Genomic DNA, 115343 nt, shown 5'->3' with positions numbered 1-115343 from the left:
GAGCCCGATCTTCACGGGCCCGTTCTGCTGGTCGCCGTCGCCCGTCCCCAGGCTGGCGCCACCACATGCCGTGGCCAGGAAGAGAGCTGCCGTCGTCACGGCGATCAGACCAACGGGACGAAATCGACCTGCCATGGAAACTCCGAACGTAGTCAACCATCCCTTGCGGAACGGATGTTGCTGATGGGGCTGCCTTGAGGGGTCCGGGCGGAGGGGCCGGCCCGGGGATGGTCCGGCGACCGGTCGGGGTGCGCGTTTCGCCTCCGCCCGGACGGGCCCGGAGCGAGGGCCGGGGTCGGGGCGAGCGCGCCGACCGCCCGGCGGGGATACCGGAAGTGACACGTGTCTATCGCGTATATGCGACGCACGTCAAGAGTTCGCGATATCACCGGTTCCACGGGAGCCGGGACCCTTGACCCCGGCCTCATGCATGTCGTAACACTGACCCTCGTCAAAATCACGCTATGCCGATTCGGCGACGGGCTCTTGATCAGTCAGGGAGTGAAGCACCATGACCGACGATCCATCGCGGCGCAAGGTCCTCAGGAACGGCGGGGTCCTGGCCGGTGCCGCGCTGCTCTCCGGCATGCCGGGCGGGGGCGCGGCGCAAGCCGCCCCGCACCCGGCCGCCGCCTCCTCACCCGTGGTGGACGCGCCCGCGGGCCGGCTGCGCGGAAGCACGGAAGGGGGCCTCGCCGTCTTCAAGGGCGTGCCCTACGCGGCGCCGCCCGTCGGCCCCCTCCGCTGGCGGCCGGCCCGGCCCCACCCCGGCTGGCAGGGAACGCGCGACGCGACCGCCTTCGGGCCGAGCGCGCCGCAGCCCTACCGGGAAGGCGGCGACCAGGTACTCGGAACGCACGGCTCACCACCCTTCGACGAGGACTGCCTCACGCTCAACGTCTGGACCCCCGGAACCGGCGGCGCCAAGCGGCCGGTGATGGTGTGGATCCACGGCGGCGGCTTCGTCTCCGGATCCGGCTCGATGCCCCAGTACTCCGGCGAGACCTTCGCGCGGGACGGTGACCTCGTCGTCGTGACGGTCAACTACCGCCTCGGGCCTCTGGGTTACCTCTACTTCGGGGAGGACGGCGCCGGCGGGAACTTCTGGCTCACCGACCAGCTCGCCGCGCTGAACTGGGTACGGGACAACATCGCCGCGTTCGGCGGCGACCCGGACGAGATCACCGTCGCCGGACAGTCCGGCGGTGCGCTGTCGGTCGCGGCGCTGGCCGGTGCCAGGACGGCCAAGGGCCGCCCACTGTTCCGGCGCGCGATCCTGCAAAGCCCGCCGCTCGGCCTGAAGATCCCCACCCGGGCCGAATCCCTGCAGCGCAGCGCCACCTTCCTGGACATCGTCGGAGCCAAGGACGTGGCGGAGCTCCGCGCCGTGCCCTGGCAGCGCCTGATCGCCGCCACCTTCGAGATGTTCGGGCGCACCGCACAGTGGGGGTACTGGTCGACCCCGTACCTGCCGGTGCTCGACGAGGTCACGCTGGACCGCGACCCGGCCGATCTGCTGCTCAGCGGCGCCGGGGCCGACATCGAGGTCCTGGTCGGCTGGACCAGGGAGGAGGCGAACTTCGCCTTCGCCCTCAGCGAGCCGTACGCGGCGGCGACCAAGGAGCAGGTGCTCGCCAGGGCCCGGAACACCTTCGGCAGCCGGGCCGCCCAGGCCTACACCGCCTACGAGGAGGCCCGGCCGGGCGCCCGCCCGCTGGACGTCCTCATGGACCTGATCACCGACGACCTGTTCCGCATGCCGTGCGTGGCGCTGGCCGAACGGCGGGCGGCCCGCGGCCGTCCGGTCTGGGCCTACCAGTTCAACCTCCCGACGCCCGCGCACGACGGCCGGCTCGCGGCCGCGCACTGCCTGGAGCTGCCGTTCGTGTTCCACAACTTCGACAAGTGGTCGCAGGCCCCCTTCCTGGCGGGGCTGGCCCCCCGGGTCCGTGACGGTCTCGCCGCGACCGTGCACGCGTCCTGGACCTCCTTCGTCCGCACGGGCGACCCCAACCAGCACCCCATGCCGCGGTGGGACCGCTACGGACGGGACTCCCGCACGACCATGACCCTCGACTCGGTCACCACCGCCACCGAGGACGTCGCCGGATACTGGCGCCGGCTGCACCATCCGGCGGTCCCGTAGGCCGGGTCGTCACGGTCGAGCCACCGGGTCCCGCGCCGCCACGCCCCGCGGGACCCGGTGCCGCCGCCAGTGCGAAACCCTCCAAGCCCGGCCGGGCATCGTTGTACCGGTCAAGATCACCGCGTGCGTCCGCACGACCGCAGACTGGTGGGACGGGGCGGCCGGGGCGGCCGCCGCGGCCCTGTCCGTGCCGACACCCGGGACACCACACCGTGAACGAACGCGTCATCGCGCCCAAGAGCCGGGGCTTCCTGTTCCTCGACTCCCACCCAGAAGGCTGCCGACGGCTGGTGGACGAGATGTGGCGGGCCGTCCCCGCCCCGCTCGCCGCCGGGGGCGAAGGGCCGGTGGCCCTGGTCATCGGCTCGTCCGCCGGGTACGGCCTGGCCGCCACGATCGCGGGCCTGGCCCGTGTCGGCATCCGCGGCATCGGCGTGTGCTTCGAGAAGGCGCCCGCGCGGCGCACCGGTACGGCCGGCTGGTACCGCACCGCCGCCACCGACCGGCTCGCCCGCCTGCACGGGCGGGACATGGTCTTCCTCAACGGCGACGCGTTCGGCGACGCCATGAAGGAGCAGGTCGCCGATCTCCTCGCCGAGCGGTTCGGGGGACGGCTCGACTACCTGGTCTACTCGGTGGCCGCGCCCCGCCGCACGGACCCGGACACCGGCGAGGTGTACGCGTCGGTCCTCAAGCCGGTCGGCTCGCGGCACACCACCAAGACCCTCGTCTTCGACGACCACGGCGCCCCGGAGGTCAAGGAGGTGACCACCGCGCCGGCCGAGGGCGACGACGTCGAGCAGACCGTGGCGGTGATGGGCGGCGCCGACTGGGAACGGTGGATCACGTTCCTGGCCGGCCGGTCCCTGCTCGCCGAGGGCTTCACCACCGCCGCCCTGTCCTACATCGGCTCGCCCCTGACCGCGGCGATCTACCGGCAGGGCACGATCGGCGCCGCGAAGGCCCATCTCGAAGCCACCGCACGCACGTTGGACGAGCGCCTCGGCAAGACCCTGGGCGGCCGGGCCGTCACCTCGGTCAACGCCGCTGCCGTCACCCAGTCCTCCACCGCCATCCCCGGCATCGCCCTGTACACCGGGCTGCTACGCGGTGTCCTCGGCGACGCGATGGTGGCACCCATCGGACAACTGGTCTCCCTGTGGGACCAGTTGACGGGCGCTCAGCCCTTCGCCCTCGACGACGAGGGCCGGGTCCGCCTCGACACCTGGGAACTCGACCCCGCCGTGCAGCAGGCCGTCGCCGAACGCTGGAACACCGCCACCGGCGACACCGTCACCGAGCTCGCCGACCTCGGCTGGTTCGGCGACGAGGTCCGCCGCCTCTACGGCTTCTCCGTCGACGGCGTCGACTACACCGCCCCCGTCGAGACCGACGTCCCCTGGCCCGCCCGCCAGGACGTGCCAGGGGACGCCCCGGTCACGGCGCCAGGCCGGTGACCTGCCGTACGTGCAGCAGGCTCGGCTCGGCCAGTACCTCGTGGAGCTGCTGGAAGGTCTGCCGCGCGGCGACCGCGTTCCAGTCCGCGGGGAGCAGCTCGCTCGGCAGACCGGGGTCGAGGTAGGGCAGCCGGCGCCATTGGGTGAGCATGGGTACGTAGTGGCGGAAGGCCTCGCCGCCGTCGATGTCCCGCTGCCGCGCGAGTCCGGCGGCGACGGGGCCGTACGCGTCGGTGAACGTGGCGTACTGCTCCTGGATCGCCGGGAAGTCCCACCACGAGCTGACCGTCCCGGGCAGGTCGCTGAAGGCGGCGTAGTCCGCGGCGAACAGGTGGACGTACTCGCTGAGGCCGCGCCGGACGAGCATGTCGCGGGCGTCGCCGAGGAGCCGGCCGGGTGCCAGCCAGACGCCGGGGGCGATGTTGCCGAAGCCGAGCCAGGTGAGCCGGGTGCGGAGCTGGTAGCGGTACGAGCGCTCGGACTCCGGTACGGAGAACACGGCCATCGCCCAGCCGTCGGCGAGCTCCGCCGGCTCCAGGCTGCCGAAGATGCGCCGGTCGCCCTCGTCGAAGACGGGGTGCGCGGCCGGGCTGAGCCGGTAGCCGGTGGCGCCGCGGTGTTCCGGTTCGAGTACGCCCTTCTTCTTGAGCCGGGAGATCGCCGAACGCGCCGCCGGGCCGTCGACGTCCAGCTCGGACATCAGGGTGATCAGGTCGGCGACGGAGATCCAGCCGCCGAGCCGGCGCGCGAACGCCCCGTAGACCGTGTTGATCAACGAGCTGGGCCTGAGGGGACTGTCCGCCATGATCGCCTTCCGTCGTCTGCGGTCGCGATCCTACCGAGCCCGGCGGACGGGGCGCCGTCCAGGTCCGGGTCACGGCGGGCCGGACGTGCGGCGACGGGGCGGCGCGGCGGCGTCACCGCGCGGCGGGCGACTGCCGCGCCGGCGGCGATTCGGCGTGGGCGCCGGACAGGAGGTGGCCCGCGCCGGGGGCCACGGCCGGGAGGTCCAGGGCGCGCAGCATCTGGTGGACGGTGCACACGGCCGCCGAGACGACGGGCTTGCCGAGGAGCTGTTCGGCTTCGTCGATCGCGCCCAGCGAGGGCATCTGGACGCAGGCGGAGAGCACGAAGGCGTCGGCGTCGGCGTGGTCCAGGGCCTGGGCGAGGCTGGGGAGCCGTGCGGGGTCGTGTGCGGCGACGTCGAGGTTGTCGGGGATCTCCAGGGCCTGGTAGTCGAGCACCTCGATGCCCTCGTGGGTGAGGTAGTCGACGACGGTCTTCGTCAGCGGGCGCATGTACGGTGCGATCAGGGCGATCTTCTTCGCCTTGAGGGTGTGCAGGCCGTGCACGAGGGCTCCGGCGCTGGTGACGACGGGGGCCGGGGCGCCGTTCTCCACGGTGCGCACGTGCAGGCGTTCCTCGGAGGTGCGGTGGTAGCCGAGCCCCGTGCTCATGATGGCGACCAGGCAGGCGTAGCCCAGTACGTCCACCCGCGCGTCGGAGAGCTCGACGGCGCAGCGGTCCGAGTCGGCGTCCATGGCCTTGAGCTGTTCCGGGGTGACGTGGGTCATCCGCATGCGGCTGGAGTGGAAGGTGAAGCGTTCCGGCGCGATGGTTTCCCGGGCGCGCAGGATCGCGGGGACCTCGGTCTCCATGGTGACGTTGGAGCTCGGCACGATCTGGCCGATGCGGTAGGTACGGGGGGTGCGGGCGGACATGTCGCTCCTCAGCGGGCGTCGACGACGGGGTTGGTCAGGGTGCCGATGCCTTCGACGGTGGCCTCGACGGTGTCTCCGGGGTGCAGGAACTCGGGCGGGACCATGCCGGCGCCGACGCCGGCGGGTGAGCCGGTGGCGATGACGTCCCCGGGCTCCAGGGTGACGCCGGAGGTGATGTCGGCGATGAGGCGGGAGATGGGGAAGAGCATGTGGCGGGTGTTCGACTTCTGCTTGGTGACTCCGTTGACGCGCAGCGAGAGGTCGAGGTCCATCGGGTCGGGGATGTCGTCGGCCGTGACGACCGCGGGGCCGAAGGGCGCGTAGGAGTCCTGGCCCTTGGAGAAGAACCACTGGCCCGAGCGGCGCTGGTCGCGGGCACTGATGTCGTTGACGATGCTGAAGCCGAAGATGTGGTCGTACGCGTCCTCCTCGCTCACCCGGAAGGCGGTGCGGCCGATGACGACGGCCAGTTCGCACTCCCAGTCCAGCTGGGTGGTGAGGTCGGCGTTGTGCAGGACGGGCTGTCCGGGGCCGGTGACGGCGGTGGCGGGCTTGCTGAAGAGCACGGGGCGCGTGGGCCGCTCCTTGTCGGTGTCCAGGCTGCGGCTGGATTCCGCCACGTGCTCGACGTAGTTCAGACCGACCCCGATGATCTTGCCGGGGCGCAGCGGGGCCCGCAGGGTCACTGCCTCGGCCGGGTGCACGGCCTCGGCGGGCCAGGCCGCGGGTCCGGCGGCCAGCAAACCGCGTGCGGTCTCCTGGGCGGGCGCGCCGGCCCGGATGAACGACAGCAGGTCCAGGGGCAGTTCCACGGCGGCCCGTTCGGCCAGGGCCGCGAGGTCGACGACGTGGTCGTCGACCTGGGCTCCGAGGCGCACGGAATCGTCGTCGAGGGTGTAGCTGATCAGCCGCATGGGGGCTCCTTGCGTGGGAGGGGGGATGGTGCGCGGGGGCGGGGCTCCGCCGCACCGGCGCCGGTGTCAGGGCCGGCGGCGTCCGGTGCGGCGGAGCGGTTCAGGCGGTGGGCTGGTGCCCGCCGTTGTCGGTGTACGCCTCTTCGCGGTGGAAGCCGAGCGAGCGCATGACGGGGAAGTCGTTGAAGGAGAAGAGGCAGGCGTCCTCGGACGGGTCGAGGTTGTGGTGCTCGTGCCAGGCCCAGGAGGGCACGCAGAACATGTCGCCCCGCTGCCACTCGAACCGCTGTCCGGCGATCACCGAGACGCCGCGTCCCTTGGCGGCGGTGTAGATCACCGAGCCGGTGTGGCGGTGGGCCCGCGTGGCCTGGCCGGGGCGCAGGAGCTGCAGGTGGGCGCCCATGGTCGGCATGACGGAGCCGCCGGTGACCGGGTTGGTGTACTCCGCTATGACGCCGTCGTACGGAGATCCCTCGGTGGCCCTGGCGAGGCCCCGCAGGGCCTCGTAGGTGGGCTCCCAGGGGAAGGCGAGCAGCGGGGAGTAGGGCCGGGTCCACTTCTCGACGCCGTACGGCAGCAGGTTCCCGCCGTAGGTGAGCACGGAGGAGTTGATGACCTTTCCGGGGGTCTGGTACAGCTCGGGGTGGACCTCGTAGAAACCGGCGTCCAGGGCGTTGACGAGCGGGATGTCGAGGCCGTCCTGCCAGATGACGGGGGCGTCGTCGGCCTCGTTCCCGTGCTCGTGCCAGGTGCCGTTGGGGGTGATCGCGAAGTCGCCGGGGCCGACGCGCAGCTTCTGTCCGTCGACGATCGTCCAGGCTCCGGTGCCCTCGTGGACGAAGCGGAGCGCGGCGGCCTGGTGGCGGTGGGCGGTCATCGCCTCGCCGGGGCCCATGATCTGCAGGCCGGTGTAGAGGAGTCCGACGGCGGCGCTGACGTCCTTGCGGCCCGGGTTGACGAGCATCACGACGCGGCGGCCCGCGTCGTCGGCCTTGACGAGGTCGAGGGCCTTGCGGACCAGGGGGCGCAGTTCGCTGTAGCGCCACAGGACGGGTACGGACTTCGGCTGCGGGTACCAGGGCTCGATGTCGTTGGCCACGGTCCACAGCGCACCGGCCTGGAGCTGGGCGAGTTCGCCGTAGAACGCGGTGAGTTCAGGGGAGTCGGACACCCGGGCTCGGCCCGGTCGGCTGTCGTCGTACTCGGTGGTCATGCGTCCTCCTTCGTGATGCCGGTGGATTCCGTGGAGAGGGGCGGGAGGGGTGACGGGGGCGGGAAGGGCGGCGCGGTGTGCGCCGGGTCCGTCGCGAAGGTCACGGGGGTGCGGGGGCGGTTGTCGACGTGGAGCTGGAAGACGTCGAACCGGTTGTAGTGGCCGACGATGTCGTGCATCTGCTTGGGCTGGATGCACCTGGCCAGGTCGATCTCGGCGTACACGATGCCCTCGGTGTCGATCAGCGGCTCGGTGACGGGCCGGCCGTCGGGGCCGAAGACGCCGGACAGGGCGCTGCGGGGGCGGGCGAGCGTGCGGCGCGCCTCCTCGTCGTCGCCCGCGATGGCGTCGACGATTTCCGGGGAGATCGTCGAGCAGGCCACGACGGAGAACACCTTGCCCTCGAAGCTGTGGGCGGCGGTGCGGACGGCGATGGCATCCGCCATGTCGTAGTCGGCCGGTGCCACCGGCAGGGCGATGTAGCAGGAAGCGTGGACCAGTTCGCCCTGGGCGAGGAGGGTGAAGCGGGCGAGGGTGTTGGTGTTCTCCCCGCAGGCGAGGGCCCCGAGCGGGCCGACGGGGGTGGGGTGGACCTTCAGCGAACTGCCGTCACCGCCGGTCCAGGTCAGCTTCTCGGCCCAGGTCGGCACCAGCTTGCGGTGGACGCCGAGGAGGGCCCCGTCGGGGCCGATGGTGAGGAGGGTGTTGTAGAGGACGCCGAGGCTGTGCGGGCCGCGTTCGTTGACGCCGATGACGAGGACGACCCCGTACTGGCGGGCGGCGGACCGCAGTCGGTCGACGTACGGGCCGGGGACGTCGACGGCCGAGCGGTACAGCCGCTCGAACCAGGGCGAGCCCTGGACTGGGTTCATCGTCCAGTTCCAGTACGGATAGCCGGGGACGAACACCTCGGGGAAGACGACCAGTTCGGCGCCGTCGGCCGCGGCCTCCGCGATCAGGGCGATCGCCTTGTCGACGGTCGCCGCGGCGTCCAGGTAGACGGGAGCGGCCTGCACGGCCGCGGCGGTGAAGCGTGGCAGATCCATCGGTACTCCAGGTCAGCGGGCGGATGCGGCGGCGGTCGCGGGGAGGCGCGGAACCCAGCGCAGGTGCACGGGGGCGGAAGGCTCGCGGAGCAGCTGGAGCCGGGGCGCGATCCGGTCGGTGCGCGCACCCGGCGGGCGGCCGCTGCCCGCCCGCCAGGAGGCCGGCCAGGGAGCCGCCGGACCGCTGTAGTCCTGGGCGGCGGCGGCGTGCAGCGTCCACAGGGGGTCGTGCAGCTGCGCACGGCCGACACCGCACAGGTCGGCCCGGCCCGCCAGGATGATCGAGTTCACGTCGTCGTACGTGGAGATCGCGCCGACGGCGATGGTCGGGACGTCCGTGGCGTTGCGGATCAGGTCCGCGTACGGGGTCTGGTAGCTGCGCCCGTACCGGGGCCGCTCGTGGGCGACGACCTCGCCGGTGGAGACGTCGATGGCGTCGGCTCCCGCCTCGGCGAGCGCGCGGGCGATGCCGACCGCGTCGGCCTCGCTCAGGCCGCCCTGCGCCCAGTCGGCCGCCGAGATCCGGACGAGCAGCGCCTTGCCGAACGGCCACACCGCCCGTACGGCGCGCAGCACTTCCAGGGGGAAGCGCAGCCGGCCGGCCAGGCTTCCGCCGTATTCGTCGGTGCGCCGATTGGTCAGCGGGGAGAGGAACCCGGACATCAAGTGGCCGTGCCCGTACTGGAGTTCCAGGGCGTCGAAGCCCGCCCGGTCGGCCCGCTGGGCCGCGCGCACGAAGTCCCGTACGAGGGTGTCCATGTCGGCGCGGGTCGCTTCGCGCGGCACCGGGCTCCGTTCGTCCCAGGCCAGCGGGGAGGCGGCGATCGGCGGCCCGTCGGCATGGGCCGCCGCGCGGCGGCCGGCGTGGGTGAGCTGGATGCCCAGGCAGGTGCCGTCCTGGCCGGGCCGGCCGTGGACGAAGTCGGTGATGTGCCGCCAGGCGGACTCGTGTTCGTCGGTGTACAGGCCGGGGCAGCCCGCGGTGGCGCGCCCCGCGGCGCTGACGGCGGTCATTCCGGCGAGCACGAGACCGCTGCCGCCGAGGGCCTGGGTGCTCAGGTGGACGAGGTCGAAGTCGCCGGGGACTCCCTCGCGTGCGGTGTACAGGGCGGTGGGCGGTACGACGACCCGGTTGCGCAGGAGCAGTCCGCCGAGCCGGAAGGGGCGGAACATGGGCGGCACGGGCGAGGAGGAGTTGACGGCGGTGGTGAACCCCTCGTCACGTACGCGCAGGTTGTCGTAGGTGACGCGGCGGCTGCGGGTGAGGAGGTTGAAGGCGAACTGCGGGGGTTCCTGGGCCGTGTAGCGGCCGATGTTCTCGAACCATTCGAGGCTGGCCTGGGCGGCTCGCTGGGTGGATTCGACGACGGGCCGGCGTTCGTTCTCGTAGGCGGCGAGCGCCGAGGTCACGTCGGGGTGTTCGTGCAGGCAGGCGGCCAGTGCGAGCGCGTCCTCCATGGCGAGCTTGGTGCCGGAGCCGATCGAGAAGTGGGCGGTGTGGGCGGCGTCGCCGAGCAGGACGACGTTGCCGTGGCGCCAGGAGGCGTTGCGGACGGTCGTGAAGCGGATCCACTTCGAGGCGTTGGGTATCAGGCGGTGGCCGTCGAGGTGTTCGGCGAGGATCTCCTCGCAGAGCCGCACGCTCGCCTCGTCGCTCTCGCCGCGTGCGAACTCCCGGTCGGCGAGGGCTTCGAAGCCCGCCCGGCGCCAGTCGTCCTCCGCGATCTCGACGATGAACGTGCTGCGCTCGCCGTCGTAGGGATAGGCGTGGACCTGGATGCTGCCGAAGTCCCGCTTCTCGACGATGAAGGTGAACGCCTCGAAGACGCGGTCGGTGGACAGCCACATGTAGCGGCAGTGGCGCTCGTCCAGGTCGGGGCGGAAGCTCGCCGCATAGGCCTCGCGGGCCGTGGAGCGGATTCCGTCGGCGGCGACCACCAGGTCGTAGGCGGCGGAGAGTTCCTCGACGGGCGGCGCCTGGGCGCCGTAGCGCACCTCCACGCCGAGGTCCGCGCAGCGCTTCTGCAGGATCTCCCGCAGCCGGTTGCGGTCCAGGGCGGCGAAGCCGTGGCCACCGGAGACGTGGACCTCGCCGTCGTAGCGGACGTCGATGTCGCTCCACCGGGCGAACTCCGCGGACATCGCCGCGAACACGGCGGGGTCGGCCTGTGCGATGCCGTCCAGCGTCTCGTCGGAGAAGACGACGCCGAAGCCGAAGGCGTCGTCGCGGGCGTTGCGCTCCCAGACCGTGATCTGCCACTCCGGTGAGAGCTGCTGGGCCAGGGCCGCAAAGTACAGCCCGCCGGGCCCGCCTCCGATGACTGCTACGCGCACGGTGTTCCTCCTAGTGGTTCCGGAATCAGAATATGTTGCATATTTGGCGATCGTCAAGATTCCAGCACATCGCGAGACGGGTGCCCGGCCCGTCGCCCCGGATCACGCGAACAGCTCGGGGGCCTGCGGACCGGCCTTGGTGAGGACCTCCCGCACGTCGTCGGGCCAGGCCGCGGAGCCGGTGGCGCGCGGAGCCGAGTGGGCGATGACCATGCGCCCGGTGGCGGCCGGCTCCTCCCCCTCACCGCGGACGGTGAAGGCGTAGTGCAGGGAGCTGGTTCCGACCTCGGTGACCTCCAGCTCGGTGCGGACGGTCTCGCCGAACCACAGCCGGGCCCGGTAGTCGGCCTCGAAGTGGACGCGGGGGGTGCTGCCGAAGAGGTGGGCCAGTCCCAGCCGCCGCAGCAGGACGGCCTCCGCCGCCTCGACCCAGCGCACCACCGTGGAGTGGTGGTAGTGGCCGGCCGCGTCGGTGTCGGGCCATTCGACGCGCCGCTCGACGATGACGCTGGGCAGGTTCCGCGCGAGGGCTTCGGGGCATCCCGCGGCGCAGCTGTCCGCCGCCGCGGAATCCGCGGGCCGCGGTCCGGAGGTCTCCGTCGTCGTGCCTTCCGTCGACCCCGAGGGGATGGGGCGGGAGGCGTGCCGGGCGCGCTCGCGCAGCTCGGCGCGCCGGAGCTTTCCGTTGCTCGTGCGCGGGAGGCCGGTGACGAACTCGACGGCGCGCGGGTACTTGTAGGGCGCGACGGTCCGCTTCACGTGGTCCTGGAGCTCCTTGACCGTCGCCGCGCCGGGCGCGGTTCCGGGGCGCAGGACCACGTACGCCTTGACGATCGTCCCGCGCTCGTCGTCCGGGGCTCCGACGACGCCGCATTCCTCGACCCAGGGATGGGTGGCGAGCGCCTTCTCGACCTCGGGGCCGGCGATGTTGTACCCGGAGGAGACGATCATGTCGTCGCTCCGGGCCACGTACCAGAAGTAGCCGTCGGCGTCGCGGACGTAGGTGTCGCCGGTGACGTTCCAGCCGTTCCTGACGTACGCGGTCTGGCGCGGGTCCTCCATGTAGCGGCAGCCCGTGGGGCCGGTGACCGCGAGGAGGCCGGGCTGCCCGTCGGGGACGGGCTCGCCCTCCGCGTCGACCACCCGGGCCCGGTACCCGGGAACGGGTCTGCCCGTGGCGCCGGGGCGTATGTCGCCGTCGGACGCCGAGATGAACACGTGGAGCATCTCGGTGGCACCGATGCCGTCGATGATGCCCAGCCCGGTCGCGGCGTGGAACTCCTCCCACACCGCCGCCGGCAGCGCCTCCCCGGCGGACACGCAGCGGCGCAGGCCCGACAGCCGGCCCACCGCGCCGGCCGCCATGATCGCCCGGTAGGCGGTGGGCGCCGTGAAGAGCACGGTGACCCCGTACTCCTCCACGAGCTCGGCCAGCCGCAACGGCGCGGCCTGTTCGACCAGCAGCGTCGACGCGCCCACGGAGAGCGGGAAGACCACCAGTCCGCCGAGTCCGAACGTGAAGGCCAGGGGCGGGGTTCCGGTGAAGACGTCGTCCTGGCGGGGCCGCAGGACGTGGCGGGAGAAGGTGTCGGCGTTGGCCAGCACGTCGCGGTGGAAGTGCAGGGTCGCCTTCGGCCGCCCTGTCGTTCCCGAGGTGAAGGCGATCAGCGCCACGTCGTCCGCCGCGGTGGCGACGGTGGAGAACCGGCCGTCCTTCGCGGCACACCGTGCGACCAGGTCCTCCTCGCCCGGACCTCCGTAGGCCAGCACGGCGGGGCCGGACGTGCCGGTGGCCGCCAGTTCGCCGAGGTAGCGGTGGTCGCACACGGCGACGGCCGGCCGGCTGATCCCGTAGAGCTCCGCGAGCTCACCGGCGCGCAGCAGCGGCATCGTGGTGACGGCCACGCCGCCGGCCTTCAGCACCCCGAACCAGGTGGCCACGAGCCAGGGGTTGTTGGGCCCGCGCAGCAGCACCCGGTTGCCGGGGACGAGGCCGAAGTCCTCGGTCAGCACCTGGGCGACCTGATTGGCGCGTTCCAGCAGGTCGCCGTAGGTCCACCGCTCCGTGGGAGTCAGCAGACAGGGCCGGTCGGCCCCCCAGCGCAGGACGGCGTCGTCGAGCAGTCGACCGGCGCAGTTGAGCCGGTCCGGATAGTGCAACTCCGGTAGGTCGAAGTGGAGTTCGGGCCAGAGGGCGAAGGGCGGGAGCCGATCGCGACAGAACGTGTCGACATGGGCGGACGGGGAGAGCTCCATGGGGCGGCACCTCAATCTCGGGGCAGCGGGGAGAGTGAAGCAAGTATCTCGCTAAACTTGCGACCGTCAATGATGCGCGATATCCGAGTTTGGTTAACAGCGTGTTGCGCGGCGCCGTCCACGGGCCGCGCTCCACCGCCTGTTACACGTGTAACATGCTAGGCACCCCCGCCGGAGAAGTTCAAGGATTTCGGACAAACCGGACCTGAACCCGGACCGCTCGACGAGAGCCGGAAAAAGCCGGCCGGGGATGTCGAGAACCCGCGTCCGGCTCCGTCCCCGCTATGAAGGCGGCCACAATGGGCCGCAGGAGCGACGAGGAGAACCACCATGGCCAAGTACCTGCTGTTGAAGCACTACCGGGGCGCGCCGGCCGCGGTCAACGACGTGCCGATGGACCGGTGGAGCCCGGAGGAGATCACGGCGCACGTGCGGTACATGCACGACTTCGCGGCCCGGCTGGAGCGGACCGGCGAGTTCGTCGACGGCCAGGCCCTCGCCCCCGAGGGCGCGTGGGTCCGCTACGACGGCGAGGGGCGCCCGCCCGTCACCGACGGGCCGTTCGCGGAGACCAAGGACCTCATCGCCGGCTGGATGATCATCGACGTCGACAGCTACGAACGCGCCCTCGAACTGGCCGGAGAACTCTCGGCCGCACCCGGAGCCGGAGGCAAGCCCCTCCACGAGTGGCTGGAGGTGCGCCCCTTCCTGACCGCGCCGCCCACCGTCACGGAGTGAGCGCGCCGTGACGTCACCGATCGACGAGGTCCTGCTCAGGAGCCTCACGCCGGGCGTCCTCGCCGTCCTCGTCCGCCGCGGAGCGGACTTCGCGGCGGCCGAGGACGCCGTACAGGACGCCCTCGTCGAGGCGCTCCGCGTCTGGGCCGCGGACCCCCCGCGGGACGCCAAGGGCTGGCTGGTCACGGTCGCCTGGCGCAAGTTCCTCGACGCCACGCGCGCCGACACCGCCCGCCGCCGGCGCGAGGACCGCGTCGAGGAGGAACCGGCGCCCGGCCCCGCGCCCGGGGCGGACGACACGCTCCAGCTCTACTTCCTGTGCGCCCACCCGTCGCTGACCCCGGCATCGGCGGTCGCGCTCACGCTGCGCGCCGTCGGCGGGCTGACCACCCGCCAGATCGCCGAGGCCTACCTGGTGCCCGAGGCGACCATGGCGCAGCGCATCAGCCGGGCCAAGCGCACCGTCTCCGGCGTGCGCTTCGACCGGCCCGGCGACGTCGCCACCGTGCTGCGCGTCCTCTACCTCGTCTTCAACGAGGGCTACTCCGGCGACGTCGACCTCGCCGCCGAGGCCATTCGGCTCACCCGGCAGCTCGCGGCCCGCATCGACCACCCCGAGGTGGCCGGGCTGCTGGCCCTCATGCTGCTCCACCACGCCCGGCGGGCCGCCCGGACCGAGTCCGACGGCCGCCTGGTGCCGCTCGCCGAGCAGGACCGGCGCCGGTGGGACACCGCGCTGATCGCCGAGGGGGTGGGGATCCTGCAGGCGGCCCTCGTCCGTGACCGGCTGGGCGAGTTCCAGGCCCAGGCCGCCATCGCGGCCCTCCACGCCGACGCGCCCACCGCCGAGGAGACCGACTGGGTGCAGATCGTCGAGTGGTACGACGAGCTCGCGGGCCTGACCGACAACCCCGTCGTCCGCCTCAACCGCGCGGTGGCCGTCGGGGAGGCCGACGGGCCGCGCGCCGGCCTGGCGGCGCTCGCGGCGCTGGACGCCGCACTGCCCCGCCACACGGCGGTGACGGCGTACCTCCACGAGCGCGACGGCGACCTGGCGACGGCGGCGCGGCTGTACGCGGAGGCGGCCCACAAGGCGCCCAACCTCGCCGAGCGCGATCACCTGACGCGCCAGGCCGCCCGGCTCAACGCCCGCCGGCCCGGTTGACGGGCCGCACGCCGGACGCGTCGCCGGGCGTGCGGCCACCTTCCCGGGTCAGCCGAGCCGGAGGCCGAACCCGTAGGGGAACAGCGGGTCCGTGGAGTCGTCGGGCACGTCCTCGTGCCCGGCGACGACGCTGTCCATCGAGCGGGGGAGCTCGAAGGGCAGCCTCCCTTCGGCCGCCGCCCGGCCGAAGAGCACGTCGAGCAGCGCGGTGTCCGAGGCCCCGAAATCGGCCACGAGGGCGGCCGCCCGGTCGGCGATCTCGGGTATGACCGCCGCCCGGTCCAGGAAGATGTCGACGACGGCCGGAACGGCGGCAGCGACGTCGAGCACGGGCCGCAGCTCGTCCTCGGTGAAGTCGAGGCGGCCCGCCCGGAAGAACGACTCGAAGCCGGTCGTCCGTTCCTTGTCGTACGGGGCCGAGATGCGCAGGACGGCCACATCGGCCTCCTCCGGTGTCTCCACGACGGTCGCGTACCGTGCGGCGACGGCGGGATCGACGCCCTCCGTGTAGATCCTGATCCCGGCAACGAGCGGCAGCAGGGGTTCCGCGGCGCCGGCGGGGCGGTCCTTGAGGACGGTGACCGAGCGGCTCTGCGCGGCCAGGCCGGCCGCGGTGAACTCCGGGTTTCCGCAGATCCGCGCGGCGCGGTCGGGGTCCGCGTACGGGTCGTCGAAGAGGCCGAGGACGAACTTCTCCCTCAGCAGTCGCGCGACCGACCGGTCGATGCGCTCGGTCGTCACCCGGCCGGTGCGGACGAGTTCGACGACGAGCTCGGGTGCCGCCTCGCCGCCGAGCTGGTCGGCTCCGGCGTCGAGGATGCGTTCCACCCGGGTGGGCCGGTCCAGTTCCTCCACGCCCCAGGCGCGGGCGGGGAAGGGGCTCCCGAAGATCTGCGTGTCGGTGACCAGGCCCCAGTCGGTGCAGATGATGCCGTCGAAGCCGTACTTCTCGCGCAGCAGACCGGTGATGACGCCCTTGTTGAAGCCGAAGCCGACCTCCTCGTACGGCGTTCCGACCGGCATGGCGTAGTACGGCATGACCTGCGAGGTGCCGGCGGCGAAGGCGGCCTCGAAGGGGATCAGGTGGTAGTCGAAGTTGTCGCCCGGGTAGACCTGTTCGCGTCCGTACGGGAAGTGCGCGTCCTCCCCGTTCAGCTGCGGTCCCGCGCCGGGGAAGTGCTTCGTCATCGCCGAGACGCTGCCGGCGCCGAGCTCTTCGCCCTGGAGCCCCCGGACGTACGCGGCGACCATCCGCGCGGCCACTGCGGCGTCGGAGCCGAAGGTGCCCAGGACGCGGGGCCAGCGGGGCTCGGTGGCCAGGTCGGCCGTGGGGTGGAGGGCCAGGCGGATGCCGACCGCGAGGTACTCCTGGCGCACGATGTCGGCGTGGCCGCGCACGAGTTCCTCGTCGCCGACGGCGGCCAGGCCCGGTGGTTCCGGCCAGAGGGAGAACCCGTCCGTCTGCGCGCCCGCCGCGGGGTTGTCGACGAATCCGTTGCGGGGGTCGGTGGAGACGGTCACCGGGATCCCGAGGCGCGTCGTGGCGGCGAGGTCCTGGAGGCGGTTGTTCCATTCCGCCATGCGGCGCGGGGCCGCCGCGCCGAACAGGTTGAAGTGGCTCATGAGCTTGCCGGTGACCATCGCGGAGGTGGAGGCTCGCATCGGGTCGTCGTCGGGTGCTCCCGGCTCCGGTTCCACGAGGGAGCCGTCGGGGTTGATGGTGATCATGGTGTGGAAGAGGAGGCCGGCCTTTTCCTCCAGCGTCATGCGGGCCAGGAGGTCGGCGACGCGCTCGGCCACGGGGAGCCGGGGGTCCTCGTAGGGTTCCATGACGCCGTTGCCGTTCAGGTCCCGGAACGGCGTGCCGTCCGGAGCGGCCAGGACGCGCGGCCGTGCCGCCGGGGTGTGTGCCATCGAATGCTCCTCCGAGCTTCAGGGGCGTACGGGCCGCCCCTCGGGACTGCGGGCTCCATGGGCCGGCCCCGGGCGCTCCCAGCGCACCCGGGACCGGCACGCCGCTCCCCCCGGCGCGGCGTCCCCAGCCGCGAGATTACACGTGTAACTCACGAAACCGCAGCCCTCGGCGGCAGCCAGGGCACTCCGCAGGCAGCGTGCGCTGACCCCCGCCCATCCGGTTCAGCAGGGTTTGCGCCAGGTGTCCAGCTCCGGGTTCTTCAACATCGAGGACAACTTGAGCCGGCGGGCCTGCGGGCAGAAGGCCGAGGGGGCTCCTTCGTACTCGACGTGGAAGACCGCCTTGCCGGCCTTGATGAAGGGGGTCAGCGCCTCGCACTCGCCGAACTGGGCGCACTCCTCGTTGACCGCGAAGTCGTAGACGCCCTCCAGTTGGGGGATCTGCGCCAGGTCGTTCTTGAGGCCCACCGACAGCCCCCGGGCGTGGGCGATCTCGGCGATCATGCGGTTGTAGGCGAGCTGGTGCTCCGGGGTGAGCGGGAACCCGGTGTCGTTGCCGTAGCCCTCCACCAGATCGGGTTCCACCGCGTCGAAGCCCTTGTCGCGGCACATGTCGAAGCGGCGTTCCATGATCGGGCGCAGCTGGTCGATCCGGCGGATGTCGAGCCACCGTTCGCCCTTCCAGCCGTTGGGCTTGCCGAACAGCGTGGCGGGGAAGGCGTCCCGGTCCGGCCGGAAGTCCTCCCACGCCCCGACGTTGATGTAGCAGATCACCTTGCGGCCGTCCCGGTGCAGCCGGGCCACGTCGGCCGCCGAGTTCTCGAACCCGTCGATGTCGTACACGGGGACGTCCACCGAGGGGTCGGAGCGTCCGTCGAGCTGCCACTGCCAGGCCAGCCCGGGTTCGGGCTTCCAGCGGGGCTTCGCCTGGTCGCCGGGAGCGGGGGTGGAGCCGGTGCCGCCGCTGCCGGGCGAGCCGCCGGCGGACGCGGTGGCCGCCGGTGACCCCGGGGGCGGGGACGGGGGGACGGAGGAGGAGGGGCCGGGTGATCCGGGCGTCGGCCCCTGGGTGCCGGCGCCCGGGCCGGAGGGCGGCGGCGCGGCGGCGTCGTCATCGTCGCCGGAGGTGGTGGTGCAGCCCGTCAGGACCAGGCCCGTCAGGACGGCCACCAGGCCGATCCGGGCCGGCAGGGTGCGGATCATCGTTCCGTTCCGGTGAGTGCGGGGGTCAACTGCGCCCATGGATTGGGCAGTTCGCCCGACACCGGCCCGGACACCGCCGCTCCGCGCTCGCGCGCGGTGCGTACGGCGAGCGGGACCAGGGCCTCGGGCACCCCGTAGACGAGGTGGCAGAACCGTTCGGGGTCGTGCCGGGCCGTCCACGCGGGTCTGGTGAAGGACGAGACGTACGTCGACCAGTGTCCTTCGAAGGTGACGGTCAGGTCCGCGAGGCGCACGTACGCGGACACCGGATGGACGCCCGGGTTCAGCACGACGGGGGTCGCCCCCAGCCTGCGCAGGGAACGGATCAGCCGACGGGTACCGGGCAGTTCCTGCCGCGTCGGGTCCACCCGGTCGAGGAAGCAGCCGTCGACCGCGTACCACTCCTGGTAGCGGCACATCTCGTGGATCACCTCGGCCTGGCCGCGGGCCCCGTACGCGGTGTCCACGTAGCCGAGGAGGCGGGCGCCGGCCGTCCGCAGCGCGGCGGCCGCCGAGGCGAACGCCGGGTCGGGGCGCTCGCCGGGCCCGTCGGCCGGGTTGATCACCACCCCGTACGTGTCGGCGGCGCCGGTGATGAGGCGGTGCCAGGCGCCCGGATCCTCGGCGGGGTGGACGTACAGCGGAACCAGCAGGGTCATGGTGTTCGGGGTCCTCCCGGGAAGGTCGCCGCCCACAGCGTGGCGAGGGTGTCGCCGAGTGCGTGGACCGGGCGCCAGCCGATGGCCTCGTCGGCGGCGGTGATGTCGGAGCACTGCCACGACACCTGGGCCGAACGGACCGACCCGCTCGCCTCCTCCTCGATGCGGCCCCGGAAGCCCGCCCGCTCGGCCAGGCCCCGGACCAGCTCGCGGACCGGCACGGCCCGGCCGGCGCCGATGTTCAGGACGGGCGGCAGCGGGCCCGGGGCGGTGACCGCGAGCGCCACCGCGTGCGCGACGTCGCGCACGTCCACGAAGTCGCGGTACGCCGAGAGGTCGCCCAGCCGCAGCACCGCTTGCGGGTCCGCGCCGGCCTCCCGCAGCAGTGCGGCGATCCGCCCCGGCAGTCCGCTCGGCGGGGCGCCGGGGCCCACCGGGTTGCCCACGCGCAGGACGACGCCGTCGAGCCCGGAGGCGGCCACGGCCACGGTGCCGGCCAGTTTGGTCGCGCCGTACGGGGTGACCGGGCGGGTCGCGGCCGACTCGGCGACCCGGGTGGGTGGCTCCCCCGGCCCGTACTCGGCCGCCGAACCCAGGTGCACCAGTCGTGCCGCGGGCGCCGCCTCCCGCAGCGCGGCGCACAGCAGCGCGGGGCCGCGGGCGTTGACCTCCGCCAGCGTCACGGCGTCCCCGCCGGTGGCGCCCGCGCAGTTGACCACCGCGTCGGGTGCGGCCGCGGCCAGGACGCCCGCCAGCCGTTCGGGCCGGTCGGCCGCGAGGTCGACGCCGAAGTCGGCGTCGGGAGAGCGGCCGCCGTCGAACACCCGCGCGCCCGGGAGGGCGCGCAGGCGTTCGGCCACATGGGCGCCCAGGTAGCCGGTCCGGCCCAGGACGAGAATGCGCATGAGGTGCTCAGGCTCCCTTGAGCAGCAAGGACTTGCGGCTGGTGAACTCGGCGTTGGCCCGGTCGTAGTCGTCGGGGCGCCCGATGTCGAGCCAGTAGCCGTCGAAGGCGTAGGAGTGCGGCGGGTTCTGGCCGGCCAGCAGGTCGAGGACCAACTCGTCGAAGCCGAGGGGCAGTCCGGGGGTGTAGTGGTCGAGGGTGGACCGGCTGATGCCGTACACGCCCATGGAGACGTGGTAGTCCATGCTGGGCTTCTCGGTGAAGCCGACCACCCGGCTGGCGTCGGTGGTCAGCACCCCGAAGTCGATGTGCACCTTGCGCGGGTACGTCGCGATGGTCAGCGGCGCTCCCGAGGCTTCGTGCGTGCGCAGCACGTCGGCGTAGTCGAGGTCGGTGAGGACGTCTCCGTTCATCACGAGGAACCGCTCGGGCAGGCGGTCGCGCAGGTTGAGCAGGGGGCCCATGGTGCCCAGCGGGCTCTCCTCCGTGGCGTAGTCGATGCTCATGCCCCACTGGGAGCCGTCACCGACGTAGGCCCGGATGATCTCGCCCAGGTGTCCGATGGCGATGGTGCACCGGGTGAACCCGGCCGTGGAGAGCTGGCGCAGCACGATCTCCAGGATCGTGTGCTGGTCGCCGATGGGCACGAGGGGCTTGGGCAGGGCCGTGGTGTAGGGCCGCAGCCGGACGCCCTTGCCGCCCGCCAGGATCACTGCGTACATGGGTCTCCTCCTTGGGTTGCGTGGGGGGACGGTGGGTGGGGTGGGAACGGGGTGGACGTGGGTGGACCGCGGGGCGGTCAGATGTTGTAGATGCCGGTCTTGTAGCGGGCCAGGTTGGCCGGGTCACGGAAGAAGTCGACGGTGTGCGCGAGGCCTTCCTCCAGGCTGTGCCGTGGTTGCCAGCCGGTGGCGGCGGTGAGCCGGCTCGCGTCGGCGACCAGGCGCATCACCTCGGAGGCGGGCGGCCGCAGGCGTTCGCCGTCCTCGCGGACCTCGATCGGGACGTCCATGACCTTGCCGATCAGGGTCACCAGGTCCGCGACGGAGATCTCGCCGCCGGTACCGGAGTTGAAGGTGTGTCCGACCACGCGGTCGGCCGGTGCGGTGCCGGCCGCGAGGAAGGCCTGCGCGGTGTCCTTGACGAAGCTGAAGTCGCGGGTGGGCCGCAGGTCGCCGAGGGTGATGACGCGTTCGCCGGCCGCCACCTGGCCGATGACGGTGGGGATCACCGCGCGCATCGACTGGCGCGGCCCGTAGGTGTTGAACGGGCGCAGGGTCACCACCGGGGTCTCGAAGCTGGCGTGGTAGCTGTCGGCCAGCCGGTCGCCGCCCGCCTTCGAGGCGGCGTACGGGGACTGGGTGTTGACGGGGTGGTCCTCGGTGATCGGCACGGTCCGCGCGGTGCCGTACGTCTCGCTGGTCGAGGTGTGCACCAGGCGCGGCGTGCCGAGCGTGCGGACCGCCTCCAGCACGTTGAGGGTGCCCGTGACATTGGTGTCGACGTAGCTGTGCGGGGCCCGGTAGGAGTACGGGATCGCGATGAGCGCGGCCAAGTGGTAGGCGGCGTCGGCGCCTTCGAGGAGTCCGCGGACGGATCCGGGGTCCCGGACGTCACCGAGGACGATCTCCACCTGGTCGAGGACGTCGGGAGCGAGCGTCTCCAGCCACCCGTACGAGGAGAAGGAGTTGTACTGGGCCATGGCGCGGACCCGGAAGCCACGGGCGACGAGGGCCTCGGTGAGGTGGGAGCCGATGAAGCCCTCGGCTCCGGTGACGGCGGCGAGCGGTGCGGTGGTCAACTGATCTGCCTCTCGGATGTGTGGGCGATGCGTACGGGAGTCGGTGACGGGAGGTCGTGCCCGGCGGCGGATCCTCGGCCCGCCGGGCCGTCAGCCGTGCCGGGCCGGGCGTCCGAGGATCCACAGGGCGCAGACGACGAGGCCCGGCGCGGCGAGGCCGCAGGACAGGGTCAGGGCCGGCGCACCCGCCGCCGGCCCGAGGAGGGTGGCGGTGGCGGCGCCGGCCGCCGCCGCCCCGCAGAGCAGCGCCGGCGGCCAGGCCACGCCGAAGGCCTGGAGCAGCAGCGCGGTCCACAGGGTCGCGGCGAGCAGCAGCAACGCGGCCGGGGCGGCGCCGGTCAGCAGTGCCACGGGCAGCAGGAGCAGCAGGTAGGCCGCCAGACAGAGCCCCAGGACCCCGGCGGACCGCAGCAGGAACCCGGAGGGCGTCGAGGCGGCGCCGAGGGCGGTGACGGACAGGCCACGGAAGCGGTACAGCAGCCACTCGGCCGGACCCATGCTCACGGTCAGCGCGATCACCGCGTACGGCTCCAACCGCCCCTCCAGCAGGACCAGTACGGCCGCGGCCAGCCCGAAGAGGCCGTACGGGAGGGACCGGGACAGCGGGAGCCGGGCGCCCCCGTCCGGCGCCGCCGGGGCGGCGTACGCACCGTGCAGTGCGCGGGCGGCCATCCCCAGCGTCGCGAGGAGCGTCAGGGCCGGGAGCCCCGCGCGGAGCAGGGGCCCGGGCTCCCACCAGGGCAGGACGGCGCCCCCCGCGATCAGCGGCGTGAGCGCGATCAGCAGCAGCCGCTCGCGGCCCAGCACCAGCAGGTTCCCGGCGGCGGCCAGGTAGAGCGACTGGGCGGCGACCGCCCAGGTGACGGAGCCGCCCCCGGTGGCCGCCGCGCCGGCCGCCGTGGCGACGGCCGCCCCGAGCGGCGCCCCCGTCAGGAGGGTCCGGCCCGCCTCGCGGCGGCCTGCCACCATCCGCAGGTAGGCGCGGTGCCCCAGGGCCTGGCCCCACGCCCAGGACACGATGCCGGCGACGATCAGGGCGGTGGCGTGCCGGCCGGGGTTCCACAGGGGCGCGGTGAGCAGGTAGGCGAGCCCCGGGAGGGCGAAGAGCACGCCGCGCAGCAGGCACCGTACGGTGTCGGGGCGCCACGGGTCGGGCGCCTTGACGGGCTCCGGGAAGACCCTCGGCACCCGCTCGTACAGCGCGGCGGCGAGCGAGAAGATGTTGGGGTGCCCGTACCGGCCGCGGATGGTCTCGGCCGACAGGCCTTCGGCCTCCAGCAGGGCGGCCACCTCGTACGGGTGGACGGCCGGCCCGACGCGGTCGGCCAGTTCGGCGGCGAGCCGGCTGACCTCCGCCTCGTCGGGTCCGGGCAGTTTGAGGGCGAGGGTGGTCTCGGCCCACGCCCGCCGGGGCGGGCGCGCCGCGGTGTCGGCCAGCCTCAGCGCCAGGGTGTCCTGGTGCGCGCCGCCGGGTTCGAGTGACATCGGCCCGCTCATCCGGCGAGGCTCCCCGTGCCGGTGGCCGCGGAGGGCACGGACGGACGGGCCCGGTCCTGTCTGCGTGCCCGTCCGGTGGCGACCGCGACCGGGGTGAGCACCACCGGCACGGGCGTCGGGGCGGGGAGTTCGGTGCGTACCGCCGCTCTTTCCGCGACGCGTGCGGTCCGCTCCGCGGGTCGGCCCGCCGTCGTGCTGGGCGTGCGGTCGAGTCCGGGGAGTTCCAGGTAGATGGAGCGGAAGGTGTCGATGGTCTGGCGCAGGGTGAACTGTTCGATGACCCGCAGCCGGGCCGCCTCGCCCATCGCCGCGCGCCGCCGGGAGTCTCCCAGCAGTTCCAGGGCGGCTTCGGCCATGGCCGCCGGATCGCGCGGCGGGACCACCAGGCCGGCGTCGCCGACCGCCTCGCGGACCCCGCCGACGTCGGTGGACACGGTCGCCCGGCCGCAGGACATGGCCTCGATGAGGGTGAACGGGAAGCCCTCGCTGATGCTGGAGAGCATCACGACGTTGCCCGCCGCGTAGGCGTCCTTGATGTCGTCGACCCTGCCCTCGAAGGTGACCGCGTCCGCGTGCCCGAGGTCGCGGGCCAGCGCCTCGCAGCGCTCCCGGTACGCCTCCCCGCCGCGCGGTGTGCCGCCGAACAGCCGCAGCCGGGCCTCGGGGACGCGTTCGCGGACCAGGGCGAAGGCCCGGATCAGGGTCTCCAGGTCCTTGATCGGGTCGACGCGGCCGGCCCAGCTGAGGGTCGGCGCCTGCGGCTCCGGCCCGGCGGGCGGGAACGCGGCGGGGTCGACGCCGTTGTAGACCGTACGGATGGCCTGCGGATCGGCTCCGCCCTGCTCCTCCCAGAGCCGGTTGTAGCGGTTGCCGGGGGTGATCAGTGCGGCCCGCCGGTAGCTCTCCTCGGCCAGCAGCCGGAAGAAGCCGAGGACGACGGCCTTCACGGGCCAGCGGTACGGGGCCGTGCGGTAGCCGAGGTAGCGTTCGCGCAGGTAGACCCCGTGTTCGGTCAACAGCAGCGGGACGCCGTGCCGCTCCAGCGCGGCGAGCCCGGGCAGTACGGCGACGCCGCCGCTGACCGCGTGGGCCACGCCGTGTTCCGGTGGCGGGGCGGCCAGCGGGCGCAGGGCGTGTTCGAGCAGGGAGGTCGCGGTGAGGGCGTCGTGCAGGGTGGGCCGGGCCTCGCGCGCGGCGAGCCCCGGGCGGTTCCAGACCGCCGCGAGCACCGCGATCGCGTGGTCCCCGCGCAGGTAGGGGCTCAGGGCCCCGTCGGACGCGGCCCGCGCCATCGTGGAGAGGGCGGGGGCGAACCCGGCCTCCGCACAGGGGTCGAGCAGCGCGGTGAGGAACTGTTCGTAGGCGCCGGAGAGCCTGCGGTGACCGCGTCCCCGGGGGGCGCGGCCCTCCGGGGGTGCGCCCCACATGGGTACCGACCTGACGCCGAGGACGTGACCGGGCAGGTCCCAGACCAGCGGTTCGCGGCCGGTGCCGGTGACGGCTATGACGTCGAAGTCGACGTCGGGCATGCCCTGGACGAGTTGGTCGCACCAGACGCTGACGCCGCCGTGACTGTGGGGATAGGTGCCTTCGGTGAGCAGGGTGACGTGCGGCGCGCCGGTGCGTCGCGCGCCGTGGTGAACGTGCATGGGTGTGCTCCACGGCCGGTGTGTGGGGGTGGTCGGGCCGGTCCGGGCCGTGTGCGGCCCGGACCGGCGGGACGCCGGTTCAGCGCCGGTCGGTGTCCGTCGCGCCCTCGCGCACGGCGGGCGGGACGCGGGTACCGGGTGCGGGTGCGGTGCCGGTCGCCGGCCGGGGTGCCGCCAGGGCGGACGGGGCCGCGGGCGTCGTTGCCGGCAGGGTCAGGGTGAGCGCGGTGCCGGTCGATGCGGTCCATCCGGAGGCCCGGCCCGCGTAGGGGCTGCCGAACGCGGCGCCGCCCAGCAGGGTGCCGGCGGGCAGGGTCGCGGTGACGTCGAGCCCGTTCGGTGCCACGACGGTGACCGTGCCGCCGACGCGGTAGGCGGTGACCTGGCCGGCCCGGACCGCGCTCTTCCAGGCTCCGCGGCGGGCGAGTTCGGCCCCGACGTCCTTCATCCGCTCGTTGACCAGCGGGGTGTTGGCGGCGAACAGCGCGTCGTAGCCGTCGATGACGCCGTTCAGCACCGGGTAGGCCAGGCGCTCTTCGGCCAGGTTCGACTGGTGGATGAAGTGCGGCTTCGGGTCGTTCGAGAGGACGTGGCCGAGTGCGGTCCGGGTCTCCGTCGGCACGATCCGGTCGGCGTACCCGGTGGTGGTGTCCAGGGGTGCGGTCAGGCAGGTCGTGGTGTCCGCGTGGTCCTCGCAGATGCCGCTGCCGCCCTGGGCCCGGGAGGTGTAGATCCAGTTGTACTCGTCGACCGCCTCGGCGGCCTTCCCGACGTTGTAGTAGATGTTCATCGGGTAGCGGGCCACGGTCGAGGCGGATCCGACCCGGCGCTGTTCGGGGTCCCGGGAGTTGTCGGAGGCGAGCCACTTGACGCCGTTGCCGGTCAGGGAGAGCGCCAGGTTCGGGTTGTCCTGCGGCTGTTGGGGCAGGACCGCCATGCCCGAGTGCTCGCCGGTGACCAGCTCGTCGTTCTGCAGGGGCAGGCCGAAGTTCTGGCCCCACAGGCGGTTGAGGACGATCTCGTCGTCGATCGCGGCCCGGCTGACCCACTTCGTGGTGCCGCCCGGCTGGGTGGCGCACCGCCACGGCACCACGCTGGTGTCCTGTTCGCAGCCCAGGAAGGCGTGCGTGTAGGTGTGGTTGATCCAGCGGAACCGGTCGCGGTCGGCCTGGAGCTTGTCGGCCAGCTCGTCGACGCCGTTGTTGTCCTCGCGCTGGTCGAGGCTGCCGGCGCCGTTGTAGACCATGTCGAGGGTGAAGGCGCGTCCGGCCTGCCAGTTCTTGGCGTACTCCGCGTCCGCGGCGGTCATGCGGATGGGGTTGGGCGTCCCGCCGCCACCCGCGCAGTCGACGTCGCCGGGGGTGCAGTTGAGCTGTGTGTCCCAGCGGTCGTCGGCGGCGAACACGTCGTCGACGTGGACGGAGAAGTAGTTGCGGGAGGCGCCCAGGTGCACGCCCGCGGTCATCCACTCGACGATTCCGCGGGCCAGCAGCCGGTACTGCTGCTGGTAGCGGTTGTACACGAAGGTCACGACGAGTTCGCGGCGGCCGTCGTGGCGGTACTCGCCGACGAGCGAGCCGCGGCGCGCGGTGCCCGGGATGGGGGCGTCGACGTAGGTGGTGAAGTCGGCGCCGGATGCGGGCTGCGCGAGGTAGGCGTAACTCTCGCCCACGGAGGGCGAGTTGTCCTCGAAGGGTACGGCTCCTTCGAGGTAGCCGAACGGGCCGGCGCGACCGGCCGGGGTGACCGCCGCCTGCACCCCGTCGACGCTGCCCGCGTAGCCGCCGGGGACGAAGTACTGGAGGCCGACCTGGGGGCGCGCGTAGGTGTAGGCGTCGACCTGCGGGACGTCGTACGTCTGCTCGTAGGTGGCGAGGGCCGCCATCTCGGCGGAGCCCGCCGCGAACGGGTTGTCGTTGGGCAGGACGACCGCCTGGAACTTCGCGCGCGGCCGGCCGTCGACGGTGTCGGCGAGGAAGGCCGGGTCGATCGTGGGCCGGTCCGGCCGGGTGAGGTCGACCTGCGTGTACGGCGTTCCCGCCGATTCCAGCTCCGAGGTGATGGCCTGAACGGCCGGACCGCCGTCGGTCACGACCAGCACCCGCAGGTCCACGCGGGGTGCGGTGGTGTCGGCGTGCGCCGTTCCGGCGGGCAGTCCGACGGCTGCGATGAGCGCGCCCACCGATAACACGGCGGTGCGTATGCTTCGCTTCATGCGGTGAAAGTCCCCTCCCCGGGCAGGGGTGAGCGCGGCGCGCACGAAGCGGACGCCCCCCCTTGCGCGACGCCGGCATCCCCCTCAGAAACCAGTCGTCGACGCATCCGTCGCGTCACATAGTGATGCCTCTGTGTAGCTTTCGTGGGGATGCCGCGAAAACCGACGGAAAAACGCAGGTAACCAACTCGACCCGAACAGGGCCGCGTTGACCCTTCCGTCCGCTTCCGTGGACCGCCGGCGGCCCGGGTCCGCCGGTCGTGAGGGCCGGTCCGGAGCCGGGTGGCGCGCCGGCGGACCGAGACGGTCCGCCGGCGCGCCACGCCAGTGGTTCAGACCAATTGGACGGGCGGTCGGGGGCTCTTTCCGGCCACTCCCCGCCGCACCGGAGGGGCCGTCAGGCGCAGAGGACCCGCGTCTCGGGCGTGTAGACCGGACCGGCGCTGGTGCTCGTGCTGTCACTGAACTCGGCGTAGTAGTACGAGTAGAAGCCGATGTTTCCGTTGCAACCGGAATCGGCGGCCACCTGGAGCGTCAGCGTCACGGTGCGGCTCTGGCCGGGCGGTATGGTCGCGCCGTAGTTGGCGCCGAGGTCGGACGGGCCGACACCCGAGCAGGAGGTGGCGCCGGCCGGGGTCGCCAGGCTGCAGGCGGTGAAGCTGTACTTGAGGTCGGCGCGCTGGGTGGTGAGCCAGGTCGGGGCGATGCTCTGGTAGGCGAACCAGATGTCGTAGGTCTTGTTGTTGGTGAGCGTCATCGAGAGGTTCACCGTGCCGCCGGGGGTGACGGTCGCGGCGTTCGTGGTGAACGTCAGGGCGGCCGGCGCCGGGTCGGCCTGCGCCACGGGGGCGAGGCCGAACAGCGACAGGACGAAGGCGAGGAGGGCGGCGAGACCGAGGCGGCTCTTCAGGGGTGATCGCATGGCCCGGGAGGCTAGGACGGCGCCTCGCGCGCCGTCTGCCCCCCGGGGGAGCGCGGGGGCGCGGAACGGCCGGAAGTGTGCGCCCCGTGAAGGACCCGCGGGGAACTCGCGACGGAGGGTCACGCACCGTAGATCGGCAGTCCACGGTGGGTGCCCGCCCGAGAGCGGGGCGCCCGCGCTCGCGCGGCACCCCGGAAGCGCGAATGGCGCGTACATATCAACGGTAAGGCGCGGAATACGGGACACCGCTTCGCCGTCCACGCGTACGACGGGGCCCGGCCGACGGCTGGTTCCCCACCCCGGACCCCGCCCCGGACCCCGCCCGCCGGACCCCGCCCGCCCGGTCGCGCCCGGTCGGCGTCGTATACGGCGGTCGGGTGGAACCGCCGGCGCCGGCGCCGCGAGTCCGGCGAGCCGCCGGGGCCCACCGCCGCGGCGGCCGGAAGCTGTGGCCCGTCACCGGGAGTGGCCGAGGGCAGGGCGAGCAGCGGCAGAGGGGTCTGCATGTCGACATTCACGTGGGGTGCGCGCAGGGGCCGGGGACGGGTCGCGGGAGGCGGCCGCCGGCGCCGCGCCGACCGGATCGGCGCGGCGGTGGCCCTGGGCCTGGCACTCGCCGTGGCCCTGCCGGGCACCGCACTGGCCGCCCCGGGCGATCCGGACCCCACGTTCGGCGGCGGCGACGGAATCGTGACCACCGACCTCGGCTCCTCCGAAGCCGCCGCCGACATGGTGGTACAGCCCGACGGCAAGATCGTCGCCGTGGGCGGTGACGTGTCGGACTTCGTCGGCAACTTCGCGGCGGTCCGCTACAACGCCGACGGCAGCCCGGACACCACGTTCGGCGACGGCGGAAAGGTGTCCACGGACATCGCCGGAGGCTCCGACACGGCCAACGGCGTGGCCCTCCAGGCCGACGGCAAGATCGTCGTCGTCGGCGTCAGCGAGAACCTCGAAGGCGGCGTCGCCTGGTTCACGGTGGTCCGCTACAACCCGGACGGCAGCCTGGACACGACCTTCGACGGCGACGGCAAGGCGGTCACCGACTTCGGCGGCGGTGGCGCCGACCAGGGCTCCGACGTGGCGGTGCAGGCCGACGGCAAGATCGTCGCCGCCGGCGGGGTCGGCGGCGTGTTCGCCCTGGCCCGGTACAACGCCCTGGACGGCAGCCTGGACACCACCTTCGACGGCGACGGCAAGCTGTTCACCGACTTCGGCGGCCTCCAGGAGGGCAGCACGGCGTACGGACTGGCGCTGCAGGCCGACGGCCGGATCATCGCCGCGGGCGACACGACCGAGGGCCTCGTACGGGACTTCGCGCTGGCCCGGTACAACTCCGACGGCAGTGCGGACACGAGCTTCAGCGGCGACGGCAGGCTGACCACCGACCTGGGATCCATGGACACCGCCCAGGACGTGGTGGTGCAGTCCGACGGCAGGATCGTGGCCGTGGGCGGCTCCGGTCCGGCGTTCGCCCTGGCCCGCTACACCGCGAACGGCACCCTCGACACGGCCTTCGACGGCGACGGCAGGGTGACCACCAACCTCGGCGGGCCCCAGGGCGGCAGTTCCGCGTACGACGTGGTCCAGCAGGCCGACGGCAAGCTCGTCGCCGTCGGTGGCGGCAACGGCGACTTCGCGCTGGCCCGCTACCTCACCAACGGCAGCCTGGACACGGGCTTCGGCGGTGGCGACGGCACGGTCACCACGAACCTCGGGGGCGCCGACCTGGCCCGCTCGGCGGCGCTGCTGCCCGACGGCAGGATCCTCACCGCAGGCGGCGGCGGGGCCGGCGAGGACTTCGCACTGGCCCGGTACGAGGGCGGCGGCACCACTCCGCCGGCGCCCACCGCGGACCTGGCCGTCACCGTGGCGGGCCCCGGCACGGTCTCCATCGGCGACCAGGCGACCTACACGGTGACGGTGCGCAACACCAGCGCCACCACCCCCGCGACGGCGGTCACGCTCGCCGACACCCTCACCGGCGCCGGCGGCACCGTCGTCTCGGCCGTGCCCGGCCAGGGCAGTTGCACGCGCACCGCCACCACCGCGAACTGCACCCTCGGCACCCTCGCCGCGGGCGCCGCCACCACCGTGACCGTGGTGGCCGAGCCCCGGAGCACCGGCCCCCTCTCCGACACCGCCACGGCGGACGCGGCGGAGAGCGACCCGGTGCCCGGCAACGACAGGGCCACGGCGAACACCACCGTCAACAACGCCCGCGGCTGCACGATCATCGGCACCAGCGGCGCGGACACCCTGAACGGCGGCTACTTCACCGACGTGATCTGCGCTCTCGGCGGCAACGACACGATCCGCCCGGGCTACGGGAACGACACGGTCCACGGCGGTGCGGGCAACGACGACGTCGACGGCGGCTACGGCGACGACACCCTGAACGGCGGCACCGGAAACGACACCCTGCTGGGCAACTTCGGCAACGACCGGCTCAACACGGTCGACGCCGTCGCCGGCAACGACAGCGCGAACGGCGGCCTCGGCACCGACACCTGCACGACCGACCCGGGCGACGCCCGCGTCAGCTGCCCGTAGGCCGTCAGGACGGCGTCCCGCCGGTCCGGGCGAGGCCCTCCGGCGTCTCCTCCCCGTCGGTCCACCAGACGCCGAGCCGCTGGCGGACCAGGAGCCAGCCGCCCTCGGGACCCCGCCGGAAGTCCCAGTCGTACGGGCCGCCCATCGAGTAGGGCGAAGAGCCCTGCCCGCTCCCCGTGACGGCGACGAACCACATGTAGCCGACGCCCGTCGCCCGGTCCCCCTCCACCTGGAAGTCCATGTTCAGGATGTGGTGCTGCATGCTCGGGAAGTGCGCCTCCGCCTCCTCCACCTTCGCCCGGACCGCCTCCCTCCCGCGGATCTCTCCCCACGGCCCGAACTCCAGCACCGCGTCCTGCGCCCAGCACTCGATCCAGGACCGCCAGTCCTTGCGGTCCAGGGCCCGCCAGCCCCGGATCATGAGCCGCCGCAGCGCGTCCTTGTCCTCCAGGTCCCGCAGCCGGCGCGACAGGTCCTCGTACGTCCCGGCGGTCACTGGGCACTCGCGGCGGGACGTACGACGATCTCGTTGACGTCGACCCCGGCCGGCTGGGCGACGGCGTAGGCGATGGCCCCCGCGATGGCGGACGCGGGCAGCGCCACGGCGCGGTAGGCCTTCATGGCCGCCCTCGCGGCAGGATCGGAGATCCCTTCGGCCAGCTCGGACTCGGTCACGCCCGGCGAGACCAGAGTGACCCGGACGGAGCCGTCCGACTCCTGGCGCAGCCCTTCGGAAACGGCGCGGACGGCGAACTTGGTCGCGCAGTAGACGGCCGCGGTGGGCGACACCTCGTACGCGCCGACGGAGGCGACGTTCACGAAGTGCCCGCCGCCCTGGGCCCGCATCACGGGCAGGGCCGCGGCGATCCCGTGCAGTACGCCCCGGACGTTCACGTCGATCATCCGGTCCCACTCGTCGACCTCCAGCGCCTCCAGCGGCGAGAGCGGCATCACCCCGGCGTTGTTGACCAGGACGTCCAGCCGGCCGTACCGCTCCCGGGCGGCGGCCACGAAGGCCCGTACGTCGGCGGCGTCGGTGACGTCCAGCCGCCGGAAGGCCGCGGTGCCACCCGCCTCGCCGATCTCGCGGCTCAGCGCCTCGAGCCGGTCGGTGCGCCGCGCGCCCAGCAGCAGCCGGTGGCCGTCGGCGGCGAGCCGCCGGGCCGTCGCCTCCCCGATCCCGCTGCTGGCTCCGGTGACGGCCACGACCTTGGCTTCGTTCCTCATACCTGTCCTACTCCTCGTTCGAAGCGGATGACTCCGCCCGACCGAGTCTGCGCAGGCCGCGTCCGGCCAGCCAGGACGCGTCACACCCTGGCAACGCGCCTCCCCGCCGCCTAGTGCCGTGAAGCAATCGATCGTATCGATCGGTTCGGCTCGGTTCGGTTCCCTATGATGGCGGGCACCGGTGCGCACCGCCCGCGCCGTCACGATCCCAGGGGGACCCGATGAGACCGCACGTGAACCAACGGCAGGCGCAGGTGCGCGAGATCCTGCGGGTGCGCGGCAGCGTCCGCGTGGCGGAGCTCGCCCAGGAGCTCGGCGTCTCCCCCGTGACCCTGCGGCGGGACATCGAGGCGATGGCGGCGCGGGGCGAGATCCAGCGGATGCACGGGGTGATCAGCAAGGTGGCGGCGGGGCATGCCGCCCCGGCCGCACCGGCGGCCCGGGCCGCCGCACCGGCCGGTGGCGGTGGTGAGGGCCTGGTGATCGGCATGGTCGTGCCCACGACCGAGTACTACTACGCCGACGTCGTCCGCGGGGCACGTGAGGTGGTCGAGGCCCGGGGGGCGAGGCTCACCGTGGGACTGACCCGGTACCTGCCGGGCGAGGACCGTACGCAGGCGGACCGGCTGCTGTCCACGGGTGCGGACGGGCTGCTGCTGACCCCGACCTGGGACGCGGGCTCGCCCGGGCCGGGCGAGGGCGCCTGGACGGCGGAACTGCCCGTGCCGACCGTCCTCGTGGAGCGGTGGGCTCCGCCGGGCCATCCGGCGGCGGGGCTGGACCGGGTGGCGTCGGACCACGCGCACGGCGCGGCGCGGGCCGTTCAGCACCTGGCGGAGCTCGGCCACCGGCGGATCGCGCTGGCCAGCCGGGAGACGCCGACGTCCGCGCGGCTGCGGGCCGGATTCGGGGCGGCCGTGACCGCGCTCGGACTGGAGCCGGCGCCCGCGTGGCCCGGGGCGGACGCGGCGGCCGGACAGGGACCGCGCGGGGAGGCCGAACTGTTCGCGCGGACGCTGGACTACCTGTGCGCGGCGGTCGAGGAGAGCGGAGTGACCGCCGCCCTGATCCACAGCGACACGGACGCGATCATGCTGATCCCGCGGCTCCAGGCGCGGGGGGTGCGGGTGCCCGAGGACCTGGTGGTCATCACCTATGACGACGAGGTCGCCGGACTGGCCGACGTACCGCTGACGGCCGTCGCTCCCGCCAAGCGCGAGGTGGGCGCGCGGGCAGCGGCGCTCCTGCTGGACCGGCTGGCGCCGGACGCCCCGCAGGACGTTCCCCGCCAGCACCTGGAACTGCTCCCGCACCTGACCGTTCGAACGAATCGATCCCTACGCACCTCTTGAGCGATATTTCGATCGCATGCTAAAAATCCGGTGAACGGGGCGCCCCCCTCCCCGCTCCCCTGGAGGCTCCATGTCCGGCCCATGGTCCCGCCGTTCCTTCCTGCGCCTCTCCGGTACCGCCGCCCTGCTCGGCCCGGTCTCCTCGACCGGCGTCCTCGCCCCGGCCGGCGGCGCGTTCGCCGACGCGTACGACACCCTCCGGCTCAAGTGGCGGGACATGGTGCTGGGCACCGGGTTCGACCCGGCGGCCGCCCCCTTCGCGGAGAAGCTGGCGCTGCTGGGCGCCCGGGCCTCCGAGGTCCGCTCCACGATGGCCGCCGTCAGCGGATCCCTCTGGCCGGACCTGCCCCTGACCGTCTCCCGTTCGATCACCGGCAGTTACGCCCGCCTGGCCACCATGGCGCAGGCCTACGCCCAGCCCGGCACGAGCCTGACCGGCAGCACGGCGCTGGCAGCGGAGATCAAGGCCGGCCTGGACCACCTCTACGACCGGGCCTACAACCCGTCGAAGAGCCAGTTCGGCAACTGGTGGGACTTCCAGATCGGCTCACCGCAGATCCTGCTGGACATCAGCACGATCCTCCACGACCGGCTCTCCGCCACCCAGATCGCCAACCACCTGGCCGCCGTCGACACGTTCGTCCCCGACTCCTCGGTCACGCACTACACCGGCACCAGCACCGGAGCCAACCGGGTCGACCTGTGCCGCTCACTGGCGCTGCGCGGCGTCCTCGGCAAGAGCGCCGCCAAGATCGCACTCGCGAGCAGCGCCCTCTCCCCCGTCTTCCCCTTCGTCACCGACGGGGACGGCTTCTACGCCGACGGGTCGTTCGTCCAGCACGGCCACCTCGCCCACACCGGCTCCTACGGGGCGGTGCTGCTCGGCGGACTGGCGAGCCTCTTCTCCCTCCTCGACGGCTCCGCCTGGGCGGTCGAGGACCCCAACCGGCAGCTCGTCTTCGACTCGGTGGAAAGGTCCTACGCCCCGTTCCTCTACAACGGCCTGATGATGGACGCCGTCTCCGGACGCTCCACCAGCCGGGGCAACCCGAGGACCGGCGCCTACGGTTTCCAGGGTGGCGACCACGGCCGCGGGCACGACGTCCTGTCCTCCATCGCCCTGCTGGGCACCGCCGCGAGCAGTGCGGAGGACCGGCACTGGCGCGGATTGGTGAAGGGCTGGATCCGGCGCGACTACTACAGCCCCGTCCTCGCCGACACCGACCTGGGCATCGCGGCACTGGCCCGGCTCAAGGCCGTACAGGAAGACGACGATGTCACCGCGATCGCCGAGCCGACCGCGCACCGGATCTTCCCCGGCATGGACCGGGCCGTCCACCGCCGGCCCGGCTGGGCGGCCTCCGTCAGCATGGCCTCGAAGCGGATGGGGTTCTACGAAACGGGCAACGGGGAGAACCTGCGCGGCTGGCACGCCGGCGCCGGGATGCTCCAGTGGTGGGGGGACACGTACGGCAACGGCCAGTACACCGATGCCTTCTGGCCGACCGTCGACCCGTACCGGCTGCCCGGGACCACCGTTTCGAAGAAGGTGCTCGCCGACGCCGAGGGCGGCGCCTGGGGCCTGCCGCGGCCGGACGTGAACTGGGTCGGCGGCGCGACGGACGGCGAGTACGCCGCCCTCGGCCAGTTCGTCCGCGGACTGTCCAGCACGCTGTACGCGAAGAAGTCCTGGTTCTGCCTGGCCGACTCGGTGGTCTGCCTCGCGGGCGCCGTCCGCTGCGCCGACGGCACCACGGTCGAGACCGTGGTCGAGAACCGCAACCTCGGCGCCACGGGAACCCAGGCGCTCACCGTCAACGGCGCCGCCCAGTCCACGGCCCTCGGCTGGTCGGCCACGCTCACCGGAACCAACTGGGCGCAGATCGCCGGGCACGGCGGGTACGTGTTCCCCGGCGGAGCCACGGTCCAGGCGCTGCGCCAGGCCAGGACGGGGTCTTGGCGCGACGTCAACACCGGCGGCACCACCGACCCGGTCACCCGTCGTTACCTGACCCTCTGGATCGACCACGGCGTGGACCCGGTCGACGCGGCCTGCGTCCACGTCCTGATGCCGGGGGCCACGACCACGGCCACCGCGGCACGGGCCGCCGCCACCGGCTGGCTGACCGTCCTCGCCAACGACAACGACCGGCAGGGCATCAGGGTGCCCTCGCTCGGCTTCACCGCCGTCAACTTCTGGTTCGCCGGGACGGTCGGCACCCTGACCGCCGACGGCCCCGCCTGCGTACTGGTCCGGGAGCACGGAGACGGCACCGCCACCCTCTGCGTGTCGGACCCCATGCGGATGCGGGACGCCCTCACGGTCCACTGGAACCGCCCGGTGGCCTCCGTGATCTCCCAGCCGGCCACGGTCACCTCCGCGACCACCGGCTCCTCACTCACGCTCACCTTCGGAGACCTCACCGGGAAGGCGGGAGCGACACAGCGGATCGAGGTCGTCCTGGGCTGAAGCGACGGGCTTCGTGAACGGCCCGTGCGGTCCGGTGGGACGTTCGGGCCCGTGTGCCCCGCGGTTACTTCACCGCTCCGGCCGTCAGTCCCGAGCGCCAGAAGCGCTGCAGGCAGAGGAAGGCGATCACCAGCGGGATCACCGCGATGAGGGAACCCGTGATGGCCAGCGAGTACATTTCGGGGCTCTCGGTGGTCGAGATGTTCCACATGTGGAGGCCGAGGTTGACGGGGTACAGGTCCTTGTCGTTGAGCATGATCAGCGCGCCGTAGAAGTTGTTCCAGCTCGCCGTGAAGGAGAACAGGAACAGCGTCGTGAATCCGGGGGCGAGCATGGGCAGCGCGATCGTACGGAACGTCCGCACCTCGCCGGCGCCGTCGACCCTGGCCGCCTCGATGACCTCGTACGGGACGTAGCCCTCGGAGAAGACGCGGGCGAGGTAGACGCCGAAGGGGTTGACGAGCGAGGGGATGAGCAGGGCCCAGTAGCTGTTGGTGAGCCCGGCCTCGGCGGCCAGGAGGTACATCGGCAGGGTCAGGACCGCTCCGGGTACGAGGACGCCGGCGAGGACCACGCCGAAGAGCTTCTCCTTGCCCGCGAAGGCGTACTTGTCGAAGGCGTATCCGGCCGCGACCGACAGGAGCGAGGAGAGGGCGGATCCGACGACGGCGTAGACGGCCGTGTTGAGCAGCCAGCGTCCGTAGATGCCGTCGTCGTGCGTGAACACCTCGTGGACGTTGGAGAAGAGGTTGAACTCCCCGAGCGCGAAGCCGTTGGTGGCGAAGAGGTCGCGGCGGTTCTTGGTGGCGGCGATCAGCAGCCAGCCGACCGGCATCAGTGTGTAGAGCGCCACCATGATCAGTACGGTGTTGACGGCGGTCCTGGAGGCCCAGGCGCGCGGGGCGCGGGGCCGGCCCGGCGGCGTGGGGCCGACGGGCGGCCCGGCGGCCGGTCCGGCGGTGCGGGTGGCGAGGGTGTGCGTGCTCATGATTCCTGCCACCGCTTCCCGATCCGGGTGACCACGAAGGACAGTGCCCCGGCCACGAGGGCCAACAGCAGCGACGCGGCGGCCGCGGCGGCGTAGTCCTGGTCGGTGAAGGCCTTGCTGACGATGTACATCGTGGGCGACCAGTCGTTGCCGAGTGCCTGCGCCTTGTCGGAGAGCAGCCTGGGCTCGGTGAAGAGCTGGATCGCTCCGACGCAGGTGAACAGGACGGTCATGACGACGGAGGACCGGATGACCGGGACCTTGATGCCCAGGGCGATGCGCCAGGCGCCCGCTCCGTCCACGGTGGCGGCCTCGACGACCTCGCGGGGCACCGCCTGGAGCGCCGCGAAGAAGATCACCATGTTGTAGCCGATCCACTGCCAGACGGCGATGTTGACCATCGACGAGAGGGAGTGGGCGGGTGAGAGGAAGTTCCAGCTGCCGCCCGCGTCGTCGATCCATTCGACGACGGGGCTGAGTCCGGGGGTGTAGAGGTAGATCCAGATGATCGCGGCGATCAGTCCGGGCACGGCGTGCGGCAGGAAGAAGGCGAGCTGGAAGAAGCGCTTGGCGCGGGCGTAGCCCGAATCGACCAGCAGGGCCAGGCCGAGCGCGGCGCCGATCACCACCGGGATGTACAGCGCGCAGTACGTGGCGACGTGCAGGAAGGAGGTGCGGAACTCCGGATCGGCCAGCACCGCCGAGTAGTTCGCGAGACCCGCGAAGGTCCGTTCGACGCCGCCGAATCCGAGTCCCGAGGACTGCTCCCGGAACGCGCTCATCCAGCCCGCGTAGACGACGGGTGCCACCATGACGAGGGCGAACAGGACGAAGAACGGGACGAGGAACAGGGCCACGGCGCCGCGCTGGTTGCGGCGCAGCGTGTTTCCGGCGCGTGCCGGAGCGAGGGGAGGTGATGCCACGGTCGGCTCCTTGGCGGTGCGGGTGGTTCAGACGTCCGGCTTCCGCGGAGGGGGTGACCGCACGGGGGGCGCGGCCGCCCCGTGGCGTCACTTCGCGAGCTTGAGTCCGCGGCTCTCGATGGCCGTCCGGGCCGATTCCTGAGCCTTCGCCAGACCGTCGGCGAGGCCGTTCTTCGCCGCCTCGTCCTTGAAGTCGGCGTTGACCTTGCCCCAGACCGGGCCCCAGGTCCAGCCGGGGACGATCGTGTCGATCTGCTCGCCGGTCAGCTTGTAGAAGTCCTGGCCGCCGAAGTAGGAGGGGTCGAAGGCCTTCGCCGCCACCGCGGCCATGTCCCGGTTCGCGGGCAGGCTGGTGCTCGGGTTCTTCAGGGCGCCGATCCGGGCCGTCATCGCGGCCGGGTCCGTGGTCACCCACTTGACGAACTCGGCGGCGGCCTCGGTGTGCTTGCTGCCCTTGGGCACGGCGAAGCTGGTGCCTCCGAACATGCCGCTGGCCGGGGTGCCCCAGTGGGGGACGGGGGCGACGCCCCACTTGCCCTTGAGGTCCGGCATGGTGGAGATCATGGTGCCGCCGCTCCACGCCGCGCCCACGATGCTGGCGGAGGTGCCGTCGGCCCTGGACTTGTTCTCCTCCGGTGTGCCGGAGCCGTAGTTGAAGACCAGGTCGTCCTTGAGCATCCCCTGCCAGAAGGCGGCGACCTTCTGCGAGGGGGCGTCGTCGATCTGCGGCTTCCAGGCGCCGTCCTCGATCCGGAACCACTTGGCGCCGGCCTGCCAGGAGAGCGTGGCTTCCAGCGGGGTGTCGGTCGGGAAGTTGCCTATGCGCGCCGTGGGGTCCGCCGCTTTGATCTTCTCGGCGGCCGCGCGGTACTCGTCCCAGGTCGTCGGCACGGACACGCCGTACTTCTCGAAGAGGTCCTTGCGGTAGAAGTACACCTGCGGGGTCGCGTCGAAGGGGACCGACCAGGTCTTGCCCCCGAAGGTCACCAGGTCCTGGATGCCGGCCGGGAAGCTCTTCTTCACCAGCTCGCCCGAGGAGGCGGTGAGGTCCTCCAGGTAGCCCTGGCTCGCGAACTCCGGGACCATGGGGTACTCGATGGTCGTGACGTCGGGCGCGCCGCCGGCCTTGATCGCGTTGCTGATCTTGCTGTAGCCGTCGGGGCCGCCCGGTATCCGGGAGAACCGGACCTGGATGTCGGTGTGCGTCTTGTTGAACTCCGCGGCGGCGGCCTCGGCACCGGCCGTCCAGGTCCAGTAGGTGATCGTCACGGGCTTGCCGTCGTCCTTCGCGGCCGACGGGGTGGTGGGGCCCGAACCGCAGGCGGAGGTCAGCAGGGCGAGGGACACCGCCGCGGCCACCGCGCCGTGGACACGCAAGGACTGAGCCTTCATCTGTACTGCTCCTTGGCGAGTGGACTGAACGATGTGAATCATTCGCCCAGGCTTCTTGAACGTCAAGACCATATGAACTTTCGATCAATACGATCGGATTGCCAGGCGTCACGGGGGTCGAAGATCCCCCTAAGCGGTGCGGTCCAGGTCTTCGCGCCGGACCCCGTGCAGGAAGGGCAGGCCGCGGGCGTAGCGGGTGATCTCTCCGATCGCCGAGTCGGCCATGCGGTGGAGTTCGTTGCCGAGCGAGCCCGCGATGTGCGGAGTGAGCAGCACGTTGGGCAGGTCGTACAGGGGCGAGTCGGCCGGCAGGACCTCCGGCTCGGTGACGTCGATGACCGCCTGCAACCGGCCGGAGGCCAACTCTTCGGTCAGCGCGGCCGGATCGACGAGCGAACCGCGGGCCGTGTTGATCAGGGTCGCGCCGTCGCGCATCAGGGCCAGCCGTCGGCGGTCGATCATCGCCTCCGTCTCGGGCAGGGCGGGGGCGTGCAGGCTGACCACGTCGGACGTCCGGCACAGTTCGTCGAGGCTCACGCTGCGGACGTCGAGCGCCTTGGCCCGGTCGTCCGTCACGTACGGGTCGTAGAGGAGGAGTTCGAGGTCGTACGGGCGCAGCAGCTCGATCACCCGGCGGCCGATCCGGGAGGCGCCGACGATGCCGACGGTCCTGCCGTAGTTGCCCGCGTGCGGGTACCGCAGGTGCCACTCGTGCCTGCCGCCCCGGACCGTGCGGTACTCCTCGCGCAGTTGCAGCACGCGCTTGTTGGAGAGCAGGACCGTGGCGACGGTGTACTCGGCCACGGGGCGGGAGTTGGCCTGGGCGGCGGTGGAGACGGTGATGCCGCGCTCCCAGCAGGCGTCGGTGACCAGGTGTTTGACGGACCCGGCGGCGTGGACGACCGCTTTGAGGCGGGGTGCGGCCGCGAGCACACCGGCGTCGACGGGAGGGGCTCCCCAGAAGGTGAGGAGGACCTCCGCCTCGGCCAGGGCCGCCGCCACCTCGGGTCTGCCGAAGTCGTCGGCGACGACTTCCGGGTCGAGCTCGGCCACCGCGTGGAGCCGGCGGGCGGCGCGTTCGTCCAGGAGGCGGGGAAGGAGTTCCGGGGCCATCGCGAGCAGGACCCGTGGGCGGCGAACGGACATCAGGGATGCTCCTTGCGGCTGGGTGAGGCCACGCCGACCTTATGAAGCCGTGATCCGATCGTCAAGATCTATCAATCATATGGATCTAATCGATCGAAACAATCATCACTGGGGATTCCGGGTCCTGCCGTCAGTGACGCGTATGGAGTGGGCCGGTGGCCGTATGGGTCCCGTTACGGAGTGACCGCCGGGGCGCCGGGGCGGGGATAGCTTCGGTTGCACGTCCCGGACCGCCTCCCCGCGCCGGGACGTCATCTGCCACCCGTGGTTCCCCGAGGAGGGCCCCATGTGCTTGTTCCAGTACGACGATTCCGACTCCGAGCCTGAGGAACAGAGCCCGGCCGGGCCCCTGTACGTGCCCGCCCGGCCGGGAGGAGCGCACGTCGTCGTGCGGCTGTTCCGCACCCCGCTGGGAGCCCGTACCGCCGTCGGTTTCACCAGCCCGGAACGGCTGGCCGCCACGCTCGGTACGGCCCAGCCCTGGATCCGGCTCTCCGAGGCCGCACTCCGCGCGATGACCCGGCCGCTCGGCGCGTCCCTGCTGACCGTCGACCCGGCCCTCACCGCGCCCCCGGTCACCGCGGCGGGTACCGGGCCCGCCGGAGCGCTGCTCACACGGGTGTCCGACGCCACGGCCCGCACGGCCTGAAGGGGAGCAGACCATGACCATCACCGTTCTCCCGCAGACGCCCGCCGGTACCGGTGAGCTGTCCGTATGGCCCGCGTCCACGACGCCCCTCCCCCACGGTGGCCTGGCCGTCGGCGGAGTTCCCCTCACCGAGATCGCCGAGCGGTTCGCCACCCCCGTCTACGTGCTGGACGAGGGCGAGTTCCGCGGGCGCTGCCGGACGTACCGCGACGCCTTCCCCGACGCGGACGTGCTGTACGCGGCCAAGGCGTTCCTCTCCCGCGCCGTGGTCCACTGGGTCCGGGCGGAGGGGCTGGGCCTGGACGTGTGCTCGGCCGGGGAGCTGGAGCTCGCCGTCACCACCGGATTCCCGCCCGAGCGCATCGTGCTGCACGGGAACGCCAAGTCCCCCCACGACCTGGAGGCCGCCCTGCGCCTCGGTGTGGGACGGATCGTCATCGACAGCCCGTCCGAGATCGCCAGGATCGCCGCCGCCGTCGGCCCGGGCGGCCGCCAGAAGGTCATGGTGCGGGTGGTCCCGGGCGTCTCGGCCGGCGGCCACGACAAGATCCGTACGGGCACGGACGACCAGAAGTTCGGCCTGTCCCTCACCGACGGCGGCGCACAGCACGCCGTCACCCGGATCCTGGGCCAGCCCCGGCTCGACCTGACCGGCTTGCACTGCCACATCGGATCCCAGGTCTCCGACGTGAAGCCCTACCTGGTCGCCCTGCGCCGGATGATCGGGCTCATGGCACGCATCCGTGACACGCACGGCGTGGCCCTGCCCGAGCTCGACATGGGAGGCGGCCACGGCATCGCCTACCGGCCCGGCGAACCCGCCCTCGACCTCGCCTGCCTCGCCCGGCGGCTGCGTACGGAACTCGTCGACGGCTGCGCCGCCGCGGGACTGCCCGTGCCCCGGCTCGCGATCGAACCCGGACGGGCCGTCGTGGGCCCCGCCGGAGTCGCCCTCTACCGGGTGCTCACCGTCAAGCACACCGGCGAGAAGGTGTTCGTCGCCGTCGACGGCGGCATGAGCGACAACCCGCGCCCCGCCCTGTACGGCGTGCGGTACGCGCCCCGGCTCGTCGGCCGCCACTCGACGGCCGGACCCCGCACGGCCACGGTCGTCGGCCGCCACTGCGAGGCGGGCGACGTCCTCGCCTCCGACGTCCGGCTGCCGGGCGACATCCACCCCGGCGACCTGCTCGCCGTACCGGTGGCCGGCGCCTACCAGCTGTCCATGGCCTCCGGCTACAACCTCGTCGGCCGCCCCGCCGTCGTCGCCGTCCACGAGGGCACGGCCCGGCTCCTCGTCCGGCGTGAAACCCTGGAGGACTACCGCAGCAGGGACATCGGCCTCTGACGGCCACCGCCCGCGCCGCCGCTCGCGCCGGTGCGCGGCGGCGGCGCATGCGTGTGAGTCCCCCGGGGGACGGGTGGGCCCGGGCCGCTCTATGCCGAAGGCGCGTTCTCGGCCATCGAGATCGCCAGTCCGTCGGTCAGCCATCGGTGAGCCACCGTCATGTTCAGCACGGCCCCGCCGGTGGCGGTGCCGACCAGGGCCCAATACCGTTCCAGGCGGGGGTCGAAGCCGGATGAGCGCGACACCAGCCCGTGCAGGTGGGCGCGGAAGGCGGGTGTGTCGGACTCCCGTCGGGCTCGCGCATGGGCGGACACGAAGGCGTTCACCGCGTCCCCGGGGCCGGGCGGGAGCCCCTGGGCCAAGGCGGCGGCCGTCAGAACGGCAGCGTCGTCGATCTCCCCGTAGAACGCCGGGGCGTCCCTCATCTCCTCGTCGTGGTCCTGGGTCCAGCGGGTGAAGCTGGGTGTGGAGACGAGCAGATGCAGCTCGGCGTAGGCAAGGGCCGAATCGGGATCGGGGTCCTGCGGTGGGGCGGGTGACAGCATGGCGACCATGATGTCGAGCCGGTGCCTGGGCATGGTCGCGGACAGCTCGCGATACCAGTGATCCGTGAGGGTGCGGTGCGCCTGAGGGAGCCGCTGCACGCGGGAGAGGACCTCCAGACGCCGTAGCCGCTCCTCGCTCGTGCAGTCGTCCAGGGACTTGAGCGTGGCCTGGCGCCACCGCAGCTCGGTCAATCGTTCCTGCACCACTTCGAGCTCGGTCGCCACGAGTTCACCGAGGGAGCACTCGCCGGTGACCACCTGCGTGATCGTCGCGATCGGGGTGTCCAGCGCCCGCAGGCGTCTGATGAAACGGATCCGCTCCCACGCCTCAGGACCGTAGCGCCGATGACCGCCGCTGCTACGACCGGCCACGGGCAGCAGACCGCTGTCGGAGTAGTAGCGGAGGGTCTTCACCGGAACCCCCGTGCCGGCCGCGAGCTCACCGATGCTCCACGTGTCTTGCGTCACAGTCTCTTGAACCTCCAGCGCGCGGGAGGTCCTAGCGTATGGATCACTGACCGCGTCGGTCCGCACCGGTCCCCCACCGCTCAGGCCTCGTCCGGGCCTGACCGGCCTCCTCAGATCCCGTCCTCGACCAAGAACGGTGGGTACGCATGTCCCCGACCACGACAGCACCGCGGCCACGCCACGGAGCCTGGATCCGCGGGGCGCTCTTCCCCGCACTCTGCGCGGTGGCGCTGCTCGCGGCCACCGCCGTGCCGGCGACCGCCGCACAACCCGGTGCCCCGCACCCGGCGAGGCAGAGCGGAACCGTCGTACGGACCGACCACGGCCTGGTACGCGGCGTGTCGCACGGCTCGTACACCACCTTCGACGGCATTCCCTACGCTGCGCCGCCGACCGGACCGCTGCGCTGGCGCGCCCCCGTGCCCGCCGCCCCGTGGCACGGCGTCCGGGACGCGACGACGCCGGCCCAGCGCTGCGTCCAGATGCCGGCACCCGGTGCGGGCACGGTCCTCGGCTCGGAGGACTGCCTCTACCTCAACGTCACCGCTCCGACGCCGAAGCCGACCGGCCAGAAGCGGCCCGTGCTGGTGTGGCTGCACGGCGGTGCCTTCCTGGGCGGATCCGGCGGTGACTACAGCGCCGGACAGCTGGCGGTCCGGGGCGACGCGGTGGTCGTCACGGTCAACTACCGCTTGGGGATCTTCGGTTACTTCGGCCACCCCGGCCTGGGCTCCGCCCCGCCGTTCGGCCTGGCGGACCAACAGGCCGCCCTGCGCTGGGTGCGGGCGAACGCGGAGCGCTTCGGCGGCGACCCGCGCGGCGTCACCCTGTTCGGCGAGTCCGCGGGCGCCCTCGGCATCTGCGCACACCTCACCTCGCCGACGGCCGCCGGACTCTTCCAGCGGGCCGTGCTCCAGAGCGGTTCCTGCCTCACCTCCTTCCCGCGCGGCGCTCTCGGACCCGGAACCCCGGCGTACGAACCGTTCGCCTCACAAGCCGACGTCCAGACGGCCGGTGCGGCAGCCGCCGGGCAACTGGGCTGCCCGGCGGGCGGCGGAGACGAGGTACTGGCGTGCCTGCGCGGGCAGAGCACGGACCGCCTCGCCACCGCCCAGCTGATGCAGTCCTTCAACCGGCCCGCCTTCGGCAACGCGCTGCTGCCCGAGGCACCGGACCGGGCGTTGGCATCGGGGCGCTTCCACCGCGTGCCGGTCATGCTGGGCACCAACCACGACGAGATGCGGATGTTCGTCGGTCTGTCGCTCGCCGCGTTCCCCCTCCGCACCGAGAGCGACTACCGCGCCCGTCTGGTGGACGCCTTCGGGCCCGCCGCACCGGCCGTCGAGGCGCAGTATCCGGCAGCACACCACCCCACGCCCGCACTGGCCTGGGCGGCGGTGCTGACCGACCGGTCCTTCTCGTGCACCACACTGGCAGCCGGCCGGGCCATCGCCGCTCGCGCCCCTGGCCTCCCCCTCTACGGCTACGAGTTCAGCGATCCGGACGCTCCTGTCCTCACCGGACTGCCGGCGAACCCGGACTTCCCCTACGGCGCGGCGCACGGCTTCGAGATGCCGTTCCTGTTCTCCTCCTTCCCCACCGACCGACCGCTGACCGACGCCCAGCGCGCCCTGTCGGACCGGATGGTCGACTACTGGAGGGACTTCGCGCGCACCGGCAACCCGAACGCCTCCGACGCCCCGTTCTGGCCCCGCCTCCACCCTTCGTCACCCCTCGCGCGGTCGGTGCAGTCGCTGGCTCCCGGAGCGGGCGGAATCCGCCCCGTCGACGCACGTACAGCACACCACTGCTCGTTCTGGGACAGCCTGCCTCGGTGAGCCTGATTCACCCTCCGGTCGAACCAGCCCTGTGGGGCCCTGCGTTGCGGCTCCGGGTAACGCCCTGCTGACGGTCCGGTAGATTCGGCGACACGGCTGATCTTCAGGGGAGCGGCAGAACGCCGCGCGTGCGACACGGGGGCAGTGGGTGCGGAACGGACACGCGCAGGACCGTCGACGGCAGGCCCTGCTGGAGTGCTGGCGCGCGATCGAGCTGTTCAGCCCGCCGACCATCCCGGCGCTGCCCCGCCGACGCCCCGCCGCCCGCTCCGGGCCGAGGGACGAGTACGTATACGACCTGACGCCGGAGCCGGGCCGGGTACCTCCGCTCCTGCCGTGGGCTGCGGAGCATCCGGAGACGGGGGCACGGCGGGCACCGTACGGCCGCATGTGGCGGCACGAGGTGTACTGCGGGGTCTTCGACCTGGAGCTGCTCCGCCAGGCGATGATCGCCGTACTGCCCGCGGGGACCGATCCCGACCCCGGCGTGCCGCAGACCGAGCTGGTGCTGTCGGGCCAGAGCGCGATGTTCGCGCTGGTCCTGGACGACGAGGGCCGCCCGCTCGAGGACACGTCCGTGATCTCCGCGTGCGCCTGGGCGACCGGCCGCCTGTTCGATCCCGGGCCGTCCGCACCGGGGTGGCTGGACGGGTTCGAGGAACTCGACGACGCGTTCGGCGGGGCGATCGACGAGCTCACGGCCACCGCGATCCCTTACGGCCCCACCGCACCGGCCGGCGGCGGCTGGCAGCGGCTGCTCGCCGAGATCCTGGGCGGCGCTGCCGTCGGGGCGGTCGGGGCCCTGTTCGGCGAGGTCGCCGGCGCCGCGGTGCAGAGCGCGGCGGAGCCCCTGGTGCGGCGTGCCGCGGACTGGGTCGCGGCCCGGCGCCCCGCCGGGGAGCAGGTGGAGTCCGGGCGGCCGGACGGCTCCGGGGGCGCTCCGGAAGGGGAGCCGGCCGACGGGCCGGATGCGTCGGCGGAGGCGGAGTACGGGGCCGGCGCCGGTACCCGTGCGCTCGGGTTCGCCGATCTGGTGGCCCTGACCGCGCAGATCGCCGACCTGTGCGGGGTTCAGGACCACCTGCGGCCGCGGGTGGTCCGGGTGCGCAGCAGGCTGGTCCACCGGCCTCGGGACCCGCAGGCGAAGGCCGCCGCCGCCGCGCCGTTCTTGAACAGTCTGCTTCCTCCCGATCTGGCCCGGGTGCCCGAGGCCGTCGGAAAGGGGGTCGGCCCGGCGCTGGAGGCGTACCTGACCGAGCTCGACGCCGTCGACGTGGGGGCGCGGACGGACGTGCGCCGGCAGCGCGGGGTCGTCCTGGAAGGGGTGGCTCCGGACCTGGTGCCGGCCGGCCGCTGGCCCGCACCGGCGGATCAGCCGCTCGCGCTGAGCCAGCAGTTCGCGGTCGACCGCATGCTCGCCGACCGGGCGGGAACCGACGGCGGGATGTTCTCCGTGAACGGCCCGCCGGGCACGGGCAAGACCACGATGCTGCGCGACCTGGTCGCCGCCCTGGTCGTCGAGCGGGCGGCGGTGCTGGCCACGTTCGACCGGCCCTCGAAGGCGTTCACCGGTCCGGCGTGGCGGGGCAAGGACCGCCAGGGCAGGCACGCCCGCTTCGTGTCACGGCTCGACCCGCGGCTGACCGGGTTCGAGATCGTGGTCACCTCGTCCAACAACGGCGCCGTGGAGAACATCACCGCCGAGCTGCCCGGAATCGATGCGCTCGGCGAGCACTGGCGAGCGGGAACCGACCACTTCTCCGACCTCGCCTCCGCGCTCCTCGGCGGGCCGGCCTGGGGTCTGGTCGCGGCGGTGCTCGGCAACAAGACCAACCGCAAGGAGTTCGGGGACCGGTTCTGGTGGGGCCGGCTCCCGGAGAAGGAGACCGACGCCCGCGAGGCCGCGGAGCTGCCGCCGCTGCGCGGGATGCGAGAGGTCCTGAGCGACTGGATCCCGCCCAGGCCACAGCCCGGTGGCCGCAGCCCCGTCACCCCGGCGGGCCCGGAGGCCGCGGCAGCGGGGCCGGCCCGGCCCGTGCCGTCGTGGACCGACGCGGTCGCCGCGTTCCGTACCGCCCGGGCCGAGGTCGAACGGCTGCGCGCCGGGCGCGCCCGGCTGGCCGGGTCCCTGGCCGCCGTCGAGTCCCCCTCGGCCGGCCGACGGATCGCGGACCTGGAAGCCGCCGTGTCCCGGGCCGACCAGCAGATCGCCGCCGCCGCTGCGGACCTGGACCGGGCCACCGCCGCCTCTGCCCGCGCCCGGACCGCCACCGCGGCGGCCGAGGCCGGACACCGGACGGCCTCGGCGCACGTACCGCGGGCCCGCCAGGAGCTGGCCACCGCCCGCGCGGACCTGTCGGCCGCCCGTGAACTGGCCGCGCACCACCGCGAGTACGTGACCGCCCTCACCGCCCGCCACGACACGCCCCCGGCCGTCGAGCGGGGCCTGCGCGGCGGGCTGCGCCGCCTGCTGCGGAGCACGGCCGACCGGCAGGCCGCCGAACAGCAGCAGGAGCGCACTCAGGCCGAGATCGCACACCTGCTCGTCCGGCAGCGCGCCGCGCTGGAGGACTCCCTGGAGCAGGTCGCCGCAGCCGTGCGCGCCGAGTCCCTGGCCGCCGGCCGGCACGCCGCGTCCGGCAGCGCCGTCGACGAGGCGGCCACCGGCCTCACCGCCGCCCTCGCCCACGAACGGGCCGCGGGCGCGCGGGAGTCCGCGGCAGCCACCGCCCTCCGGCAGGCCCGGCAGACCGCCGACTCGTTCCGCCGCGACCTGCGGGCCGCCGTGGCCGACCTCGACGGCCGCCACCGCGAACTGCGGGAGGCGGCCCGGACGCTGCCGTCCCTGCCGCTCGGCTGGGCCCACCTGGACGAGGCCGACCAGGAACTCGGCTCGCCCTGGTCCGACGAGGCGTGGTCCACCGCGCGCGGCGACCTGTTCCTGCGCGCCCTCGACCTGCACAGCGCCTTCGCCGCCGGGGCCGCGCAGAAGGTCCGCGGCAACCTCCAGGTCCTCATGGAACTGATGGCCGGGACCAACGGGCCCGTCCCCGACGAGGAGGTCGCGCACGCCTGGCAGACCCTGTTCCTCCTGGTGCCCGTCGTCTCGACGACCTTCTCCTCCGTTGGGAGCATGTTCGCCCGCCTCGGTCGGGAGTCCATCGGCTGGGTCCTCGTCGACGAGGCCGGGCAGGCGACCCCGCAAGCCGCCGTCGGCGCGCTGTGGCGCGCCCGCCGGGCCGTTCTGGTCGGTGATCCGCTCCAGCTCGAACCCGTCGTCACCATGCCCGCGGCCCTCCAGCGCCGGCTGCTGCGCGCCTACGGCGTCGACGAGCACTGGCTGCCGTCGGCCACCTCGGCCCAGGCCGTCGCCGACCGGACCAACCGCTACGGCACCTACCTGCCGGCCCCGGACGCCGGCGACGAGCACGTCTGGGTGGGCTCGCCGCTGCGCGTGCACCGCCGTTGCGAAGAGCCGATGTTCACGGTCAGCAACGAGGTCGCCTACGGCGGCCTCATGGTCCACGGCACCAGGCACAAGGCGTTCCCCGATGAGGAAAGGGACGGCCTGTTGCCCAGCCGCTGGCTCAACACCGACGACCGGTCCCGTCCGTCCGATGCGCCGTGGGGCGAACGCGACCGCCGGGCCTTCGAGTTCGTCCTCGGCCACTTGCACCGGCACGGCGTCGCCGTGGAGCGCGTGCGCGTCATCGCCCCCTTCCGGGCCCTCGTCGCCGAATGCCAGAAGATCTGCCGCGGTCGTGACGGCTGGACGTCCGAACTGATCGAGGAACGCTGCGCCACCGTCCACCGGGCCCAGGGCAAGGAAGCCGACGTCGTCGTCCTCGTGCTCGGCGGCGGGCGGCCCGGCGCCCGCGACTGGGCGGCCCGCACCCCGCACCTGCTCAACGTCGCCGCGAGCCGCGCCAAACGCCGCCTCTATGTCATCGGCGAGCGCAGCCTGTGGGCCCCGCTCCCGCACTTCGACGTCCTCTCCTCCGAGCTGACGGAGTTCGACCACCGCCGCGACCGGGCCACCTGGCCGACGGACACCGAGTGACCACCGACGGGGCGGCAGGGCGGTAGATACGTGCCCGTCCGGCTGGGACTACCGGGCGTCACGGCGATGTCGCGGCCCGACCCCGTACCGTCTGGTCACGACCAGCGTGCGCATTCGGCGTCGAGGCGTGGGTCGGTGCGCACCCAGACTTCGCCCCCGGCGGCCTCGGCCGGAGCGTCGACCCGCTCGATGCCGAGGAACTGGATCAACTGGAGCAATGCGGCTCGTTCGGCTCGGTCATCGTCGACCTCGTGTGAGTCGAAGAAGACGTAGTACTGGTCGCTCGGGTCCACGATGCCCGAATCCGCCCAGATCCGGCCGACTTCTTCGATCGCCGCTGCTTGCGTCGTGAACGTGGCGGCGCGGGCGGCACCGCGAGTCTCCGGTGACGCGTCGAGGTCGGCGAGGTCGGGGAACCACTGGCCGAAGTGGTCGAGGCCGGCATACCCGTTCTCGAAGAAGAGCATGGCGCTCGGAAGGTAGCGATTGCCCCTGTCGACCTGGAGGTATTCCGACCGGGGTCGGTCCGCGCCTTTGGTCCGGGAGATCACACCTCGCCCTGGCATGAGTACCAGACTCTGCCCCGACCGTTCGTCAGTGACGGTGTAGGTGTCGCAATCCCGATCACGGAAGAACGCGGAGAACGCCACGTAGGCCTCCTGTGCGTCGCCCACGGAAACCCGCTGGTCGTGGCCATCGCCGACGGCGAAGACGAACTGTTTCGGTCCGGGGGTGTAGGGGCGAGCCATTTGCGTCCTTCGTTCACGTGGGATGGCTCCGCCAGCGTAGTCGCATCAGATCGGACGGACCTGGCGTCCATCACCGGTGGATCAGCGCGGGCGGGATCCGCTGTGGAGTTCCACGTACAGGAGGTGGGTGAGCAGCGCGCGCAGGGCCGTGTAGACGACGCCGTTCAGCGTGAGTCCGTTGCGGGTCGGGTAGGCAGGGTCGTTGCTCGCCCGGTAGATCCAGCGGGAGATCTGGCTCCAGTTGTTCTGGAGGACCACGTTGTCCGTACCCATGGGGGTCCTGGTGCCCGTGCCGATGTTGCCGCGGACGGTGTCGAAGATCCGGCCGAAGCGGGCGGCTTCGGCGGTGGCCTGGATCGTGAGGGTGAGGGCCTCGCCGACTTGGGTGGCGCCGCGAGCACCGCCGTTTTCGATCCGGGCCCGGGCGCCGCCCAGGACGAGCAGGGCGTCGTGCAGGCTGGGGCCGTTGATGACGTCGTCCGTACGGTTGTTCCCGCCGGGCAGGGAGACGTAGTTGCCGCCCCACGGGAGGCGGGTTGCCGGCGTCTGCAGGTTCAGGACATGGTTGAAGTCTTCGGGCCAGGTGTCGTTGAAGGCGTAGTGCCGGCCCTCGTTCTGCTGGTTTCCGGGGGCGTAGAAACCGGCGAGGTAGAGGTTGTTGGCCCAGAAGTACAGCGAGACGACCTGGCTGCCCCGGCGGAGGACTCGGATCTGAATCAGGCGGGAGAGCTGGGTGGTGCTCTCGTCGATGTTGTTGGCCGAGCGGAAGTCGTGGCCACTGACGCGATGGATCCGGTCGATCATGCCGTAGTACGCGTCGTGGGCGCTCCGGCCGCCGTTCTCCAGGGAGTCGATGTTCCAGTCGACGACCGTGTTCGGCTGGGTGGGGTCGGCCTGCGCGGCGGGCGCGGCCAGGCCGACGAAGCCGGCACAGAGCGCGAGCGCGACGGCGGAGCCGATGAGGCGCCGGCCCGATGGCGCGAGCAACCGCTTCAGGCGCAGCAGGGGCATGAGGGGCATGGGTACTCCATGGGCCGGGGAGAGCCGCCGATGCGAACCGGCGGCGGGACGGGAACCGGCGCCGGCGAACTCGCTCTCCCAGAAGCCGTGTTCGGCCCCGTCGGGAGGGTGGTCCGGCAGCAACGGGCCACCTCCACGCTAGGTCCGTCCCCGTCCCCCCGGTGATCTCCCAGTGCACAGCGTCGTCCTGTCAGTGCACGGTTCCAAGAGCGTGCCCGCGGCGGCCGTCGCACCGGCCGCCGACGACGGTGGGCAGTGGCGTCGCGGGCGTCATGCCCGGGAGCGCGGCTTGTCACGAATCCCGTCACCCGTTTGACTTCGCCCAGGGGCCGGTCCGCTGGGCGACGCCCAGGGGCGGAGGAGAACCGACAGATGTTGATCGACAGTGCGGCCATGGCTCCCGCCGAGCGGGCCGAGGCGATCCGCGAGGCCATCTGGGACAGCGTGGTACGGGTGGAGATCACTCATCAGCCGGACCCCCGACTGATCCGTACGGTGGGTGCGATCAGCACGGTCGGACCGCTGAAGGTCTGCTCGGTGCGCGCCAACGCCACCACCATCCGTCGCACCCGCTCGCTCGCCCGCGACGACCTGGAGCCGAGCGTGTTCGTCGGGCTACAGGTCACCGGTAGCAGCATGGTCGTCCAGGACGGACGGGAGGCTCTCCTGGAACCCGGCGACCTGGCGCTCTACGACACCACCCGCCCCTACACCCTGCTCAACAGGGACGGTATCCACCAGCACTTCTTCCGCATCCCGCGTGCCGAACTCGCCCTTCGGGCGGGTACGTTGGACCGGGCCACCGCAGTCCGTCTCAGCCGCCGGGACCCGCTGGCCGACCTCACCGCCACCTGCCTACGGCGCATCGCCCGTCACCAAGCCCGCCCCGCCCCCTCCTCCGAGCACTGCCTGGACGCGGCGGGCCGGCCGGGCATCGAGCTGCTGCGTGCCCTCGTCACGGCCCGGCTCGGCGACCAACACGGGGCCTCCGAAGCCCTGCACGACACCCTGCACCTGCGCATCCTGGACTACGCACGCACCCACCTGGGCGAGCACGACCTGACCCCGGCACGCATCGCCGCCCATCACCACATCTCACGCCGCTGTCTCTACAACACCCTGTCGCGCAGGGGCATCTGCCTGGCCGACTGGATCCGGGCACAGCGCCTGGAGCGCTGCCGTGACGAACTCGCCTCATCCGCAGGCCGGCGACCGATCGCCGCCGTCGGCCGGCGCTGGGGCTTCCCGAACGCCGCCCACTTCAGCCGCGCCTTCAAACAGGCCTACGGCCTCACCCCGAGCGAGTGGCGGGCCCTGCACACCGCGGCACGGTGAGACGCACTCGCCCTCAGGTGTGCTCGCGGGCGATCGGGACCGTGGGGCGGAGCCGGTGGCGGCGCCACTCGCTCGGGGTGACTCCGTAGGCTTCACGGAAGCGCCTGGTGAAATGACTGGGGCTGCTGAAGCCGCATCGGGCCGCCACGGCGGATACGGGCAGTGCGGCATGACGGGGCAAGGCCAGCAGGCGGCACGCCGCCTCCAGTCGCTCGCCGATGAGCCACTGCTCCAGACGGATGCTCGCGCGACCGAGCACCACGTACAAGTGACGCTTCGATATGGCGTGTTCTGCGGCGATGCGCTCCGCGCCGAGGTCGGGATCGGTGAGGTGGCGGCGCGCGTAGGCCATGATCCGGGCCACGAGGGAGCTGTCCATGGCTTCTCTGAGCTGCCGGTCCCGCTCGTCGTGCGCCGCCGACGTGAGGAGTGCCCGCAGGAGCTCGGTGGTGGCGTTCGCGAGGGCGGCGGCTCCGGGGTCCGCTTCCAGGCGGCCCGGGTCCCGCCAGAACGCCCGCAAGTGCCCCAGGAGCAGGTCGTGCAGGGGGCTGGCCCGCAGCCGTACGGAGGCCCGCAGCACGGTGTCGACCGGTACCCCGAGATGCTCCATGTCCACGGTGACGGCTTGCGAGGCTCCGTATCCGGACCAGCCGTAGGTGCGCGGTGCGAGCTCGTGGAAGACGCAGATGTCCTCAGGTCCCAGGGTGAACCGCCCACCCGCCTGCTCGGCCCGGTGGACGCCCCGGGTCTGGAGCGAGACCGAGACCACGGGACGGTCCCGGTGCCCGCGCACGTGCCTGGCCGTCCGCCGGACCTCGAACCCCGAGCACCGCACGTCGAAGAGGTCCAGCCCGCCCACCCGCCATCCTTCGATCCGGGCCCGCATACCCGTCTCGGGCTCCTCGTGAACGATGTCGTTCGGCACGGAGGTGTCCGTCATCGCATGGTGGAACGCGTCCACCCTCTCGCGCGGTGCGACGTCCTCCAGGTCCAGCAGCAGCACGAACTACCCCTCCGTCAACGGTTGTCGGAATCCAAGGGTGTTCATCCTCCTCGCAGCGACGCCCTGCCCACTTGCCTACGGGTGCACGCCTCTGTTCTCCGGCGCCCTCCCGCCGGAGCCGTGCACTCAAGGTCAACCCCCTTGCGTGGGCAGACGCCGTCGAACCACAGAGAGGTCCGATCCATGACCGACCACGCCCCTGTCACGCCGGTACTGGAGCCTGGCGCCCCCTTCGCGGTGGCGATCAGGACACCGACGTTCCTGTTCCAGATGGCTCCGGCCGGCGGCCGCAAGGCCTTGGAAAAGGTGCATTCGGGCTCGATCGCCGAGCCCGACGTGGACGAGGAGTGCGCGACCGTCACAGGTGGCCCCACCGGCGAGGTCAGGGCCCGGATCGTCCGGCCGGCCGGGGGTGAGCGGCGCGACGCCGGCCACCCCGGCCGCTGACACCGCGACAACATCCGCCCCCGGCAGAGAAGCTGCGGGGGCGGATGTAGTCTGCCGGGACGGCCGGTGAGCCGGGTGCATCTCAGGGGGTTAGCGGCCGGCCCTCCCGTACGGGGTCCACTCCGCTCCCCCACCCCAGATCCCGCGGTCACCCGCGGGCAGTGCGGGAGACCGGGGCTGTATCAAGCGGTCTTGACCTTCCGGGCCGGCCTCGCGGGCGCGTTCACACTCTCCCGGAGGTTCTCGCCCGGCTTGAACGCGACGGTGTTGCTCGCCTCGATCGCCACCGTCTCGCCCGGCTGGGGATTCTCCCCGTACGCGCGCCCCGGTGGCGCTTCTCGCGTCGAGCGCAAAACCGCCAGGCCGCCCTCGCGCCAGGCCCGGCGCCAGCGTTCCAACGCTCTCACACTCACCGGCAGTCCTTCGCGATCACGACGGTCTGCTCACCCGCCGCGAACCGTTCGCCGGCCTGGAACCGGATCCCCTCACGAAACGCCCGACGCTCAGCGGCCGGGCCCCCACCGTCCGGATAACGCATACGACAACCCGCAAAGTTCAGTAGATCGTCTCGTGCACCACGTGCATCTCCGGGCGGTCGGCAAAGTCCGTGCGGAGTTGCTGGGCTATCTGCTCCGGGCTCCAGCGCCAGCCCAGGCGGTCTTGGATGCGTTCGGCCTCGCGCAAGCACCGTGACGGAGACGAGTCGGCCGCCTGCTCTGATCGCGCAGGCGGCCGAAACCGTGTCGGGTCCGACCGGTCATTGCGCTACTCCCGGCCGGTCCGTTCGTTGATGCCGACGATCTTGCATGCTTCTCGGTTGCTCAGCCCTTGTCCCACAAGCAGCGAGCATTGCTCCCGTTCCTTGCGGAGCTTCTTGTGCCCGCCAACTCAAGTCGGGACGTCGGGGTCGTTCTCGCCGGTCTGGCTCGACGACTCGCGTGTCGCCGCCGTGCACACCTTCCGTGGCTCACGGCAAGAGCGCGGTGTTGAGGTGCGGAGAGGGAGACCGGAGGACTCCGTCAGTGGAGGTCGATGGCGTTCCAGTTCCAGCCCGCGCCGGCGGGGACGGTGTAGCTGCTGGTGAAGGGCTGAATGTGACCACTGGAGTTGGCGAGACCGGTGTACATCTTGATGCTGCCATCGCTGAAGCGGTACATCATGCCCATGTCGGCACGGTGGTCACCGTTGAAGTCACCGGTGATGAGCTTCATCGCGTTACGGTCCCAGCTGTTGGCAGGAACGGTATAGCCGACGGTGAACTCATCGAAGCCGCCATCCGTCTTGGCAAGCGCGGTGTGGAAGCCGATCGTGCTGTTGTCGTGGTGGTAGACCATCGCCGCGTCCGAGCGGCCGTCACCGTTGAAGTCGCCCGCGTGCAGCTCGATGGCGTTCCAGTTCCAGCCCGCGCCGGCAGGGACGGTGTAGCTGCTGGTGAAGGGCTGAATGTGACCACTGGAGTTGGCGAGACCGGTGTACATCTTGATGCTGCCATCGCTGAAGCGGTACATCATGCCCACGTCGGCACGGTGGTCACCGTTGAAATCACCGGTGATGAGCTTCATGGCGTTACGGTCCCAGCTGTTGGCAGGAACGGTATAGCCGACGGTGAACTCATCAAAGCCGCCATCCGTCTTGGCAAGCGCGGTGTAGAAGCCGATCGTGCTGTTGTCGTGGTGGTAGACCATCGCCGCGTCCGAGCGGCCGTCACCGTTGAAGTCGCCCGCGTGCAGCTCGATGGCGTTCCAGTTCCAGCCCGCGCCGGCAGGGACGGTGTAGCTGCTGGTGAAAGGCTGAATGTGACCACTGGAGTTGGCGAGACCGGTGTACATCTTGATGCTGCCATCGCTGAAGCGGTACATCATGCCCACGTCGGCACGGTGGTCACCGTTGAAATCACCGGTGATGAGCTTCATCGCGTTACGGTCCCAGCTGTTGGCGGGAACGGTATAGCCGACGGTGAACTCATCGAAACCGCCATCCGTCTTGGCCAGGGCGGTGTGGAAACCGATCGTGCTGTTGTCGTGGTGGTAGACCATCGCGGCGTCGGAGCGGCCGTCGCCGTTGAGGTCGTTCTCGACCGTCGAGTAGAGCGCCGTCTCACGGATCCACTGGCCGATGTCGTCCACGCGGGCCGAGATGGCGCCCGTACGGGTTTCGGCGGCGTCGGTGCCGAGGCAGCCGCCTTGCCAGGATCGGGAGTTGACGCCGACGAGTTCACCGGCGGCGTTCAGGAGCGGGCCGCCCGTGTCGCCCTTGCACAGGACGTCGGCGCCCTTGCCGGTGACGGCCAGGGTGGTGGCGGTGCTGGAGTTGGTGGTGAAGGTGCCGGTGTGGAGCTTGCCGGGGACCCACTCCGTCTTCGTCCGTCCGAACCCGGCCGAGGTGAGGTCGGTGCCCGCGGCGGGAACCGTGGGGGTGATCGTGACGGCCGGGAGACCGGTGGCGGCGCCGGCCAGGCGGCCCAGGACGAGGTCACGGTCGGTGCGGGGCACGAGGTCGACGACCTCGACGGCTCTGCCGTCGGAGAGCGTGGCGATCGACTTGAATGCCGGCTTGCCGGCCGGGACCGCCGTGCCGGGAGTTCCGGCGAAGCAACTGGCCGCCGTGACGATCCAGTTGGCCTCGACCAGGGTTCCCGTACAGGCTCGGGCGTTGGCCTCGTCGCCGATGTTCAGCTTCACGACCGAGTTGTACTGGCCGGCCGGAGCCTCGGGGCCGGCCACCGCGAGGGCGGGAGCGGCCGGGAGCAGGGCAGCGGTGATCACCGCGGCGGAGAGCAGGCCGGCTGTCCGCGCCGGGCGCGGACGGGGTACGAGCATGGTTCTTCCTTCGATGAAGAGGTGCGTGGGAAGCGATCGAGTGCCGGCCCGGACGCACGCGCCGGCTTCGCCGTAGCCAGTGCGGCCGACGGTGTCCGCACCGGCTCACCGCGGCGATCCGGTGCGGACACCGGGGCGTGCCGGGGCCCGATGATCGGGGGCCGCGCGGGCACCTGTCCCCGGCCGACCTCCGTCGGCTTGACGGTCTCCCGCAAGGGTCCCGGCCGGCTGGGATCGGTGCTAGTTCGAGGTGCGGAGCTCGACGAGCACGTGGTCACGTCGCTGCGGGTCGGCGGCCTCACCGACGGGCTTCCACTGGTTCTTGTCCACGTCGATGTTCTGCTCGGGGGCACCCTCCGCGGTCAGCTTGACGCTGGTCTTGTGAGTGGCGTCGCCCCGCAGGCCGTAGACGGTGGGGATCTCCACGGCCAGGTGGCCGGAGGACCCGGTGGTGCGGAAGCAGAACGTCCCGCGGGTCCGGGAGAAGACCTGGATCTGGCTTTCCGAAGAGGAGCAGTCGGCCAGCACGATGTGACCGTCACCGCGCTTGAGGACGATGCCGAGTTCGGCTCCGATCCGCGCGCCGTCGGGGTACTCGAACGTCTCGACCGCGTAGCCGGGCTCGGCGTTCGCCGCCTGCACGGTGGAGGGAGACTGCGCGTAGGCCGCGGTCATGGCGGCGGCGCAGATCATGGTCGCCGCGCCCGTGGCGATGATCGTTCGGGAAATCTTCATGGTTCTTCCTTCTTATTCGAAACAGGTTTCCATTGGAGGCGCACCGCCAGGGCGGGCTACCTGCAGAGATCAGATGAAATATGCGACGCCGATGAGAGTGGCCAGGAAGGCGAGGAGGAACACGAGGGTCTGCCCGCGGGACAGTTCCTCCATCGGTTTCCCCTGGCGCTTCAGGTCCAACTGGCGTGTGACGTACCCAGCGAAGACGATCCTGAGGACGACCAGGATGACCATGGTGGCGGTGTAGAGCACCAGCGGCGTCCGGTCCGTGTAGCCGCGTGCGCCGGAGCCGCCGGCGATGGACACCGCGCCCACGAGGGGGAGCGACCAGGCGATCAGCCTGTCCCTCGGGGTCGTGGCCATGGACTGAGCGGCCAGGCCGAGTGCGAGCCCGGAAACGAGCGCGGCGATCCACCACTGGGAGACGGACAGGTGAGAGGTCAGCACGGGATCCTTTGCCGTGTTCGCTGTATCCGGTGCGTACGGCCGTGCGGGCGGGACGGCTCAGCGCCGTCCCGCCCGCACGGGGTGACGGCCTACCAGGTGAGCCAGCCGACCACGGTGGTTGTCGCGTCTCCCACCGCACCAGCGGCACCGGCGATCTTCTTGCCGGCTTCCTTGGAGATCTGATTGCCCAACCTGCCGAGGATCTTCCCCTTGCCCATCAGGATGCCACCGAGCGCGAACGCGCCGAGTGCCTGGTGGAACCGCGCGTCGTGCCGGCCGTAGCTGATGCCATTGAGGAGCGCGCTCGCCCCCTGCAGCCCCCAGGAGACGATGCCGACGACCGCGGCAACCGCGAACAGGGGCGGGAAGATGAAGCCGCCGACCCCCAGGATGACGGCGGCGCCTCCGGCGACCGTGCTCCAGTGGCCGGTGACCTTGGCCCAGTCCTTGGTGTCCTTGACGTCCTCCGGCCACATGCCCCAGAACTTGGTCTCGCCGTCGTCGTCGACCTCCGTGGCCGGGCTGGTCCCCGCCTGCTCGTGCCACTTGGCCTGCTGCGCGGCCGATTGCGACGAGGTCGCGAGCTCGGCGTTCCGCTTGTTGATCTCGATCTGGTGGGCTTCACTGGCGGCCGCGGCCGCGGCCTTCTCGTCCTTGCCCGCCTGCGCGGAGGATTCGGCTGCCTGGGTCTTGGAGGACTGCGCGCTCGCCGCGAAGGCCACGGCCTGCTGAGCGGACGCCACGGCTTGGCGCATGGAGTAGTTCGCCGTCCGGGCGGCGACCTGGGCGAGGGACGCCGCGCTCTTCGCCTGCTGCGCCGACTGCGCCGCGGAGGCCGCGGACCGGTCGGCCGCGTCAGCGCTGTCCTTCGCTTCCTTAGCGGCGTTGTCGGCGTCCTTGGCGTACCCCTGTGCCTTCAGCGCCCACTCCGAGGCCTCCTGCGCGGCCTGGCGTGCCTGCGCCGCCGCCTCGGAGGCGCGAGCGGCATCCTGCAGTGCCTTGGCGGCGATCCGCGCGCCGTGGGCGATGGAGGCACGGATGGCCGCGATGTGGGTGGCGCGGTCGTGGTCGAGGCGGGCGATGTTGTACTGGTCGTGCATCACGAAGTAGCGCCGCATGCGGGCGGATCCCTCAAGGACGATCTTCGCCGCCGACTGCATGTAGGGGCCGTCGCTGCCGAGGAGGCGGAACACCTCGACGTGGTCGTCCCGCTTGACCGCTTCCGCCAGTTCGACGGTGAGGAAGTGCGCCAGGGCCCTGCCGCTGCCGTCACGCAGTGCGGCCTCGGCCTTCTCCTTGACGGCCGGCCCCGGGTTCTCGCCGAGGATCCTGAAGATGGTGACCCGGTTGTCCACCGCCGCCGCCTCGACCACGCCGGCGTCGAGGAACTTCCGGGCGGCGTCGGGGTCGCCGCTGGCCAGGGCCTGGTGTGCGGCCGTGGCGACCGCCGATGTGGTCACCCGGCTGACGGTGGCGACGTTCTCGCGGTCGTCCTGCTTCTGCGCGAGGTGACGGTCGGTGTCGATCCAGTTGGCCACGTCGGAGTCGGTGCCGGCCAGAGCGAATTCGGCGGCCTCCCGCGTCCAGGTACCGCCCGAGTCCAGGAGCTTGACGGCGGCTTTGCGGCCGGCGGCGGCCGCGTTGGGGGCACCGGTCCGAAGCGCCGTCTCCGCGGCGGCGATCAGGTCCTTGATCTCCGCCGAGGTCTGGTCCGCCTGCGTCCGCTGCCGCGCGGCCCGGGCCGCGTCGTCGGCTTCCGCCTGGGCTCCCAGCCTCGCTTCCAGGATGCCCAGCTTGGTGTCCTCGTCGATGCGGGCGAGCTCTGCGGCACGCGCCGCCTCCTCGACCGCCTGGGCTTCCCTGATCGCGTCGGCGGCGGTGGTGGCCGCCTGCATCGCGGCCTCCGCGTAGGCCGTGGACCGCTTGGCGTACTCGATCGCCTTACCCGCGTTGTCGGCCGCGTCCTCGGCTGCCTCGGCTGCCTTGATCGCGTGGGCGGCGGCGCTGCGGGCGGCGTCACGGGCGACACGTGCGGCGCTGGCCGCCCGGTTCGCGAGCGACTGGGCGGTGCCCGCGGCCCTGGTGGCCCGCGCGGCCGCGGCGTCGGCCTCGGCGGCCGCCTGCCGCGCCTTGGCGGCCTGGGCCTGGGCGGCGCCCGAGGAAGCGGCGGCGTCGGCGGCGGCGTTGGCGGCAGCCGCGGCGTTCTGGGCCGCGCCGGCGGCGGCTGCACCGGCCGCCGACGCCTGCTGCGAGGCGGAAGCCGCCTGGTTGGCGGCGTCCGCCGCGGTGGTCGCCCGTGCGGCGGCATCGCGCGCTCCCTGCGCGGCCTGACGTGCGGCGCCCGCCTTGCTGGCGTCCGCCGAAGCGGCGATCGCCGCGTTGTAGGCGCGCGAGGCGGCGTTCCCGGCGGACGCGGCGGCGGCAGCGGCGCCCTGGGCCGCCGCTGCCGCGCGCCCGGCGGCGGACTGCGCGATGCGTGCGGCGCCGATCGCGGTGGCGGCGGCCGCGGCCGCGCCGTTGGCCGCGCTCGCGGCGCTGTTCGCGGCACTGGCTGCCTTGCGCACGTCCTGCTGGGCGGCCCGTGCTTCGTCCGCTGCCTTGAGAGCGGCGGTCTTGGCCTCGGCAGCGGCCTGCTTGGCGTTGTCGGAGGCGGCGACGGCCTGCTCCGTCTGCAGTTGGGCCCGTTGGCCCTCCCGCTCGACGATGGCGACCAGCTGGTCGATGGTCGCCGCTTCCTCGTCGCGGGCCCGTGCGATGTACTGGCCGGAGCCGAGGAACTGGCGGATCGCCTCGGGCGTACCTTGGCTCAGCGCCCTTTCCGCGTACTTCTTCACCTCGGGCGAAGCGGTGGAGAGGATGGTGAAGACCTCGGCCCGGTCGTCCTCCTGCTGCGCGGTGAACTGGGTGGTCGTCAGGAAGGTGTCGAGGGCCTTGGTGGTCCCGAGGTTCAGCGCCTTGGTGGCCTCACGCTTGACGCCCGCACCGCTGTGGTTCATGACGGTGAAGACCTCGGCCCGGAGATCGGTCTCCAGTGCCTTCGTGTAACCACCCGCCAGGAACGTGGCGACGGCGCTGTCCCCGGCCGACAGCGCCGCACCGGCCGACTGCTGGACCGACTTGCCCGCGTAGGGCAGGGCGGAGAGGATCGCGAAGCGGTTGTCATACGCCTTGGCGGCGGGCAGTTGGGAGGTGAGGAAGGCTGCGACGGCCGCCGGGGAACCGGCGAGCGCGGCGGCGGCCTCCTCGCGGACGGCACGGCCTCCCGTCTTGTAAGCCCACACCGCCTTGCCCCTGTCAGTGGCGGGCAGGCCGGTGGGATCTGTGCTCGTGCCCTCGGCCGCCCGGGCGGGCGTGGCGACCAGAGCGAGGGTCGAGGACAGCGCGGGGACGGCGGCGACGCCGGCCGCGGTGGTGAGGATCCGGCGTCTGCTCCAGAACGCCGGCGGCAACTCGGTCATGTATTCCCCGTGGTAGGCAGCGAGGCAGACAGCACGGCAGCGCGCACCAGGACTTCCGGAAAGGACAGTTGGTGTGTGCAACATCGGTCTGCAAGTGCGAAGGGGCACACCGTATGCCGCAGCATCACCGAAAATCAACCATGGTTGATCGGCCATCAACTTTCGTTTATTGGCGAAAAGTTATCGACGGTTGACGCATCGCCGAGGCGGCGGCAGCGTTCCGGCGCGGGGCCGCCGGCGCCCTGGGTATCGGACCCCAAGATCAACCAACGTTGATCAGGCTTCATCCATCATTGATAAATGCGCGGTCGACCCGCTAACGTCTTCCCGGAAGATCACCACCAGGGGTCCGGGCGAGGGATCCGGCTCGGGGGCCGGCAAGGGAGAGATCCGCGCAACTGTCGTGCACCGGCAGCGAGTTGGAGCTGCATGTCTCATCGCTCCCGTACGCACGGCATGCGTACGGCTTCGCGCCGGCGATTCGGGGTGGAGCCTCCATGGCGCGCGTCTCCGCTCCGTTGATCATCCGCTGCGGACCGCCGCAGCCAACAACTCCCGATCCGTAAGGAAGTTCCGCATGCATGCCCTTCGTCCGCGCACCGCGCAGATGACCTGTCTCCTTGCCACGGCCACGGCCACCGCGGTCGCGGCGGGGCTGGTATCGGCCGGTCCCGCCGTGGCCCTTCACGGCTCCGAGGCCCTGGCCGGTCAGCACGCGTACGTCGTGAAGCTGAACATCGGCGACGAGACGAACAGCCGCGCCTGCGCGGGCACTCTGGTCGACGCCTCCTGGGTCCTGACCGCCGCGAGCTGCTTCGGTGCCACGCCCGGCGACGCGGTACCGGCCGGGAAACCGGCCCTCAAGGCCGTCGTGACCCTCGGCGAAGCGAAGACCGTCGAGGTCAGTGAGCTCGTCCCGCGCACCGACCGCGACGTGGTCCTGGCCCGACTGGCCACCCCCACGACCGGCATCGCGGGCGTCAAGCGCGCCAACAGTGCTCCCGCGGCCGGAGCCGAGCTGACGGCGGCCGGGTTCGGACGGACGAAGACGGAGTGGGTCCCCGGCAAGCCCCACACCGGTACCTTCACCACCAACTCCAGCACCGCCACCACCCTGGCCGTCACCGGCAAGGGCGCCGACGTCCTGTGCAAGGGCGACACGGGCGGCCCGCTCCTGAACCCCGCCGGTGAGCTCGTCGGCGTCAACTCCAGATCCTGGCAAGGCGGCTGCCTCGGCACCGACGCCGCCGAAACCCGTACGGGCGCCATCTCGGCGCGGACGGACGACCTGGGGCAGTGGATCCACGACCACACCTTCGTGGCGGCGGCGACCGTTGGCGTACACCGTCCCGCCGATTCGACGTTCTACAAGGCGGACCGGAGCGGAAAGCTGTCGGGACAGGCGGTCTTCGGTGCCCAGGGTGACGTTCCGCTGACAGGCGACTGGAACCGGGACAAGAAGGACACGTTCGGCGTGTACCGGCCCAGCGATCAGGGCTTCTACCTGTCCGACGACAACCTCTCGGTCGCCGTGGCGCGCAAGTTCGGCAACCCGGGCGACGTGCCGCTCGTCGGGGACTGGGACGGTGACGGTGTCGACACGATCGGCGTCTACCGTCCCTCGGACCTGTCGTTCAACCTGTCCGACGACAACGTCTCGGTGGCCTACTCGCTCGTGATGGGGGTCGAGGGTGACACCCCGATGGTTGGGGACTGGAACGGCGACGGCAAGGACACGATAGGTGTCTACCGCTCTTCGGACACGACGTTCTACCTCACCGATTCACAGACTTCCGCCCCGGTCGACCACAAGGTGAAGTTCGGGAACCCCGGCGACGTCCCGATCAAGGGTGACTGGAACGGCGACGGCACCGACAAGGTCGGTATCCACCGGCCGGCGGAATCCGGCTTCTACGGCGCCGCGAAGGACTCCGACACCGTGATCTACAACGTCCGCTTCGGCGACCCCACGGACAACCCCATCATCGGGCAGTGGTAGCCACCCTCCGCACCGGTCCACCCTCCAGAGCCCGCCTCCAGCACCCGGCGGTATCGCCGGCACCACCGGCTGACACCAGCTGATCGTGGCCGTCCTGATGCGCTGGACACTGCCGCATCCGGACACCCGGGAGCAGCGTCGACTGGGAGGATCACGCGCGGATCTATCTGGCCAAGGTTTCGGGGCTCGGAACACAGACAGAGGTCAGCCAGCGCCTCGTGGCCATTCTCGGCCAGAGGACCCTTGGGGAAGAGCTCAACGGATCACGGGGCAGACCGTCCTTGTCGGAACAGCGGCCTTGAGCAAGCCGGGCCCGCTCGATGCCCTCACCTCCCAGGTGGGGGCATTTCTGCCTTGCGGGCCTGGTCAGGTAGCTAGGCCGACGGTCTGTAGGCTGCAAGGGCTTTCAAGCGGACAACGGAGAGCTCTGTCCATCACTTGGGTTATGCATTGGGTCCAGCCGCGGGCTCCGGGCCGACAGGTCCGGCTGAGGGGTGAACAGACCGTGAGTACTGCCTGGAAGCCCGCGCCCGCTCGCACCTCACGTAGATGACCAGGTCGCGCTGGATCTGCTCGACGGACTCGTCAGCGCCTCGGTAGCGAGCACATCGAAGCCCCCTCCAGACCTTTTCAGTGGAGGGGGCTTCGATGACCGCAGAACCCGTCAGGCCGACCGCGTCACGGTGTACGTCCCTGGCGCGTCCTCAACGATGCTCATCGACTCGCCCTCGTGCCGGTACTCCAGGTGTAGGGCACCCTCGTCGTAGTGGAAGTAGGCATCCGCCGGAACCGCCTCGTCGCCGTCCCCGCACATCTTCCCTCCAAGATCACCGTCCATCCAACGGCCCCGGTCGGGGCGAGGGTCATCGTGACCTACCCGGCGCTCCGGGGGTCTCGCCGAGCCCCTCACGGGCTCACCTTCCGTGCCGCCAGGTGCACCGCACGGCCGGCAGCACGTGGTCGTGCCGGCCGTGCGGTGCGGCAGCCCGCGAGGGGCCCGGTGCCGCTACGGAGCCGCGGGGATCAAGACGGGCTGGCCCGTGATGACGAGGGTGAAAACGCGTCCGGGGGGACCAGGAGGGCCCGCAGGTCCGGCTACTCCCTGGGGTCCGGCGGGCCCGGCTGATCCCGGGCTGCCGGCTGGGCCGGGGACCCCCGGAGCGCCCTGGGCTCCAGGAGGACCGGGGGCTCCAGCCGGTCCAGCCGGTCCAGCCGGTCCGGGAGGTCCCGGAGGTCCGGGAGGAAACGGAGGCTCTCCGGGGTGGGACTCGCACGACTCGTCCCATGGCCCTCCCTCGGCGCATCCGTCGTACTGCGGAGGCGGATCCACCGTCAGGTACTGCCCGTCCGACGGGTCCTGCGGGGTGGCGGCGGCTGCGGGCACCGCGAAACCGGCACCCGTCAGGGCGAGCGAGACAACGGCTCCGGCGACCCATCCGGTCCGGCGTGGCGGACCGCTCCGCCACGTTGCTGCTGTGCTTCCAGAGCTTTCAGACGGCATGCGCTTACTCCTGATCATTGTCCGCTGGAAGTGAACCCGGGGCCGTGGGCAGACGAAGGCTGCCTTCGGGTCGTCGCGAGGCCGTCATGGCGTGGCACAGACGGCGTACGGGGTGAGGGTGACGTCGTCCCGCGTCCTGTTCTGCCCGTTCACCTCCCAGTCGTTGGTGCCGGGTACCGGCCTGCTGACGAACTGATCCGGTGCGGGACCAGTGGATCCGAAGCCGCCGCCCGTCAGCACGCTGCCGGCCGGACAGGACACCTTTGAGGTACCCGGCACGGAGCCCAGGTCGATTCCGATCAGCGCGCCTTCGGGACTGTCGATGGTCGCGGAGACGGAGTTGGTGGCGAGGTCGATGACGGATACCCCGTGCGCGCCGTTGGGGTGGCTGACGTACAGCCGGGCTCCGGTGGGGGAAACCGCCATTTCCGCGGGATCCCCGGTGGTGGGGATCGAAGTGACGACGCTGTTCGTGGCGGCATCGATGACCGCCACCCGGGCGTTGTTCCGGTCGGCGACGTAGACGCGCTTTCCGTCCAGCGAGACCTCCACGCCTTCCAGCCCCTGGTTGACCGGAATCGGCACCACGACCGTGTTGGTGGCGGTGTCGATGACCGATACCTCGCCCGAGGAGTTCTCGGTGACGTAGACACGTGCGCCGCTCGGCGAGATGGCCACCCTTCGCGGTGCGCTCGGCCCGACGCCCACCGTCGTGATGAGCGTCATGGTGGCGGAGTCGATCACCGCCACCACACCTGCGCCCCGGTAGGCGACGTAAAGGCGTTTCCCGTCCGGGGATACCGCCAGACCGTTCGGGAGCGTGTCCGCCCCCGTCTCGAGGGTGCCCACGACGGCATTGGTGGCGGTGTTGATCGCCACCACGCGGTTTGCCAGGCCGTTCCCCTCCACGGTGACATAGGCGCGACTGTCGTCCGGCGAGATGGCCACGCTCTCCGGAGTGCCGTTCCCCGTGGGGATTTCGGCCACCACGGTGTTGGTGAGAGCGTCGATCGCCGACACGGCGCCCGAGTCCCGCTCCGTCACGTACACCTTCTTGCCGTTTCGGGTGGCGGCGACCTGCAGAGGCCCGCTGAACGCTCCGGTGTCGATGCTCGTCACGAGGGCGTTGGTGGCGGTGTCGAACACCCGGACCTTGTTCTGGCCCGTGTTGGCGACGTATGCGTACGTGCCGGGTGCCGCAGGAGCCGCCAGTGCGACGGACGGCGTCAGAACGGCTGCGGCAGCGAGTACCGTGCACGATGCTTTCCGAACGCCGCGCTTCGACACGTACCCCCGGACGCTCCCCACAAGCGGATTCCCGCGAACGGCGAAGTGCTGCATGGATCCTCCTCGAACGACCCGATCAGGGAGTGTCCCTGTTCGAGCTGCGAGGAACGTTGTATGCGTAGGTATATCTGATTATCAATCACGACATGTCGCCAGTACTCCAAATGCCGCCATCTGGCCTAGGAGTCAGCGCGGTGCGTGATGGCCGGGACGGCGATCCCCCGACCGGACGAACAATTAAGTATGTTGACATAGGTATCTAGGCATACTTATATTGCCCGTATGGCCACCCCCAGCGCGTCCGAGCAGGACATCCGGCAGATCGCGTCAGCGATGTCGGCCGTCCTGCCCGCGCTGAACCGGGCACTCGACCGGCGTCTCGCCCAGGACTTTCCGCACCCCAAGCCGCCCGAGAGCCAGCTCGCGCTCCTGCGGCTCGTCGGCGAGCGTGACGGTGTCACGGTGCGCGAGGCCGCCGAGGTCCTGCTGATGAAGCCGAACAACGTGAGCGCCCTGGTCACCCAGCTGGCGAGCCAGGGGCTGCTGGAGCGCAGGCAGGACTCCGCGGACAAGCGGGTCGCGCATCTGCACCTGACGGCCGAGGCCCGGCAGCGCCTCGCCGAGGTCGGGAGCCTCCTGGACGGCTACCTCGTCGAGGCCCTGCACACCCTCACGGACGGGGATCTCGACGCCATCGGGTCGGTGCTCGGCGCGCTGCGGGGCATGGCGCGGCACATTCACCCCGCCGCCCACTGACGGCTCTCGCGCACCCGCGTCCCGTCGCCCTTCATCTGTACGAGGAAGCAAGGCATCTCCGTGTCCTCCACTGCCGTGGACAGCTCTCCCCTGCCCGCACACATCCGCCCCGCCGCTCCGGTGGGCCGCCGCGCCAATCCCTGGCTGACGCTCGTCGCCGTCGCCTTCGGCCTGTTCATGGTCGGTCTGGACGGCTCCGTCGTCGCGATCGCCAACCCGGAGATCGGCCGGGACCTGAACGCCTCCACCGCCGACCTGCAATGGGTCACCAATTCCTACCTGCTGGCCCTGGCCGCCGCCCTGATCCTCGGCGGAAAGCTCGGTGACCGCTTCGGCCGGCGCACCTTCTACCTGGTCGGAGTCGTCGGCTTCACGCTCGCGTCGGTCGCCATCGGCCTGGCCGGGTCGATCGAGGGCGTCATCGTCTTCCGCGCCGTACAGGGCTTCTTCGGCGCGCTGTTGATGCCCAACACGCTCGGGTTGCTGCGCGCGGTGTTCCCGCCGAAGAAGTTCGGCATGGCCGTGGGCATCTGGGCGATGGTGTCGTCGGTGTCCACCGCGCTCGGCCCCATCGTCGGCGGGCTCCTCGTCGAGCACGTCAACTGGGAGTCCGTCTTCTACATCAACGCTCCGATCGGCGTGCTCGCGCTCGTCTTCAGCGCACTCGTCCTGCCGCAGAGCAAGAACGCCTCCGCCTCCGGCGACCAGCGCTTCGACGTCCCCGGTGTCGTCCTGCTCGCCCTCGGACTGCTCATCGTCGTGTTCGGTGTGGTCAAGGGCGAGACGTGGGGCTGGAGTTCCGGCTCGACGCTGGGCACGCTCGCCACCGGCCTCGCGATCCTCCTGGTGTTCGGCTGGTACGAAACCCGGGTGGAGCACCCACTGCTGCCCATGCGGCTGTTCCGGAACCGCGCGCTGACCATCGGCACGATCATCACGGCGATCAACTTCTTCGTCCTGCTCGGCGTGATCTTCTTCGTGATGCTGTACCTCCAGAACGTACGCGGCTTCACCCCCGTCGAAGCGGGCGTGCGCACCCTGCCGCTGAGCCTGGCCTCCGTGGTCGCCTCGCCGCTGGGCGCGAAGCTCACCGAGAAGTACGGCGCCGGGCTGTCCATGCCGCTCGGCATGGCGCTGCAAGGCGGCGCCGCATTCGGCGTACTCGCATGGGGCGTGGACTCGCCGTACATCGCCATGTGGCCGCCCTTCATCGCCCTGGGCCTCGGCGTCGGCATGGTCATGGCCGCCTCCTCCGACGCCATCGTCGGCAACTCCCCGGTCAAGGACGCCGGCGTCGCGGGCGGCCTCCAGGCCACCGCGCTCCAGATCGGCGGCGCGCTCGGAACCTCCGTACTCGTCTCCCTGATCAGCAGCCGGGTCAACTCGACCCTGACCGCCGAACTCACCTCCGCCGGGGTGCCCGCGCCCATGGCCGAGGGCTTGCACGAGGCCAAGGACGCGGTCGCCATGGGCATCTCACCCGTCTCCGGAGACATGCCGGCGCAGCTGAAGGCCGCGGTGATCGAAGGCAGCGGCCAGGCATTCATCAACGGAGTCCACACCGCCGCGCTCGTCACCGGCGCCCTGTGCGTCATCGGCGCCGCCCTCGCCGCAACCGGCATACGACGCAACCCGCAGGGTGCCCGCCACTAGGAGGATGCCGGGACCGGACGGCCCGGCCGGGCCGATTCCACACGCCCCTCGCCGAGCAACACCGACGGCCGCGACACCGCCCTTTGCCGACTGTCCACAACGAGGCACACCGGCCTCCGCGACAGACCGCCGGCAGACTGCAGCCGCGTGAAGGGAACCCACCCGTGCCATCCCCAACAGCCGACGAGTCCACAACCAGACCCCTCGCCATGGCGCACATTCGATGGACGACGCCCCCGGACTTCCCCTCCAGGTATCTAACTACTCGTCAGTAGAGTCAGCGCAGTGTCAGCATTCGTTCGACTGGACCCGACCACACCCTGATCCACATGAGACCCGACATCAAGATCAAAGTGCCACGACCGAGACGTCGACTCCCGCCCGCCCCCTAGAAGGGGATCGGTGCGAGCCGCCGCATGCGACCCGCATCCTTACACCTTGCGGAACTACGGCGTCGCACCCACACTCTGCACGGTACCCAGTTCGATAAACCCGAGCGAGGCAGCTACGAGGTCGTGCGCGTCCCGTTCAACACGGAGACACTCCGGCAGCTCAGCCTGATGCCGCCGAAGCTGGGCGAGTTCGCCGCCGGGAACGTCGAGGACATCACGGCCGTGCTCGACACCCCGATCCGGGCATCCTGACCGACCACCGTGTTCATCAACCTCAACGGCCCGGACGACAACGACCGCAAGACAACGGATCTACGCGGGCTCGACGTGCTCCGTGTTGACGGACGGATCGTGTCGGCAGGGCTCTTCCTGCTACGGTCATCCGTTCGCCGAGGAGGTCACCATGACTGAATTCCTGCCCGTTGCTGCCCAGGTGGATCTACGCCGTCAGCCCGTGGAAGACGTGCTGGAGCGCGTGGAGAAGGCCCTCAACGTGCAACTGGATCGGCAATCGCTGGTACGCAAGCGCAGGTCCTTGGGCGGCCGTACCGAGCGGAGTACCTGGGTGCGCATCGAGCGGCGGGGATTCGAGCGGATCGGATCGCAGGGCTGGAACGGTACCGAGGCCGCCGCCGTGCTGCAGGGGGTCGCGATGCCCGAGTGGTACCAGGGCGTGGCGTGGCGCCAGTTGGGCGAGCCGGTGATGTGGCGCGCAGATGAGCTCGAGCTGATTGCCTCGCCAGCTGTCGGCAAGGGTGCTCTGCTGCTCGAAGACCCAAGCCTGCCGGATTCGTGGTGGGAGGCGCTGACCTCTTCGCTGGACGCGCTTGCCGCGCAGCAGACGCCGCGGATCGCGACGCCTGACACCGTGACGATCACACAGGAGGAGGTGGCCCAGGCACTTGGGGAGGTCTTCCCCGGCGTCACCGATGTGCGGATCGAGCGATGGGTGCCGGCTCATGCGGATCTGACCTGGGCCAACGTGATGGGGCCGGAATTGTCCATCATCGACTGGGAGGACTGGGGCATGGCTCCCCGGGGCTTGGATGCCGCGACCCTGTGGGGCAACGCGCTCGCCGTCCCGGCCCTCGCGGACCGCGTCCAGCAGGAACTGCGTGCGGACTTGGAGAGCCGAGACGGCAAGCTGATGTCACTCTTCTTCCTGTCGAAGATCGTCGGACCCCACGCGTACGACGAGGACCCGCTGCTGGCGCCGGCCCGGAAGGAAGCCGAGCGCCTAGTGGCCGAGCTTCAGTTCTGACGGCGTGAATGGAGGGCGTGGAGGTACTGACTGACAGCGTCGGTGTCCACCTCCGCGCTCAGCGCCTGGACCAGTTCAGCCAGGTGGCCGGAGTCGTCGGTACCGACCGCCACAGCCGTAGCACTGGGCAAGTGGAACGAGGTTCGGAACGCCGCCTGGATGCGGGACAGAGCCCCATGATGCGGTCGCAGGAACGGCCGGGGGTCGAACTCTTCCCACACCTTCCCGTGGCCACCGCCGAAGGGGCTCATGCCCCAGGTCTCACCCACCTTCCAGAACTCGCGTAGGACGGCCACGAGATCGAGAAGGTCGATCCCCACGAGGAACCCGGCCCGGACCATCAAGACGTCCGGAGACGGCAGATCCTCCGCCCTGGCCCTGCTGAGCAGCTGAGGGTTCCAGGAAGCCACACCCCAGTCCTGGCATAGACCGTCGCGGGCGGCCTCGGCCAGCGCCGCGCATGCAGCGCCGAAGAGGGCGTGGTCATCGGCCAGGGACAGGCCCGTGAGGCTCCGCTCCGGGTTGTGCAGGAGCACCGTGTCGGGTTCCCTGCCGAGCTCCCGGGCGGCCTGCTCGACGGCGAGGCGCAGTCGCCCCGGATCGAGGGAGTGCTCGGCACCTCCGGCGCCCGGGAAGAATCCCACCTTCGTGGACAGGGTGAACTTCGGCAGCAGATCAGCCGCCGTCTCGGACAGCGTGGTGTGCGAACGGAAGCCGAGGTAGGGGGCTGCAGTGTCGAGGGCAGTGACCCCGAGATCAAGTGCGGCCGTCAGGAGGCCGAGGTCGTGACGAGGGCGAGGGTGGAGGCGGACCGGTGGATCGCCTTCAAATCGCACTACGGCATCGAAAGCTCCTACTGCCGCCCAGGCATCGAGGGCGCCCACGAGAAAGGCGGCGTCGAAGGCCAGATCGGCTACTTCCGCCGCAACCACTTCGTCCCCGTCCCCGAGGTCTCCTCGCTCGCCGAGCTGAACGAGATGGTCGAGCAGTGGGACCGACAGGACGACGCGCGCCGGATCGGCTCCAGGTCCCGGACCATCGCCGAGGACTTCGCGCTCGAACAACCGCTGCTGATGCCATTGCCGGAGGAGCCGTTCGAGACCGGGCGGCTGTTCACCCCGCGAGTCGACCGCTACGGCCAGATCCCGGTCCTCACGAACCGCTACTCGGTCCCCATCCGGCTGATCGGCAAACGGGTCCGAGTAATCCTTCACGCCTCTCACCTGGTGGTTTACGACCAGAACGTGGAGGTGGCACGGCACGAGCGGCTGATCGCCAAAGGCGCCGTCCGTCTTGAACTGGACCACTACCTGGAGGTCCTGGTCCGCAAGCCCGGAGCCTTCCCCGGCTCGACCGCTCTCGAACAGGCCCGTTCGGCCGGCAAGTTCACCCCAGTCCACGACGCCTGGTGGGCCCAGGCCATGAAGATCCACGGCGAGCGGGACGGCACCCGCGCGCTGATCGAGGTGCTGCTTCTTGGACGCCACATGACGCACGAACATGTCGTCGCCGGCCTGGCCGCAGCCCTGCGGGCCGGGGCCATGACCGCGGATGCAGTCGCTCTGGAGGCCCGCAAGGCCGCCCAGGCCGAGACCGAGTCCACACCGGACGCCCGGCCCCTCGGCCAGCTGCCGGCGACGGTGACTTCCCTGCACGAGTGGCGCCTGGCGCATCTTCCGCCGGACACCAGGCCGCTGCCCTCGGTGTCCCACTACGACCAGTTGCTCCGACGCCGCCGCACCAGCGGCAGCGGCCACAGTGAGGGAGAAGCGCAGTGACCATGCCCCGCCAGCGAGGCTTGACCGAGCAGGCCGCCGACGCCGCGATTGACTCCGCCTGCCGCTTGCTGCGGCTGCCGTCGATCCGCAACGAGTTCTCCGACATCGCCGACCGGGCGATCAAGGACCAGATGACCTACCGCGGCTTCCTCGCCGAACTGCTGATGGCCGAGTGCGACGACCGGGCCCGCCGGAGGTCGGAGAGGCGGATCAAGGCAGCTGGCTTCCCGCGGGAGAAGTCCCTGCGGTCCTTCGACTTCGACGCCAACCCGAACATCGACCCGGCCACCATCCACACCCTCGCCAGCTGCGAATGGATCAAGAAGAGCCAGCCGCTCTGCCTCATCGGCGACTCGGGCACCGGCAAGTCCCACATGCTCATCGCGCTGGGCACCGAGGCCGCGATGAAGGGTTACCGTGTCCGCTACACGCTCGCGACGAAGCTGGTCAACGAGCTGGTCGAGGCCGCGGACGAGAAACAGCTGAACAAGACCATCGCCCGCTACGGCCGCGTCGATCTCCTCTGCATCGACGAACTCGGCTACATGGAACTCGACCGCCACGGCGCCGAACTCCTCTTCCAAGTCCTGACCGAACGCGAGGAGAAGAACAGCGTGGCCATCGCCTCCAACGAGTCGTTCGGCGGCTGGACCAAGACGTTCACCGACCCCCGCCTCTGCGCGGCCATCGTCGACCGGCTCACGTTCAACGGCACCATCATCGAGACCGGCACCGACTCCTACCGCCTCGCCAGCACCCGAGCCCGAGCCGAGGAGCCGGTCAAGGCCAGCTGAACCATCCGAGTCCGCCCCGCCTGCGGCGGGGCGGACTCACAGCCAGGACACCTGGGCCAGCCATGAGATCCTCTCCATCATGTTCGAGAACGAGCGCAACCAGCGGGCGATAGCAGGCGTCGAGGCCCACGTTCGCGAGTTCTTCACCGGCCACATGATCACGGTCAGCGACTACGACCTGGGACCTGGACGAAGGGAAGCTGTTCCCAACCTGCGGATCCTCACCGTCAGCCCAGGACCGCGCGCCGACAGCTGGGCCTACATCACCGCCGGCTGCTGGTCCACGGTTGAGACGGACGGCCACGGCATCGAATTCGTCCTCACCGCTCCTGTCCGCGACGAACGCTTCGCTGATCTCCTGGCCATGACCGCCTACTACCACTCCGATCACCACCTCGATCTCGAGCACAGCCTGCCCATCGGGGAGCCGTGGCTGCCCGGGTCCCGCTGCGACCACCTGCTGGTCAGCCTTCCCTACCTCCACGGACCTGACCTCGAGCAGTGCCCACTGCCGGACGGCGATGCCCGCATCCTCTGGGTTCTGCCGGTCACCGCAGCCGAGATGGCATACCGCCGCGAGCACGGCCACGAAGCCCTTGAACAGCTTTTCGACGAGCGCGCGATCGTCCCGACCGATCCAAGGCGTCCATCCGTCGTCTGACCTAGCGATCTGGGACGCAAGCGGCAGCCACGGAGTCCTCCAGTGCCGTCAAAACTCGTCGACATGTCGAGGCACAGTGATCACTGACTGCCGCCCAAAGCCATCGACAATCGCTGTCCGTTTTCATCAGCGAAGCCAGAGGTCCGATACTGGTGGAACGGCGTCTTGTGCCGGGCCGTGCCGCAGGACCGAGTGGAGCGGACCCTGCGGGAAGTCGTGAACGACGTGCGACCGGAGTTGGTGGTGACCTCGCAGGAAGGGGCGGCCGACATAGCCGCCCTCGCTCGACGCACATCCAGGGTGGCCCGGTGGCTGCACTCGGTCTCCGCCAACAGCCATGGTGTCCTCCACGGCGGGCCACACGTTGCCCTCGCCACGTCGAAGTTCGTCGCCGGGCGGGCGCAGACCCAGGCCGGGACGCAGACCGTCGTCTTCTACCCGCCGTTCGCGCCCGCGGAGGGGTACCCAGCAGGCAACACAGGCCTCACCGGGCCCGGTCGCGTTCCGGGGGGTGTACTCATGGTCAACCCCATCCCCGCCAAGGGGTCGGCACTTCTCCACCAGCTGATCGCCCGGCTTCCGGGCCGCCGATTCACGCTGGTGGAGGGCTGGTGGGACACCGCCCGGGAGTTCACCGGATACCCCAACGTCCACTGGGTTCGGCGCACCTACGCCATGGGCTCGTTGTACGCCGGGAACGATCTGCTGCTGGTCCCCTCGCAGGTCGAGGACGCCTTCCCGCGGGTGATCGTGGAGGCCGGACTCCACGGCGTCGCCACGATCGGCTCGTCCCGGGGCGGGGTCCCCGAGGCGGCCGGGGACGGTGGGGTGATCCTTCACCCGGACGACGTGGACGCGTGGGTGACGGCGATCGAATCCGCTGACCGGCTCCACCTCGGAGCGAAGGCACGCACGAACGCGGTTCCGCTGGTACGTCCGTGCCTGCCCGAGCTCGCTGCCGCCGGGCTGATCCCGGCGGTAGCTACCGGCTAGCGCGCCGCGTAGGCCGCCTGGACCTCATCAGCGCGGCTCGTCCACCAGTTCAGCAGTGCCTCGTCCGTCAGGAACATCTCGCCGAAGGTAGGGTCTTGGCGGTCGAGGTAGAACTCCAGCTGCCAGAAGTCGGTGAGCCGCTTCCACCACAACCGCTTCACGGCGTCGGCGAGGTCCCCCTCCGCCAGATCGATCACGGACCGGTAGCCGGCGCAGAAGGCGGCGACGCGGTCGAGGTCGAAGACTCCGCCCACACCGAACTGTACCTGCGCGGTCCGCGCAACCTCCTCCCCGTACGTCCGGACACCAAGCCGGTCCCAGTCCAGGACGGCCACTACCCGACCGTCCTGGCGCAGGAGGTTGCGGTACTGGAAGTCGCCGTGCGTCCACCCGTACGGACCGGCCGGGACCTCGCCCTCCGGCCGTGCACCAGCCTGCCGCAAGAGGAGACGTCGCCGATCGTGCAGGGCGTCGGTGGCGGCCTTGTCGAATTCGGTCACCGGATCGGCCGGAAGACGGCTCAGGAGAGTGACGGCTGCCCGATCGGCCTCGGCGGTGTCGCGGACCTTCGCGGTCGGTGCCTGCTCCGGTACCGACCCGGGGCCATGCCGGCGCAAGCCCTCGTGCAGGTGGGCCAGGAGAGCCCCGAGATCGCGGGCCTCGTCGAGCGTGATGGCGGGCCCCTGCACATGCTCGCCGTCAACCCAGGGCAGGACGCAATAGCCGTGACCTCCGACCTCCGCCACGAGCTACCCGCCCTCGGCGGACAAGGGCGCCGGAACCGGGATGCCCTCTCGAGCCAGGTCCACCAGCACCGCAAGGTTCCTGCGAACCTTGGCCAGGGGCACGTCGGTGATCTCCTTCACCGCGTACAGTCCTGCACTTGTTTCCAGCCGCCAGTTCCGATTCATCAGACCGTGGGCGAGGAACTTTCTACTGTGTACCTCGCCCAGCCTGAACGTGCGGGACAGGGTTGGCAACGCGGCCAGTAGATCGTTGTCTCGAATCTCATCTGTCACCCCCAGCACGGTACGCCGACGCCGAACCCCCCGTCGGAATTCGTCACCCCAGTCCCCCGGCGGAGGTGCCGCAACGCCACCGCCCCGTCTCCCCCTGAAGCCGGCCTCCCAGCCCAGTACCGAGCTTCATAAAGGGATCAGGAGCCACTACAGCTTGACCGGCACGACACGAGCATCAGCCCTCAAACCCAGTTCTGCGAAGTCCGGGTCGACGCGATCACGGACGTCCTCGTCCACCGCTGCAAGGACATCGTGCGCATCGTCTCCGCCTGGGGCCGCGGGCTGGCCAACCGCGAGGAGCGCTACCACCACGACTACAAGTTCGCTTGGCGGGTCATCTACACCACCATCCCGATCGTGGTCGTGGGGCTCGCGGCGAAGCCGCTGATCGAGGGACCGCTGGCCTCCCTGTGGGTGGTCGCCGGATCCCTGATCGTCGGCAGCGGCCTGATGTGGGCGGCCGACCAGATGGGCCGCCACAAGCGCGGTGAGGACGACACCGACCTCAAGGACGCCATGCTGGTGGGCAGTTCACAGATCCTCGCCCTGCTCTTCCCCGGCTTCTCCCGCTCCGGCGCCACCATGTCCACCGGACTCATCCTCGACCTGGAGCGGGTCGCCGCAACCCGCCTGCCCTTCTTCCTCGGCATCCCCGCCCTGACCGGCGCGGGCCTGTACGAGCTGAAGGACGCCGTGGGCGTCGGCGTCGACACCCTCCCGCTCGTCGTGGGCACCGCCGTGTCCTTCCCCGTCGCCTACGCCTCGATCGCCTGGCTCCTGAAGTACGTCGCCCAGCACTCCTTCAACGCCTTCGTCATCTACCGGATCGCCATCGGCGTACTCCTGTTCGGCCTGCTGGGCACCGGCGTCCTGCACGCCTGACCAACCACTGCGCCAGGCGGACGATCATCCGCAGGACAGGCGCAGGCCGACGAATCGAGCACTACGGCCCCCTCCGGCGAAGAGGTCCTGAGCATGCGGCACGGGACCCCGACAAAGCCCTTGCCTCACGCGACACCCTGGACGCCGTTCTGGCTGCTCGACCCGCCAGGCCCGGGAGTCGGCACCCTGCAGACTCCCCCCTCGCATTCGAACAACCGGGGAAGGAGTCGCACATGTTTCCGGCATATGCTCCAGGGAGATAACCATCCCAACACTGCGCGCACGCCAGCAGGGGGTGTCATGAAGTACGACCTGTCGGGTCGCTTGGTGGTGGGAATCGCCTCCAGTGCCCTGTTCGACCTCACCGACTGCGACGCAGTGTTTCGAGAGCGTGGAGAGGATGCGTACCGAACCTACCAAGAAGCCCATGTAGAAGACGTATTGGCCAAGGGGGTTGCCTTCCCTTTCGTCCGGCGCCTGCTGTCCCTGAACGACCTCGCGAGTCCGTCCGATTCATTGGTCGAGGTCATCATTCTGTCGCGAAATGACCCGGACACCGGCCTACGGGTCATGCGTTCGATCGAAGCGCACGGACTGCCCATCAGCCGAGCAGTCTTTCGCCAGGGTCGTTCGTCACACAGATTCATGCCGGCACTGAACATGTCGTTGTTCCTGTCGGCCAATGGGGCTGACGTTCGTGAAGCGGTCGCGGATGGATTGCCAGCGGGTCACGTGCTCGAGACAGCCCGGGTCGATGATGAGGCTGACCCCGAACTCCGCATTGCATTCGACTTTGACGGGGTGGTGGCGGGTGACTCTGCCGAGCGCATCTACCAGCGTGCTGGCATAGCCGAGTTCCGTGCCCACGAGGTACGCAATGCGACCACACCGCACGATCCAGGACCGCTGAGCGAGTTCCTCGCCGGCATCAACCGCATCCAGCGCCGTGAGGAGGTTGAGCGCCGCAAGGACCCCACGTATCAACCCCGCCTTCGGGTGTCCCTGGTCACTGCTCGGGACGCCCCCGCACATGAACGTGCCGTGCTGAGCCTCAAGCAGTGGGGCCTGCGGGTGAATGACGCCTTCTTCCTCGGCGGCATCGACAAGACTCCCGTCATCAGTGCCCTGGATCCGCACATCTTCTTCGACGACCAGGTCTCCCACCTGAACGGCACCGCGCCAGTCACGCCCAGCGTGCACATACCGTTCGGAGTCGTCAATGCGCCGTCATGAGTGCCCTCGCCTAGTTCAGCCGGACGAACTGTCGACGATGGAAGGGAAAGCGCATGGGTGATGTGAACTGGCCGGACGACCCACAGGCCTACGAACAGGCCATCGCCGTACTGCTCAGCTGCATGCACCCTCAGGTGCAGCGGATCGACGGTACAGGAGGAGATGGAGGACGAGACGCCCAGCTCATCGATAGCGCTGGCCTTCACGCCTTCGAGATGAAGTCGTTCACGGGCCGGATGACGAAGGGGCGCCGGAACAAAGTTCAGGCGTCATTGGCCCGGGCAGCTCTGCTGAAACCAGTCAGCTGGGACGTCATCGTGCCGATCGACCTCAACCCAACGGAGGAGGCTTGGTTTGCCGATCTGCAAGGACGCTATCCCTTCCCCCTCGCATGGCGCGGAGCCACGTGGATCAAAGCCCGGCTCGTAGAGCATCCTGCGGTGCGCAGGTTCTACTTCGCGGACCATCACGCCGAACTTGGTCACCTCCTCCAGGAGCTGGCCCGCACCCGCATCTCCCCCGTCACCACAGCAACCGAGGCTGCCTCAAGACTGCGTCAGTTGCGTGATCGCCTGGCCGAGTTGGATCCGCACTACACCTTCTGCATCACGGCCGGCCCTGGGCCGCACACAGGAGTGATGGTGCTACCCGCGTACCCTGGAGCCGACCGAGACCAACCTCTCCACGTCGCACTGGCCATCGCTGATCCGGACTCCCTCGAGGGGGCCCACGCCGCTGCGGATTTCGAGCGGTGCCAGCGGTACGGCGACCCCATCGACCTGCCCGCACAGTACGTCCACCTGTCCGGCCCCGTCTCGCTCGTGCCACCGCAAGGCTCCGACCGAGTCCGCATCGAGGCGAACCCTGAGCCCCGCAACCTGCCGGCGCAACTGATCGTGACCAAAGCAGGAGGCCGACGCGTCGCCGCGCTCGGGCTGCGCATGACATCGCTTCGTTCAGGGACGAGAGGGGGAACCCTCACCGGCGCTGACCCGACAGGATCCATCACCTGCCAACTCCGGGTGGACCGAACGACGCGGGAATCCTCAATCAAGATCGATGTGCACGTTCCCGACACGCTCCGGCCGGCACAATGGCTAGACGTGGTTCGCTTCGCAGCACACGCCGTGCCAGGCACGAATCTGCAGATGACCCTCGCTGGGCACCCCTTGAACGACCCTGCCCCGTTCAACAGCACGCCTCACCCGGACGGCGCCGCCTGGGTACTGCGCACCCTCGAACAGCTGGTCGCGATCGAGCAGCTCGCAGTGACCACGCTCGTCGTCCCGAAAGATCCAGCCAAGGAAGATCTGAACACCATCAACGAGGCTCACGCCCTGTTGACGGGAGGAGTGGTCGAGGAAGTGGTATCAGGCGCAACCCTGGAAGTGGACGACACTCCCAGCATGCGCGAGTTGATCACAGCAGGCCACCCCATCCGGCTACGGCAGCATCACCCGACCTATGAGGTCCAGATCTTCGGACAGAGCATCCCCATCGGGCCGGTTCAACGTGTGCTGCCCGCCCTGTACGTCTCAGACCACCGACGCACCGCGAACGGTTGGCACCTCACGCTGAAGGCCGCTACGCAGCCGGGAGCCAACCTGGCGACCCTCCAACGCGTTGAATAGCAGACCTACGTGACATCGGGTTCACGGTCGAGGACTGCAGCAGCGCATGGCACGCGGCTTCCCGCCACTCGGCCCCAGCTGTCAACCCTGTGCCCCCGCGCGCCCATCACCACGGCGCCGACGCAGCACATCTCAAGCTGTCGCCGTTTCCTGGACCCGGTCCATGTCCAAGACCGCTCACAGAGCGAGGTCTGCGCCATCAGAGGGTGCCGTCTCGTCACCCATTCGGCGAAAGCCAGGCCGTAGCCTTCGCGCGTGCGACAGGCTGGTGCGGCACACATTCGACATCACAAGGGCAGGAGCGCACGAGCGTGTCCGCGAGCGCTGCAGTACAGGACGAGGTACCCCTTCCGACAGCACGCGACGTTCCACTCGGCCCACTGGCGGGCATGGACGTACCGCTCTGGCAGGCCGCGAGCGGCACGGTGCTCCATCTATCGGCGGAGTGCGGAGCATTCCGAGTACCTGCGCAACGGGCCGGCGTCAGCCTTCGCGTACCGGACCGCGGCAGCATGGCGGACGTTCCCGAGCCCGGGGGCTGTCGGCGTTGCCCCAACCCGTTTCCCGACTACTACACGCAGGCCCGCCGGCTGATCTCACACATGGAAGAGCTGGGCAAGCTGGCCGATCGGCTCGACTCCGGACACGATCTCGAGGCGTACTGCTCCGTCCTCGCGTTCAGCATCCACGGGCCCGGAGGGAGCGACCCAAAGGACGCCCATCGCCTCCTGCGCAAGCCGCTCTCAGCGCTGGGAACCGCCCGGGATCGGCTGGCGGAACGCCACGCCGCCGCCTACCGCGGTGGCAAGGTGGAGGAGGAGCTGCTGCTGATCGCAACGGCCTCCCTACTCGACTCCGACTTCCGTCGCCGGCGTCCCGGGAAGTTCCGGCTGCCCTGGCAGGAGACCTGGGAAGAGATCTGCGAGGAAGCCCTCGACACACAGGAACGGGCGAACACGTCCTCAGGCAAAGCCCGCTACGACTACCAGTACGGATTCGACCGCTGGTGCGAACTGTGGCTCAAGGCCCTTATGCGCCTCTCCCCTGCCGAACAGCACAGCCGCCACTCGCCTACCGCAGCTCGATGGTCACGTGCCCACGATGCGCTGGAGCGGGCCGTCAAGCGCGACCTGCAGGATGAGCCGTGGGTGACCAGGCTCGTCGATCAACTGCATAGCACCGGGCGAGGAATGGTGACCGGCATTGCTGCTTCCATAGCCGATCCGGTGGTCGTAGCCTACGACGGGCGTGAGGCGATCGACCTGCCCTGGCCGGCCCAGTATCTCCTCTGGGTCCAATATCCGGGCGGTGTCCGCGGGGACGGCCGGAGCCGACACCGCCTGACTGCCCTGCCTCGACTCTTCACGCTCCTCGACGGTCTCTCGCGCCGCTCCCTGCGAGTGGTCGCAGACACCGAGTGGCACGATTCGCCAGCCATCTTCCAAGAAGCCATCGACAATGTCCCCAAGGCCGCGTTCTCTCCCGAAGCCCACTGCTGGTGGAGCAGCGACGCGGCCGGGCGGCTTCCCCGCCTTCTGTCGATGGCCCGCGCAGACGCCAGCGCCGCACAGCAACAGGCCCAGCGGAACCACGCACCTTGGCGGTAGTCCAAACGCTGGCACGAGCACTTGAAGGTCGCCAGCCCGTCACCGATACCGCTGCGATCAGTCTCGGAGACCGTGCAACGGCACTCGCTTGCGCCACGGCAACCGACGTACACGCCTTCGCCGCCGCCCGACACGGCGCGCTAGGAGCCGGACCATTCCCGGACCAGCCTCCTCCACGGAGCCGTGCGCCCCGGCATTCGCCCAGGTCAACCTGAGTGCCATTTCTGTACCTCCAGGAGACGAAGAACGTGCTCACACCCCCCGTACGACGCTCTCACGGCGGGGCAGACCGGCCCCCACACTGTCGCAGGTTCAGGGGCGCCCCACCTGCTCGTACCAACGACGCACTGCCGCTCCTTCGATTCCCCGTTCGGCCCGCGAAGTCCCGTCTGTCGCAAGCGACGCCGCCTGAGCACAACGCGCGCCCAGACCCGCTGCTCGGTACAACGCGTTGTACCGAGCAGCGTCCGGGTTCGAACGCCGCCGAGAGTCGCGTCGCGGGACGCCAATGAACCTGACGAACTGTCACCAAAGTCAGCATTGGGTCAGCATTGGTCCTGGCAAAGCTGACCCCAGCTGGTCATACCTGGGAAACGGCGAGGGCCCCGGGAGGGCCTCCCGGAGCCTCCCGTCGACCGCCTCGTCGGGATGATCTCCGCACGGGATGCGGCCTCTCCTGGGCTGATCTCGGCTGGTCGTCCTGCTTCACGAAAGTGCAGGTCAGCGCACCCGGCCGCGTGCTTTCAGAGGCACGGGCGGGAGTTGCGGGGCGGGGATCGGGGGGCCGTCGTAGCCCTTGACTTCGCCGTAGCGGGTGCCTTCCGTCCAGTCCTTGCGGAACTGGACGATCTCCTCGTTGGAGCGGCCGATCCAGTTCCAGAACATCACGATCTCCTCCTCGAACGGTTCGCCGCCGAGCAGCATCAGGCCGGCGTCCGAGGCGGCTCGGAGGGGGAGGTCGGTGCGGCCGCAGCCGAGGTAGAGCATCGAGCCCGGGAGGACCGGGACGCCGTCGACGTGGGTTTCGCCGGACATCGACAGGACCGCGTACTCGAAGTCCGGGTCCAGCGGGATCCGGGTTTCGGTGCCGGCCGCGAGGGTGAGGTCGGCGCCGACGATCGGGGTGTACGCCGTGCCCGGCGAGGTAGCCGTGTCCAGGCTGCCCAGGATCACGGTGGCGGTGAGCCCGGGGGCGGTGACCTGCGGGAGGTCGGCGTGGTGCTGGAAGTGGGGGGCCACGTTCCGGTGCTCGTCCGGGAGGGCCACCCACAGCTGGGCGCCGTGCAGGAAGCGGGCGTGCGGGCGCGGGCTCTCCTCGGAGTGGCTGATGCCCCGGCCGGAGGTCATCAGGCCCAGCTCGCGGGGGCGGATCGTGGCGAGGCTGCCCTCGCTGTCGCGGTGCAGGACCTCCCCGTCGTGCAGCCAGCTCACGGTCTGCAGTCCCGAGTGGGGGTGGGGCGCGACCTGCATGCCGGGCTCGTCCGCGATGTCGTCCGGTCCGTAGTGGTCGACGAAGCACCAGGCGCCCACCATGCGGCGGCCCAGGTTCGGCAGGAGCCGGCGGACCTCGGTGGATTCCCCGAGCTTGACGGTGCGCGGGCTGAGGAGCTCGCGTACGGGTTCGGCCACGACGAAACCGCGGCCGCCGCAGGCGGAGAGAGCGGGCTGGCGATCGAGATTGCTCATACGGGACAACTTAGTCCCGACCGGCGGCGGCGTCGCCGCCCTTTCCCGCGGAATGTTCCGGCGGGAAGGCGCGTTCGAGGGAACGGACCGCCGGCAGGGGCGGGCGGACGAGCGAGCGGAAAGGACGCGATGAACGCGCCGACGGCTTACCACGAGCACGGGACCGCGGCGGAGCGCTGGGAGCGCGCCGGGCTCTTCTTCGAGGCGAAGGAGTACGCGACGGCCGCCCGCGTGCTGGCCACGCTCGCCGACGAGGCCCCGGAGCAGCTGGCTCCGCGGCTGCTGCTGGCCCGCGCCTACTACCACTCGGCGCAGCTGTCGCGCGCGGAGCGCGAGCTGCGCGCCATCCTGGAGCGCTGGCCGGTGGAGGACTACGCGCAGCTGCTACTCGGGCGCACGCTGCAACGCCAGGGCCGGGCGGCCGAGGCGGGTCCGCACCTGCGGATCGCGGCGGCCATGGCGGGCGACTTCCCCGACTGACCAGGGCGTCTCCTCCGGCCTGGGCCGTCTCTTCCGAGCAGCACGAGCGGTAGTACGGACCGCCCGGCCGCGCGTGTGCGGGGGCGGGCGGTCGCCTCGGATAGCCTGGGCCCATATGAACCGCCTGACCACGCCCTTCGGCTCCTACGAACTCACCCGCTTCCCCGCGGACCCGCGCGACCGGCTCCAGGCCTGGGACGCCGCCGACGAGTACCTGCTGCGTCACCTCGACGCCGGTACCGGCGAGCGCGGCCCGGTGGATCTGGCCGGTGCCGGGCAGATCACCGTGATCGGTGACCGCTGGGGAACCCTGACGACGGCCCTGGCCGCGTACCGTCCCACGCAGATCACCGATTCCTCGCTGACCCGGGCCGCCACCGAGGCGAACCTGGACCGGGCCGGGATCGGTACGTCCAAGTCGACGGTGACCCTGCTGACCACGCGGGACGCTCCGCCGGAGCGGATCGACGTCCTGCTGGTGCGGGTACCGAAGAGCCTGGCGCTGCTGGAGGACCAGCTGTACCGGGTGGCGCCGCACGTGCACGCGGGGACGGTGGTCGTGGGCGCGGGCATGGTCAAGGAGATCCACACCTCGACGCTGCGCCTCTTCGAGAAGATCCTCGGCCCGACGAAGACCTCGCTCGCGGAGAAGAAGGCGCGGCTGATCTTCTGCACGCCGGGGAATCCGGGGGCGGCGCGGCCGACGACCGCCGGTCCGTGGCCGCTGACGTACACGGTGGACGAGGACGGCGGCTCGGGTGCCGGGCTGACCGTCGTCAACCACGCCGGGATCTTCTGCGCGGACCGGCTGGACGTCGGCACGCGCTTCTTCCTCCAGAACATCCCGACGAACACGGACGGGGCCCGGGTCGTGGACCTGGGCTGCGGCAACGGCGTGGTCGGCACGGCGGTCGCGGTGGCCGACCCGGACGCAGCGGTCGTCTTCACGGACGAGTCGTACCAGGCCGTCGCCTCGGCGCGGGCCACCTACGAGGCCAACGTGCCCGCGGGCCGGCGGACGGCCGAGTTCCTGACCGGTGACGGGGTCGCGATGCTGACGCCGGGTTCGGTGGACCTGGTGCTGTGCAATCCGCCGTTCCACTCCCACCAGGCGACGACGGACGCGACGGCGCTGCGCATGTTCGCGCAGTCGCGCAAGGCGCTGCGGCCGGGCGGCGAGCTGTGGGTGGTGGCCAACCGTCACATGGGGTACCACACCCATCTGCGCCGGCTCTTCGGGAACAGCGAAGTCACCGCGAGCGAGCCGAAGTTCGTGGTGCTGCGGGCGGTCAAGCGCGAGGAGCGCACACGCCCCATGTGACCTGCCGGTACGTCCTACACTCGGCCGCGTGAACAGCCAGGTGGATACGGACGGCAAGGCCGGGGGCGCGGCCGGGGACAAGGACGAGGGGCGGCGCTACCGCCGGGAGGACGTGGCCCGGGCGGCCGGCGTGAAGGTGCGCAACCTGCGCTACTACCAGGAGCGCGGGCTGCTGCCGCCGCCGCGCCGGGAGGGGCGGATCGCGTGGTACTCCGACGACCACCTGACCCGGCTGCGGCTGATCAGCGATCTGCTGGGGCGCGGGTACACGGTCAACGGGATCGGTGAGCTGCTGGACGCCTGGGAGCGGGGCGGCGGCTTGTCCCAACTGCTCGGTCTGGAACGGGAGATGACCCGGGACTGGGTGCACGAGGAGCCGGTCACGATGACCCGGGCCGAGCTGCGCGAGCTGTTCGGCCCGGAGGCGAGGGCCGAGCACACCCGGCGGGCGGCGGAGCTGGGTTACGTACGGGTCGACGGTGATCTGGTGACGTATCCGAACCGGCGGCTGCTGGAGGCGACGCTGGCGCTGGTGCGGCAGGGGGTGCCGCTCGGGGAGATCCTGGACGCGGGGGACTTCGTACAGGTTCAGGCGGACGCGCTCGCGGACCGGTTCGTCGGACTTTTCCGGCGGCATGTGATCGGTGCGGAGGGGCTGGAGCCACTTTCGGCCACCCAGCTGGATCATGTCCGGGAGGCGGTGGCGGCGCTGCGGCCGGTGGCGGGCGAGGTCGTGGCCGCCGAGTTCGCGCGGGCGATGGCCCGGCGGGTGGAGGCGGAGGTCGCCGAACTGCTGCGTACGGAGCAGTAGGAGTCGGCCGAAAGGGTGCACTCGCACAACCTTGCCAACCACCATTGGCACTCTTACATTCAACTCGTCGGTAACAAAGGTGCACAGCCGAGATAAGGGACGATCTCATGGCGGATTCACCGAACTTATCCGAGCCCCCCGGCAAGGACGCCGCGGGCGGCGGAGGCGGCGGGGGCGCCGCGGACAGAGGTGAGGGCCGGGTGCGCTGGCGCCGGTTCGCCCTGCTGACCGTGCCCGCCGTGGCCGTGACGGCGGGGCTCGGCATCGCCTTGGCGCAGGGGGCGCTCGCCGCCTCCTTCGCGGTGTCGGGGCAGCAGTTCAAGGTGTCGGCGAAGAGCCTGGAGGGCGAGGGCTTCGCCCAGTACGGCAGCGTGGACGTCAACGCCCGCGAGGATCTGATCCCGGTGGCGGTCACCGCCATCCGGGAGGCGAAGCTGAACAGCCTGTGCCAGTCGGTGGTCACCACCCTCCCGGTGATCGGCGACATCTCGCTCAACCTGACGGCCGGGCAGAAGAAGCCGGTCGAGGCGACCAACCTGTTCGTCGACGCGACACAGCTCTCCGGTGACGCGGTCTTCACGAACATCGAGATCGGGCGCGACGCCTCCACCCTGGACAAGGGGCCCGCGGAGGCGCAGGGCATGCAGGACCTGTTCGCCCAGCAGGCGGACACGGTCAGCATCACCGGTCTCCAGCAGACGGCGTGGGCGACCAATGCGGGAACGTTCAAGCTGTCCGGGCTGAGCATGAACATCAGCAAGGGCAAGAAGGAATGCTTCTGAGCCGCTGGCGGCGGTGGCGGCGCGGCCGGCCGTTCTGGGGCGGGCTGTTCGCCGTCCTGGCCGGAGCGTGGATCTGCGTCCTGCCCCTGGCCCCGTTGAAGATCATGCTCCAGCAGGGCGTGGCGGGCATCCCGTCCGTCCTGATGGGGATCGTCATGATCGTCCTCGGGATGACCGCCTGGTTCTCCCCCCAGCAGCGCTCGCTCGCCGGGGTCCTCACCACGCTCATCGCCACCGCCGCGCTGGTCCTGTCGAACCTCGGCGGGTTCCTGATCGGCACCCTGCTCGGCATCGTCGGCGGCGGCCTGATGTTCGCCTGGCAGCCGTCCGCGTCCCGGCGCGACGGGGGCTCCGCCGCCCCCGCCGGGGCCGAACCGCCCCCCGCTCCCACCCCGCAACACGATCCCCAAGGAGCACAGCCATGAGCCGTACGCGCACCGCGCTCGCCCTCGGGACGGCGGCCGCGGCCGCCCTGACGTTGGCCTCGGCCACCGCCTCCGCCTCGCCCTCACCTCTGGCCGGGTCCACCACCGTCACCCCGGCCGGGCACGCCTTCAAGGCCACCCTCAGCGGGAAGGCCACGCTCAAGGCCGGTTCGGTCACGGTGACCTGCACGGTCTCCGTGTCCACCGGTACCGTGCCGGCGGCCCCTGGCAACCAGAACCCCGCCGGGCCGGTCTCCTCGCCGATCTCCCCGCCGACCTACAGCTCCTGTACCTCCAGCGTCTGGGGGGTGACGCCGACGGTCACCACCAGCGGCGCGTGGTCGGTGTCCATGCAGCACGGCTCCCCGATCACCGCGACGATGAACGTCCCGGTCGGCGGGCTCGTCGTCACCACGACCGGCCTGGCCAACTGCGTCGTCACCACGGCGCCGACGGCCCCGGCGGCCGTCAACGGCACCTGGACGAACGGCGCCCCGCCCAGCCTGACCTTCACCAACGCCTCCGTACCGGTCACGGTCACCGGCGGCTTCGGCTGCCCGACGAGCGCGACCTCCTCCACCTTCAACGCCGTCTACAAGGTCTCCGACACCACCGACCCGGCCCAGCAGATCACCGTCGGACCCTGACCCGCGCCACCGAAATTGCGTTGCCCCGGCGGAGGGGACGGGTGAAGCTCGCTGACATGTCACAGATCACCGAGCATCCCGATCCCTCCGCCCCCGCCGTCCGGCAAGGACGTGGGGTCGAAGACCTCTTCTCCGCCGGACGGCTCCTCGCGATCCCGCGCAAGGCGGCCCGGCGCGAGCAGTTGCTCGCCCACCTCGCCGAGACCCTGTTCGCGCAGGACCGCGAGTACACCGAGCCCGAGGTCAACGAGGCGCTGCGCACCGTGCACGAGGACTGCTCGGCGCTGCGCCGCTACCTGATCACCTCGGGGCGGCTCACCCGGACCCGGGACGGCAGCAGCTACCGCCGTCCGGTCACCACCCGGTAGTGCGTCGTCAGCCGCCCGTCGTCGCCCCGTACGTGGAAGGCGACGGCGGGCGGTTCGTCGAGGTGGACGTGCTGGTCGGGTCCCGTCGCGGTCTCCCACGGGAGCCGGAGGGTGAACAGCACTCCAGGCGCGACGAGCAGCGGCCGGCCCCGCGAAGGCGGTCGCGACCGCGGTGTGCGCGTGGCCGCGCGGGAAGGCGCGCAGGCAGGGGTGGCGTCCGGCCAGTTCCGCGAGGCGTTCCTCGCCGAACTGCCCGACACGATCGTCCACGGCTTGCGGGAGCTCCCCGTCAGCTGGTGACGGGGAGCCCCGCGGCCTCAGGCCGTGGTGGCCGGGCGCTTGCGGCGCACCAGCACCCAGCCGGCCGCGGTGAGGACGGCCGCGGCCCCGGCGAGGGTGGCGGCGGCGGTGCCGGTGGAGGCGAGGGCGCCGCCGCCGGTCGTGGTGGTGCCCGTACCGCCGACCGTGCCGCCGGAACCCGTGGCACCACCGGATCCGGCCGTGCCGCCGGGGGCCACGGCGCCGCCCGATCCGGAGGCGCCGTCGCCGGAGGTGCCGCCCGTCGTTCCGGAGGTGCCGGAGGTGCCCGTGCCGGACCCGCCGGACGCGCCCGTGCCGCCCGTACCCTCCGTGCCGGATCCGCCCGTGCCGCCGGTCGGGCCGTCGCCCGCGCCTCCGGTCCCGTTGCCGCCGCCCGTGGTGGTCTCGGCCGGGGTGACGGTGAGGGTGACCGGGCTGGTGCGGCTGGTGCCGGCTTCGTTGTGGAACTCCGCCCGGTAGCGGTGGCCGCTGTCGGAGGCCCGGGCCGTGAACGAGTACACCGGGGCGTTCGCCCCTTCGACCGGCTTCCACGTCCGGCCGGCGTCGGCGCTGACCTGCCAGGCGACGGCGGGCTCGGGAATCCCCTCGGCCCGCGCGGTCAGTACGGCCCGGGTTCCCTCCGTGACGGTCTGGTCGGTGGGCCCCTGGGTCACCTTCGGGGAGACGGAGCGCTGTAGCCGGGTGATGCGGCCCTCGGCGGGGTTCGAGACGAAGAGCGTCCCGGCGCCGGGTTCCACCGCCAGCGAGGCGAACCCCAACTGGCCGTGGTTGCCGGGCAGTACGACCGGCTCGGCGGCTTCCTCCAAGTCGGCGGTGCGGTACACGGTCAGGCTGCCGTTGTTGTCGCTGCCGGGCTGCGCGGGGTCGCCCGCGTCCTGCCGGACGACGAACGCCTCGTGCGTGGTGGGGTCGAACCGCGCCGCCCGGGGCAGGTCCTCGCCCTCCAGGACGCGCAGCCGCTTGCCCGCAGCGTCGTGGACCAGGACCGAGGTGTCGAGGCCGACCCAGACCGCCCCGGTCTCCGGGTCCACCTCGGTGAACCCGATGTAGCCCTCCCCCGGCGGGAGTTCGACGGTGGCCGAGACATGGAACGTGGCCGCGTCGATCCGGTACATCCGCCGGTTGCCCGCGTCGGTGAACCAGATGACCTTGCGGACCGGGTCGACGGCGAACCCGTCGCCGCCCTCCAGGGTGACGGTGCGCTTCACCGTGGCGGTGGCGGTGTCGACCTCGGACAGGGCGGGGCCCTGGGCGACGAACACCGTCCCCGGTGCGATCCCGGGCGCGGCGTCCGTGACGGCGCCGCCCGGCACCCACGCACCGGCCGCGGCGGCGTCGCCGTCCTTGGCGGTGCCGATGCCGCGCAGCGGGTAGGAGAAGACGACTCCGTCGCCCGGGAGCGGGGCGACGATCTGGCGGACGGCCCGCCTGCCGAGCGTGCCCGTGGCCCCCGGCGCCTGACTGATGGTGCTGCGCACCCTGCCGTCGGCCGGGTCGAGGACGTGCAGTCCGCTCTCGTTCACGTCGGCCGTGTCGGGGAGGTCGTCGGAACCGACGTACAGCTTGCGGGAGTCGGGGTGCAGCATCAGGTCGCGGGGTTTGCCCGCGCTGGTGAACTGCGCCGTCGTCCGGTAGGCGACGGTGCCCTGGGGTACGCCGACGCCCTCGCCTCCGGGGCCGACCGGGTCCTGGCCCCGGAAGGCGACGGGTACGCGTACGTCCTGCGAGCGGTCGCCGGCGCCCCGGTGGTCGACGCGGGTGACGACGGAGCAGGCAACCTGTGTGCAGTCCAGGCCCTCGCTCTTCGCCGTCAGCTTCAGCTCGACGTCGAAGCGGCCGCCTTCGCCGTAGGGGATCCCCAGCTCGCCGGCGTGCGGGTCGCCCTTGGGGACGATCCACTGCGAGGCCTTGGACCCGCCGGCCGTGTCGGCGCCCCCCACGCAGGGGGCGGGGACCCGGTTGTCCCCGTTGTCCTTGCAGAAGGCGACGTAGACGCCCTTCGCCTGGTCGTAGCCCTGGCCGGTGACGCGTACGGTCTGGCCGAGCGGATCCAGACCGGACGCGGTGGACACGGTCAGCTGCTGGCCTTCGGCGCCCCGTACGGTGCGTGCGGGCCCGGCGGCGGCACCGGCCGGGCTCGCGGAGGCCGCGGAGACGAGAACGAGCGCGAGTGCCGCGGAGGCCGCGCCCGCCCGGGCGGGGGTGCTGGAATGCTGGGGTGTCATGGCTTCCTCGTCGACGTGACGCTTGACCGGGCCTGGTGCGAAGGCGACCGCGCGGCCTAGTTAAAGGTCACGGGGACGTGGACGTCGTACTTGCGGCTGGTGGAGTTGAAGTGGTCGGCACGGGTGACGATGGCGCATTCGACGGTCTCGCCGCAGATGTTGCCGTTGCCGAGGTCGGCCTTGACGTGGATGGTGGCGCTGAAGGTGCCGCCGGGGCCGAACGTGGAGGTGTTGGGGAGGGTTCCGCCGAAGGTGTTGTTGACCCAGTGCGAGGCGCCGGTGGTGCCCGCCTGGTCCGAACCGCCGAGGCAGGGGGTCGGCTTGTACGCGCCGGGGGCGCCGTTGACCGCGCACAGGCCGACGTATATACCCTTGGCGGAGTTGAATCCGCTGCCGGTGACGGTGACGTTCTGGCCGGCCGCGGTGGCGGTGCCGGGCGCGGTGACGCTGAGGTTGTAGGTGGTCGCACCGTCGGTCACCGTACGGGTCGAGGTCGCGGCGGAGGCGGAACCGGCCATGCCGAGGGCGAGGGCGACTGCGGCGGTCGCGGCGAAGGCGGCGCGGGCGGCGAGCCGGACGGTGACGCGGGGCAGACGGGCAGCACGCATGGGAGAAACGCCTTTCCAGGAACGGAATTGATCGACTTAGGTAAGGCTAACCTAAGATTGATCAACCCTGAAGCCGTCACCGCGTCTTAGGCCGATTCCCGCTCCCGTGGCCGGATGCCGCGCCGGCGGACACGCGGGCCGGCCGCGGGGCAGGAACCTGGCGGCTTCGGCCGCGTTCGGACCGTCCCTGGGGTGCACGCGAACGCCGGTGTCCTGCACGCCCGTTGGGCCGCCTACGGACTCCTCGTGCTCGGGGCCTCGCAGCGCGCCGAGCCGACCGCGCCGCTCCGGGACGGAGTGGCCGGCGGGGCACCCGCAAACGGTCTACCCGCGGTACGCCTCCAGCAGGCGCAGCCAGACCTCGCTGATGGTGGGGAACGCCGGTACCGCGTGCCACAGCCGGTCCAGCGGAACCTCGCCCACCACGGCGATGGTCGCCGCGTGCACCAACTCGGCGGCGCCCGCGCCCACGAAGGTGGCGCCGAGGAGGACCTCCCGGTCGAGGTCGACCACCATCCGGGCCCGGCCCCGGTAGCCGTCCGCGTACAGGCCCGCGCCCGACACCTTGCCGAGGTCGTGGTCGACGGCGCGCACCCGGCGGCCGGCCCGTTCCGCCTCGGCCAGGGTGAGGCCGACCGACGCGGCCTCCGGGTCGGTGAACACGGCCTGGGGCAGGGCTTCGGTGTCGGCGGTGGCCGCGTGGGCGCCCCAGCGGGCGGTGTCGACGTCCGCGGCCCCGGTCGCGCGGGCGGCGATGGCCGCGCCCGCGATCCGGGCCTGGTACTTGCCCTGGTGCGTGAGCAGCGCGCGGTGGTTCACGTCGCCGACGGCGTAGAGCCAGTCGCTCCCGGCGACGCGGCAGCTCTCGTCGACGCCGATCCAGTCTCCGGGGGTCAGGCCCACGGTGTCGAGGCCGATGTCCTCGGTGTGCGGGGCCCGGCCCGTCGCGACGAGGAGTTCGTCGCCCTCCAGCCGCTCGCCGCCCGCCAGGACCACCGTGACGGGCCCGGTCGTGCCCTCCCGCTCCACGGCTTCGACCGCCACCCCCGTACGGATCACGGCGCCCGCCTCGCGCAGCGCGTCGGCGACCAGCTCACCGGCGAAGGGTTCCATCCTCGGGAGGAGCCCGGAGCCCCGTACGAGCAAGGTCACGCGGGAGCCGAGGGCCTGCCAGGCGGTGGCCATCTCGGCGGCCACGACCCCGCCGCCGACGATCAGCAGCCGGCCCGGCGCCTGCCGCGCGGAGGTCGCCTCGCGGCTGGTCCACGGCCGGGCCTCGGCGAGACCCGGAACGTCCGGCACCACGGCCCGGGTGCCGGTGGCCACGACCACCGCGTGCCGGGCGGACAGGATGTGGTGCTCCCCCTCGGGGCTGGTCACGGCCACCTTGCGCAGCCCGTAGAGCCGGCCGTGGCCCCGGTACAGGTCGGCCCCGATGGAGTCGAGCCAGTCGACCTGGCCCTCGTCCTTCCAGTTCCCGGTCCAGTAGTCGCGGTGCGCGAACACCGCCTCGGCGTCGAGCGGGCCCGCGACGGCACCGGCCAGGCCGGGCACCCGGCGCGCCTCGGCCCGGGCCAGAGCCGGCCGCAGCAGGGCCTTGCTGGGCACGCAGGCCCAGTACGAGCACTCCCCGCCGACGAGCTCGCTCTCCACCAGGGCCGTGCTCAGCCCGGCGGCCCGGGTCCGGTCGGCGATGTTCTCCCCGGCCGGTCCCCCGCCGAGCACCACGACGTCGTACTCCATCGCTTCAGTCATGTGGTCCAGTGTCACCGCAGCCCGCGGGCCGGGTGCGGCAATCTCAGGCCTCCGGCGTGCCGGGGGCGGCGCCCGGCTTCTCCGGCGGCTTGGGCTGCCCGGACTCCTCCTGCTGGGGCCGTTCCGGCTCGGCTGCGGCGATCTTCGCCTTGACCTCGTCCATGTCCAGGGCGCGGGCCTGCTCGATGAGGTCGGTCAGGGCCGCCTCCGGCAGGGCGCCGGGCTGCGCGAAGATCGCCACCTGGTCCCGGACGATCATCAGGGTCGGGATCGAGCTGATCTGGAACGCCGAGGCCAGTTCCTGCTGGGCCTCGGTGTCGACCTTGGCGAAGACCAGGTCGGGATTGGCCTCCGCAGCCTTCTCGTAGACGGGGGCGAACTGGAGACAGGGCCGGCACCAGCCCGCCCAGAAGTCGATCAGCACGAACGGGTTCTCGCTGACCGTCCGGTCGAAGTTCTCCTTGGTGAGCTCGACTGTAGCCACGGTGTCCAGACCTCCTGATTGCTTCGTGTCCAGTGAGAACGACCGGCCCACCCGTCGAATTCCGCCCGACTCCCCTGTCCCTAGAACGGGTGACCGGGCGGGCTCGTGCGGGCCGTGGTCCAGCGGAGCTCGGTGAAGGCGTCGAGGTTCGCCTCGCCGCCGAAGCGGGCGCCCGTGCCGGAGGCCCCGACCCCGCCGAAGGGGGCCACGGCCTCGTCGTTCACGGTCTGGTCGTTGACGTGCGCGATGCCGGTCGGGATCCGTTCTGCCAGCTCCATGCCGTGCGCCGCGTCGCGGGTGACGATGCCCAGCGAGAGCCCGTAGGGGCCGGCCGAGGCCAGCTCGACCGCTTCCTCCTCGGTCACGAAGGACCGTACGGGTGCCACCGGGCCGAAGACCTCCTGCGCGTAGGCGGGCGTGTCGTCGGCCACCCCCGCCAGCACCGTCGGCCGGTAGAAGAGGTCCCGGTGGGTGCCCCCGACGACGAGCTTGGCGCCCTGCTCGACGCTCGCCTCGACCAGGCCGTGGACCCGCTCCAGCTGGGTGCGGTCCAGGAGCGGGCCCAGGTGCACCGGCTCGCGGTACGGGTCCCCGACGGCCAGCGCCTCCGCCCGTGCGGCGAGCCGCTCCACGTACTCGTCGTAAAGCGAGGCGTGGACGAGGTGGCGGCCCGCGGTCATGCAGATCTGCCCCTGGTGGAAGAAGGAACCCCAGGAGGCCTGGGCGACGGCGGCCTCGACGTCGGCGTCGGCGAGGACGACGAGCGCCGAGTTGCCGCCCAGCTCCAGGTGCGCGCGCTTGAGGTGACGCCCGGCGAGCTCGCCCACCGTCCGGCCCGCGGCGGTGGACCCGGTGAACGACACGACCCGCACGCGCGGGTCGGCCACCACCGCCGCCCCCGTCTCCGCCCCGCCGGGCAGCACCTGCAGCAGCCCGGCCGGCAGTCCCGCGGCCGCGAGGACGGCGGCCGGCGCCAGGCCTCCGCAGACGGCGGTGCGGCGGTCCGGCTTGAGCAGGACCGCGTTGCCGAGCGCGAGCGCCGGGGCCACGGAACGGATCGACAGGATCAGCGGCGCGTTGAAGGGGGCGATGACCCCGACCACCCCCGCCGGAACGCGGCGGGTGAAGGAGAGCCGGGGCGCCTCGCTCGGCAGCACCTGGCCCGTCGGCCGGGAGGCCAGGGCGGCGGCCTCGTAGCACTCCTGGGCGGCGACGTGCAGCTCGAAGTCCGCCTTGCCGGGTATGGAACCCGACTCCCGGACCAGCCATTGCCGCAGCTCGTCGGCGTGGGCGGCGAACAGGTCACCGGCACGCCGCAGCACGGCGGCCCGCTCCGCGTGGGTGGCGCGCGCCCAGTCGCGCTGCGCGGCCCGGGCCCGTACGGCGGCCTCGGCCACGTCGGCGGGTGCGGCGAGGCCGAGGGTGGCGAGGGTACGCCCGGTCGCGGGTTCGACGACCGGGGCCGTACCGCCGGTGAGGGTGGGTCCGTCCTGCCAGAGCGTCGGGTCGAGGAGCGGCATGGCGCGGGGCCTCCGGGAGGGGTGGGGCGGGGCGGGGGGCGGCAGCACGCGCCATCGTGCCAGACCGGCGGCACCACTTCTGTTCAGTTATTGGGCAGTTGACGGGCTGTCATGACTGGAAACGATCGACAGCCGTGTGGTGGGGGCGGGTTCAGCGCTCCAGGACGAGCGCGATGCCCTGCCCGACGCCGATGCACAGTGCCGCCATGCCCGTACCCGAGCCCGCCGCCGCCAGCTGGTGGGCGACCGAACCGGCCAGCCGGGCCCCGGACGCGCCGAGCGGGTGGCCGATCGCGATGGCCCCGCCGCGCGGGTTGACCACGGCCGGGTCCAGCTCGGGCCACGCCGCGAGGCAGCCCAGCGCCTGCGCCGCGAAGGCCTCGTTGAGCTCGAAGGCCGTGAGGTCGGTGAGCGAGCGGCCGGCCTTGCCGAGAGCCCGGCCGACGGCGTCCACCGGACCCAGTCCGAAGAGCTGCGGCTCGATGCCGGTGACGGCGCTCGCGCTGATCCGGGCCAGCGGTTCGCGGCCGGTGGCGGCGAGCCCGGCTTCGTCCGTCAGCAGCAGGGCGGCGGCCCCGTCGTTGAGCGGGGAGGCGTTCGCGGCCGTGACCGTGCCGGAGCCGTCGGTACGGAAGGCGGGCTTCAGCCGGGCCAGGGCCTCGGGGGTGGAGCCCTCGCGGATGCACTCGTCGCGCGGCAGGTCCACGCCCGGGTAGGGGACGACCTCGTCGGCGTACAGCCCGGCGGCCCAGGCGGCCGCGGCGTTGTGGTGGCTCCGCAGGGCGAAGGCGTCCTGCTCCTCGCGGGTGATGCCGTGCTTCTCGGCGACGAGCTCCGCGCCCTCCCCGAGCGAGCCCGTCCACTCCGCGGGCATGCGCGGGTTGGTCATCCGCCACCCCAGGGTGGTGGACCACATCTGCTGGTGGCCGGCGGGGAAGGCCCGCTCCGGCTTCTGCACCACCCACGGGGCCCGGCTCATCGACTCGACGCCGCCCGCGATGGCGACGGAGGCGTCGCCGAGGGCGATGGCGCGGGCCGCCTGGACCACCGCTTCCAGTCCGGAGCCGCAGAGCCGGTTGACGGTGACCCCGGGGACGGTGACCGGCAGCCCGGCGAGCAGCACCGCCATGCGGGCCACGTCGCGGTTGTCCTCACCGGCGCCGTTGGCGTCGCCGAAGACCACGTCGTCGATGCGGGCCGGGTCGAGTTCGGGCGTACGGTCCACCAGCGCGCGCACCACATGGGCGGCCAGGTCGTCCGGCCGGACTCCGGCGAGTGCCCCGCCGAACTTGCCGATCGGGGTGCGGACGGCGTCGACGACGTACACGTCGCGGACGGTGCGGATGCTCATGGGGTCTCTCCTGGGCGGATCCGTACGGGCGACGGCACGTCGGAGCCGGTGTCGGCACCGGGCGCACCGCCGGGCACGCCCGGTGGGGCGCGCCCGCAGTCTCCGCCCGGCCGTCACCGCCTGTCAACGGCCCCAAGCGGGTACGGGCCACCGGACGGGTCCGCCGCAACGGGCCGTCGCCGCCGGGCGGGGGCCTCCGGCCGCGCCGGGCCGGCCCCGGCCCGGGCCGTCCTCCGGGCCCCACCCCGCAGGCCCCCCGCGGGCTCCGCCCCTCGGACCGTCCCGGGGTGGACCAAGCGCCGGTCCGACACGCGGTGGACCACGGCCCGGTCCGGCTCTTGGCGGACCACTGCTCAGGTCGACTCGCGGTGGACCACGACCGCCGCCATGAGGTCGTGCTGTTCGGTGCCCTCCGACGGCTCGCGCACCGCCCGGTCCACCAGCGACGCCAGGTGGTCGCCCGTCGGCATCTCCAGCCGGACGGTGCTCAGGCGGGGCCGCAGGAGCCTGCCGATGAGCAGGTCGTCGGCGCCCATGACGGCCACGTCCTCGGGGATCCGCAGGCCCGCGTCCTGTAGTGCCCGCATCAGCAGCATCGCGTACTCGTCGTTGTAGGCGAACACCGCGTCCAGTGCGAGCGAGCGCCACCGGCCGGCGAGTTCGGCCGCCGAGTCCTCGGTGTAGGCCAGCGGCAGTGCCACGATCTCCGCGTCCGGGACGGAGCGGGCCCCGGCCAGGCGGGGGGCGGAGAACAGTTCCAGGCCCGGCTCGCGCGGGACGACCACCCCGATCCGGCGGCGGCCGCTCGCGACGAGGTGGGCGGCGGCGCGGGTCCCGACCTCCGCCTGGTCCATGACCAGCGCGTGCGCGCCCGGTACCCCGGCGGGCCCCAGCGTGATGACCGCGCGGGCACCGGCCCGCTTGAGGGTGGCGACGTTGTGCGGCGACAGGGCGATCTCGCCTAGGGAGATCACGGCGACCGGGCGCAGCTCGGCCCAGGCCCGGGCGGCCTCGTCCCCGTTCAGACCGAGGCTGCCGTACTGGACCACGGTGTAGTCGAGGCGCCGCAGGGCCCATTGCAGCTCGTTGAGGAAGGCGCTGTAGAGCGGGCCGACCGGCACGTGGGAGGTGGGCAGCAGGACGATCCGGGTGTGTCCGGCGCGCAGGCTGCGGGCGGCGGCGTGGGGGACGTAGCCGAGCTCCTCGGCGGCCTCGCGGACCTTGCGGCGGGTCGGCTCGCTGATGCGGACGGCTTCCGCGTTGTTCAGCACGTACGAGACCGTCGCGCGCGACACTCCCGCGAGGCGGGCGACGTCCGCGCTGGTCGGCACGGGCGCCGACGAGGCGGCGGGGGCGGCGGCCCGACGGCCCGACGGGCGCCGGGGATCGGGCGCGTTCGCGGTGACCGGCGGTTTCGGCGGGTTCGGCGATTGCGCCGGGTTCGGCGGTTTCGATGACTGAGACATTGCCGTGGCATCTTTCCAGACCGGTTGTGCCCTGGGGCTGGCGGATGGCCGGAAACGAATGCTACACAGTGCTTACACGATTCATTGACACGTGTAACCCGGCTGCCGCGCCCCGCGGCCGGGAGGCATCGCCGCACGTGTCCGACCGTGCCGCCGTCCCGTCACGCTCCGTCGCACCCCCGCCGTCGCGACGGGGCGGCGCGCACCCCCCGTCCGATCGGATCCCCTGCCCAGGAGGGCACCGTGGCCCTTTCCTCCCCCGACTCCGGCACCTCCCCCGTCTCCCCCGCCGCCTCCGGCGCGCCAGCCGCCTCCGACGCTCCGCCCGGCCCCGCCACCGCGCCCGGCCGCGGCCTGCTCCCGCTGCTGCTCGTCGGCAACACCGCCATGTACGCGCTCTACGTCGGCGTGGCGGGCATCCTGCTCGCCCTGCAGGTCGAACACGTCGACCCGGCGGACAAGGTCGCCAACTTCGGCCTGATCGCGGGGGTCTCGGCGATCTTCGCCACGGTCTTCAACCCGGTGGCGGGCGCCCTCTCGGACCGCAGCGGACGGCGCAATCCGTGGATCCTGGGAGGCGGCCTCGCCGCGGTGCCGGCCATGTTCCTGCTCGGCCTCGCCGACACGATCCTGCTGATCACCATCGCCTGGTGCCTCGGCCAGGCCGTCATGAACGTCTACCAGGCGGCGATCACCTCGGTGGTGCCGGACCGGGTGCCGGTGACCGCCCGCGGCAAGGCCTCGGCCGCGGTCGGCCTCGGCCTGCCCTTCGGCTCCACCCTCGGCGCACTGGCCGGAGCGGCGTTCTCCGAGGACTACCGCACCGGCTACCTCGTCTTCGGTGTGCTGGTGGCGGGCGCCGCCGTCCTGTTCACCGCGTGCTCCCGCGAGCGGCGGCTCCCGGCCCGGGCCCCGTTGCCGGTCAGGGGCCAGCTGGCCGCCTTCGCGAGCGCGTTGCGCGACCACGACTTCCGCTGGGCGTTCATCGGGCGGGCGCTGCTCGTGCTCGGGTACTTCGCGGTGAGCGGCTACCAGCTCTACATCCTCCAGGACCACACCGTGCTGCCTGAGGGGATGGAGCCGGAGGCGGCGGTGGCCGTACTGATGCCGCTGACGAGCGTGGCGATGGTCCTCTCCACGGTCGTGGGCGGCTACCTGTCCGACCGGTTCGACCGGCGCAAGCTGTTCGTGGGCGCTTCCGCGCTGCTGTCGGCGGCCGCCCTCGTGATCCCGGCGCTGTCGACGAGCTGGACGGCGATGCTGGCCTTCGCCGCGGTCAACGGGCTGGCGTTCGGCTGCTACATGGCGGTGGACACCGCGCTCGTCACGATGGTCCTGCCCAGGGCGCAGGACGCCGCCCGTGACATGGGCGTGCTCAACATCGCCAATGCCGGGCCGCAGATCGTCGCGCCGTTCGTGGCCTCGGTGATCGTGTCGCTGACGGGCGGGTACACGGCTCTGTTCGTCGTCGCCGCCGTACTGGCCGTGGCAGGGGCGCTGGCCGTACGGCCGATCCGTGGCGTCCGCTGACCGCGGCGCCGCCCCCTTCCTCCCGCCCGCCCCCTCCCCTTTCCTTCTCCTTGTCCCGTACCTCCGTCGCGAAGGGCATCACCGTGCAGCTGCACACCCGGACCTGGGGCGAGGGCGACCGCCTCGCCCTCCTCGTCCACGGCATCATGGCCGACCACCGCACCTGGCGCCGGGTAGGCCCGGCCCTCGCCGGCCTCGGTTACCGCGTCATCGCCGTCGACCTGCGCGGCCACGGCGCCAGCGGGCGGGGCGAGTACCGTCCCGAGCTCTACGCGGACGACCTCGTCGAGACCCTCCCCCGCGGCGCCGAGCTGGCCATCGGGCACTCGCTCGGGGCCCTGGCCCTGTCGCTGGCCGTGGACCGGCTGAAGCCGCGGCGCGCGGTGTTCTCGGACCCGGCCTGGTACCTGGCGAGCCCGGAGCCGGGCGTCGGCCCGGAGGCGCTGGCGCGGTTCAAGTCGGCCGGGAAGGAGCAGATCCGGGCGCTGAACCCGCGCTGGGAGGAGGCCGACGTGGACATCGAGGCGCGGACCCTGGCCGTGTGGGACGAGGCCACCGCGCTGGACCTCGCCCCGCTCTTCGGCCGGGACCTGCTGCCGGCGGCGCCGGTGGTGCCGTCGCTGGTGCAGCTCGCCGACCCCAGCGCCCTGATCCCACCGGAACGGGCGGCGCTGCTGGAGGAGCGGGGCTTCGAGGTCCGTTCGGTGGCCGGGGCCGGACACACCATCCACCGGGACGACTTCGAGGGGTTCATGGCGTCGTTGGAGGGCTGGGTCTAGTGCCACGGCACTAGCTTCCCGGGTGCCCTGCCGCGTACCGTCGTGTTACCGATCGGTACGGGGGAGGTCCGGTGTCGGGATCGTCGAATGCGGTGGGGCCGGCGCAGGCGTCGCGGTCACACGGAGATCAAGCCCCGCCGGGCTTGCGGGAGATGGCGGTGGCCCTCGCCGGAGGAAGCGTCACTTCGAGGGAGTTGACCGAGCGGTGCCTGGCGCGGATCGCGGCCGCGCAGCCGTCGCTGAACGCGTTCCGGATCGTGCGCGCCGAGGCCGCGCTCGCCGAGGCGGACGCCGCGGACCGGCGCCTCGCCCGCGGGGTGCGGCTGCCGTTGCTGGGCGTGCCCGTGGCGGTCAAGGACGACATGGACGTGGCCGGCGAGCCGACCGCCTTCGGGTGCGCGGGCGACTTCCCCGCGCGGGACGCCGACTGCGAGGCGGTGCGCCGCCTGCGGGCCGCGGGCGCGGTCGTCGTGGGCAAGACCCATACGCCGGAGCTGGGCCAGTGGCCCTTCACCGAGGGGCCCGCCTTCGGGGCGACGCGCAATCCGTGGAACCCGGCCTACACGCCCGGCGGTTCCTCGGGCGGCTCGGCGGCGGCCGTGGCCGCGGGGCTGGTGCCGGCCGCGCTCGGTTCCGACGGGGCCGGTTCGGTACGGATCCCCGCGGCCTGGACCCACCTCGTGGGGGTGAAGCCGGAGCGCGGGCGGATCTCCACCTGGCCGGCGCCGGAGGCCTTCCACGGGCTCACGGTCAACGGGGTGCTGGCCCGTACGGTCGCGGACGCGGCGCTGCTGCTGGACGCGGCGAGCGGCTCCGGCCCCGGCGACCTGCACCGGCCGGCCCGCGTCCCGGCGGCGGAGGCGGTGCGGCGCGCGCCGGGGCGGCTGCGGATCGCCCTGTCCTACGGCACGGCGTTCACCGCGACTCCCAAGTCCCTTGACCCGGTGGTGCGTTCGGCGGTGGAGCGGCTGGCCGGGCGGCTGGAGGCGCTGGGCCACGAGGTGGTCCCGGAGGACCCCCGCTACGGGCTGATCGGGCTGACCTTCGTGCCCCGCGCGACCGTGGGCGTACGGGAGCTGGCGGTGCGGGTGCCCGACCCCGCGCTGCTGGACCCGCGCACGCACGAGGCGATGCGTACGGGGCGGCTGCTGGGCGGGCCCGCGCTGCGGGTCTCCCGGTGGGCGGAGGCGGCGCTGCGCCGCCGGGTGGGGGAGATCTTCGGCCGCTTCGACGTGGTGCTCACCCCGACCACGGCCACCCCGCCGCTGCGGATCGGCGCGCTGGCGGGTCTGGGGGCGCTGGCCACGGACCGGGCGATGATCGCCGCGTGCCCGTACGCCTGGACGTGGAACGTACTGGGCTGGCCCGGCGTCAACGTCCCGGCGGGGTTCACCCCGGACGGGCTTCCCCTCGGCGCCCAGCTCCTGGGCCCGTCGGCGTCGGAACCCCGGCTCCTGTCACTGGCGGCGCAACTGGAGGCGGCGGAGGACTGGTCGGCGCACTGGCCGTCGTACGGGGCGGAGTCCGCCGCCGCGCAGGACGGCCCTGGTGCGGGCCCGGGCGGGGGCCGGGAAGCAGTACCCTCGCGCGAATGACGGCACTTTCGCATCACGGCAACAGTCACGTCGAGCAGCCCGGCCGGGACGGGGACACCGCCACCACGGAGGCGGATCCGCGGTCCATCGGCCCGGTGCGCACCGAGTACGCGCCCGACAAGGACGGGGATCCGGACCCGGGGGAGATCGTGTGGACCTGGGTCCCCTTCGAGGAGAACGACGGCCGGGGCAAGGACCGGCCGGTGCTCGTGGTCGCCCGGGAGGCGGGCGGGCGCACGCTGCTCGCCGTCCAGCTGTCCAGCAAGCGGCACGACGCGGACCGCGAGTGGGTGCCGATCGGCTCGGGGCCGTGGGACGGCGCCGGGCGGGAGTCCTGGGTGGACCTGGACCGGGTGCTGCGGGTGCACGAGGCGGGGATGCGGCGCGAGGCGTGCGCGCTGGACCGGGTCCGGTTCCAGTTGGTCGTGGACCGGCTGCGGGAGCGCTACGGCTGGCAGTGACGGCCCGCTCCCCCTCGACGGCGGTCGGCCGGGGGCGGTGCGCCACTGCCTGAGAACCGGTGCCTGACGACCGGTGCCCGAGGACCGGCCGGCCGCCCCGACGGCGGTCGTGAGGGGGCGGGCCTACGCCGGGGGCGGAAAGGCGCGGGCGAAGGCTTCGCGGGGGCCGGGGGCGCGGTCGAGGATCCCGAAGACGACGTGTGCGAAGGTCCCGGCGAAGCGGCCGGTGAGCAGGGCCCGGAAGGCCTCGGCGACCTGCGCCGGGTCGTTCTGGAAGACCCCGCAGCCCCAGGCTCCGAGGACCAGCCGCCGGTATCCGTGCAGGGCCGCGACCTCCAGGACCCGCTCCGCCCGCCGGGCCAGGGCCGCGGGGATCTCGGGGGTCCGCTCCGGTTCCTGGCGGCGGATCGTGCCCGCGTTGGGGGCCGGGGAGGTGAGGAAGCCGGCCCGGAAGGGGGTCTCCAGCAGTTCGCCCCGGTCGTCGCGGAAAACGGGGACCCCCGGCGAGTGAATCACCCGGTCGGTGTAGAAGGTGCTCTTGCCCGCGCGGTGGACCTCGTAGTACTCGGGAGCCTCCAGCAGGGTCTCGTAGAGCGCCGACGCCCGGCACAGCGCTTCCTCCTGGGCCTTGGCCCCGCGGACGTAGCCACCCCCGGGATTGCGGGCCGAGGCGAAGTTCAGGACCGCCACGGAGGTGGGCTCCGCGCCGTCGGCGGCGAGGCGCCGGGCGGCGACCGTACTGCTCTCCCCCGTCACCTCGAAGACCGTCCTGGTGCCCCCTCCGGCGAACCCTTCGCCTGGATTGACCGGGTTTGGCCCATATATTCTGGTTCCCGCCTTGGCTTCCGCCACGGCGGTGGCGAGGGAAACCCGCCGCCCGGACCGCGTCCGGTACTCCCCGGCCGCCACGATCAGCGCGTTCTCCCGCGCAATCTCACGCAATCTGCTGCTCACACCTCAAGCTTCGGGCGTCGCCCGGGGCAATACAAAGGAATTTGTGTTCCGAGGACGGGTAGGCACGGGTGACATCAAGGCCGATGACAGGAGAAGAGGAAACGGTCATGCCGGAAACTCCGCCTGCTCCGTTCGCCCAGGACTTCGACCACGCCCCCCTCACCGAGACCGCCGCGGAGGACCTGGTCCACGGCATCTGTTTCAAGACGGGCCCGCCCCGGCTGCTCGGCGCCGAGCTGGAATGGCTCGTGCTGGACGCCGAACGGCCCTGGCTGCCGTTGCCCCCCGACCGGCTGGCGGCCGCCCACGAGGCGGCCCGTGCCCTGACCCTGCACTCCACCGTCACCGTCGAACCCGGCGGGCAGCTGGAGCTCAGCTCCGAGCCCGCCGCCTCCCTCACCGCCTGCGTGGACGGCCTCCAGGAGGACCTCGCCGCGGTACGGGCCGCCTTGGACGCCCGGGGGCTGGTCCTGCGGGGCCTCGGCCAGGACCCGCGCCGCCCCCTGCGCCGGCTGCTCGGCAGCCCGCGCTACGACGCGATGGAGACGTACTTCGACCGCACCGGCCCGGCCGGACGCGCCATGATGTGCTCCTCCGCCTCCGTCCAGGTCTGCGTCGACGCCGGTCAGGAGGAGCCGGGCCCGCTCGGGCACGGCCGCCGCTGGCGCATGGCCCACCTGCTGGGCGCCGTACTGGTGGCCGCCTTCGCCAACTCGCCCGCCCGCGAAGGCCCGTACCGCGGCTGGCGGTGCGCCCGGCAGGGCATCTGGCACGACCTCGACAGCCGCCGCTCCCTGGCCCCGCCGCTGGACCTGGACCCCCGGTCCGGCTGGGCCCGGCACGCCCTGGACACCGGGGTGATGTGCGTGCGGTCCGAGGACGGCGGGCCGTGGACCGTGCCGGACGGGCCGACCTTCCGGGACTGGCTGCGCGGCGACGCCCCCGCGGACACCCCGGCCGCCGGCGGCGCCACCACCGGCACCGGCTGGCCGAGGCCGCCCACCGCGCAGGACCTGGAGTACCACCTCAGCACCCTCTTCCCGCCGGTCCGGCCGCGCGGCCACCTGGAGCTGCGGATGATCGACGCACAGCCCGGCGAGGACGGCTGGCTGGTGCCCACGGCCGTCGTGCACGCGCTCTTCGACGACCCTGAGGCCGCGGAGACCGCCTACCGGGTGTCCAAGGCCCTGGGCGACGCCTACGGGTCGCACCCCGCCCCGCGCAATCCGCTGTGGCGGTCCGCCGCCCGTGCGGGGCTCGCCGACCCCGACCTGCGGACGGCGGCCACGGCGTGCTTCCTGGCGGCGGGCGAGGCCCTGCCGCGGCTGGGGGCCGGTACGCACGTACGCGACACGGTCGGTGCGTTCACCGAGCGCTACGTCCTGCGCGGCCGCTGCCCGGCCGACGAGGCCGAGGAGGACGACCTGTGGCAGCCCGCCGGGAAGGAACCGCGCCCATGACCACCGAGAGCCACCACCGGACCACCCCCGGAGCCCCGCATTCCGCGACCCGCGCCGCCCCCGAGCCGCTGCGCGAGCGCGCCGTCGCCGCCCTGACCGCGGCGCGCGCCCGTACCGCCGCGCTGACGGACCCCGTGGACGACCGGGACCTCATCGCCCAGCACTCCCCCCTGATGTCCCCGCTCGTCTGGGACCTGGCGCACATCGGGAACATGGAGGAGCTCTGGCTGCTGCGCAACGTGGCCGGCCGCGCGTCCATGCGCCCCGAGATAGACCCGCTCTACGACGCCTTCGAGCACCCCCGCTCCGAGCGGCCGAAGCTGCCGCTACTGGGGCCCGAGGAGGCCCGCCGGTACGCCGCCGAGGTGCGCGGCCGGGTCTTCGACCTGCTGGAGCACGTCCCGATGGAGGGCACCGGCCTGCTGGCCGACGGCTACGTCTTCGGGATGATCGCCCAGCACGAACAGCAGCACGACGAAACGATGCTGATCACCCATCAGCTGAGAGCGGGCGCCCCGGTGCTGACGGCCCCCGATCCGGACCCCCCGCAGGGTCCGCCCCCGCCGGCGGCCGAAGTCCTGGTACCGGCGGGCCCGTTCACGATGGGGACCTCCGCCGAGCCCTGGTCGCTGGACAACGAACGGCCCGCGCACGTCCGGGACACCGGGGCGTTCCTGATCGACACCACGCCGGTGACCAACGCCGCCTACCAGGCCTTCATCGCGGACGGCGGCTACCGGGAGCCCCGCTGGTGGGCCGACGCCGGCTGGGAGCAGATACGCGCGCACGGCATCGAGGCCCCGCTGTTCTGGCACCGGGAGGCGGGCCAGTGGCTGCGCCGCCGGTTCGGGGTGACCGAGCCGGTCCCGGACGACGAGCCGGTGCTGCACGTCAGCTGGTACGAGGCCGACGCGTACGCCCGCTGGGCGGGACGCCGGCTGCCCACCGAGGCCGAATGGGAGAAGGCCGCCCGCCACGACCCGGCCACCGGCCGCTCCCGCCGCTACCCGTGGGGCGACGCCGACCCGACGCCCGCGCACGCCAACCTGGGCCAGCGCCACCTGCGGCCCGCCCCGGCGGGCGGCTACCCGGCCGGGGAGTCCCCGCTCGGGGTGCGCCAGCTGATCGGCGACGTGTGGGAGTGGACCGCCTCGGACTTCCTCCCGTACCCGGGCTTCAGGCCGTTCCCCTACCGGGAGTACTCGGAGGTGTTCTTCGGCCCGGAGCACAAGGTGCTGCGCGGCGGTTCCTTCGCCGTGGACCCCGTGGCCTGCCGGGGCACCTTCCGCAACTGGGACCTGCCGGTGCGCCGGCAGATCTTCTCCGGCTTCCGGACCGCGAGGGACGCCTGATGTGCCGCCACCTCGCCTACCTCGGACCGGACGTGACCCTGGGCCGGCTGCTCGCGGAGCCCGCGCACTCCCTCGTACGGCAGTCCTGGGAGCCGCGCCGGCAGCGGTACGGCACGGTCAACGCCGACGGGTTCGGCGTGGGCTGGTACGCCGAGGGCGATCCCGTCCCGGCCCGCTACCGGCGGGCCGGGCCCGTCTGGGGGGACCTCACCTTCACGGACCTCGCCCGCGTGGTGCGCAGCGGCGCCGTACTGGCCGCCGTGCGCGACGCCACGTTCGCGGGAGCCGACGGGGAAGCGGCGGCGGCGCCCTTCGCCGAGGGGCCCTGGCTGTTCAGCCACAACGGGGCCGTCCGGGACTGGCCGGACTCGATGTCCGTGCTCGCCGCCGGTCTGCCGCCCCGGGAACTGCTCCAGCTGGCCGCGCGCACCGATTCGGCGCTGGTGTGGGCGCTGGTCCTGCACCGGCTGCGGCAGGGCGACGATCCGGGCACGGCCCTCGCCGAGGCGGTCCGCGAGGTGTCCGCCGCCGCGCCGGGCTCCCGGCTGAACCTGCTGCTGACCGACGGCACCACCATCGCGGCGACCGCCTGGGGGGACTCCCTCTGGTACCTGGCCGATCCGCCGGGCGGCCGCACGGTCGTGGCGTCCGAGCCGTACGACGACGATCCCCGGTGGTGCGAAGTGCCCGACCGGACCCTGCTGACCGCCACCCGCACGCGGGTCGCCCTGACCCCACTCAAGGAGACCACCTCGTGAGCGACTTCCAGTTGACCCGGACCCTCGACGAGCACGCCGCCGAGTCGGCGCTGCGCACGGACGTCCTGCGGGGGCTGACCGCAACCCCCAAGGAGCTGCCGCCGAAGTGGTTCTACGACGCCCGGGGCAGTGAGCTCTTCGAGGAGATCACCCGCCTGCCCGAGTACTACCCGACGCGTGCCGAGCGGGAGATCCTGCTGGCGCGGGCCCAGGAGATCGCGTCGGCGAGCGGGGCCCGCACGCTGGTGGAGCTGGGCTCCGGTTCCTCGGAGAAGACCCGGCACCTGATCGAGGCGATGCCGGCACTGGAGACGTACGTCCCGGTGGACGTGAGCGAGAGCGCGCTGACGGGGGCGGCCGAGTCCCTGCTGGCCGGGCACCCGGGGCTGAGGGTGCACGCGCTGCTGGCCGACTTCACGAAGCCGCTGCGCCTGCCGGAGGCGTCCGGTCCGCGGCTGGTGGTGTTCCTCGGCGGGACGGTCGGGAACCTGCGGCCGCCGGAGCGCGCCGGGTTCCTGGCGTCCGTGCGGGCGATGCTGTCGCCCGGGGACGCACTGCTGATGGGGACGGACCTGGTGAAGGACGAGGCCGCGCTGGTGGCGGCGTACGACGACGCGCAGGGGGTGACGGCGGAGTTCAACAAGAACGTACTGGCCGTGATCGACCGGGAGTTGGGGGCGGACTTCCACACCGCCGACTTCGACCACGTGGCGGTGTGGAACCGCGAGCAGGAGTGGATCGAGATGCGGTTGCGCGCCCGGTCGGCGGTGACGGTGAAGATCCGGGCCCTGGATCTGGTGGTGCCGTTCGAGGAGGGCGAGGAGATCCTGACGGAGGTCTCGGCGAAGTTCCGTCAGGAGGGCGTCCGCAAGGAACTCTCCGCCGCCGGGCTGGAACTGACCCAGTGGTGGACGGATGCGGACGGCCGTTTCGCGCTGTCCCTGTCGGTGGCGGACGGCGTGACGGGCTGAGCCGACCGGTGCGTTGAGCGGTGCGGCGGCCGCGGCTGTGCGGGAATCCCGGGCAGCGGCGGTCGCTCCCGTACGGCGGAGTCGGGCGCCGGCCGCCCCGGTGCGGCGAGGTCACCCGCGGCGAGGTCACCCGGGGCGGCGTCACCCGCGGTGGAACCGCCCACCGGCCGGTCGGCCCCGGCGAGGACGGCCCGCTGGGCGGCGGCGGCGAGGGCCCGGCGGTCGGCGTACCGGCCCGGTGGGATCCGCGGCAGCAGCCACACCTCGGCGCGTACCTCGCGGGCCCGGGCGATCCGCCACAGCGAGGCGGTCAGCGGGTCGTCCCCGACGAAGGCGGGCGCCCCGGCGGTTTCCCCGCCGGGCAGCCGGTAGCCGATCCGTACGGGCTGTACGGGGACCCGCGCGTCCAGCGCCGACTGGAAGGCGGCCCGCCGGAAGGGGCCCTGGGCGCGGCCGCACCAGGTGGAGCCCTCGGGGAAGACGGTGACCCGGTTCCCGCCCAGCAGGACCCGGGTGAGGGTGTCGACGGTGGCGGGCAGGGCCCGGATCCGGTCGCGTTCGATGAACAGGGTGCCGGCCCGGGCGGCGAGCCCGCCGAGCACCGGCCAGCCGCGGATGTCGCTCTTGGCGAGCATCCGGCAGGGCAGGACGGCGGCGACGAGCGGGATGTCCAGCCAGGAGATGTGGTTGGCGACGATCAGGCGGCCCCCGTCCGGGCCGGGGGTGCCGTGCACGGTGATCCGCAGGCCCAGGACCCGCAGCAGGGCGCTCGCCCAGGCGCGGACCAGGGCGTGCCGGGGGCGGGCCGGGAGGAGCCGTACCGGCGGTGCGGTCAGGGCGGCGAGCAGCATCAGGGCCAGGGCGGCGGCCAGCCGCAGCACCGCGCGCGCCACGCCCGCGGTCCGCCCGGTGTGGCCGGCGCAGGCCGCAGGGGTGCAGGGCGCGGTGGGCAGCCAGGCGCTCATGCGCCCGGGGCGAGCGAGAGGAAGTGGTTCAGGTAGCGCGGGTTGGTCCGGCGCAGGGAGAGCAGGACGTACAGGTCGGCGCAGCCGAAGCCGGCGTCGAGGGCCGGCTCCCCGCAGACCCAGGCGCCGAGGCGCAGGTAGCCGCGGAGCAGGGGCGGCAGTTCCATCCGGCCGGGGACGGTGACGCCCTCGGGGCTCCAGGGCAGGTGCGGGGTGACGCGGTACTCCTCGGGGGCGAGGTTGCGGGCGAGGACGGTCTCCCGGGTCGCGGCGGCCAGCACCCCGCCGTCGCCGAGCGGGATGGAGCAGCAGCCGGCGAGCCAGTTGTGGCCCGCGCGGTCCATGTAGCGGGCGAGGCCGGCCCAGATGAGGGCGATGACGGCGCCGTTGCGGTGGTCGGGGTGGACGCAGGACCGGCCGACCTCGACCAGGTCGGGGCGGATCGGGGCGAGGGCCGACAGGTCGAACTCGCCCTCGGAGTAGAGGCGCCCGGCGACGGCGGCGCGCTCCGGGGGCAGCAGCCGGTAGGTGCCGACGACCTGCCCGGTCTCCTCCTCCAGGACGAGGAGGTGGTCGCAGTAGGCGTCGAAGGCGTCGGAGTCCAGGCCCGGCTCGGGTCCGTCGAGGCGGGCGCCGAGCTCGCCGGCGAAGACCTGGTGGCGCAGCCGCTGGGCGGCGCGGACCTCGTCCTCGTGGCGGGCGAGGCGGACGGTGTAGCGGGGGGTGGTGGCGGGCGGCGCGAGGGGGGACGGGGACAGGGGGGCGATGGTCATGGCTGCTCCTGATCCGGGCACGGGGTGCCGGGCCGCAGGTGGCGGACCCGGCTCCTTTACTTCTTCCGTGACCGGCTGGATTCGACATGACCGCTCTGCGGCCCTTGGATGTGCGGACGCTGAACTCAGCGGTCGCGGCCCTCGCGGGGCGGGGACCCCGGCGGCCGGATGCCCCGGAAGGCGGGGGCCTCAGCGGTCGGAGCTCAGCACCTGGCTGATGGTGTCGGAGGCGGTCTTGGCCGCCTGCTGGGGGTTCTGGCCGGTGAGTACGGCCGTCATGTAGGGCTTGATCGGGTTCTTGGCCTCGATCTCGGCCCAGCGCGCCGACTTGGGGGTGGCCCGGCCCTGGGCGGCGCCGGGGGCCATGTTGACGGCGCCGTCGTTGCCCTCGACGATGTTCGCGAGGGTGGTCTTGTTCGGGACGTAGCTCATGGTGCGGGCGAGCTCGGTCTGCCACTTCTCGCTGACCAGGGCGGTGATCAGGTCCACGGCGCGGGACCGGTTCTTCGTCTTCTCGGGGATGATCAGGTCGGAGCCGCCGGTGAAGACGGCTCCGGCCTTGTCGGAGGTCTTGCCGGGTATGGGGAAGAAGCCGAGCTTGCCCTTGAGCGCGGGGTTGGCGGCCTCGATCTGGGCCGCCTGGCCGGGCGGGCCGATGATCTGGGCCACCTGGCCGCGGGCGAAGACGTCGGCCTGCGGGGGCGTCTCCTCGTCGGCGTCCTTGGGGCCGTCGCCGAGGCCCTGGAGCTGCTTGTAGAAGTCCATGCCGGCCAGGGCCTTGTCGTCGTCGAGCGTGCCGACCCACTGGCCGCTGGTCTCGACGGCGAGTTCGCCGCCCTCGTCCCAGATGAACCCGGCGAGGACGTACCAGTTCTGCCCGGCGAGGTAGATGCCCTGCTGGTCGCCCTTGTCGAGCTTCTGGGTCGCCGAGATCCACTCCTGGCGGTTCTTGGGGGTGGCCTTGATGCCGGCGTTCGCGAAGAGGTCCTTGTTGTAGATCACCACGCGGTTCGCGGCGTACCAGGGGACGCCGTACTGGGCGCCGTTGACGCTGCCGGGGTCGGAGAGGCCCTTGAGCCAGTCCTTGCTGCCCCAGTGGCGCAGTCCTTCGAGGGTGAGCTCGGAGAGGCCGCCGGTCTCCACGTACTGGGCCACCTGGGTGTTGCCGACCTCGATGACGTCGGCGCTCTCCTTGCCGGTGCCGTCGAGCACGGCGTTGACCTTGTCGCCGATCCCGGTCCACTCCTGGATCTTCACTTCCAGGTCGATGCCGGGGTGCCCCTTCTCGAAGTCGGCGGTGAACTTCGTGATGAAGTCCTCCGAGGCGCTGCCCTTCATCAGCCAGAGCGTCACCTTGTCGGACCCTTCGGCCGATCCGCCCAACTGGCCGCAGCCGGACAGGGCGGTCGTGGCCGCGAGGGCGGTGCACACGGCAAGGAAGCGCTTCTTCACAGGGGGTCACCTTCTGGGGGATGAATCTCAGATGGCTTGAAATTGGCATAGACCAATGGGTGGGTCAAGAGCCTTTCGCCCGGGATTGTTCACGCATAGTTCGCGGACCGGCGCTTACTGGGGCACCTTGGAACAAGGCATCACGACGACTGGCGGGAGACCCCATGTCCAACCACACCTACCGGGTGACCGAGATCGTCGGCACCTCCGGCGAGGGCATCGATCAGGCCATCCGGAACGGGATCGCGCGCGCGGGCCAGACGCTGCGCAACCTCGACTGGTTCGAGGTCACCCAGGTGCGCGGGCACATCGAGAACGGCGAGGTGGCGCACTACCAGGTCGGCCTGAAGGTCGGCTTCCGCCTCGACGAGGAGGGATGAACCGCGGCGACGGCTGAGCCGGCGGACGCACGGACGGCCCCGGTCAGGTGCGTCCCTCGCCCTCCTGGGCGGCCTTCAGCTCCGGCGCGTCGGCCGCCCAGTCCGCGAGGACGGTGCGGAAACCGGCGGCCCGCGCCGCCTGGCAGACCAGCTCGTCGTCGTCGACCAGCATCCGCACCTCACGGCCCCGGGCGATCCGCTTGAGCACCTCCAGCTTGGTCAGCCGCGCCGGGCGGCGGTCCTGGTTGCCGCGCATCCACAGCCGGCCCTCGGGCAGCCCGTGCGCGGCCAGCCAGGCGACGGTGTCCGCCCGGCAGCGCTCCGGGCGGCCCGTCAGGTACACCACTTCGCAGTCGGCCGCGCTCTCGACGGCCAGCGACACCCCGCGCGCGAGCGGCGGATCGGCCGGAGCGGCACCGAAGAACCCCTCCCAGTCGCGGGGCCGGCCCTCCAGGAAGTGCTGCCGGTGCGCGGTGTCGGCCAGGGTGTTGTCGAGGTCGAAGACGGCCAGCGGGCGGCGGGATGCGTTCTCGGTCATGGCCGCAGCCTAAGCGGCACCTGTGACGGCCGCCGTACCCGCCGGAGGCGCGCGCGAGGGCACACGCCGGGCAGGCGAAGGGCACGCGACGGGCACGCGGCCGGCCCGGGAATCCTGGCGGCCGCCGGGCGTTGACTCCTGTGTGATCCCCACCCTCTCGATACTCGACCGGTCCCGCACCCGCGCGGGGCACCCCGCCGCACAGGCACTGCGCGACACCGTGGAACTGGCCCGCGCGGCCGAGGAGCTCGGCTACCACCGCTTCTGGGTGTCGGAGCACCACAGCGTGCCCGGGGTCGCGGGGTCCGCGCCGACCGTCCTGGCCGCCGCCGTGGCCGCCTCCACCCGGCGCATCCGGGTCGGCACCGGCGGGGTCATGCTGCCCAACCACCAGCCGCTGGTGGTCGCCGAGCAGTTCGGGGTCCTGGAGGCGCTGTTCCCCGGCCGGATCGACATGGGCCTCGGCCGCTCCGTCGGCTTCACCAACGGGATCCGCCGCGCTCTGGGCCGCGACACCGCCGACGCCGACCGCTTCGAGGAGCAGCTGGCCGAACTGCTGGGCTGGATCGACGGCACCCAGCGGGCCCACCCCGAGGTGCACGCCCGGCCGGCCGAGGGGCTAGCGGTCCCGCCGTTCGTCCTGGCCACCGGCGAGGGCGCCGGGATCGCCGCCCGGGCCGGGCTGCCGATGGTGGCGGGCGACCTGCGGGGCCGCACCCGGCTCGTGGAGACCGTCGAGCGGTACCGCGAGGAGTTCCGGCCCTCCGCCTGGGCCGCCGAGCCCTACGTGGTGGTCTCCGGGACGGTCGCGGTCGCCGCCACCGAGGAGGCCGCCCGCCGGATCCTCGTCCCGGAGGCCTGGTCCCTGGCCCACTCGCGCACCCGGGGCAGCTTCCCGCCCCTTCGCCCCGCCGAGGAGGTGGAGGCGCTGGCGATGACCCCGAAGGAGCGGGAGCTGTACGAGGGCGCCCTCGCCGGGCACATCGCCGGAACGGAGGAGCAGGTCGCCGTTGAGCTGGCCCGCGTCGCCGAGCTCACCGGCGCCGACGAACTGCTGGTCACCACCTCCACCTACGACCGCACCGCCCTGCTGGACGGCTTCGGCAGGCTGGCCCGGATCGCCGGCCTCTAAACTGGTACGAATGCACCACTCCCCCGAGCCCCACACCCGTACGGCGCCACCAGCGGCCCCCGACCCCTGGGTCCGGGTGCGGGGCGCCCGCGAGCACAACCTGCGCGGAGTCGACGTCGACATCCCGCGCGACACCCTGACCGTCTTCACCGGCGTTTCCGGCTCCGGCAAGAGCTCGCTGGCCTTCGGCACCCTGTACGCCGAGGCGCAGCGCCGGTACTTCGAGTCCGTGGCCCCGTACGCGCGGCGGCTGATCCACCAGATCGGCGCCCCGAAGGTGGACTCCGTGACCGGGCTGCCGCCGGCCGTCTCGCTGGAGCAGCGCCGCTCCTCGCCCGGATCGCGCTCCTCGGTGGGGACGGTGACGCTGCTGTCGAACTCCCTGCGGATGCTGTACTCGCGCGCCGGAACCTACCCTCCGGGCGCCGAACGGCTCGACTCGGACGCCTTCTCCCCCAACACCGCCGCCGGGGCCTGCCCTTCCTGCCACGGCCTCGGCCGGATCCACCGCACCAGCGAGGAACTCCTGGTCCCGGATCCGGACCTGTCGATCCGTCAGGGGGCGATCGCCGCCTGGCCAGGTGCCTGGCAGGGCAAGAACCTGCGGGACATCCTGGAGGTGCTCGGGCACGACGTGGACGCGCCCTGGCGGGACCTGCCGGCGAAGGACCGCGAGTGGATCCTGTTCACCGAGGAACAGCCGGTGGTCACCGTGCACCCGGTGCGGGACGCCGACCGCATCCAACGCCCCTACCAGGGCACGTACATGAGCGCCCACCGGTACGTGATGCGGACCTTCTCCGACACCAAGAGCGCCACCTTGCGGGCGCGCGCCGAGAAGTTCCTCACCGACGCCCCGTGCCCGGGGTGCGCGGGCCGCCGGCTGCGGCCGGAAGCCCTGGCGGTGACCTTCGCGGGCCGCACGATCGCGGAGCTGGCGGCGCTGGCGCTGACCGACCTGGACGGCGTACTGGCCGGCGCCGCGCCGCAGGAGGAAGCGGCACGGGTACTCGCCGAGGACCTGCGTTCGCGCATCGGACCCGTCACCGAGCTCGGGCTCGGCTATCTGAGCCTGGACCGGACCGCCCCCACCCTTTCGGCGGGCGAACTCCAGCGGCTGCGGCTCGCCACGCAGCTGCGGTCGGGGCTGTTCGGGGTGGTGTACGTGCTGGACGAGCCGTCGGCGGGGCTGCACCCGGCCGACACCGAGGCGCTGCTCGCCGTACTGGACCGGCTCAAGGCCGCCGGGAACACGGTCTTCGTGGTGGAGCACCACCTGGACGTGGTGCGGCACGCGGACTGGCTCGTGGACGTCGGGCCGCTGGCCGGGGAACACGGCGGACTGGTGCTGTACAGCGGGCCGCCGCGGGGACTGGCGGGCGTGGCCGGATCGGCGACGGCGCGGCACCTGTTCGTGGAGCGCGGGCCGTCCGGGGCCGGCCGGCCGGTGCGCGCGGCGACGGGGGCCGTGCGGCTGACGGGGGTGGAGCGGCACAACCTCCGTGGCCTGAGCGTCGAGTTCCCGCTCGGCGTCTTCACGGCGGTGACCGGCGTGTCCGGTTCGGGAAAGTCCACGCTGGTCGGGCGGGCTCTGGCCGGGGAGGTCGCCGGGCGGCTGACGGAGCCCGGCTTCCCGGTGCGGCGGCTCGTGGAGGTGGACCAGAAGCCGATCGGGCGCACGCCCCGGTCCAACCTGGCCACGTACACGGGGCTGTTCGACGTGGTGCGCAAGCTGTTCACGGCGGCTCCGGAGGCCAAGGAGCGGGGCTGGAAGGCGGGCCGGTTCTCCTTCAACGTGCCGGGCGGCCGCTGCGAGACCTGCCAGGGCGAGGGCTTCGTCTCGGTGGAGCTGCTGTTCCTGCCCAGTACGTACGCCCCGTGCCCTGAGTGCGACGGAGCCCGCTACAACTCCGAGACCCTGGAGGTCCGTTACGGGGGTCTGAACATCGCCGAGGTGCTGGGGCTGACCGTGGAGGCGGCGGGCGCCTTCTTCGCGGAGGTGCCGGCGGCGGCGCGCAGCCTGCGCGCGCTGGAGGACATCGGGCTGGGGTACCTGCGGCTGGGACAGCCCGCGACGGAGCTGTCGGGCGGCGAGGCGCAGCGGATCAAGCTGGCCACGGAACTCCAGCGGCTGCGCCGGGACCACACCCTCTACCTGCTGGACGAGCCGACGACCGGACTGCACCCGGCCGATGTGCGGGTGCTGTTGCGGCAGTTGCACGGGCTGGTGGACGCCGGGCACTCGGTGGTGGTCGTGGAGCACGACATGGAGGTGGTGGCGGGCGCCGACTGGGTCGTCGACCTGGGGCCGGGCGGCGGCGCGGAGGGCGGCCGGGTCGTCGCCGCGGGCACCCCGACGCAGGTGGCGGCGTCCCCGACCGGCCGCACGGCCCCGTACCTGGCCCGCGCACTGGCCGGGCGGACAGGACTCTGACGGTTCCCCTTCTAGTGCCGTGACCGGAAAGGTCCACCGGGTCGCGACGCCCGGCACGGCACCTCTCCGCGTTGTCGGACCACGGAGGTACGTCCAGTACGAGCCGCGGCCCTCCGCCTTGAGATGCACCGCACCGGACGCCGCGACCCGGCAAACCTTCCCGGCCACGGCACTAGGCGTCGCCCGGCAGGAGGTGTTGCGGGAGTTCCCGGAAGGACCACGTGCCGCGGCTCCGGGTGAACGTCCAGACCAGGTCGTAGCGGTCGGGCCAGGTCGCCGGGACGCCCAGGACCTCCTGGGCGCCGAGGGCACGGACCAGGCGGGGCAGGCCGGTGTGCTCCCAGCAGACGAGCACCGGCATCCCGGCGGCCAGGGCCGCGTGGGCCAGAGCCGGTTCGGCGCCGAGGGCGAACTCGGACCGTACGGGCAGCCGCAGGGCGGTGGCCAGGGGTGCCAGGGTCTGCTTGCAGCGGGCGGGCGCGGCGGCCGGTCCACCGGTCGCGAACAGTGCGGCGGGCCGGGGCAGCGTGGCGCCGCGGGCCGGTGTGAACAGGCGGGGCAGTTCCTCGGCGCGGCGCCGGCCGCGGCCCGCGAGGAATCCGGGGTCCTCGTTGCCCTCGTCGTCCTCGCCGGTGTCCCCGGCGGAGGGCTTCTCCGCGTGCCGGATCACCATGACCAGGGCGTCCTTCGCGGTGGACCGGGGGCCGGGCGCGGGAGCCGCGGGTTCCTCCCGGCCGGAGCAGCCGGCCACCGCGAGGGGTGCGAGGGCGGCGGCCAGTACGGTGCGACGGCGCGGTCCGGACCCGGCGGGGGCTTCTGGCATGGGGCCACTGTCGCCGACGGGCGGGGTGCGGCCGCCGCGCGGCGCGGCGTACGGCCCGTACGAGCGCCCGGTCGGCGGATCGGCTCAGCCGATCGGCCCATGACGGGGGTACCGGACGCTCGTACGGGGGCGCGGGGTGCGACCGGGCCCGGCCGCGGGGGTGGTGCGGGCCGGGCGGGGCCACGGGGTGCGGTGGCGGGGTGCGGGATGCGGTCAGGTTTTGCGGACCGCGCGGAGCCACTCCTTGTTCATCGCGGCGATCGACGGCAGCGGGATGCCCTTGGGGCAGGCCGTGGCGCATTCGCCGGTCAGGGTGCAGCCGCCGAAGCCCTCGCCGTCCATCTGGGCCACCATGTCCAGCACGCGGGTCTCGCGCTCCGGTGCGCCCTGCGGGAGCACGTTGAGGTGGTTGACCTTGGCGGAGGTGAACAGCATCGCGGAGCCGTTGGGGCAGGCCGCCACACACGCTCCGCAGCCGATGCACTCGGCGTGCTCGAAGGCGAAGTCGGCGGCGGGCTTGGGCACGGCGGTGGCGTGCGCCTCGGGGGCGGCACCGGTCGGCG

Annotated in this window: 97 protein-coding genes and 5 pseudogenes (2 of these 102 cut by a window edge); 45 read left to right on the top strand and 57 right to left on the bottom strand. The window is 72.1% G+C overall.

Annotated features, from left to right (window positions below):
- Nucleotides 1–99, bottom strand: the 5' portion of a protein-coding gene (locus tag AC07B0_RS24830; protein ID WP_478898958.1) for an ABC transporter substrate-binding protein. Its footprint begins 1044 nt before the window's first position; the window shows 99 of its 1143 coding nt (coding positions 1–99); its start codon is at nt 97–99; its stop codon lies beyond the left edge, outside the window.
- Between the two features lie 412 nt (nt 100–511).
- Between AC07B0_RS24830 and AC07B0_RS24825 the strand changes: the two genes are divergently transcribed.
- Nucleotides 512–2146: a carboxylesterase/lipase family protein gene (locus tag AC07B0_RS24825; protein ID WP_478898957.1), complete on the top strand. Its 1635-nt coding sequence runs from the start codon at nt 512–514 to the stop codon at nt 2144–2146.
- 212 nt (nt 2147–2358) lie between these two features.
- Nucleotides 2359–3603, top strand: a complete 1245-nt coding sequence (fabV, locus tag AC07B0_RS24820; RefSeq protein WP_478898956.1) for an enoyl-[acyl-carrier-protein] reductase FabV — start codon at nt 2359–2361, stop codon at nt 3601–3603.
- Here fabV and AC07B0_RS24815 read toward each other — a convergent pair.
- The 8 genes and pseudogenes from AC07B0_RS24815 to AC07B0_RS24780 form a co-directional block, all read right to left on the bottom strand.
- Complete coding sequence (locus tag AC07B0_RS24815; RefSeq protein WP_356880858.1) at nt 3584–4408, bottom strand: PaaX family transcriptional regulator; 825 nt, start codon at nt 4406–4408, stop codon at nt 3584–3586. The genes fabV and AC07B0_RS24815 overlap by 20 nt on opposite strands.
- 112 nt (nt 4409–4520) lie before the next feature.
- Nucleotides 4521–5324 (bottom strand): maleate cis-trans isomerase family protein, encoded by an 804-nt coding sequence (locus AC07B0_RS24810; protein ID WP_478898955.1) that lies wholly within the window; start codon nt 5322–5324, stop codon nt 4521–4523.
- 8 nt (nt 5325–5332) lie between these two features.
- Nucleotides 5333–6238 carry a fumarylacetoacetate hydrolase family protein gene (locus tag AC07B0_RS24805; protein ID WP_478898954.1) on the bottom strand — a complete coding sequence of 302 codons (906 nt, stop codon included), beginning with the start codon at nt 6236–6238 and terminating at the stop codon, nt 5333–5335.
- A gap of 100 nt (nt 6239–6338) precedes the next feature.
- Entirely contained in the window at nt 6339–7451 is a 1113-nt protein-coding gene (locus AC07B0_RS24800) for a cupin domain-containing protein (protein ID WP_478898953.1), read from the bottom strand.
- The gene (locus AC07B0_RS24795) at nt 7448–8497 is read right to left on the bottom strand and encodes a carbon-nitrogen hydrolase family protein (protein ID WP_478898952.1); all 1050 of its coding nucleotides are present in this window, start codon (nt 8495–8497) and stop codon (nt 7448–7450) included. The genes AC07B0_RS24800 and AC07B0_RS24795 overlap by 4 nt, the downstream gene beginning before the upstream one ends.
- Before the next feature lie 12 nt (nt 8498–8509).
- Nucleotides 8510–10831: an oxidoreductase gene (locus AC07B0_RS24790; protein ID WP_478898951.1), complete on the bottom strand. Its 2322-nt coding sequence runs from the start codon at nt 10829–10831 to the stop codon at nt 8510–8512.
- Nucleotides 10832–10933: 102 nt separating this feature from the next.
- Entirely contained in the window at nt 10934–11494 is a 561-nt protein-coding gene (locus AC07B0_RS24785; protein ID WP_478898968.1) for an acyl-CoA thioesterase, read from the bottom strand.
- Nucleotides 11486–13087: pseudogene (locus AC07B0_RS24780) on the bottom strand (AMP-binding protein); the annotation flags it as partial. The pseudogene AC07B0_RS24780 and the gene AC07B0_RS24785, both read right to left, overlap by 9 nt.
- A 330-nt stretch (nt 13088–13417) precedes the next feature.
- Here AC07B0_RS24780 and AC07B0_RS24775 point away from each other — a divergent pair.
- Nucleotides 13418–13825: a YciI family protein gene (locus tag AC07B0_RS24775; protein WP_478898950.1), complete on the top strand. Its 408-nt coding sequence runs from the start codon at nt 13418–13420 to the stop codon at nt 13823–13825.
- 19 nt (nt 13826–13844) lie between these two features.
- On the top strand, nt 13845–14990 hold the full coding sequence (locus AC07B0_RS24770) for an RNA polymerase sigma factor (protein WP_478898967.1): 1146 nt from the start codon (nt 13845–13847) through the stop codon (nt 14988–14990).
- A 48-nt stretch (nt 14991–15038) separates the two neighbouring features.
- On the opposite strand, the gene AC07B0_RS24765 is transcribed toward AC07B0_RS24770, so the two are convergent.
- The 10 genes from AC07B0_RS24765 to AC07B0_RS24720 all read right to left on the bottom strand — a co-directional run bounded on the left by AC07B0_RS24765 (nt 15039) and on the right by AC07B0_RS24720 (nt 27754).
- Nucleotides 15039–16904 carry a glycoside hydrolase family 3 protein gene (locus AC07B0_RS24765; protein WP_478898949.1) on the bottom strand — a complete coding sequence of 622 codons (1866 nt, stop codon included), beginning with the start codon at nt 16902–16904 and terminating at the stop codon, nt 15039–15041.
- 222 nt (nt 16905–17126) lie between these two features.
- A complete protein-coding gene (locus AC07B0_RS24760) occupies nt 17127–18107 on the bottom strand; it encodes an endo alpha-1,4 polygalactosaminidase (RefSeq protein ID WP_478898948.1) in 981 nt (326 codons plus the stop codon).
- Nucleotides 18104–18766: a spherulation-specific family 4 protein gene (locus AC07B0_RS24755; protein WP_356880876.1), complete on the bottom strand. Its 663-nt coding sequence runs from the start codon at nt 18764–18766 to the stop codon at nt 18104–18106. Before AC07B0_RS24755 ends, AC07B0_RS24760 begins: the two co-directional genes overlap by 4 nt.
- A complete protein-coding gene (locus AC07B0_RS24750) occupies nt 18763–19671 on the bottom strand; it encodes an NAD-dependent epimerase/dehydratase family protein (protein ID WP_469382195.1) in 909 nt (302 codons plus the stop codon). The genes AC07B0_RS24755 and AC07B0_RS24750 overlap by 4 nt, the downstream gene beginning before the upstream one ends.
- 7 nt (nt 19672–19678) lie before the next feature.
- On the bottom strand, nt 19679–20392 hold the full coding sequence (locus AC07B0_RS24745; protein WP_356880880.1) for a nucleotidyltransferase family protein: 714 nt from the start codon (nt 20390–20392) through the stop codon (nt 19679–19681).
- A gap of 77 nt (nt 20393–20469) precedes the next feature.
- Nucleotides 20470–21471 carry a GDP-mannose 4,6-dehydratase gene (locus AC07B0_RS24740; RefSeq protein ID WP_478898947.1) on the bottom strand — a complete coding sequence of 334 codons (1002 nt, stop codon included), beginning with the start codon at nt 21469–21471 and terminating at the stop codon, nt 20470–20472.
- Between the two features lie 90 nt (nt 21472–21561).
- Nucleotides 21562–22968, bottom strand: a complete 1407-nt coding sequence (locus AC07B0_RS24735; protein WP_478898946.1) for a hypothetical protein — start codon at nt 22966–22968, stop codon at nt 21562–21564.
- Complete coding sequence (gene pelF, locus AC07B0_RS24730; protein ID WP_478898945.1) at nt 22965–24617, bottom strand: GT4 family glycosyltransferase PelF; 1653 nt, start codon at nt 24615–24617, stop codon at nt 22965–22967. Before pelF ends, AC07B0_RS24735 begins: the two co-directional genes overlap by 4 nt.
- Before the next feature lie 79 nt (nt 24618–24696).
- Nucleotides 24697–26832, bottom strand: coding sequence for a hypothetical protein (locus AC07B0_RS24725; protein ID WP_356880888.1), 2136 nt, complete (start codon nt 26830–26832; stop codon nt 24697–24699).
- 397 nt (nt 26833–27229) lie between these two features.
- Nucleotides 27230–27754, bottom strand: coding sequence for a hypothetical protein (locus AC07B0_RS24720; protein ID WP_356880890.1), 525 nt, complete (start codon nt 27752–27754; stop codon nt 27230–27232).
- 504 nt (nt 27755–28258) lie between these two features.
- Here AC07B0_RS24720 and AC07B0_RS24715 point away from each other — a divergent pair.
- The gene (locus AC07B0_RS24715) at nt 28259–30307 is read left to right on the top strand and encodes a calcium-binding protein (protein WP_478898944.1); all 2049 of its coding nucleotides are present in this window, start codon (nt 28259–28261) and stop codon (nt 30305–30307) included.
- Between the two features lie 4 nt (nt 30308–30311).
- On the opposite strand, the gene AC07B0_RS24710 is transcribed toward AC07B0_RS24715, so the two are convergent.
- Nucleotides 30312–30803, bottom strand: coding sequence for a nuclear transport factor 2 family protein (locus tag AC07B0_RS24710; protein WP_356880894.1), 492 nt, complete (start codon nt 30801–30803; stop codon nt 30312–30314).
- Nucleotides 30800–31534, bottom strand: a complete 735-nt coding sequence (locus AC07B0_RS24705; RefSeq protein ID WP_467299863.1) for an SDR family oxidoreductase — start codon at nt 31532–31534, stop codon at nt 30800–30802. The genes AC07B0_RS24710 and AC07B0_RS24705 overlap by 4 nt, the downstream gene beginning before the upstream one ends.
- A gap of 221 nt (nt 31535–31755) precedes the next feature.
- Between AC07B0_RS24705 and AC07B0_RS24700 the strand changes: the two genes are divergently transcribed.
- A complete protein-coding gene (locus tag AC07B0_RS24700; protein ID WP_478866825.1) occupies nt 31756–32886 on the top strand; it encodes a substrate-binding domain-containing protein in 1131 nt (376 codons plus the stop codon).
- A gap of 70 nt (nt 32887–32956) precedes the next feature.
- Nucleotides 32957–35356, top strand: a complete 2400-nt coding sequence (locus tag AC07B0_RS24695) for a polysaccharide lyase 8 family protein (RefSeq protein WP_478898943.1) — start codon at nt 32957–32959, stop codon at nt 35354–35356.
- A 64-nt stretch (nt 35357–35420) separates the two neighbouring features.
- On the opposite strand, the gene AC07B0_RS24690 is transcribed toward AC07B0_RS24695, so the two are convergent.
- From AC07B0_RS24690 to AC07B0_RS24675, 4 genes are all read right to left on the bottom strand, one after another.
- Nucleotides 35421–36344, bottom strand: coding sequence for a carbohydrate ABC transporter permease (locus AC07B0_RS24690; protein ID WP_478898942.1), 924 nt, complete (start codon nt 36342–36344; stop codon nt 35421–35423).
- On the bottom strand, nt 36341–37156 hold the full coding sequence (locus tag AC07B0_RS24685; protein WP_469382223.1) for a carbohydrate ABC transporter permease: 816 nt from the start codon (nt 37154–37156) through the stop codon (nt 36341–36343). The genes AC07B0_RS24690 and AC07B0_RS24685 overlap by 4 nt, the downstream gene beginning before the upstream one ends.
- Before the next feature lie 198 nt (nt 37157–37354).
- Nucleotides 37355–38659, bottom strand: coding sequence for an ABC transporter substrate-binding protein (locus AC07B0_RS24680; RefSeq protein ID WP_478898941.1), 1305 nt, complete (start codon nt 38657–38659; stop codon nt 37355–37357).
- 129 nt (nt 38660–38788) lie between these two features.
- A complete protein-coding gene (locus AC07B0_RS24675) occupies nt 38789–39805 on the bottom strand; it encodes a hydroxyacid dehydrogenase (RefSeq protein ID WP_478898940.1) in 1017 nt (338 codons plus the stop codon).
- Between the two features lie 286 nt (nt 39806–40091).
- Between AC07B0_RS24675 and AC07B0_RS24670 the strand changes: the two genes are divergently transcribed.
- Nucleotides 40092–40454 (top strand): SAV_915 family protein, encoded by a 363-nt coding sequence (locus tag AC07B0_RS24670; RefSeq protein ID WP_478898939.1) that lies wholly within the window; start codon nt 40092–40094, stop codon nt 40452–40454.
- Nucleotides 40455–40467: 13 nt separating this feature from the next.
- Entirely contained in the window at nt 40468–41802 is a 1335-nt protein-coding gene (lysA, locus tag AC07B0_RS24665) for a diaminopimelate decarboxylase (protein WP_478898938.1), read from the top strand.
- An 89-nt stretch (nt 41803–41891) separates the two neighbouring features.
- Here the strand turns inward: lysA and AC07B0_RS24660 are convergent, their stop codons facing one another.
- Nucleotides 41892–42815: a MerR family transcriptional regulator gene (locus AC07B0_RS24660; RefSeq protein WP_356883911.1), complete on the bottom strand. Its 924-nt coding sequence runs from the start codon at nt 42813–42815 to the stop codon at nt 41892–41894.
- A gap of 146 nt (nt 42816–42961) precedes the next feature.
- Here AC07B0_RS24660 and AC07B0_RS24655 point away from each other — a divergent pair, with 146 nt between their 5' ends.
- Nucleotides 42962–44653: a carboxylesterase/lipase family protein gene (locus tag AC07B0_RS24655; protein WP_478898937.1), complete on the top strand. Its 1692-nt coding sequence runs from the start codon at nt 42962–42964 to the stop codon at nt 44651–44653.
- A 148-nt stretch (nt 44654–44801) separates the two neighbouring features.
- On the top strand, nt 44802–48713 hold the full coding sequence (locus AC07B0_RS24650) for an AAA domain-containing protein (RefSeq protein ID WP_478898936.1): 3912 nt from the start codon (nt 44802–44804) through the stop codon (nt 48711–48713).
- 95 nt (nt 48714–48808) lie between these two features.
- On the opposite strand, the gene AC07B0_RS24645 is transcribed toward AC07B0_RS24650, so the two are convergent.
- A complete protein-coding gene (locus AC07B0_RS24645; protein ID WP_478898935.1) occupies nt 48809–49462 on the bottom strand; it encodes a hypothetical protein in 654 nt (217 codons plus the stop codon).
- An 81-nt stretch (nt 49463–49543) separates the two neighbouring features.
- The gene (locus AC07B0_RS24640; RefSeq protein ID WP_478898934.1) at nt 49544–50482 is read right to left on the bottom strand and encodes a ribosome-inactivating family protein; all 939 of its coding nucleotides are present in this window, start codon (nt 50480–50482) and stop codon (nt 49544–49546) included.
- Between the two features lie 372 nt (nt 50483–50854).
- Here AC07B0_RS24640 and AC07B0_RS24635 point away from each other — a divergent pair, with 372 nt between their 5' ends.
- On the top strand, nt 50855–51817 hold the full coding sequence (locus AC07B0_RS24635; protein WP_478898933.1) for an AraC-like ligand-binding domain-containing protein: 963 nt from the start codon (nt 50855–50857) through the stop codon (nt 51815–51817).
- Between the two features lie 13 nt (nt 51818–51830).
- Here AC07B0_RS24635 and AC07B0_RS24630 read toward each other — a convergent pair whose 3' ends face one another.
- Nucleotides 51831–52820, bottom strand: coding sequence for an AraC family transcriptional regulator (locus AC07B0_RS24630; RefSeq protein WP_478898932.1), 990 nt, complete (start codon nt 52818–52820; stop codon nt 51831–51833).
- Between the two features lie 183 nt (nt 52821–53003).
- Between AC07B0_RS24630 and AC07B0_RS24625 the strand changes: the two are divergent.
- Nucleotides 53004–53231 (top strand): annotated as a pseudogene (locus tag AC07B0_RS24625) (esterase); the annotation flags it as partial.
- Between the two features lie 218 nt (nt 53232–53449).
- Here AC07B0_RS24625 and AC07B0_RS24620 read toward each other — a convergent pair.
- The 7 genes and pseudogenes from AC07B0_RS24620 to AC07B0_RS24590 all read right to left on the bottom strand — a co-directional run bounded on the left by AC07B0_RS24620 (nt 53450) and on the right by AC07B0_RS24590 (nt 60726).
- Nucleotides 53450–53620 carry an HU family DNA-binding protein gene (locus AC07B0_RS24620; protein WP_478898966.1) on the bottom strand — a complete coding sequence of 57 codons (171 nt, stop codon included), beginning with the start codon at nt 53618–53620 and terminating at the stop codon, nt 53450–53452.
- A pseudogene (locus tag AC07B0_RS24615) lies at nt 53600–53805 on the bottom strand (helix-turn-helix domain-containing protein); the annotation flags it as partial. The pseudogene AC07B0_RS24615 and the gene AC07B0_RS24620, both read right to left, overlap by 21 nt.
- A gap of 20 nt (nt 53806–53825) precedes the next feature.
- Nucleotides 53826–54149 (bottom strand): annotated as a pseudogene (locus tag AC07B0_RS24610) (hypothetical protein); the annotation flags it as partial.
- Nucleotides 54150–54286: 137 nt separating this feature from the next.
- Entirely contained in the window at nt 54287–56086 is a 1800-nt protein-coding gene (locus AC07B0_RS24605; RefSeq protein WP_478898931.1) for a trypsin-like serine protease, read from the bottom strand.
- A gap of 240 nt (nt 56087–56326) precedes the next feature.
- The gene (locus AC07B0_RS24600; protein WP_469382176.1) at nt 56327–56821 is read right to left on the bottom strand and encodes a hypothetical protein; all 495 of its coding nucleotides are present in this window, start codon (nt 56819–56821) and stop codon (nt 56327–56329) included.
- Nucleotides 56822–56890: 69 nt separating this feature from the next.
- The gene (locus tag AC07B0_RS24595) at nt 56891–57268 is read right to left on the bottom strand and encodes a hypothetical protein (RefSeq protein WP_478866745.1); all 378 of its coding nucleotides are present in this window, start codon (nt 57266–57268) and stop codon (nt 56891–56893) included.
- A gap of 89 nt (nt 57269–57357) precedes the next feature.
- The gene (locus AC07B0_RS24590) at nt 57358–60726 is read right to left on the bottom strand and encodes an ALF repeat-containing protein (RefSeq protein WP_478898930.1); all 3369 of its coding nucleotides are present in this window, start codon (nt 60724–60726) and stop codon (nt 57358–57360) included.
- Between the two features lie 577 nt (nt 60727–61303).
- On the opposite strand from AC07B0_RS24590, the gene AC07B0_RS24585 reads away from it, so the two are divergent.
- Nucleotides 61304–62725, top strand: coding sequence for a S1 family peptidase (locus tag AC07B0_RS24585; protein ID WP_469382171.1), 1422 nt, complete (start codon nt 61304–61306; stop codon nt 62723–62725).
- A gap of 664 nt (nt 62726–63389) precedes the next feature.
- Here AC07B0_RS24585 and AC07B0_RS24580 read toward each other — a convergent pair.
- Both AC07B0_RS24580 and AC07B0_RS24575 read right to left on the bottom strand, forming a co-directional pair.
- A complete protein-coding gene (locus AC07B0_RS24580) occupies nt 63390–63539 on the bottom strand; it encodes a hypothetical protein (protein ID WP_478898929.1) in 150 nt (49 codons plus the stop codon).
- Nucleotides 63540–64310: 771 nt separating this feature from the next.
- Nucleotides 64311–65567, bottom strand: a complete 1257-nt coding sequence (locus AC07B0_RS24575) for a beta-propeller fold lactonase family protein (RefSeq protein ID WP_356878865.1) — start codon at nt 65565–65567, stop codon at nt 64311–64313.
- Nucleotides 65568–65795: 228 nt separating this feature from the next.
- Here AC07B0_RS24575 and AC07B0_RS24570 point away from each other — a divergent pair, with 228 nt between their 5' ends.
- The 4 genes from AC07B0_RS24570 (at nt 65796) to AC07B0_RS24555 (ending at nt 69575) form a co-directional block, all read left to right on the top strand.
- Entirely contained in the window at nt 65796–66269 is a 474-nt protein-coding gene (locus AC07B0_RS24570; protein WP_356878867.1) for a MarR family winged helix-turn-helix transcriptional regulator, read from the top strand.
- 75 nt (nt 66270–66344) lie between these two features.
- Nucleotides 66345–67922 (top strand): MFS transporter, encoded by a 1578-nt coding sequence (locus tag AC07B0_RS24565; RefSeq protein WP_469382221.1) that lies wholly within the window; start codon nt 66345–66347, stop codon nt 67920–67922.
- 515 nt (nt 67923–68437) lie between these two features.
- Nucleotides 68438–68566: a hypothetical protein gene (locus tag AC07B0_RS24560; RefSeq protein WP_469382169.1), complete on the top strand. Its 129-nt coding sequence runs from the start codon at nt 68438–68440 to the stop codon at nt 68564–68566.
- Between the two features lie 151 nt (nt 68567–68717).
- Complete coding sequence (locus AC07B0_RS24555) at nt 68718–69575, top strand: hypothetical protein (RefSeq protein ID WP_469382168.1); 858 nt, start codon at nt 68718–68720, stop codon at nt 69573–69575.
- On the opposite strand, the gene AC07B0_RS24550 is transcribed toward AC07B0_RS24555, so the two are convergent.
- On the bottom strand, nt 69566–70348 hold the full coding sequence (locus tag AC07B0_RS24550; protein WP_469382220.1) for an aldo/keto reductase: 783 nt from the start codon (nt 70346–70348) through the stop codon (nt 69566–69568). The two genes, AC07B0_RS24555 and AC07B0_RS24550, sit on opposite strands and share 10 nt — an antisense overlap.
- Before the next feature lie 12 nt (nt 70349–70360).
- Here AC07B0_RS24550 and AC07B0_RS24545 point away from each other — a divergent pair, with 12 nt between their 5' ends.
- The 4 genes from AC07B0_RS24545 to AC07B0_RS24530 all read left to right on the top strand — a co-directional run bounded on the left by AC07B0_RS24545 (nt 70361) and on the right by AC07B0_RS24530 (nt 73801).
- Nucleotides 70361–71353 (top strand): Mu transposase domain-containing protein, encoded by a 993-nt coding sequence (locus tag AC07B0_RS24545; RefSeq protein WP_469382167.1) that lies wholly within the window; start codon nt 70361–70363, stop codon nt 71351–71353.
- A complete protein-coding gene (istB, locus tag AC07B0_RS24540) occupies nt 71350–72147 on the top strand; it encodes an IS21-like element helper ATPase IstB (protein WP_469382166.1) in 798 nt (265 codons plus the stop codon). Before AC07B0_RS24545 ends, istB begins: the two co-directional genes overlap by 4 nt.
- A 79-nt stretch (nt 72148–72226) precedes the next feature.
- Nucleotides 72227–72808: a suppressor of fused domain protein gene (locus AC07B0_RS24535; RefSeq protein WP_469382165.1), complete on the top strand. Its 582-nt coding sequence runs from the start codon at nt 72227–72229 to the stop codon at nt 72806–72808.
- 519 nt (nt 72809–73327) lie between these two features.
- Nucleotides 73328–73801, top strand: coding sequence for a glycosyltransferase (locus AC07B0_RS24530; RefSeq protein WP_469382164.1), 474 nt, complete (start codon nt 73328–73330; stop codon nt 73799–73801).
- Here AC07B0_RS24530 and AC07B0_RS24525 read toward each other — a convergent pair.
- Together AC07B0_RS24525 and AC07B0_RS24520 are read right to left on the bottom strand one after the other, a co-directional pair.
- Complete coding sequence (locus AC07B0_RS24525) at nt 73798–74547, bottom strand: phosphotransferase (protein ID WP_469382163.1); 750 nt, start codon at nt 74545–74547, stop codon at nt 73798–73800. The two genes, AC07B0_RS24530 and AC07B0_RS24525, sit on opposite strands and share 4 nt — an antisense overlap.
- Before the next feature lie 3 nt (nt 74548–74550).
- Nucleotides 74551–74820 carry a hypothetical protein gene (locus AC07B0_RS24520; RefSeq protein ID WP_469382162.1) on the bottom strand — a complete coding sequence of 90 codons (270 nt, stop codon included), beginning with the start codon at nt 74818–74820 and terminating at the stop codon, nt 74551–74553.
- A gap of 201 nt (nt 74821–75021) precedes the next feature.
- Here AC07B0_RS24520 and AC07B0_RS24515 point away from each other — a divergent pair.
- From AC07B0_RS24515 to AC07B0_RS24500, 4 genes and pseudogenes are all read left to right on the top strand, one after another.
- Nucleotides 75022–75702, top strand: a pseudogene (locus AC07B0_RS24515) (undecaprenyl-diphosphate phosphatase); the annotation flags it as partial.
- A 300-nt stretch (nt 75703–76002) separates the two neighbouring features.
- Nucleotides 76003–76935 carry a 5'-nucleotidase gene (locus AC07B0_RS24510; protein ID WP_469382161.1) on the top strand — a complete coding sequence of 311 codons (933 nt, stop codon included), beginning with the start codon at nt 76003–76005 and terminating at the stop codon, nt 76933–76935.
- Between the two features lie 53 nt (nt 76936–76988).
- On the top strand, nt 76989–78566 hold the full coding sequence (locus AC07B0_RS24505; RefSeq protein WP_469382160.1) for a hypothetical protein: 1578 nt from the start codon (nt 76989–76991) through the stop codon (nt 78564–78566).
- A 389-nt stretch (nt 78567–78955) separates the two neighbouring features.
- A complete protein-coding gene (locus AC07B0_RS24500) occupies nt 78956–80173 on the top strand; it encodes a hypothetical protein (protein ID WP_469382159.1) in 1218 nt (405 codons plus the stop codon).
- A gap of 720 nt (nt 80174–80893) precedes the next feature.
- On the opposite strand, the gene AC07B0_RS24495 is transcribed toward AC07B0_RS24500, so the two are convergent.
- A complete protein-coding gene (locus AC07B0_RS24495) occupies nt 80894–81859 on the bottom strand; it encodes a pirin family protein (protein WP_469382158.1) in 966 nt (321 codons plus the stop codon).
- 129 nt (nt 81860–81988) lie between these two features.
- Between AC07B0_RS24495 and AC07B0_RS24490 the strand changes: the two genes are divergently transcribed.
- The 7 genes from AC07B0_RS24490 to AC07B0_RS24460 all read left to right on the top strand — a co-directional run bounded on the left by AC07B0_RS24490 (nt 81989) and on the right by AC07B0_RS24460 (nt 86693).
- Nucleotides 81989–82339 carry a tetratricopeptide repeat protein gene (locus AC07B0_RS24490; protein WP_469382157.1) on the top strand — a complete coding sequence of 117 codons (351 nt, stop codon included), beginning with the start codon at nt 81989–81991 and terminating at the stop codon, nt 82337–82339.
- A gap of 124 nt (nt 82340–82463) precedes the next feature.
- Nucleotides 82464–83660: a methyltransferase gene (locus tag AC07B0_RS24485; RefSeq protein WP_469382219.1), complete on the top strand. Its 1197-nt coding sequence runs from the start codon at nt 82464–82466 to the stop codon at nt 83658–83660.
- A gap of 28 nt (nt 83661–83688) precedes the next feature.
- Nucleotides 83689–84471 (top strand): MerR family transcriptional regulator, encoded by a 783-nt coding sequence (locus AC07B0_RS24480; protein ID WP_356878979.1) that lies wholly within the window; start codon nt 83689–83691, stop codon nt 84469–84471.
- Nucleotides 84472–84695: 224 nt separating this feature from the next.
- Entirely contained in the window at nt 84696–85253 is a 558-nt protein-coding gene (locus tag AC07B0_RS24475) for a DUF6230 family protein (RefSeq protein WP_469382218.1), read from the top strand.
- Nucleotides 85244–85678: a DUF6114 domain-containing protein gene (locus AC07B0_RS24470; RefSeq protein WP_469382156.1), complete on the top strand. Its 435-nt coding sequence runs from the start codon at nt 85244–85246 to the stop codon at nt 85676–85678. Before AC07B0_RS24475 ends, AC07B0_RS24470 begins: the two co-directional genes overlap by 10 nt.
- Nucleotides 85675–86325 carry a hypothetical protein gene (locus AC07B0_RS24465; RefSeq protein ID WP_356878983.1) on the top strand — a complete coding sequence of 217 codons (651 nt, stop codon included), beginning with the start codon at nt 85675–85677 and terminating at the stop codon, nt 86323–86325. The genes AC07B0_RS24470 and AC07B0_RS24465 overlap by 4 nt, the downstream gene beginning before the upstream one ends.
- A gap of 56 nt (nt 86326–86381) precedes the next feature.
- Complete coding sequence (locus AC07B0_RS24460; RefSeq protein ID WP_469382155.1) at nt 86382–86693, top strand: DUF2087 domain-containing protein; 312 nt, start codon at nt 86382–86384, stop codon at nt 86691–86693.
- On the opposite strand, the gene AC07B0_RS24455 is transcribed toward AC07B0_RS24460, so the two are convergent.
- Nucleotides 86666–86815 (bottom strand): hypothetical protein, encoded by a 150-nt coding sequence (locus tag AC07B0_RS24455; protein WP_469382154.1) that lies wholly within the window; start codon nt 86813–86815, stop codon nt 86666–86668. The two genes, AC07B0_RS24460 and AC07B0_RS24455, sit on opposite strands and share 28 nt — an antisense overlap.
- Here AC07B0_RS24455 and AC07B0_RS24450 point away from each other — a divergent pair.
- Nucleotides 86805–86993, top strand: a complete 189-nt coding sequence (locus AC07B0_RS24450) for a hypothetical protein (RefSeq protein WP_469382153.1) — start codon at nt 86805–86807, stop codon at nt 86991–86993. The two genes, AC07B0_RS24455 and AC07B0_RS24450, sit on opposite strands and share 11 nt — an antisense overlap.
- Before the next feature lie 17 nt (nt 86994–87010).
- Here the strand turns inward: AC07B0_RS24450 and AC07B0_RS24445 are convergent, their stop codons facing one another.
- The 7 genes from AC07B0_RS24445 to AC07B0_RS24415 form a co-directional block, all read right to left on the bottom strand.
- On the bottom strand, nt 87011–89239 hold the full coding sequence (locus AC07B0_RS24445) for a hypothetical protein (protein WP_469382152.1): 2229 nt from the start codon (nt 89237–89239) through the stop codon (nt 87011–87013).
- A gap of 56 nt (nt 89240–89295) precedes the next feature.
- Nucleotides 89296–89847, bottom strand: a complete 552-nt coding sequence (locus AC07B0_RS24440) for a hypothetical protein (RefSeq protein ID WP_469382151.1) — start codon at nt 89845–89847, stop codon at nt 89296–89298.
- A gap of 324 nt (nt 89848–90171) precedes the next feature.
- Entirely contained in the window at nt 90172–91602 is a 1431-nt protein-coding gene (locus tag AC07B0_RS24435) for a dihydrolipoyl dehydrogenase family protein (protein WP_469382150.1), read from the bottom strand.
- A gap of 43 nt (nt 91603–91645) precedes the next feature.
- On the bottom strand, nt 91646–92086 hold the full coding sequence (locus AC07B0_RS24430) for a thioredoxin family protein (protein ID WP_356882890.1): 441 nt from the start codon (nt 92084–92086) through the stop codon (nt 91646–91648).
- A gap of 80 nt (nt 92087–92166) precedes the next feature.
- Complete coding sequence (locus AC07B0_RS24425) at nt 92167–93606, bottom strand: aldehyde dehydrogenase family protein (RefSeq protein ID WP_478898928.1); 1440 nt, start codon at nt 93604–93606, stop codon at nt 92167–92169.
- 151 nt (nt 93607–93757) lie between these two features.
- Complete coding sequence (locus AC07B0_RS24420; RefSeq protein WP_478898927.1) at nt 93758–94957, bottom strand: thiolase family protein; 1200 nt, start codon at nt 94955–94957, stop codon at nt 93758–93760.
- A gap of 353 nt (nt 94958–95310) precedes the next feature.
- Entirely contained in the window at nt 95311–96288 is a 978-nt protein-coding gene (locus tag AC07B0_RS24415) for a LacI family DNA-binding transcriptional regulator (RefSeq protein ID WP_356882896.1), read from the bottom strand.
- 378 nt (nt 96289–96666) lie between these two features.
- Between AC07B0_RS24415 and AC07B0_RS24410 the strand changes: the two genes are divergently transcribed.
- From AC07B0_RS24410 to AC07B0_RS24395, 4 genes are all read left to right on the top strand, one after another.
- Nucleotides 96667–97953, top strand: a complete 1287-nt coding sequence (locus AC07B0_RS24410) for an MFS transporter (RefSeq protein ID WP_478898926.1) — start codon at nt 96667–96669, stop codon at nt 97951–97953.
- Nucleotides 97954–98036: 83 nt separating this feature from the next.
- On the top strand, nt 98037–98732 hold the full coding sequence (locus AC07B0_RS24405) for an alpha/beta fold hydrolase (RefSeq protein WP_356882948.1): 696 nt from the start codon (nt 98037–98039) through the stop codon (nt 98730–98732).
- Nucleotides 98733–98884: 152 nt separating this feature from the next.
- Nucleotides 98885–100327, top strand: coding sequence for an amidase (locus tag AC07B0_RS24400; RefSeq protein WP_478898965.1), 1443 nt, complete (start codon nt 98885–98887; stop codon nt 100325–100327).
- On the top strand, nt 100324–100788 hold the full coding sequence (locus tag AC07B0_RS24395) for a type II toxin-antitoxin system PemK/MazF family toxin (protein WP_469382145.1): 465 nt from the start codon (nt 100324–100326) through the stop codon (nt 100786–100788). Before AC07B0_RS24400 ends, AC07B0_RS24395 begins: the two co-directional genes overlap by 4 nt.
- Before the next feature lie 123 nt (nt 100789–100911).
- Here AC07B0_RS24395 and AC07B0_RS24390 read toward each other — a convergent pair whose 3' ends face one another.
- Nucleotides 100912–101742: a TIGR02452 family protein gene (locus AC07B0_RS24390; RefSeq protein ID WP_478898925.1), complete on the bottom strand. Its 831-nt coding sequence runs from the start codon at nt 101740–101742 to the stop codon at nt 100912–100914.
- Between the two features lie 107 nt (nt 101743–101849).
- Here AC07B0_RS24390 and egtA point away from each other — a divergent pair, with 107 nt between their 5' ends.
- The 4 genes from egtA to egtD are packed head-to-tail and all read left to right on the top strand — an operon-like array spanning nt 101850 to nt 106283.
- A complete protein-coding gene (egtA, locus tag AC07B0_RS24385; protein ID WP_478898924.1) occupies nt 101850–103202 on the top strand; it encodes an ergothioneine biosynthesis glutamate--cysteine ligase EgtA in 1353 nt (450 codons plus the stop codon).
- Nucleotides 103199–104554, top strand: a complete 1356-nt coding sequence (gene egtB, locus AC07B0_RS24380) for an ergothioneine biosynthesis protein EgtB (protein WP_478898923.1) — start codon at nt 103199–103201, stop codon at nt 104552–104554. Before egtA ends, egtB begins: the two co-directional genes overlap by 4 nt.
- Nucleotides 104554–105312, top strand: a complete 759-nt coding sequence (gene egtC, locus AC07B0_RS24375) for an ergothioneine biosynthesis protein EgtC (protein ID WP_356882908.1) — start codon at nt 104554–104556, stop codon at nt 105310–105312. The genes egtB and egtC overlap by 1 nt, the downstream gene beginning before the upstream one ends.
- Entirely contained in the window at nt 105309–106283 is a 975-nt protein-coding gene (egtD, locus tag AC07B0_RS24370) for an L-histidine N(alpha)-methyltransferase (protein WP_356882910.1), read from the top strand. Before egtC ends, egtD begins: the two co-directional genes overlap by 4 nt.
- Here the strand turns inward: egtD and AC07B0_RS24365 are convergent.
- The 3 genes from AC07B0_RS24365 to AC07B0_RS24355 form a co-directional block, all read right to left on the bottom strand.
- The gene (locus AC07B0_RS24365) at nt 106166–107248 is read right to left on the bottom strand and encodes a lysophospholipid acyltransferase family protein (protein ID WP_478898922.1); all 1083 of its coding nucleotides are present in this window, start codon (nt 107246–107248) and stop codon (nt 106166–106168) included. The genes egtD and AC07B0_RS24365 overlap by 118 nt on opposite strands.
- Nucleotides 107245–108021: a GNAT family N-acetyltransferase gene (locus tag AC07B0_RS24360; protein ID WP_356882914.1), complete on the bottom strand. Its 777-nt coding sequence runs from the start codon at nt 108019–108021 to the stop codon at nt 107245–107247. The genes AC07B0_RS24365 and AC07B0_RS24360 overlap by 4 nt, the downstream gene beginning before the upstream one ends.
- Before the next feature lie 189 nt (nt 108022–108210).
- Nucleotides 108211–109473 (bottom strand): extracellular solute-binding protein, encoded by a 1263-nt coding sequence (locus tag AC07B0_RS24355; protein WP_478898921.1) that lies wholly within the window; start codon nt 109471–109473, stop codon nt 108211–108213.
- Nucleotides 109474–109637: 164 nt separating this feature from the next.
- On the opposite strand from AC07B0_RS24355, the gene AC07B0_RS24350 reads away from it, so the two are divergent.
- Nucleotides 109638–109853, top strand: coding sequence for a dodecin (locus AC07B0_RS24350; protein ID WP_356882918.1), 216 nt, complete (start codon nt 109638–109640; stop codon nt 109851–109853).
- A 43-nt stretch (nt 109854–109896) separates the two neighbouring features.
- On the opposite strand, the gene AC07B0_RS24345 is transcribed toward AC07B0_RS24350, so the two are convergent.
- Nucleotides 109897–110391, bottom strand: a complete 495-nt coding sequence (locus AC07B0_RS24345; protein ID WP_356882920.1) for a phosphatase domain-containing protein — start codon at nt 110389–110391, stop codon at nt 109897–109899.
- Nucleotides 110392–110533: 142 nt separating this feature from the next.
- On the opposite strand from AC07B0_RS24345, the gene AC07B0_RS24340 reads away from it, so the two are divergent.
- Complete coding sequence (locus tag AC07B0_RS24340) at nt 110534–111523, top strand: LLM class flavin-dependent oxidoreductase (RefSeq protein WP_478898920.1); 990 nt, start codon at nt 110534–110536, stop codon at nt 111521–111523.
- Between the two features lie 10 nt (nt 111524–111533).
- On the top strand, nt 111534–113957 hold the full coding sequence (locus AC07B0_RS24335; RefSeq protein ID WP_478898919.1) for an excinuclease ABC subunit UvrA: 2424 nt from the start codon (nt 111534–111536) through the stop codon (nt 113955–113957).
- A 172-nt stretch (nt 113958–114129) separates the two neighbouring features.
- On the opposite strand, the gene AC07B0_RS24330 is transcribed toward AC07B0_RS24335, so the two are convergent.
- Together AC07B0_RS24330 and AC07B0_RS24325 are read right to left on the bottom strand one after the other, a co-directional pair.
- Nucleotides 114130–114780, bottom strand: a complete 651-nt coding sequence (locus AC07B0_RS24330; RefSeq protein WP_356882926.1) for a hypothetical protein — start codon at nt 114778–114780, stop codon at nt 114130–114132.
- A 213-nt stretch (nt 114781–114993) separates the two neighbouring features.
- Nucleotides 114994–115343: the 3' portion of a succinate dehydrogenase/fumarate reductase iron-sulfur subunit gene (locus AC07B0_RS24325; RefSeq protein WP_478898918.1), read on the bottom strand. The gene runs 391 nt beyond the window's last position; only the last 350 of its 741 coding nucleotides appear in the window; its start codon lies off the right edge, out of view — the gene reads right to left on this strand; its stop codon occupies nt 114994–114996.

It is taken from the genome of Streptomyces sp. NPDC044704 (genome assembly GCF_056433525.1).
Note: the sequence above shows the minus strand (reverse complement) of the source record. Positions and strands in the feature narration are given on the sequence as shown.

Excerpts from the sequence above, each read along its gene's own strand:
- AC07B0_RS24680 (WP_478898941.1), bottom strand. The coding sequence starts at position 38,659 with ATGAAGGCTCAGTCCTTGCGTGTCCACGGCGCGGTGGCCGCGGCGGTG.
- AC07B0_RS24645 (WP_478898935.1), bottom strand. The coding sequence starts at position 49,462 with ATGGCTCGCCCCTACACCCCCGGACCGAAACAGTTCGTCTTCGCCGTC.
- AC07B0_RS24745 (WP_356880880.1), bottom strand. The coding sequence starts at position 20,392 with ATGTACGCAGTGATCCTGGCGGGCGGCAAGGGCGTCCGGCTGCGGCCC.
- AC07B0_RS24350 (WP_356882918.1), top strand. The coding sequence starts at position 109,638 with ATGTCCAACCACACCTACCGGGTGACCGAGATCGTCGGCACCTCCGGC.
- AC07B0_RS24685 (WP_469382223.1), bottom strand. The coding sequence starts at position 37,156 with ATGGTGGCACCCGTCGTCTACGCGGGCTGGATGAGCGCGTTCCGGGAG.
- AC07B0_RS24675 (WP_478898940.1), bottom strand. The coding sequence starts at position 39,805 with ATGTCCGTTCGCCGCCCACGGGTCCTGCTCGCGATGGCCCCGGAACTC.
- AC07B0_RS24345 (WP_356882920.1), bottom strand. The coding sequence starts at position 110,391 with ATGACCGAGAACGCATCCCGCCGCCCGCTGGCCGTCTTCGACCTCGAC.
- AC07B0_RS24735 (WP_478898946.1), bottom strand. The coding sequence starts at position 22,968 with ATGAGCGGGCCGATGTCACTCGAACCCGGCGGCGCGCACCAGGACACC.
- AC07B0_RS24590 (WP_478898930.1), bottom strand. The coding sequence starts at position 60,726 with ATGACCGAGTTGCCGCCGGCGTTCTGGAGCAGACGCCGGATCCTCACC.
- AC07B0_RS24555 (WP_469382168.1), top strand. The coding sequence starts at position 68,718 with ATGACTGAATTCCTGCCCGTTGCTGCCCAGGTGGATCTACGCCGTCAG.
- AC07B0_RS24810 (WP_478898955.1), bottom strand. The coding sequence starts at position 5,324 with ATGTCCGCCCGCACCCCCCGTACCTACCGCATCGGCCAGATCGTGCCG.
- AC07B0_RS24500 (WP_469382159.1), top strand. The coding sequence starts at position 78,956 with ATGGACGTACCGCTCTGGCAGGCCGCGAGCGGCACGGTGCTCCATCTA.
- AC07B0_RS24800 (WP_478898953.1), bottom strand. The coding sequence starts at position 7,451 with ATGACCACCGAGTACGACGACAGCCGACCGGGCCGAGCCCGGGTGTCC.
- AC07B0_RS24360 (WP_356882914.1), bottom strand. The coding sequence starts at position 108,021 with ATGACCATCGCCCCCCTGTCCCCGTCCCCCCTCGCGCCGCCCGCCACC.
- egtC (WP_356882908.1), top strand. The coding sequence starts at position 104,554 with ATGTGCCGCCACCTCGCCTACCTCGGACCGGACGTGACCCTGGGCCGG.
- AC07B0_RS24775 (WP_478898950.1), top strand. The coding sequence starts at position 13,418 with ATGGCCAAGTACCTGCTGTTGAAGCACTACCGGGGCGCGCCGGCCGCG.
- AC07B0_RS24655 (WP_478898937.1), top strand. The coding sequence starts at position 42,962 with ATGTCCCCGACCACGACAGCACCGCGGCCACGCCACGGAGCCTGGATC.
- AC07B0_RS24445 (WP_469382152.1), bottom strand. The coding sequence starts at position 89,239 with ATGACACCCCAGCATTCCAGCACCCCCGCCCGGGCGGGCGCGGCCTCC.
- AC07B0_RS24600 (WP_469382176.1), bottom strand. The coding sequence starts at position 56,821 with ATGAAGATTTCCCGAACGATCATCGCCACGGGCGCGGCGACCATGATC.
- AC07B0_RS24330 (WP_356882926.1), bottom strand. The coding sequence starts at position 114,780 with ATGCCAGAAGCCCCCGCCGGGTCCGGACCGCGCCGTCGCACCGTACTG.
- AC07B0_RS24605 (WP_478898931.1), bottom strand. The coding sequence starts at position 56,086 with ATGCTCGTACCCCGTCCGCGCCCGGCGCGGACAGCCGGCCTGCTCTCC.
- AC07B0_RS24815 (WP_356880858.1), bottom strand. The coding sequence starts at position 4,408 with ATGGCGGACAGTCCCCTCAGGCCCAGCTCGTTGATCAACACGGTCTAC.
- AC07B0_RS24760 (WP_478898948.1), bottom strand. The coding sequence starts at position 18,107 with ATGATCCGCACCCTGCCGGCCCGGATCGGCCTGGTGGCCGTCCTGACG.
- AC07B0_RS24695 (WP_478898943.1), top strand. The coding sequence starts at position 32,957 with ATGTCCGGCCCATGGTCCCGCCGTTCCTTCCTGCGCCTCTCCGGTACC.
- AC07B0_RS24420 (WP_478898927.1), bottom strand. The coding sequence starts at position 94,957 with ATGAGCATCCGCACCGTCCGCGACGTGTACGTCGTCGACGCCGTCCGC.
- AC07B0_RS24510 (WP_469382161.1), top strand. The coding sequence starts at position 76,003 with ATGAAGTACGACCTGTCGGGTCGCTTGGTGGTGGGAATCGCCTCCAGT.
- AC07B0_RS24535 (WP_469382165.1), top strand. The coding sequence starts at position 72,227 with ATGTTCGAGAACGAGCGCAACCAGCGGGCGATAGCAGGCGTCGAGGCC.
- AC07B0_RS24690 (WP_478898942.1), bottom strand. The coding sequence starts at position 36,344 with ATGAGCACGCACACCCTCGCCACCCGCACCGCCGGACCGGCCGCCGGG.
- AC07B0_RS24635 (WP_478898933.1), top strand. The coding sequence starts at position 50,855 with ATGTTGATCGACAGTGCGGCCATGGCTCCCGCCGAGCGGGCCGAGGCG.
- AC07B0_RS24585 (WP_469382171.1), top strand. The coding sequence starts at position 61,304 with ATGCATGCCCTTCGTCCGCGCACCGCGCAGATGACCTGTCTCCTTGCC.
- AC07B0_RS24460 (WP_469382155.1), top strand. The coding sequence starts at position 86,382 with ATGTCACAGATCACCGAGCATCCCGATCCCTCCGCCCCCGCCGTCCGG.
- AC07B0_RS24440 (WP_469382151.1), bottom strand. The coding sequence starts at position 89,847 with ATGCGTGCTGCCCGTCTGCCCCGCGTCACCGTCCGGCTCGCCGCCCGC.
- AC07B0_RS24720 (WP_356880890.1), bottom strand. The coding sequence starts at position 27,754 with ATGCGATCACCCCTGAAGAGCCGCCTCGGTCTCGCCGCCCTCCTCGCC.
- AC07B0_RS24795 (WP_478898952.1), bottom strand. The coding sequence starts at position 8,497 with ATGGATCTGCCACGCTTCACCGCCGCGGCCGTGCAGGCCGCTCCCGTC.
- AC07B0_RS24805 (WP_478898954.1), bottom strand. The coding sequence starts at position 6,238 with ATGCGGCTGATCAGCTACACCCTCGACGACGATTCCGTGCGCCTCGGA.
- AC07B0_RS24570 (WP_356878867.1), top strand. The coding sequence starts at position 65,796 with ATGGCCACCCCCAGCGCGTCCGAGCAGGACATCCGGCAGATCGCGTCA.
- AC07B0_RS24530 (WP_469382164.1), top strand. The coding sequence starts at position 73,328 with ATGGTCAACCCCATCCCCGCCAAGGGGTCGGCACTTCTCCACCAGCTG.
- AC07B0_RS24705 (WP_467299863.1), bottom strand. The coding sequence starts at position 31,534 with ATGAGGAACGAAGCCAAGGTCGTGGCCGTCACCGGAGCCAGCAGCGGG.
- AC07B0_RS24435 (WP_469382150.1), bottom strand. The coding sequence starts at position 91,602 with ATGACTGAAGCGATGGAGTACGACGTCGTGGTGCTCGGCGGGGGACCG.
- lysA (WP_478898938.1), top strand. The coding sequence starts at position 40,468 with ATGACCATCACCGTTCTCCCGCAGACGCCCGCCGGTACCGGTGAGCTG.
- AC07B0_RS24495 (WP_469382158.1), bottom strand. The coding sequence starts at position 81,859 with ATGAGCAATCTCGATCGCCAGCCCGCTCTCTCCGCCTGCGGCGGCCGC.
- AC07B0_RS24725 (WP_356880888.1), bottom strand. The coding sequence starts at position 26,832 with ATGAAGCGAAGCATACGCACCGCCGTGTTATCGGTGGGCGCGCTCATC.
- AC07B0_RS24670 (WP_478898939.1), top strand. The coding sequence starts at position 40,092 with ATGTGCTTGTTCCAGTACGACGATTCCGACTCCGAGCCTGAGGAACAG.
- AC07B0_RS24470 (WP_469382156.1), top strand. The coding sequence starts at position 85,244 with ATGCTTCTGAGCCGCTGGCGGCGGTGGCGGCGCGGCCGGCCGTTCTGG.
- egtB (WP_478898923.1), top strand. The coding sequence starts at position 103,199 with ATGACCACCGAGAGCCACCACCGGACCACCCCCGGAGCCCCGCATTCC.
- AC07B0_RS24750 (WP_469382195.1), bottom strand. The coding sequence starts at position 19,671 with ATGCGCATTCTCGTCCTGGGCCGGACCGGCTACCTGGGCGCCCATGTG.
- AC07B0_RS24465 (WP_356878983.1), top strand. The coding sequence starts at position 85,675 with ATGAGCCGTACGCGCACCGCGCTCGCCCTCGGGACGGCGGCCGCGGCC.
- AC07B0_RS24335 (WP_478898919.1), top strand. The coding sequence starts at position 111,534 with ATGCACCACTCCCCCGAGCCCCACACCCGTACGGCGCCACCAGCGGCC.
- pelF (WP_478898945.1), bottom strand. The coding sequence starts at position 24,617 with ATGCACGTTCACCACGGCGCGCGACGCACCGGCGCGCCGCACGTCACC.
- AC07B0_RS24755 (WP_356880876.1), bottom strand. The coding sequence starts at position 18,766 with ATGACCCTGCTGGTTCCGCTGTACGTCCACCCCGCCGAGGATCCGGGC.
- egtA (WP_478898924.1), top strand. The coding sequence starts at position 101,850 with ATGCCGGAAACTCCGCCTGCTCCGTTCGCCCAGGACTTCGACCACGCC.
- AC07B0_RS24395 (WP_469382145.1), top strand. The coding sequence starts at position 100,324 with ATGACGGCACTTTCGCATCACGGCAACAGTCACGTCGAGCAGCCCGGC.
- AC07B0_RS24505 (WP_469382160.1), top strand. The coding sequence starts at position 76,989 with ATGGGTGATGTGAACTGGCCGGACGACCCACAGGCCTACGAACAGGCC.
- AC07B0_RS24580 (WP_478898929.1), bottom strand. The coding sequence starts at position 63,539 with ATGTGCGGGGACGGCGACGAGGCGGTTCCGGCGGATGCCTACTTCCAC.
- AC07B0_RS24700 (WP_478866825.1), top strand. The coding sequence starts at position 31,756 with ATGAGACCGCACGTGAACCAACGGCAGGCGCAGGTGCGCGAGATCCTG.
- AC07B0_RS24715 (WP_478898944.1), top strand. The coding sequence starts at position 28,259 with ATGTCGACATTCACGTGGGGTGCGCGCAGGGGCCGGGGACGGGTCGCG.
- AC07B0_RS24575 (WP_356878865.1), bottom strand. The coding sequence starts at position 65,567 with ATGCAGCACTTCGCCGTTCGCGGGAATCCGCTTGTGGGGAGCGTCCGG.
- AC07B0_RS24365 (WP_478898922.1), bottom strand. The coding sequence starts at position 107,248 with ATGAGCGCCTGGCTGCCCACCGCGCCCTGCACCCCTGCGGCCTGCGCC.
- AC07B0_RS24640 (WP_478898934.1), bottom strand. The coding sequence starts at position 50,482 with ATGCCCCTCATGCCCCTGCTGCGCCTGAAGCGGTTGCTCGCGCCATCG.
- AC07B0_RS24765 (WP_478898949.1), bottom strand. The coding sequence starts at position 16,904 with ATGGCACACACCCCGGCGGCACGGCCGCGCGTCCTGGCCGCTCCGGAC.
- AC07B0_RS24490 (WP_469382157.1), top strand. The coding sequence starts at position 81,989 with ATGAACGCGCCGACGGCTTACCACGAGCACGGGACCGCGGCGGAGCGC.
- AC07B0_RS24825 (WP_478898957.1), top strand. The coding sequence starts at position 512 with ATGACCGACGATCCATCGCGGCGCAAGGTCCTCAGGAACGGCGGGGTC.
- AC07B0_RS24425 (WP_478898928.1), bottom strand. The coding sequence starts at position 93,606 with ATGCCGCTCCTCGACCCGACGCTCTGGCAGGACGGACCCACCCTCACC.
- AC07B0_RS24400 (WP_478898965.1), top strand. The coding sequence starts at position 98,885 with ATGGCGGTGGCCCTCGCCGGAGGAAGCGTCACTTCGAGGGAGTTGACC.